Annotated in this window: 100 protein-coding genes, 3 tRNA genes and 1 pseudogene; 31 read left to right on the plus strand and 73 right to left on the minus strand. The window is 50.8% G+C overall.

Going from position 1 to position 115,243, the window contains the following annotated elements; all coding sequences use genetic code 11:
• Positions 1-88: 88 nt before the first annotated feature.
• The gene (fabG, locus tag BM231_RS14605) at positions 89-826 is read right to left on the minus strand and encodes a 3-oxoacyl-[acyl-carrier-protein] reductase (protein WP_063307244.1); all 738 of its coding nucleotides are present in this window, start codon (positions 824-826) and stop codon (positions 89-91) included.
• 115 nt (positions 827-941) lie between these two features.
• Entirely contained in the window at positions 942-1,895 is a 954-nt protein-coding gene (gene fabD, locus BM231_RS14610; RefSeq protein ID WP_093520498.1) for an ACP S-malonyltransferase, read from the minus strand.
• Between the two features lie 513 nt (positions 1,896-2,408).
• On the opposite strand from fabD, the gene rpsF reads away from it, so the two are divergent.
• The 9 genes from rpsF (at position 2,409) to BM231_RS14655 (ending at position 11,407) form a co-directional block, all read left to right on the plus strand.
• The gene (rpsF, locus tag BM231_RS14615; RefSeq protein WP_057460953.1) at positions 2,409-2,849 is read left to right on the plus strand and encodes a 30S ribosomal protein S6; all 441 of its coding nucleotides are present in this window, start codon (positions 2,409-2,411) and stop codon (positions 2,847-2,849) included.
• Positions 2,850-2,855: 6 nt separating this feature from the next.
• Positions 2,856-3,101, plus strand: a complete 246-nt coding sequence (rpsR, locus tag BM231_RS14620; RefSeq protein WP_008552033.1) for a 30S ribosomal protein S18 — start codon at positions 2,856-2,858, stop codon at positions 3,099-3,101.
• Positions 3,102-3,252: 151 nt separating this feature from the next.
• Positions 3,253-3,858, plus strand: a complete 606-nt coding sequence (rplI, locus tag BM231_RS14625) for a 50S ribosomal protein L9 (RefSeq protein WP_093520500.1) — start codon at positions 3,253-3,255, stop codon at positions 3,856-3,858.
• 336 nt (positions 3,859-4,194) lie between these two features.
• On the plus strand, positions 4,195-5,682 hold the full coding sequence (locus BM231_RS14630; RefSeq protein WP_093520502.1) for a replicative DNA helicase: 1,488 nt from the start codon (positions 4,195-4,197) through the stop codon (positions 5,680-5,682).
• Positions 5,683-5,817: 135 nt separating this feature from the next.
• Complete coding sequence (alr, locus tag BM231_RS14635; protein WP_093520504.1) at positions 5,818-6,969, plus strand: alanine racemase; 1,152 nt, start codon at positions 5,818-5,820, stop codon at positions 6,967-6,969.
• Positions 6,970-7,002: 33 nt separating this feature from the next.
• Positions 7,003-8,406, plus strand: a complete 1,404-nt coding sequence (gene radA, locus BM231_RS14640; RefSeq protein WP_063310842.1) for a DNA repair protein RadA — start codon at positions 7,003-7,005, stop codon at positions 8,404-8,406.
• Between the two features lie 81 nt (positions 8,407-8,487).
• Positions 8,488-9,114 carry a CvpA family protein gene (locus BM231_RS14645; protein ID WP_093520506.1) on the plus strand — a complete coding sequence of 209 codons (627 nt, stop codon included), beginning with the start codon at positions 8,488-8,490 and terminating at the stop codon, positions 9,112-9,114.
• 47 nt (positions 9,115-9,161) lie between these two features.
• Positions 9,162-10,655 (plus strand): amidophosphoribosyltransferase, encoded by a 1,494-nt coding sequence (gene purF / locus BM231_RS14650; protein ID WP_063310840.1) that lies wholly within the window; start codon positions 9,162-9,164, stop codon positions 10,653-10,655.
• A 5-nt stretch (positions 10,656-10,660) separates the two neighbouring features.
• Complete coding sequence (locus tag BM231_RS14655) at positions 10,661-11,407, plus strand: SDR family NAD(P)-dependent oxidoreductase (RefSeq protein WP_093520508.1); 747 nt, start codon at positions 10,661-10,663, stop codon at positions 11,405-11,407.
• Between the two features lie 72 nt (positions 11,408-11,479).
• Here BM231_RS14655 and BM231_RS14660 read toward each other — a convergent pair whose 3' ends face one another.
• The 6 genes from BM231_RS14660 to BM231_RS14685 all read right to left on the minus strand — a co-directional run bounded on the left by BM231_RS14660 (position 11,480) and on the right by BM231_RS14685 (position 17,582).
• Positions 11,480-12,262: an inositol monophosphatase family protein gene (locus BM231_RS14660; RefSeq protein WP_093520510.1), complete on the minus strand. Its 783-nt coding sequence runs from the start codon at positions 12,260-12,262 to the stop codon at positions 11,480-11,482.
• A 218-nt stretch (positions 12,263-12,480) separates the two neighbouring features.
• Positions 12,481-13,887, minus strand: a complete 1,407-nt coding sequence (der, locus tag BM231_RS14665; protein ID WP_093520512.1) for a ribosome biogenesis GTPase Der — start codon at positions 13,885-13,887, stop codon at positions 12,481-12,483.
• A gap of 123 nt (positions 13,888-14,010) precedes the next feature.
• Positions 14,011-15,357 (minus strand): outer membrane protein assembly factor BamB family protein, encoded by a 1,347-nt coding sequence (locus BM231_RS14670; protein WP_093520514.1) that lies wholly within the window; start codon positions 15,355-15,357, stop codon positions 14,011-14,013.
• A complete protein-coding gene (locus BM231_RS14675; RefSeq protein WP_093520516.1) occupies positions 15,358-16,029 on the minus strand; it encodes a tetratricopeptide repeat protein in 672 nt (223 codons plus the stop codon). It lies immediately after the preceding gene.
• 227 nt (positions 16,030-16,256) lie between these two features.
• Positions 16,257-16,835, minus strand: a complete 579-nt coding sequence (locus tag BM231_RS14680) for an NnrU family protein (RefSeq protein ID WP_093520518.1) — start codon at positions 16,833-16,835, stop codon at positions 16,257-16,259.
• Positions 16,836-17,003: 168 nt separating this feature from the next.
• Positions 17,004-17,582, minus strand: a complete 579-nt coding sequence (locus BM231_RS14685) for an NnrU family protein (protein WP_093520520.1) — start codon at positions 17,580-17,582, stop codon at positions 17,004-17,006.
• Positions 17,583-17,860: 278 nt separating this feature from the next.
• On the opposite strand from BM231_RS14685, the gene BM231_RS14690 reads away from it, so the two are divergent.
• Together BM231_RS14690 and BM231_RS14695 are read left to right on the plus strand one after the other, a co-directional pair.
• The gene (locus BM231_RS14690; RefSeq protein WP_057460940.1) at positions 17,861-18,169 is read left to right on the plus strand and encodes a PilZ domain-containing protein; all 309 of its coding nucleotides are present in this window, start codon (positions 17,861-17,863) and stop codon (positions 18,167-18,169) included.
• 104 nt (positions 18,170-18,273) lie between these two features.
• Positions 18,274-18,615, plus strand: a complete 342-nt coding sequence (locus BM231_RS14695; protein WP_093520522.1) for a TraR/DksA family transcriptional regulator — start codon at positions 18,274-18,276, stop codon at positions 18,613-18,615.
• A 20-nt stretch (positions 18,616-18,635) separates the two neighbouring features.
• Here BM231_RS14695 and BM231_RS14700 read toward each other — a convergent pair whose 3' ends face one another.
• From BM231_RS14700 to BM231_RS14715, 4 genes are all read right to left on the minus strand, one after another.
• Entirely contained in the window at positions 18,636-19,379 is a 744-nt protein-coding gene (locus BM231_RS14700) for a hypothetical protein (RefSeq protein ID WP_208860379.1), read from the minus strand.
• A gap of 89 nt (positions 19,380-19,468) precedes the next feature.
• Entirely contained in the window at positions 19,469-20,056 is a 588-nt protein-coding gene (locus BM231_RS14705; protein ID WP_208860380.1) for a class I SAM-dependent methyltransferase, read from the minus strand.
• A gap of 190 nt (positions 20,057-20,246) precedes the next feature.
• Positions 20,247-21,794 (minus strand): glutamine-hydrolyzing GMP synthase, encoded by a 1,548-nt coding sequence (gene guaA / locus BM231_RS14710; protein WP_093520526.1) that lies wholly within the window; start codon positions 21,792-21,794, stop codon positions 20,247-20,249.
• Positions 21,795-21,909: 115 nt separating this feature from the next.
• Positions 21,910-22,404, minus strand: a complete 495-nt coding sequence (locus BM231_RS14715; RefSeq protein WP_093520528.1) for a MarR family winged helix-turn-helix transcriptional regulator — start codon at positions 22,402-22,404, stop codon at positions 21,910-21,912.
• 308 nt (positions 22,405-22,712) lie between these two features.
• Between BM231_RS14715 and BM231_RS14720 the strand changes: the two genes are divergently transcribed.
• Entirely contained in the window at positions 22,713-23,936 is a 1,224-nt protein-coding gene (locus BM231_RS14720) for a tetratricopeptide repeat protein (RefSeq protein ID WP_093520530.1), read from the plus strand.
• 80 nt (positions 23,937-24,016) lie between these two features.
• Here the strand turns inward: BM231_RS14720 and BM231_RS14725 are convergent, their stop codons facing one another.
• The gene (locus BM231_RS14725; RefSeq protein ID WP_093520532.1) at positions 24,017-25,309 is read right to left on the minus strand and encodes an RsmB/NOP family class I SAM-dependent RNA methyltransferase; all 1,293 of its coding nucleotides are present in this window, start codon (positions 25,307-25,309) and stop codon (positions 24,017-24,019) included.
• 302 nt (positions 25,310-25,611) lie between these two features.
• On the opposite strand from BM231_RS14725, the gene BM231_RS14730 reads away from it, so the two are divergent.
• Entirely contained in the window at positions 25,612-25,908 is a 297-nt protein-coding gene (locus BM231_RS14730; RefSeq protein WP_093520534.1) for a hypothetical protein, read from the plus strand.
• A gap of 68 nt (positions 25,909-25,976) precedes the next feature.
• Here BM231_RS14730 and BM231_RS14735 read toward each other — a convergent pair whose 3' ends face one another.
• The 4 genes from BM231_RS14735 to guaB form a co-directional block, all read right to left on the minus strand.
• Positions 25,977-28,007 carry a methyl-accepting chemotaxis protein gene (locus tag BM231_RS14735; RefSeq protein WP_093520536.1) on the minus strand — a complete coding sequence of 677 codons (2,031 nt, stop codon included), beginning with the start codon at positions 28,005-28,007 and terminating at the stop codon, positions 25,977-25,979.
• 541 nt (positions 28,008-28,548) lie between these two features.
• The gene (locus BM231_RS14740; protein ID WP_093520538.1) at positions 28,549-29,079 is read right to left on the minus strand and encodes a GNAT family N-acetyltransferase; all 531 of its coding nucleotides are present in this window, start codon (positions 29,077-29,079) and stop codon (positions 28,549-28,551) included.
• A 211-nt stretch (positions 29,080-29,290) separates the two neighbouring features.
• Positions 29,291-29,548, minus strand: coding sequence for a YjhX family toxin (locus tag BM231_RS14745; RefSeq protein ID WP_093520540.1), 258 nt, complete (start codon positions 29,546-29,548; stop codon positions 29,291-29,293).
• Between the two features lie 592 nt (positions 29,549-30,140).
• Positions 30,141-31,643, minus strand: a complete 1,503-nt coding sequence (gene guaB / locus BM231_RS14750; protein WP_063297163.1) for an IMP dehydrogenase — start codon at positions 31,641-31,643, stop codon at positions 30,141-30,143.
• Between the two features lie 328 nt (positions 31,644-31,971).
• Between guaB and BM231_RS14755 the strand changes: the two genes are divergently transcribed.
• On the plus strand, positions 31,972-33,372 hold the full coding sequence (locus BM231_RS14755) for an MFS transporter (RefSeq protein WP_093520542.1): 1,401 nt from the start codon (positions 31,972-31,974) through the stop codon (positions 33,370-33,372).
• 32 nt (positions 33,373-33,404) lie between these two features.
• Here the strand turns inward: BM231_RS14755 and BM231_RS14760 are convergent, their stop codons facing one another.
• On the minus strand, positions 33,405-34,106 hold the full coding sequence (locus BM231_RS14760; RefSeq protein WP_057466074.1) for an RlmE family RNA methyltransferase: 702 nt from the start codon (positions 34,104-34,106) through the stop codon (positions 33,405-33,407).
• Entirely contained in the window at positions 34,103-35,668 is a 1,566-nt protein-coding gene (locus BM231_RS14765) for a Ppx/GppA phosphatase family protein (protein WP_244527176.1), read from the minus strand. The genes BM231_RS14760 and BM231_RS14765 overlap by 4 nt, the downstream gene beginning before the upstream one ends.
• Before the next feature lie 421 nt (positions 35,669-36,089).
• Between BM231_RS14765 and BM231_RS14770 the strand changes: the two genes are divergently transcribed.
• The 3 genes from BM231_RS14770 (at position 36,090) to BM231_RS14780 (ending at position 37,148) form a co-directional block, all read left to right on the plus strand.
• Positions 36,090-36,163, plus strand: a tRNA-Gln gene (locus tag BM231_RS14770).
• A 59-nt stretch (positions 36,164-36,222) separates the two neighbouring features.
• Positions 36,223-36,296, plus strand: a tRNA-Gln gene (locus BM231_RS14775).
• 120 nt (positions 36,297-36,416) lie between these two features.
• Positions 36,417-37,148, plus strand: a complete 732-nt coding sequence (locus BM231_RS14780) for an SDR family NAD(P)-dependent oxidoreductase (protein ID WP_093520546.1) — start codon at positions 36,417-36,419, stop codon at positions 37,146-37,148.
• Between the two features lie 7 nt (positions 37,149-37,155).
• On the opposite strand, the gene BM231_RS14785 is transcribed toward BM231_RS14780, so the two are convergent.
• Positions 37,156-38,187: a DUF2817 domain-containing protein gene (locus BM231_RS14785; protein ID WP_093520548.1), complete on the minus strand. Its 1,032-nt coding sequence runs from the start codon at positions 38,185-38,187 to the stop codon at positions 37,156-37,158.
• 216 nt (positions 38,188-38,403) lie between these two features.
• Between BM231_RS14785 and BM231_RS14790 the strand changes: the two genes are divergently transcribed.
• Entirely contained in the window at positions 38,404-39,360 is a 957-nt protein-coding gene (locus BM231_RS14790) for a nucleoside hydrolase (protein ID WP_093520550.1), read from the plus strand.
• Between the two features lie 47 nt (positions 39,361-39,407).
• On the opposite strand, the gene BM231_RS14795 is transcribed toward BM231_RS14790, so the two are convergent.
• Entirely contained in the window at positions 39,408-39,755 is a 348-nt protein-coding gene (locus tag BM231_RS14795; protein WP_093520552.1) for a hypothetical protein, read from the minus strand.
• A 248-nt stretch (positions 39,756-40,003) separates the two neighbouring features.
• Between BM231_RS14795 and BM231_RS14800 the strand changes: the two genes are divergently transcribed.
• The gene (locus tag BM231_RS14800) at positions 40,004-40,351 is read left to right on the plus strand and encodes a hypothetical protein (protein ID WP_063300067.1); all 348 of its coding nucleotides are present in this window, start codon (positions 40,004-40,006) and stop codon (positions 40,349-40,351) included.
• 5 nt (positions 40,352-40,356) lie between these two features.
• Here BM231_RS14800 and BM231_RS14805 read toward each other — a convergent pair whose 3' ends face one another.
• The 4 genes and pseudogenes from BM231_RS14805 to puuE all read right to left on the minus strand — a co-directional run.
• Complete coding sequence (locus BM231_RS14805) at positions 40,357-43,515, minus strand: efflux RND transporter permease subunit (RefSeq protein WP_093520554.1); 3,159 nt, start codon at positions 43,513-43,515, stop codon at positions 40,357-40,359.
• Between the two features lie 23 nt (positions 43,516-43,538).
• Positions 43,539-44,915, minus strand: coding sequence for an efflux RND transporter periplasmic adaptor subunit (locus BM231_RS14810; protein ID WP_093520556.1), 1,377 nt, complete (start codon positions 44,913-44,915; stop codon positions 43,539-43,541).
• Between the two features lie 305 nt (positions 44,916-45,220).
• Entirely contained in the window at positions 45,221-45,955 is a 735-nt protein-coding gene (locus BM231_RS14815) for a L,D-transpeptidase (protein WP_208860381.1), read from the minus strand.
• Between the two features lie 317 nt (positions 45,956-46,272).
• Positions 46,273-47,172 (minus strand): annotated as a pseudogene (puuE, locus tag BM231_RS14820) (allantoinase PuuE); the annotation flags it as partial.
• Positions 47,173-47,593: 421 nt separating this feature from the next.
• Between puuE and BM231_RS14825 the strand changes: the two are divergent.
• The 3 genes from BM231_RS14825 to BM231_RS14835 are packed head-to-tail and all read left to right on the plus strand — an operon-like array spanning position 47,594 to position 52,747.
• The gene (locus BM231_RS14825) at positions 47,594-48,142 is read left to right on the plus strand and encodes a PadR family transcriptional regulator (protein ID WP_093520560.1); all 549 of its coding nucleotides are present in this window, start codon (positions 47,594-47,596) and stop codon (positions 48,140-48,142) included.
• A gap of 25 nt (positions 48,143-48,167) precedes the next feature.
• Positions 48,168-49,271, plus strand: a complete 1,104-nt coding sequence (locus tag BM231_RS14830) for an efflux RND transporter periplasmic adaptor subunit (RefSeq protein ID WP_093520562.1) — start codon at positions 48,168-48,170, stop codon at positions 49,269-49,271.
• On the plus strand, positions 49,268-52,747 hold the full coding sequence (locus tag BM231_RS14835; protein ID WP_093520564.1) for an efflux RND transporter permease subunit: 3,480 nt from the start codon (positions 49,268-49,270) through the stop codon (positions 52,745-52,747). The genes BM231_RS14830 and BM231_RS14835 overlap by 4 nt, the downstream gene beginning before the upstream one ends.
• A 198-nt stretch (positions 52,748-52,945) precedes the next feature.
• Here BM231_RS14835 and pssA read toward each other — a convergent pair whose 3' ends face one another.
• The 4 genes from pssA to BM231_RS14855 all read right to left on the minus strand — a co-directional run bounded on the left by pssA (position 52,946) and on the right by BM231_RS14855 (position 58,436).
• Positions 52,946-53,893 (minus strand): CDP-diacylglycerol--serine O-phosphatidyltransferase, encoded by a 948-nt coding sequence (gene pssA / locus BM231_RS14840; RefSeq protein ID WP_093520566.1) that lies wholly within the window; start codon positions 53,891-53,893, stop codon positions 52,946-52,948.
• 11 nt (positions 53,894-53,904) lie between these two features.
• Positions 53,905-54,606 (minus strand): phosphatidylserine decarboxylase, encoded by a 702-nt coding sequence (locus BM231_RS14845; protein ID WP_093520568.1) that lies wholly within the window; start codon positions 54,604-54,606, stop codon positions 53,905-53,907.
• Positions 54,607-54,762: 156 nt separating this feature from the next.
• A complete protein-coding gene (locus BM231_RS14850) occupies positions 54,763-56,703 on the minus strand; it encodes an ABCB family ABC transporter ATP-binding protein/permease (protein WP_093520570.1) in 1,941 nt (646 codons plus the stop codon).
• A 293-nt stretch (positions 56,704-56,996) separates the two neighbouring features.
• The gene (locus BM231_RS14855) at positions 56,997-58,436 is read right to left on the minus strand and encodes an Ig-like domain-containing protein (protein WP_208860382.1); all 1,440 of its coding nucleotides are present in this window, start codon (positions 58,434-58,436) and stop codon (positions 56,997-56,999) included.
• A gap of 266 nt (positions 58,437-58,702) precedes the next feature.
• On the opposite strand from BM231_RS14855, the gene BM231_RS14860 reads away from it, so the two are divergent.
• A complete protein-coding gene (locus tag BM231_RS14860; protein ID WP_093520574.1) occupies positions 58,703-59,293 on the plus strand; it encodes an LOG family protein in 591 nt (196 codons plus the stop codon).
• 55 nt (positions 59,294-59,348) lie between these two features.
• Here the strand turns inward: BM231_RS14860 and rarD are convergent, their stop codons facing one another.
• The 3 genes from rarD to cysS all read right to left on the minus strand — a co-directional run bounded on the left by rarD (position 59,349) and on the right by cysS (position 63,682).
• Positions 59,349-60,290: an EamA family transporter RarD gene (gene rarD, locus BM231_RS14865; RefSeq protein ID WP_093520576.1), complete on the minus strand. Its 942-nt coding sequence runs from the start codon at positions 60,288-60,290 to the stop codon at positions 59,349-59,351.
• 123 nt (positions 60,291-60,413) lie between these two features.
• On the minus strand, positions 60,414-62,018 hold the full coding sequence (gene cimA / locus BM231_RS14870; protein WP_093520578.1) for a citramalate synthase: 1,605 nt from the start codon (positions 62,016-62,018) through the stop codon (positions 60,414-60,416).
• Between the two features lie 212 nt (positions 62,019-62,230).
• On the minus strand, positions 62,231-63,682 hold the full coding sequence (cysS, locus tag BM231_RS14875; RefSeq protein WP_093520580.1) for a cysteine--tRNA ligase: 1,452 nt from the start codon (positions 63,680-63,682) through the stop codon (positions 62,231-62,233).
• Positions 63,683-63,960: 278 nt separating this feature from the next.
• Here cysS and BM231_RS14880 point away from each other — a divergent pair, with 278 nt between their 5' ends.
• Complete coding sequence (locus BM231_RS14880; protein ID WP_093520582.1) at positions 63,961-65,841, plus strand: L,D-transpeptidase family protein; 1,881 nt, start codon at positions 63,961-63,963, stop codon at positions 65,839-65,841.
• A gap of 1,081 nt (positions 65,842-66,922) precedes the next feature.
• Here the strand turns inward: BM231_RS14880 and BM231_RS14885 are convergent.
• Positions 66,923-67,432, minus strand: coding sequence for a CreA family protein (locus BM231_RS14885; protein WP_208860410.1), 510 nt, complete (start codon positions 67,430-67,432; stop codon positions 66,923-66,925).
• A gap of 218 nt (positions 67,433-67,650) precedes the next feature.
• Here BM231_RS14885 and BM231_RS14890 point away from each other — a divergent pair, with 218 nt between their 5' ends.
• On the plus strand, positions 67,651-68,703 hold the full coding sequence (locus tag BM231_RS14890; RefSeq protein WP_093520584.1) for a DUF2865 domain-containing protein: 1,053 nt from the start codon (positions 67,651-67,653) through the stop codon (positions 68,701-68,703).
• Here the strand turns inward: BM231_RS14890 and gltX are convergent.
• From gltX to rpiA, 9 genes are all read right to left on the minus strand, one after another.
• Positions 68,666-70,030, minus strand: a complete 1,365-nt coding sequence (gltX, locus tag BM231_RS14895) for a glutamate--tRNA ligase (RefSeq protein WP_093520586.1) — start codon at positions 70,028-70,030, stop codon at positions 68,666-68,668. The two genes, BM231_RS14890 and gltX, sit on opposite strands and share 38 nt — an antisense overlap.
• Positions 70,031-70,161: 131 nt before the next feature.
• Positions 70,162-71,382, minus strand: a complete 1,221-nt coding sequence (locus tag BM231_RS14900; protein ID WP_093520587.1) for an MFS transporter — start codon at positions 71,380-71,382, stop codon at positions 70,162-70,164.
• Positions 71,383-71,506: 124 nt separating this feature from the next.
• Positions 71,507-73,174, minus strand: a complete 1,668-nt coding sequence (locus BM231_RS14905; RefSeq protein ID WP_093520737.1) for an NAD+ synthase — start codon at positions 73,172-73,174, stop codon at positions 71,507-71,509.
• A 154-nt stretch (positions 73,175-73,328) separates the two neighbouring features.
• The gene (locus tag BM231_RS14910; protein WP_208860384.1) at positions 73,329-73,853 is read right to left on the minus strand and encodes a response regulator; all 525 of its coding nucleotides are present in this window, start codon (positions 73,851-73,853) and stop codon (positions 73,329-73,331) included.
• A 165-nt stretch (positions 73,854-74,018) separates the two neighbouring features.
• Positions 74,019-75,389: a class II 3-deoxy-7-phosphoheptulonate synthase gene (locus BM231_RS14915; protein WP_093520589.1), complete on the minus strand. Its 1,371-nt coding sequence runs from the start codon at positions 75,387-75,389 to the stop codon at positions 74,019-74,021.
• Between the two features lie 352 nt (positions 75,390-75,741).
• Positions 75,742-76,368 carry a gamma-glutamylcyclotransferase family protein gene (locus BM231_RS14920; RefSeq protein WP_093520591.1) on the minus strand — a complete coding sequence of 209 codons (627 nt, stop codon included), beginning with the start codon at positions 76,366-76,368 and terminating at the stop codon, positions 75,742-75,744.
• 99 nt (positions 76,369-76,467) lie between these two features.
• Positions 76,468-77,847 (minus strand): glutathione-disulfide reductase, encoded by a 1,380-nt coding sequence (gene gor / locus BM231_RS14925; protein ID WP_093520593.1) that lies wholly within the window; start codon positions 77,845-77,847, stop codon positions 76,468-76,470.
• A gap of 164 nt (positions 77,848-78,011) precedes the next feature.
• Positions 78,012-78,527: a DUF2059 domain-containing protein gene (locus BM231_RS14930; protein ID WP_057466051.1), complete on the minus strand. Its 516-nt coding sequence runs from the start codon at positions 78,525-78,527 to the stop codon at positions 78,012-78,014.
• A 54-nt stretch (positions 78,528-78,581) separates the two neighbouring features.
• On the minus strand, positions 78,582-79,271 hold the full coding sequence (rpiA, locus tag BM231_RS14935; RefSeq protein WP_063310803.1) for a ribose-5-phosphate isomerase RpiA: 690 nt from the start codon (positions 79,269-79,271) through the stop codon (positions 78,582-78,584).
• Positions 79,272-79,509: 238 nt separating this feature from the next.
• Between rpiA and BM231_RS14940 the strand changes: the two genes are divergently transcribed.
• The 4 genes from BM231_RS14940 (at position 79,510) to BM231_RS14955 (ending at position 82,371) form a co-directional block, all read left to right on the plus strand.
• A complete protein-coding gene (locus tag BM231_RS14940) occupies positions 79,510-80,193 on the plus strand; it encodes an HAD-IA family hydrolase (RefSeq protein WP_093520595.1) in 684 nt (227 codons plus the stop codon).
• 251 nt (positions 80,194-80,444) lie between these two features.
• The gene (locus BM231_RS14945; protein WP_093520597.1) at positions 80,445-81,719 is read left to right on the plus strand and encodes an MFS transporter; all 1,275 of its coding nucleotides are present in this window, start codon (positions 80,445-80,447) and stop codon (positions 81,717-81,719) included.
• A gap of 139 nt (positions 81,720-81,858) precedes the next feature.
• A tRNA-Val gene (locus tag BM231_RS14950) sits at positions 81,859-81,934 on the plus strand.
• A 254-nt stretch (positions 81,935-82,188) separates the two neighbouring features.
• Positions 82,189-82,371, plus strand: a complete 183-nt coding sequence (locus BM231_RS14955; RefSeq protein ID WP_057466048.1) for a hypothetical protein — start codon at positions 82,189-82,191, stop codon at positions 82,369-82,371.
• A gap of 56 nt (positions 82,372-82,427) precedes the next feature.
• Here BM231_RS14955 and trpB read toward each other — a convergent pair whose 3' ends face one another.
• The 8 genes from trpB to BM231_RS14995 form a co-directional block, all read right to left on the minus strand.
• Entirely contained in the window at positions 82,428-83,645 is a 1,218-nt protein-coding gene (gene trpB / locus BM231_RS14960; RefSeq protein WP_063310801.1) for a tryptophan synthase subunit beta, read from the minus strand.
• Between the two features lie 705 nt (positions 83,646-84,350).
• Positions 84,351-85,934: an ABC transporter substrate-binding protein gene (locus BM231_RS14965; protein WP_093520599.1), complete on the minus strand. Its 1,584-nt coding sequence runs from the start codon at positions 85,932-85,934 to the stop codon at positions 84,351-84,353.
• A gap of 425 nt (positions 85,935-86,359) precedes the next feature.
• Positions 86,360-87,187 carry an ABC transporter ATP-binding protein gene (locus BM231_RS14970; RefSeq protein ID WP_093520601.1) on the minus strand — a complete coding sequence of 276 codons (828 nt, stop codon included), beginning with the start codon at positions 87,185-87,187 and terminating at the stop codon, positions 86,360-86,362.
• Positions 87,187-88,029, minus strand: coding sequence for an ABC transporter ATP-binding protein (locus BM231_RS14975; RefSeq protein ID WP_093520603.1), 843 nt, complete (start codon positions 88,027-88,029; stop codon positions 87,187-87,189). Before BM231_RS14975 ends, BM231_RS14970 begins: the two co-directional genes overlap by 1 nt.
• Positions 88,030-88,031: 2 nt before the next feature.
• Positions 88,032-88,931: an ABC transporter permease subunit gene (locus BM231_RS14980; protein WP_093520605.1), complete on the minus strand. Its 900-nt coding sequence runs from the start codon at positions 88,929-88,931 to the stop codon at positions 88,032-88,034.
• A 3-nt stretch (positions 88,932-88,934) separates the two neighbouring features.
• Positions 88,935-89,945, minus strand: coding sequence for an ABC transporter permease subunit (locus tag BM231_RS14985; RefSeq protein ID WP_057466044.1), 1,011 nt, complete (start codon positions 89,943-89,945; stop codon positions 88,935-88,937).
• Positions 89,946-90,072: 127 nt separating this feature from the next.
• Entirely contained in the window at positions 90,073-91,662 is a 1,590-nt protein-coding gene (locus BM231_RS14990; protein ID WP_280142340.1) for an ABC transporter substrate-binding protein, read from the minus strand.
• 585 nt (positions 91,663-92,247) lie between these two features.
• Positions 92,248-92,691, minus strand: a complete 444-nt coding sequence (locus BM231_RS14995; protein ID WP_093520607.1) for a MerR family transcriptional regulator — start codon at positions 92,689-92,691, stop codon at positions 92,248-92,250.
• A gap of 451 nt (positions 92,692-93,142) precedes the next feature.
• Here BM231_RS14995 and BM231_RS15000 point away from each other — a divergent pair, with 451 nt between their 5' ends.
• On the plus strand, positions 93,143-93,355 hold the full coding sequence (locus BM231_RS15000) for a SlyX family protein (RefSeq protein ID WP_057466042.1): 213 nt from the start codon (positions 93,143-93,145) through the stop codon (positions 93,353-93,355).
• Between the two features lie 263 nt (positions 93,356-93,618).
• Positions 93,619-94,299 (plus strand): GntR family transcriptional regulator, encoded by a 681-nt coding sequence (locus BM231_RS15005; protein WP_057466041.1) that lies wholly within the window; start codon positions 93,619-93,621, stop codon positions 94,297-94,299.
• A gap of 51 nt (positions 94,300-94,350) precedes the next feature.
• Here BM231_RS15005 and BM231_RS15010 read toward each other — a convergent pair whose 3' ends face one another.
• The 23 genes from BM231_RS15010 to BM231_RS15120 all read right to left on the minus strand — a co-directional run.
• Positions 94,351-94,686, minus strand: a complete 336-nt coding sequence (locus tag BM231_RS15010; protein ID WP_208860385.1) for a hypothetical protein — start codon at positions 94,684-94,686, stop codon at positions 94,351-94,353.
• A gap of 25 nt (positions 94,687-94,711) precedes the next feature.
• On the minus strand, positions 94,712-95,203 hold the full coding sequence (locus tag BM231_RS15015) for a flagellar basal body-associated FliL family protein (RefSeq protein ID WP_093520609.1): 492 nt from the start codon (positions 95,201-95,203) through the stop codon (positions 94,712-94,714).
• A gap of 6 nt (positions 95,204-95,209) precedes the next feature.
• On the minus strand, positions 95,210-95,662 hold the full coding sequence (locus BM231_RS15020; RefSeq protein ID WP_057466039.1) for a hypothetical protein: 453 nt from the start codon (positions 95,660-95,662) through the stop codon (positions 95,210-95,212).
• Positions 95,663-96,145, minus strand: a complete 483-nt coding sequence (locus BM231_RS15025) for a rod-binding protein (RefSeq protein ID WP_093520611.1) — start codon at positions 96,143-96,145, stop codon at positions 95,663-95,665.
• A 61-nt stretch (positions 96,146-96,206) separates the two neighbouring features.
• Positions 96,207-96,611, minus strand: coding sequence for a hypothetical protein (locus BM231_RS15030; protein ID WP_093520613.1), 405 nt, complete (start codon positions 96,609-96,611; stop codon positions 96,207-96,209).
• 4 nt (positions 96,612-96,615) lie between these two features.
• Positions 96,616-97,371, minus strand: coding sequence for a flagellar biosynthetic protein FliR (locus BM231_RS15035; protein ID WP_208860386.1), 756 nt, complete (start codon positions 97,369-97,371; stop codon positions 96,616-96,618).
• Positions 97,368-99,449: a flagellar biosynthesis protein FlhA gene (flhA, locus tag BM231_RS15040; RefSeq protein WP_093520615.1), complete on the minus strand. Its 2,082-nt coding sequence runs from the start codon at positions 99,447-99,449 to the stop codon at positions 97,368-97,370. The genes BM231_RS15035 and flhA overlap by 4 nt, the downstream gene beginning before the upstream one ends.
• 143 nt (positions 99,450-99,592) lie before the next feature.
• A complete protein-coding gene (gene fliQ / locus BM231_RS15045; RefSeq protein WP_063288348.1) occupies positions 99,593-99,859 on the minus strand; it encodes a flagellar biosynthesis protein FliQ in 267 nt (88 codons plus the stop codon).
• 23 nt (positions 99,860-99,882) lie between these two features.
• Entirely contained in the window at positions 99,883-100,383 is a 501-nt protein-coding gene (gene flgD, locus BM231_RS15050) for a flagellar hook assembly protein FlgD (protein ID WP_208860387.1), read from the minus strand.
• Between the two features lie 11 nt (positions 100,384-100,394).
• On the minus strand, positions 100,395-100,838 hold the full coding sequence (locus BM231_RS15055) for a flagellar biosynthesis repressor FlbT (RefSeq protein ID WP_093520617.1): 444 nt from the start codon (positions 100,836-100,838) through the stop codon (positions 100,395-100,397).
• 15 nt (positions 100,839-100,853) lie between these two features.
• Positions 100,854-101,201: a flagellar biosynthesis regulator FlaF gene (gene flaF, locus BM231_RS15060; RefSeq protein WP_063288346.1), complete on the minus strand. Its 348-nt coding sequence runs from the start codon at positions 101,199-101,201 to the stop codon at positions 100,854-100,856.
• Positions 101,202-101,240: 39 nt separating this feature from the next.
• On the minus strand, positions 101,241-102,320 hold the full coding sequence (locus tag BM231_RS15065; protein ID WP_093520619.1) for a flagellar hook-associated family protein: 1,080 nt from the start codon (positions 102,318-102,320) through the stop codon (positions 101,241-101,243).
• Positions 102,321-102,322: 2 nt separating this feature from the next.
• Positions 102,323-103,765 carry a flagellar hook-associated protein FlgK gene (gene flgK / locus BM231_RS15070; RefSeq protein ID WP_093520621.1) on the minus strand — a complete coding sequence of 481 codons (1,443 nt, stop codon included), beginning with the start codon at positions 103,763-103,765 and terminating at the stop codon, positions 102,323-102,325.
• A gap of 10 nt (positions 103,766-103,775) precedes the next feature.
• The gene (locus BM231_RS15075) at positions 103,776-104,993 is read right to left on the minus strand and encodes a flagellar hook protein FlgE (RefSeq protein ID WP_093520623.1); all 1,218 of its coding nucleotides are present in this window, start codon (positions 104,991-104,993) and stop codon (positions 103,776-103,778) included.
• Positions 104,994-105,082: 89 nt separating this feature from the next.
• Positions 105,083-105,658, minus strand: a complete 576-nt coding sequence (locus BM231_RS15080; protein ID WP_093520625.1) for a transglycosylase SLT domain-containing protein — start codon at positions 105,656-105,658, stop codon at positions 105,083-105,085.
• On the minus strand, positions 105,615-106,988 hold the full coding sequence (locus BM231_RS15085) for a flagellar hook-length control protein FliK (protein ID WP_093520627.1): 1,374 nt from the start codon (positions 106,986-106,988) through the stop codon (positions 105,615-105,617). The genes BM231_RS15080 and BM231_RS15085 overlap by 44 nt, the downstream gene beginning before the upstream one ends.
• A complete protein-coding gene (locus BM231_RS15090) occupies positions 106,988-108,226 on the minus strand; it encodes a hypothetical protein (RefSeq protein WP_093520629.1) in 1,239 nt (412 codons plus the stop codon). The genes BM231_RS15085 and BM231_RS15090 overlap by 1 nt, the downstream gene beginning before the upstream one ends.
• On the minus strand, positions 108,226-109,938 hold the full coding sequence (locus BM231_RS15095; protein ID WP_093520631.1) for a flagellar motor protein MotB: 1,713 nt from the start codon (positions 109,936-109,938) through the stop codon (positions 108,226-108,228). The genes BM231_RS15090 and BM231_RS15095 overlap by 1 nt, the downstream gene beginning before the upstream one ends.
• 5 nt (positions 109,939-109,943) lie before the next feature.
• Positions 109,944-110,576, minus strand: a complete 633-nt coding sequence (locus BM231_RS15100; protein ID WP_093520633.1) for a FliH/SctL family protein — start codon at positions 110,574-110,576, stop codon at positions 109,944-109,946.
• Positions 110,573-112,255 carry a flagellar basal-body MS-ring/collar protein FliF gene (gene fliF / locus BM231_RS15105; protein ID WP_093520635.1) on the minus strand — a complete coding sequence of 561 codons (1,683 nt, stop codon included), beginning with the start codon at positions 112,253-112,255 and terminating at the stop codon, positions 110,573-110,575. Before fliF ends, BM231_RS15100 begins: the two co-directional genes overlap by 4 nt.
• A 135-nt stretch (positions 112,256-112,390) precedes the next feature.
• Entirely contained in the window at positions 112,391-112,726 is a 336-nt protein-coding gene (locus BM231_RS15110) for a hypothetical protein (protein ID WP_093520637.1), read from the minus strand.
• A gap of 197 nt (positions 112,727-112,923) precedes the next feature.
• Positions 112,924-114,087 (minus strand): flagellin N-terminal helical domain-containing protein, encoded by a 1,164-nt coding sequence (locus tag BM231_RS15115; protein WP_093520639.1) that lies wholly within the window; start codon positions 114,085-114,087, stop codon positions 112,924-112,926.
• A gap of 328 nt (positions 114,088-114,415) precedes the next feature.
• The coding region (locus BM231_RS15120) for a flagellin (protein WP_093520641.1) at positions 114,416-115,243 on the minus strand (828 nt) is incomplete at its 5' end.

Consider the following 115,243-nt stretch of genomic DNA (forward strand, 5'->3'; position numbering starts at 1 on the left):
GTTCCTAGCACAATTAGCACTGGTTTACCAGCCGCCAGTAGTGATTGCCCCATTTGTAAGAGGATCGGACCGGCTGCGTATTTCTTCGTTAAATCATCGCCATACCGCCATTCACGTGCAGTGTCTGACCGGTAACGTACGCTGCTTCATCGCTTGCGAGATAAACAGCTGCACCTGCGATTTCTTCAGCAGTGCCCAAACGACCAGCTGGAACGTTGCCCAGGATCGATTCGCGCTGCTTTTCGTTCAGCTCGTCGGTCATCGCGGTTGAGATGAAACCTGGAGCAATTGTGTTTACGGTGATCTTACGAGACGCCACTTCCTGCGCCAAAGACTTGGACATGCCAATCATGCCAGCTTTTGCAGCAGAATAGTTCACCTGACCTGCGTTGCCGGTCACACCAACAACAGAGGTAATTCCGATAATGCGGCCCTGACGACGCTTCATCATGCCTTTGATTGCAGCACGGCAGATGCGGAACGTTGCGGACAGGTTCACTTCAAGAACCTGATCCCATTCTTCGTCTTTCATACGCATGAAGATGTTGTCACGGGTGATACCAGCGTTGTTCACGAGGATATCGAGAGCGCCCATCATTTCTTCAGCAGCTGGCACAAGCGCATCAACGCTGTCACGGTCAGACAGGTTCGCAGCCTTAATGTGAACGCGATCGCCCAGATCAGATGCCAGCGCTTCCAGCTTCGCTTCGCGAGTGCCGGACAGAGTTACAGTTGCGCCTTGCGCATGAAGTGCGCGTGCAATCGCTTCACCGATACCACCGGTCGCGCCGGTTACGAGTGCGCTTTTACCTTCTAAATTGAACATGCCGTTGGTCTCCTCGGCTTAAAATCCGTTTGAAGAAAGCTCATAGGGAGGAACCATAGGTTCCGTCTATACGCAGTGCAAAATGCGGCGCCTCTGAGCCTTCAAAATCTGTGTATTAGCTTTCGACGCCTTCAAGACGTGCAACAAGTGCATCAATATCTTCTGCTGTGTTGATCGCAACACCTTCCAAAGACTTGACGATACGGCGCACCATGCCACTGAGAACCTTGCCTGTACCGACTTCAACCAGCGTGGTCACTCCGTTGTCAGCCATCCAGGTTACAGATTCGCGCCAGCGTACAGTTCCAGTCACCTGCTCTACGAGACGGGTGCGGATTTCTTCCGGATCAGTAATTGGTGCGGCAAGAACGTTTGCAACAAGTGGCACAACCGGTGCTTTAATCTCAACTTCAGCCAGTGCCTTTGCCATTGCGTCTGCAGCAGGCTGCATCAAAGAGCAATGGAACGGTGCAGATACCGGAAGCAGAACAGCACGGCGAGCGCCTTTGCCTTTTGCGATTTCACAGGCGCGCTCAACAGCTGCTTTATGACCAGACACAACAACCTGTCCGGTTGCGTTGTCATTGGCTGCCTGACAAACTTCGCCCTGAGCGGCTTCCTGTGCAACTTCCATCGCCTGATCGAAGTCCAGCCCCAGGAGAGCAGCCATTGCGCCCTGACCCACTGGCACTGCTTTTTGCATTGCATCACCGCGAATGCGCAGCAGACGTGCTGCATCGGCAATGCTTAAAGAGCCCGCTGCAGCCAGTGCAGAGTATTCACCAAGAGAATGGCCTGCTACAAAGCTTGCGGCTTTGGAAAGGTCAACGCCTTTCGCCTCAAGCACACGCATGGTGGCGAGACTTACAGCCATCAGAGCTGGCTGTGTGTTTGCCGTGAGGGTCAGCTCGTCTGCCGGACCTTCCCACATGATCTTGGTCAGAGACTGACCGAGAGCTGCATCAACTTCCTCAAATACAGCGCGCGCTTCCGGGAACGTGTCGGCAAGTTCTTTACCCATTCCAACCGTCTGGCTGCCCTGTCCGGGAAATGTAAATGCAATAGTCATTTATAAATAGCTCCGTCGCACTCTTATTGCGTCAATGTAGGCCAATCGCCTCAAATGTGGGTGGCCTACTTTGTATTCCAAGATGGGGCGGCTATAAATTCACCAAATACGTGCAAATTATGACCGCCGCCAAAATTAGTAGCATTGCAGATGCCCTATTCGTCAACTGCTTGCACCTTCAAGAAACCTAAGGAAAACCTTGGTTGCCTGCGTATTCATCGGGGCGACATGAGCCGCCTCGCAAGCGCAATGTCAAGACTGCATCTGGAAAAAAGGTCTTTTTCCCCGATAGTACTTGTCTTTTGTAGGGGATTGGCTATAAAGCCCATCTCGTTTCCGGTATTAGGCCGGAGGCTTAAAGGAAGGCAGCCCCTTAAGGGTTGTAGGAGTTGAAAGATATCCGTCTTCCCGTGTCTCCGCTCTTGTGTAAACATCTTCTGGGCCTTTTCTGAGGGCCATTCGAAGGGGCTTTGCGCCAATACCGGAATTGTTTAACTCAGAAAGGCAATCCACATGGCGCTCTATGAGCACGTGTTCCTGGCTCGTCAGGACATTTCTACTCAGCAGGTTGAAGCCCTCGTTGAACAGTTCAAAACTGTTCTCGAAGAAAACGGCGGCAAAGTCGGCAAAATCGAAACTTGGGGTCTGCGTACTCTGACTTACCGTATCAACAAGAACCGTAAGGCTCACTACACTCTGATGAATGTAGATGCTCCACACGCGGCTGTTGCTGAAATGGAACGTCAGATGGGCCTGAGCGAAGACATTCTTCGTTTCATGACCATCCGTGTAGAAGAGCTGGACGAAGAACAGTCCGCTATGATGCAGAAGCGTGATCGCGACGACCGTCGTCGTGGTGATCGTAATGATCGTGGTCCACGTCCGGACCGTGGCGATCGCGGTGATCGTGGCCCACGCCCTGATCGTCGTCCTGAAGCACCTGCAGCGGAGTAATTGAAAATGGCTGAATCTTCTTCCGCAGGACGTCGTCCTTTCTTCCGTCGTCGTAAGACCTGCCCATTCTCTGGTGCGAACGCTCCAAAGATTGACTACAAGGACATCCGTCTTCTGCAGCGCTACATCTCTGAGCGCGGCAAGATCGTTCCTTCCCGTATTACCGCAGTATCTGCGAAGAAACAGCGTGAACTGGCTCGTGCCATCAAACGCGCTCGTTTCCTCGGCCTGCTGCCGTTCGTAATCAAGTAAGTCTTGATTATTAGGTCAGAGTGTTTTGCACTCTGACCTTTTTTCATGATTCCGACATGTCGGAATCACGGTTGAGAGATTGCTCGCATCAGCGAGAAGCTCTCTCTAACTGCGGATCACACTTTCCGCAGGACAGCAAAGGAGAAATTCCATGAAAGTTATCCTTCTTGAGCGTGTGGCTAAACTTGGCCAGATGGGTGAAACAGTAGCTGTTAAAGACGGTTACGCACGTAACTTCCTGCTGCCTCAGGGCAAAGCACTTCGTGCAAACAAAGCGAACCTTGAGCGCTTTGAAAGCGAACGCGTACAGCTTGAAGCTCGTAACCTTGAGCGTAAAACTGAAGCAGAAGAAGTTGGCGCAAAGCTGGCTGGTGCAAGCATCGTTGTTATCCGCGCGGCTGGCGAAACTGGTCAGCTCTACGGTTCTGTTGCTACCCGCGATATCGCTGGTGAACTGACCGAAGCAGGCTTCAGTGTTGTTCGCTCCCAGGTTTCCCTGCGCGCACCAATCAAGACCATTGGTCTGCACGATGTATCCATCGTTCTTCACCCTGAAGTTGAAGTTGAAATCTCTGTTAACGTTGCTCGTTCTGAAGACGAAGCTAACCGTCAGGCAGCTGGTGAAGACCTCACAGTACAGGACGATGACTCCTTCGAATTCGACGAAGATCTTGATGAAGATGAAAATCTGGAAGAAGGCGAAGAAGCAGCATCTGAAGAAGCTGGTGAAGGCGAAGAAGAAGAAACCGAAGAATAATTTTTCTTCATTTTTCGATGAAAAAGGCAGGGTCTCCGACTCTGCCTTTTTTTATGCACCGAACTTGGCAGAATCGGCAAAGTCCCCGCTGATTCTGTTCCTCAAAAAAGAGTTTGTTAATAATTGTAGTTGAGGCGAAAATCCCTGAATACGGCTGATTTTAAACAATTATTCTAAGCTTTTCTCGCGTCTAGAGAGTAGCGACTGTCAATTGGCAACCTGCAATTTTCCCCGCTGATTTAATTTTGTTAAAGAACTGGGCTTAAGGTGCGAAGGCCCCCTTTTCCTGCCCGCCTTAAAGCTGTAACCAAGTTGCCAAGCGGCACGAGGGGCGGAATGAAGGGCACAGTCCAAAAATTAGAGAAGGCTAGTGAGACCATGCGAGTGGTCCCGCATAATGCCGAGGCAGAGCGCCAGCTTCTTGGTGCCATTATGGTAAACAACGAGACCTATTATCGTGTCTCGGAGTTTTTAGAAGCGCGCCATTTTTTCTTAGCTCCCCACAAGGATATCTATGACAAATGCGGAGCGTTGATTAAGGCAGGTAAGATTGCCTCGCCTATTACGCTCAAAACATTTTTCCCGGCAGATGAGAAGATTGCAGACCTGTCTGCTACTCAGTATCTGCTGCGTCTTGCAGGTGATGCGACTTCTGTGATCAACGCAGAAGACTATGGCAAGACCATTTACGATCTGGCGACTCGCCGTAACCTGATCACCATTGGCGAAGACATGGTGAACATTGCTTATGACGCGCCGATCGACATGCCTCCGTCCTCTCAGATTGACGATGCTGAGCGTCGTTTGTTTGAACTGGCGGAGACTGGCCGATCAGACGGCGGTTTTCAGGACTTTGGCAGTGCACTGACTGAAACCATTGAGATGGCTGCAGCGGCCTTTCAGCGTGAAGGCGCTCTTTCCGGTGTTTCGACAGGTTTGCGTGACCTGGACAAACTCATGGGTGGTTTGCAGTCTTCGGATTTGGTCGTTCTGGCTGGTCGTCCTGCGATGGGTAAAACATCGCTGGTTACAAACATCGCTTATAACATTGCTGAAAATTATCAGACTGAAGAGATGCCGGATGGCACTGTTCGGACTGTAAATGGCGGCGTTGTTGGCTTCTTCTCTTTGGAAATGAGTGCCGAACAGTTGGCGACTCGTATTATTTCCGAGCAGACAGAGATTTCTTCCTCCAAGATTCGCCGCGGCGACATCAACGAGATTGAATTTGAGAAGCTGGTTGCGGCGACACAGCATATGCAACACGTTCCACTTCATGTGGACCAAACAGGTGGTATTTCCATTGCGTCCCTCGTTTCCAAAGCCCGACGGCTGAAGAGACAAAAGGGGCTGGATATGATCGTGGTCGACTATATTCAGCTGCTTACCGGTTCTTCCAAGAATCAGGGCAACCGCGTTCAGGAAATTACTGAGATCACCACCAACCTTAAAGCGCTGGCAAAGGAACTTAATGTTCCGATCATTGCGCTGTCCCAGCTCTCTCGTCAGGTTGAAAACCGTGACGATAAACGCCCACAAATGTCTGACCTTCGTGAATCTGGCTCGATCGAGCAGGATGCGGATGTGATCATGTTTGTGTATCGTGAAGAGTATTACATGGGCAAAAAAGAACCGCCTGAAGGCACTCCTGAATATGAAGAATGGAGTAGCAAGATGGAGCAGTTACGCGGCAAGGCGGAAGTCATCATCGCCAAGCAGCGTCACGGTCCAACTGGCATTGTTGATCTGCAGTTCCAGGGCGAGTTCACTCGCTTCTCCGATCTGGCAGACGACGCCCATATTCCTGACAGAATTATGGAGTAAGACTGGTTCATCCTACTGAATTAGCGATTGGCCCGGGGTAACGTACATCAGTTGTGCAGTGCTCCGGGTCTTTCTTTTTAAATTCAGATATTTTTTGTAGGTTATTGCGCATTCAAAGAATCTGAGGGCAATCGCGTGACACATTCTGCCGCTCCTACATCTGCCCGCGCAGCTCATTCTGCTGGCGGCGCTGCAAAATTAACCATCGACCTTACCGCTCTACGCTCCAATTGGTGTTATTTGAATGGTAAGGTGGGGGATGGCTGTACCTGTGCTGTGGTGCTTAAAGCCAACGGTTATGGGACTGGCGCAACAGAAGTTGGCAAAACACTTTATCACACTGGAGCCCGCGTCTTTTTTGTTGCGCTTCCTGAAGAAGGAATCGACTTGCGCAAAGAACTGCCACACGCAGAAATCTATGTGCTGAATGGCCTCTTTCGTGGCCGTGAGAAATTCTATTACGATTTCAATCTCAAACCGGTCTTAAACAGTCTTGAGGAAGCAACTGAATGGTCTGCTTTTGCGCAAGGCCTGGATGAAGAACTGTCTGCGGCTTTGCACTTTGATACAGGCATGCATCGTCTGGGCATGTCTATTGAAGATGCGCTGAAGACTGGTGAGTCGCCTCATTTCCTTAAGGGCATCAAGATTGATCTGATCATGAGCCATCTTGCTTGCGCCGATACGCCTGACCACGAGCTCAACGCAAAGCAATTGGATCGCTTCCAGCGGGTTTGTGAGTTGTTTCCGGGCGCCCGCAAATCCTTGAGCAACTCTGCAGGTATTTTCCTGGGAGCAGATTACCACTTCGACATGGTTCGCCCAGGCATTGCACTTTATGGAGGAAACCCAGTTCCTGACGACAGCAACCCGATGCTTCCGGTTGCACATGTTCTAGCAGAGATCATAAGTCTGCGCGAGGTGCCGCACGGCGACCCTGTGGGTTATGGGGCTTCCCGTGTAACACCGCGAAAAAGCCGAATTGCAACCATAAATGCAGGCTATGCGGATGGTTTACACCGGTTGGTTGGCAGCTCTGACGACCAGCCTAACGGTGCACGGGTTTATATCGGCGGGCACTTTGCCCCCATCTTTGGCCGTGTCTCCATGGATATGATTGCAGTTGATGTGACGGATATTCCCGAGGAACATCTGTCACGCGGTGCACCGGTTGAGATTATGGGCGCACATGTAAACGTGGATGAATTGGCAAACTTTGCTCAAACCATCCCATATGAATTGCTGTGTAGCCTTGGAGCACGCTATACACGCCACTATAAACGCTAGCGAGCTAAACACTGGCAGGAACCTGAATTCAATATGGCGAAACGCTCCCTTTCATTTGTCTGCCAGTCTTGTGGGGCAACCACACTCAAATGGGCAGGCCGCTGCGAATCTTGCGGCGAATGGAACACAATTCAGGAAGAGCAAGAGGCCAGCGGCATCGGTGCTGGGCCAAAAACCGCTTCGCGTTCCAAAGGACGCGTTGTCCCATTGGTCGGGCTGTCGGGTGAAACCAAAGACGCTCCAAGAATTATCACAGGCGTCGCCGAGTTGGACCGCGTGACTGGCGGCGGCTTTGTGAAAGGGTCTGCTCTGCTTGTAGGCGGTGATCCTGGAATCGGTAAATCCACCTTGCTGACACAAGCCAGCGCACATCTCGCCTACCAAGGGCACAACATCGTTTACATCTCTGGCGAGGAAGCGGTGGATCAAGTGCGCTTGCGTGCAGAGCGTCTTGGCCTGCGCGATGCTCCGGTTCAACTGGCTGCTGAGACAAGTGTTGAAGATATTCTTGCAACTCTGGAAGCCAAGAAGGGCGATGAACGTGCTCATCTTGTAATTCTGGACAGTATTCAGACACTGTGGACGGAGATGGCCGATTCTCCTCCGGGAACGGTGACACAGGTCCGCGCCTCTGCGCAGGCGCTGGTTCGATTTGCCAAGAAAACCGGAACAACGGTTGTTATTGTTGGTCATGTCACAAAAGATGGCCAGATTGCTGGTCCGCGTGTTGTAGAGCATATGGTTGATGCCGTGCTCTATTTTGAAGGTGATAACGCGCATCAGTATCGCATTTTGCGAGCCGTGAAGAACCGCTTTGGCCCAACCGATGAAATTGGCGTCTTCGAGATGTCCGATATGGGGCTACGAGAAGTAAAGAATCCCAGTGCTATGTTCCTCAGTGAACGAAGCGCAACTGCTCCAGGTTCAGCCGTGTTTGCCGGGATAGAAGGTACGCGGCCTTTGCTGGTCGAAATGCAAGCACTTGTTGCACCCTCCCCCCTTGGCACACCACGCCGGGCGGTGATCGGGTGGGACAGCGCGCGCCTTTCCATGATTTTGGCCGTGCTTGAAGCGCGTTGCGGTGTTAAGTTTGCGCAACATGACGTTTATCTGAATGTCGCTGGTGGACTGAGAATTAATGAGCCAGGAGCTGACCTCGCCGTTGCGGCAGCTTTAATCTCATCGCTTAGTGGGGTTGCTCTTCCTCTCGAATGCGTCTATTTCGGCGAAATCAGTCTGTCTGGTGCAGTTCGACCAGTTGCTCAGGCAGCTTCCCGATTAAAGGAAGCTCAGAAGCTTGGATTCGGTCAGGCGGTTATCGCCGACGGGAATATGAAAGAAGGCTCCAATGCTCTCGGTCAGGTTAAAGGACTTGAGGAGCTGGGAGATCTGGTGGCAAATATTGTTGCCAGTGCACAGAAAATGGAAAACGCTTAAGGGTTTAACCTAGGCTGATTTTAACCGGCAGGCATTTTTGTTGGTTTGCCTGCCAGTCAAACAAGGGACTTGTGTCGACAGATGCCGATCACACTCTTAGACGGAATTCTACTGGTTATCATGCTGATCTCTGGCGTTCTTGCTATGATTCGCGGGTTCGTGCGTGAGGTGCTTTCTATTGCATCATGGGTCGCAGCAGCAGTCGCCGCCTATCTTTTTTATGGAAGCCTGAAACCATTTGTGTTGCAGCACGTAACCAATGACACACTGGCAACTGCCATTGCTGCAGGTGCTGTATTCCTCGTGACATTGATCGTGGTGAGTTACATCACCATGCGCATTTCAGACTTCGTGCTGGATAGCCGAATTGGCGCGCTCGACAGAACCCTCGGTTTTGTTTTTGGTGCAGCCCGCGGCTTCCTGCTTGTGGTTGTTGCGCTGCTGTTCTTTAACTGGTTTGTGCCAGAGCCACGCCAGCCAAACTGGATCATGGATGCCAAGTCCAGACATCTACTGGTGACCAGTGGCCAAAGTCTGGTTGCGGCACTGCCGGAAGACCCTGAGCGCGCGATTATGGACCAGATTCGTAAGCAGGGCGGCTCAACCGGCTCTGCAACAGGTGCGTCCAGTGATGAAGAAGCCCGTTACTCCCCAAGCGAGCGGCGCGGACTGGACCAGCTGACGGCCTCCGGCGAAGGCCGGAACTAAGCTTAAATTTTGACATTTGGCCCAAGTAAGAACCAAGGAGTGATGCCATGAGCAGTGGCGTATCAAACAATTCTGCCGCTTTGGAAGAGCTACAGGCAGATTTTGACGGCGATACCCTGCACGAGGAATGCGGTGTTTTTGGCATTCTTGGACATGATGATGCAGCAGCACTGACGGCTCTGGGGCTTCATGCGCTTCAGCACCGTGGACAGGAAGCTGCAGGCATTGTGACATTTGATGGCGATCAGTTCCGCTCAGAACGTCATATGGGTCTTGTGGGTGATCATTTCACTCAGCAGGAAACCATCGACAACCTGAAGGGCCCGTACGCGATTGGCCATGTGCGCTACTCCACCACTGGTGAAGCAGCATTGCGCAATGTACAGCCGCTGTTTGCTGAGCTTGATGGCGGTGGTATCGCAATCTGTCACAACGGCAACTTTACCAATGCGATGACCGTGCGCCGTCAGTTGATCAAGGATGGCGCGATCTGCCAGTCCACTTCTGACAGTGAAGTGGTTCTGCAGCTGGTTGCACGTTCCCGCGAGAAAAAGATCGTAGATCGTTTCATCGAGGCTATCAGCCAGATGGAAGGTGCTTACTCTCTTGTCGCGCTGACACGCAAAAAGCTGATTGGTGCGCGTGACCCTTATGGAATTCGCCCATTGGTTCTTGGCGATCTGAACGGTGCTCCGATTTTTGCGAGTGAAACTTGTGCACTGGACATCATCGGCGCGAAGTTCATTCGTGAAGTTGAGAACGGTGAAGTTGTTGTTTGCACACCAGGTGGTATCGAAAGCTACTTCCCATTCGGCAAGCGCCCTTCCCGCCCAGACATCTTTGAATACATCTACTTCTCCCGCCCGGACAGTGTTTTGAATGGTCATTCCGTTTATGACGTTCGTAAGCGTTTTGGACGTGTGCTGGCGCAAGAAAGCGCCGTTGAAGCAGATGTCATTGTTCCGGTACCAGATTCTGGCGTTCCTGCAGCTCTTGGCTTTGCAGCCGAAAGCGGTGTGCCGTTTGAGCTTGGCATTATCCGTAACCACTATGTTGGTCGTACCTTTATTGAGCCGACACAGCAGATCCGTACGCTTGGTGTTAAGCTGAAGCACTCTGCCAACAGAGCGCAAATTGAAGGCAAGCGCGTTGTGCTGGTGGATGATAGCCTCGTGCGCGGTACCACCAGCGTAAAGATTGTTCAGATGATCAGGGATGCTGGTGCGAAAGAAGTTCACTTCCGCCTGGCCTCTCCGCCAATCAAATTCTCCGATTACTACGGCATCGATACGCCGGTTCGCGAGAAGCTGCTGGCTGCCAAGTATGATCTTGAAGGTATGCGCAAATACATTGGTGCAGATACCCTTGCCTTCCTGAGCATTGACGGTGTCTACCGTGCCATGGGTCATGAGAATGGCCGTGACAACGAGAACCCGCAGTTCACTGATCACTGCTTTACCGGGGACTATCCGACCCCGCTTACAGATTTGTCTGACGATGTGGACACACGTCAGGCTCCCCGCCTTGTAGAAACTGGTTAAGTTCAATGAGTTCGAAAAGACTTGAAGGTCGTGTTGCTGTTGTCACGGGAGCTTCCCGTGGCATTGGCTATTTTGCTGCAAAAAAGCTTGCTGAAGAAGGTGCGCATATTGTTGCGATCGCACGTACTGTAGGCGGACTGGAAGAACTGGATGACGAAATCCAGAAGGCTGGCAGCTCAGCTACGCTTGTACCAGTAGACCTGACTGACTTCGACGCTATTGACCGTTTGGGCGCTGCGATCTTCGAACGCTGGAAGAAGCTCGATATTCTCGTTGGTAATGCTGGCATCCTTGGCCCGACGTCTCCGCTGGGTCATGTGGATCCAAAGAAGTTCGATGACGTAATGAAGATCAACGTGACTGCGAACTGGCGTCTTATTCGTTCGCTTGATCCGTTACTACGCCAGTCTGATGCGGGCCGTACGGTCTTCCTGACCTCAGGAGCGCCACACAAGTGCCGCGCCTATTGGGGACCTTACTCCATGTCCAAAGCGGCTCTGGAGGCGCTTGTACGCACTTATGTGAACGAAACGCAAAAGACCAGCGTTCAGTCCATGCTTGTCAATCCAGGCCCGATGCGGACAGGTATGCGTGCGAAAGCAATGCCGGGAGAAGACCCGATGACCTTGCCGCATCCTTCTGAGATCTCTGAGGACATCGTACGCTTCTGCTTGCCAGAAAGTACCGAGAATGGTCGACTCTATGATTTTCCAAGCAAGGAACTGCGCGATTTTGTTCAGCTGACAAGCTAGACGAACCAGATCCAAGAACACAAAAAGCCCCGGTCATGCGCCGGGGCTTTTTTATTAGATTGTTTGGATGCTTTAAATGAAGCACTTATCAGTGAGCTTTTTAACCTGTCCATACACGTTTGGGGCAGCCGCGACGACCTTGCAACCATTCATGACAGCATCTGCAACATTGATATCCTGGCAGATCCCGCCTGCCTCTTCCATGAGGAGGAGACCGGCCATACAGTCCCAGGAATTCATGTGCTCTTCAATGTAGCCGATGAGACGGCCAGAAGCTGCATAAGCAAGCATTAATCCGCCAGATGCATTACGGAAGAAGATGCCCCCCTCATCAAGCAGTGCATCAACTGCATCTTTAACTGCCTGATTACGCCCGCGTGCACTGAAGCCCAGACCGATTGACCCATTGGACAATGAATCGCTCGTGGACACTTTCATCAGCGTACCGTTGAGTGTTGCACCTTTGCCTTTTTCAGCTGCAAACAGCTCATCCGCACATGGATCATAGATGACACCAATGTGTTTTTCACCGTTTTTGACGCAGGCAATAATCACGCACCACTGAGGAATGCCGGAGACAAAGTTCGCGGTACCGTCAATCGGATCAATAATCCAGGTGTATTCAGAGGTGCCCGGCTTTGGGTCGCCCTCTTCTCCCACGATGCTGTCATCTGGAAATGCTTCAGCAATGGCTTTGCGGACAAGAATTTCAGTATCGCGATCAGCCTCAGAAACCATGTCCTGATGACCTTTACTCTCAATATTGAGGGTATCCAAACGCGTAAAATATTCGTGCGCATAGGCACCAGCGCGCTTAACCAGAGCGTTGGCGAACGTAAAACGGTCTTGTGACATGATAATCCTATTAAATGTAGGGAATGCGGAAAGAGAGCGCGATTAAAAGCAGATTCAAGAAGAATTGCAACTTATTAGCGGCACTGACTGATACTTCTAGAGAAAAATTCAAGTACGCGACAGTGGTCAGAACCCTGACTGTTACCGGTTCTCTGGGATCTGGAAAAATAAAAGGGCAGCTGAGTGCTGCCCTTTTATGAAACTAAGTGAAGGCAAAATCACCTTCTCTTCTTGTGATATGGATTGTCGCCCTTTCTATAGGACAGACGAATTGGCGTTCCTTTGATGTCAAAACGCTCGCGAATACCATTCACAAGATAGCGGGTGTAGCTCTCTGGCAGATTGTCTGGCTTGGAGCAGAACACCACAAAATGCGGCGGGCGTGTCTTTGGCTGCGTCATGAAACGCAAGCGAACACGACGTCCAGACACTGCTGGCGGCGGATGGTGGATCAGAACGCCTTCCAGCCAGCGGTTGAGGCCAGAGGTACCAACGCGCTTGTTCCACATCTCGTAAGCCCGGAAAACAGCCTGCATGAGCTTATCAAGGCCCTGCCCGTTGATACCGGACATGGTGACAATCTCAACACCACGTAGCTGATTCAGATAGCGTGCTTGTGAATCCTTGATGTGACCCCAAGCATCCTCACGATCCTCAATCAAATCCCACTTATTGAGTGCGATAACGATTGCGCGACCTTCACGGGCACACAGATCAATGATCTGCAGATCCTGCTTCTCAAAGGAGATGGTGGCGTCGAGCGTTACAACAACAACTTCAGCGAACTTAATTGCGCGAAGGGCGTCAGCAACGGAGAGCTTTTCCAGCTTTTCCTGCACGCGTGCCTTCTTGCGGATACCTGCAGTGTCGAACACCTTTACATGGTGATCCTGCCATTCCCACTCAACAGAGATACTGTCGCGAGTGATGCCAGCTTCAGGTCCGGTCAGCAGGCGCTCTTCCCCCAACATCTGGTTGATGAGAGTAGATTTTCCTGCATTCGGGCGGCCAACAATTGCCATGCGCAAAGGACGCTCGACGGTCCCAACCGGCTCGTCGATCTCTTCGTCCTCTACATCAACATCTGTACGTGCTTCAGTAAATTCGGAAGAACTTTCCATCTCTTCTGCTGCATCGACAATCGGGCGCAGAAAATCATAAAGCTCAGACAGGCCTTCTCCGTGTTCCGCAGAAAGAGGAACAGGATCACCCAAACCAAGCGTGAACGCATCATAGAGGCCGCCATCGCCTGCTTTACCTTCCGCCTTGTTGGCGCAAAGAATTACAGGGGTGTCGGCACGGCGAAGAAGGTTCGCAAAGTGCTCATCAAGTGGCATCAAGCCAGCGCGTGCATCAATAAGGAATAAGCATGCATCCGCATCACGGATTGCTTCTTCTGTTTGAGCGCGCATACGCCCTTCGAGGCTTGCTGCCTCTGCTTCTTCCAGGCCAGCAGTATCAACGATCTTGAATCGCAGATCGCCCAAGCGTGCATCACCGGACCGACGGTCACGGGTCACACCTGGGGTATCATCAACAAGCGCTAGGCGCTTGCCTACAAGGCGATTGAAGAGCGTCGACTTGCCAACATTAGGTCTGCCAATAATGGCGACTGTCGCAGTCACGCGAATACTCCTCGTCTGGTATGCAGCATTTAGAGTAGTTCGCCTTATGCGCCCTACTCTAAGCTTTTATTTTTTAACGTATCCCAATTTCGAAAACCGGTATCTACTTTCCGGAGGATACGTTTAGTTCAGCGCTGCAACCGCTCCGTCGCTGGTAAGGACGACCATACGCCCACCAGCAACAATTGGTGATACAAATACGCCACTGGTCACTTTCCGCGATGCGGATGCCTGACCGGTTTTTGCATTCACAGATGCAAGATAACCGTTGCTGGACATGGCGATCAGCTGGCCGTTGGCCAAAATTGGACCTGCCCAGTTGACATTCTTGGCGTCACTTTCGCCAGTTGGCAACTTGGCACTCCAGATAAGGTTGCCGGTCTTGCTTGAGATTGCATGCAATTTGTCATCCAAGCCGATCAGGAATACCGTACCACCGGAAACAACCGGAGTATGTACGGCACCAAAATCAGCCTCCCACAAACGCTCGCCATCTTTCAAAGCAATGCCCAGTGTGCGTCCAGCAACGGAGGTTGCAATAACCTTGTTGCCTTCAATCACCGGGCTTGCAGAAACATCTGTCAGGCCAGAGAGCGCGCGTGTACGGAAGGACCGTGCAACGGTATCGATCCATTTAGGCTCACCGCTGTTAATGTCAAGTGCCATAACCTCGCCTGAGGAAAACGGCACAACAACAGTGCTGCCCGAAATTGCCGGATTTGCAGAGGAAAGCAGGCCTGCTTGCTCTGCGATGCCAGCGAATGACCATGCCTGCTCCCCATCTGACTGGTTGAGGCCGATCACCTCATTGTCTTGTGTTACAACGACAACTTTGCCATTGGCCGCTGCTGGCGCACCGCGAACCGGTGTTTCCAGTTGCTTGGTCCAAAGGACGTTGCCACCTTTATCAAGTGCATAAACATTGCGGTAAGCGGTTGCGACAAAGATCTTGCCTCCGTCAAGCACAACACCGCCACCTGCGGCGACTTCGTTCTCGCCTTCCAGGCCCAGGTTCTTTGTGAAGACCTTAGCGCCACCTGTTGTCAGAGCAACGAGGTTGCCATCTGACTTATAGACGTAGATGCGCTGGCCATCAGAAACCGGACGCGCTGCGGTGCGTGGGTTACTGGAGCCGATACCAAAGAAGCCCGGAGAACGAACCTGACCGATGCTAGAAGACCATGCAACTCCACCGCTAACATTGATTGCAATGTTGCCCGGATCATTGCTTTTAGGACCAGCAGCAGTTGGCCAGGTTGACCCACCTGTTGCTGCACCGATCTTGGCATCTCCACCTGTTGCAGATGGCTTTAACGCGCCTTGATACAGTGGCTGGCGGTCTCCCTCAAGAAACTCATCATCGCCGCCAAATGGATTCAGACTGGAAAGAGAAGAACAACCAGCCAGCGTCAGCGCAAGCGCGCCGGTTCCAATCAAAGCCTTCCAAGACTTTCTTTTGGTCTCGCTCACTTATTCAGTCCCCTTTTCGTCTTTGCCCAATGCAGAGGTAATTAGTTCAAGATAAATTTGTGCACGTCCGGAAACATCTGACGGAGCGGCTGCATCATTCACAATTTCGCTGAAGCGCGTGCGAGCCGCATCCAGATTACCAGCCTTGTACTCAGCGGCGCCCAGAATTTCCAAAGCAGAAAAGCGCCATGTGTTACCAGCAACAGCCAGTACTTCGGTGTGTTTTTTCACCGCGGCAAGGTCGCCGTTATCCAGCAGCAGATAAGCAGCGCGGATGTTGGCGAGGCCTTTGTAAATGATTGGTGTTGCACTGTCAGCGGCAACCGCTTCAAAAGCCTTGATGGCTTCGTCAGGTTTACCTTCCAGCGCCAACTCGGTTCCAATACGCATCTTGGCCATCATAGGATAACCGCCAATGCTGTCTTCCATGGAAACGAAAGCTGCCTGCGCTTCGGTGTGGTTGCCTGCCTCTGAAAGCTTCACAGCCTCCAGAAATTCAGTGCCTGCGGCCTGAGACTGTTTGTTCTGCCAGTACTCATAGCCGCGAAAACCTGCGGTACCTACAACGATAAGACCTGCTGTCAGGTATACAACCGGAGCAAAGCGCTTCCAAAGCTTTGAAAACTGGTCGCTTCTTACTTCTTCATCGACTTCGCGAAAAATGTCGGACATAACTTCAAATGTTCCTGCAGCAACGATTCTTAGGTTCGTGGTATCCCAATGGGCGGCGTCACATTAAAACTAAGAGAGCCGCAGGCAAACCTCTTTCTCTACCTCTTTCAACCGATTAGTGGCTTTATTAGGGCAATGAAAGAGTTTTCCCTGCCAACATTTACAAGTGTAATTGCTGAGAGGGACCACTTTGATGTCTGTCTTGAAACCTTACCTCATGCAAAAGGTCAAGTTATGATCGGCACCCCAATCAAAATTGCATGTAGTTTCCACACGAACAGGCCGTAGAAAATCAAACCAAGGCCCACGGAAATCACATCGTTTCGCGTTGCGTTTGGATAGTCCCGGCTTGGTGGATTGATGCGCTCGCGGCGAGCAATCGTAATTCTTACAAGAATTGCCCAGATTAAAAACGAGCCGAACAGTATCACGGAATAAGGCTCACCGTTCGCAAACAGGTGAGCGACCGCCCAAAGCTTGGTTGCATTGATCAACGGGTGTTTGGTAACGCGTGTAATATTGCCTTTCAATTGAGAGGCAAAGAAGAGTGGAAAAACAGGCAGCATCAACAGCATGGTGACGTGACGGCCCCAGCTTGGTGCGACATACCAAGGCGCATAATCAGCATTCCACGCTGCACCGAAGCCGTAGACGATTGCGACCAGCCCACCCAATGAGATGAGTGTGTACAGCCCGCGATAGCCGTTGAACGAAAGACGTTGAACCAAACTCTCCCGAAGTCCTGAAAACGACGGGATCAAATGCACCGCGAAAAATGCGGTGAGACCTGAAATTAATAATGTCATGAATTGCTCTCCCCCAAGATCAATTGAGGGCAAAGGTATTTCACAGAGTTCTTAATTGCAAAACAATCTTTGGGTCACCCAAAATACTCAGCTTAAAGCAAAACCGCGTTCGTGACTGATCAGTCACGAACGCGGTTTTGTTGAAATACTCGCGATGTGAGAGCTTGCCTAGGTCAGGATCGGCATACCGATCAGCAGTTCGTGTAGTTTCCAGACAAACAATCCATAGAGGAGCATGCCCAACACAACGCTGATGATGTCATTACGTAGAGCGTGTGGGAACTCTTCAACTGCAGTGTTTTTGCGATCAAACTTCTTCAGAGAGATCCGCGCCCAGATCGCCCAGACAAGAAAACCACCGAACAGTGCAACAGAGTATGGCTCACCATTGACCAATAAATGAGAAATTGCCCAAATCTTCACCGCTAAAATGACGGGATCTTTTGTCCATTTCGCAATATTACCGCGAATGAACTTTGCAAAAACCAAAATGAAGACTGGCAGCAGCAGTGTCATTGCCAAATGGCGCAACCAGAACGGCGTTACGTACAGCGGAAACAGGTCTTCTTCACGAGCCAGAACAAAGCCGTAGATCATGGAGAACAGGCCTGTCAGTACGATTATAGAATAAATCGCCCGATATGGATTTAGTCCAATGCGCTGAACGACTGAATCACGAAACCCAGGAAAAGATGGGACGAAGTGAATTCCCAGAAAGATGAAAAGCCCAATTAATAACAGCGTCATCGAGTGACCCTTTAGATTTGTATTTTACGTTAAAGCCCGTAGATGGGCTTGTGCACTGTGACCATACGCGGTGAAATATCAATAAGCCTGATCTTCCCTGCGTAAGGCGTTTTATACATTTACCCAATTCTTTTTCGCAGAACCCTTGAGCTCATGCTGCTTTTCTCGCTAAATCAGGATGAGTTGTTTATCTGCATATATCATAACTTGACTGTTTGACTCCTATATTTGCGCAAGATCTAAGGTTTCACAAACAGAAACAGTGCCTGGAAAGTTCTATGTCCGAAAGTGACAGTGCAACAGAAACTAGTGAGCGTCGCCGTGTTCGCCGTCGGCGTACATTGAAGGAAGGGCGCATTGTTTTCGCGAGCCAGTCGATGGTTTTCGATTGCGTTATTCGCGATTTGTCCGATTTTGGTGCTCGCTTGAAGATGGAGACAACGATCGATATTCCTGATGAGTTTACACTCTATCTGGTTCATCTGCGCCAGCGCGTACAAACCGAAGTCCGCTGGAGAACAGCTGATACTCTGGGCGTAGAGTTTGTGGGCGAGAAAGAAACCGTTTCCAGCCTGATGAAAATCTAGTTCACTCCCTCAAACGCCCGCTATGTGGGCGTTTTGTTTTGCTTGCACAGGTTCTCATTTCGCGCTCATAATGTTTGCTGACAGTTTGGGTGGGAGATGATCCGATGACACTGGCCCTCAAAGACGCAGAGAAGTTGCTTCTTGCACGAAAGGCAGAACTAACAGAGCTCACCGCAATCTCTGAGGGCGACCGCGCAACAGTTGCTCTTGATCAACAATCAGTTGGCCGCCTCTCCCGCATGGACGCCATGCAACGGCAAGCAATGGCTCAAGCCAATGACCGCCAACGCGCCAGAGAACTTCAGCGGATCGATAGCGCTCTACAGCGGATTAAAGAAGACGAGTACGGCTTCTGTCTTGAATGCGGAGACGACATCCCCGAAGCACGCCTCCGCGTAGATCCAGCAGCACTTTATTGCGTGAGCTGCGCGAAGTTGTTTGGGTAGGCAGTCTCAACAACTGACTGTCATGTCACAACTAGCACATTCTTTTTCAGGATGAAAAGCCAAGCTTTTAGGTCTTTATTGTCTTTTTGAACACTTTCAAAAGATGTACTAATTTGATGCCCAAACCACTCGGCAAAAACGTAAGGCATAACGTTGGGCTTCACCCCAAAGGGATCCATTTCTCCTGCCCATTGAGGTCCATGAGCATTCGTGTGCTCAATGATCACAACACCGTTCTGATGGATCTGATTGAGCCATGTTGTCAAAGCCTTACGAGGGTTCCAACCTTGATCCAATGAGTTAGAGTAGATGAAATCGAATTTGTTCTTCCACTCTTCCTTTTCATCATGAAAATCCCACTCAATTGAGCGTTCAAACTGCTTTGCAGTAGGAGAGATATCAGTCCCAAAAACATCAAACTTATTATCCTCAGACAAAAAATTCTGCTCAAAACCATTTCTCGAACCATGGCAGATACCTGCAAAAGACCTGTTTGGTACTTCCTTGGATACTATATCCTTAACAAGCGTCAGCGTTGTCTTATCAGCCCAGATGTTCTGTATTTTTTTCTTATTATAAAAAATTTGCGTTTCTTTATATGTCTCATAGGAGTCATACTGGTGCAGGTAAAAATCCAAGTCACTCTTGGGGTTATCTAACTTGGTTTTTTTCTTTTTCTTAAATAAGCGCAGAGTTGGCATCGTCATTGACTGGTCCACCTTTTGAGCGAGTTCAATAGTTGACCAGATCATCCCACCCATCATGCCGCTTCTCAAACCACATGATTTTGGACTAAGTCTGCTGAGTGGTTTATACCTTGAGGCTTGGGTAATGCTTGACTCACCCTTGCGTCTTAACGCGCTCTCCAAATTGTACTGACACCCTTCTTATTTTCTCCTGCCCAGACGAGATCAAACTCTGAAGCCATCATCGAAATGCAATCTGCCCTACGGCGGAGGTCGAGGTAGATGATGCTCCGTTTTCTGGTAATTTGCTTCAGTGTCTCAAAATAGGCTGAAATTGGAAAATGCCAGCCATAAGCAAGAAAAGACACAACGACATCAAACGTGTCATCAGGAAACGCGTCATGATCCAGATTGATGAGACTGAGGTTTTCAGATGCGATTCCATTGAGTTGTAAATTTTCGGCTGTGCGTGCCAGATCATTATAGATCGCTGCATCAGGCTGAAATCCGTATTGAATTTCCTTGTCTTTACCGTCTTTGTCTAAACCAACGAAACAATGATCCACCCCATAAAGCTCCTTTAAAACGAGCAAGCCGAATCCGAGGCCACAGCCGATATCCAGAAAACGCCCTTTCTCAGCTAGGTCAGGGACGTGATCCTTCAACACTCGAACAGCTTTGGCGATGTGTTTTCGATATAGACGCAGGACTGCATCCTCATCTTTGCCAATCAGATCTGTCCGCTGACAAAGCAAAAGTTCTCTGTTTGACTCAGTTAGATATAACTCAGCGTCAGGTAAATCCATTGACAACGGCCTCAACGTTTCAAAACATCAGACAGTATGAACGAACTGGGCTGATTAGAAATCCGCGCAAAATTGGACGTGGCATTGATCACTTAACAAGAAAAAACCGGGAAAGTTGCCCTCCCCGGTTTTGATTAGTTTATTCCCACTCAATGGTTCCCGGAGGCTTTGAGGTCACATCATAAACGACGCGGTTGATGCCGCGGACTTCGTTAATGATGCGGGTTGCCGCCCGGCCTAGGAATTCCATGTCGTAGTGATAGAAATCAGCAGTCATGCCATCTACTGAAGTTACTGCGCGCAGGGCGCAGACGAACTCGTAGGTGCGGCCATCGCCCATAACGCCAACAGTTTGAACCGGCAGCAGAACAGCGAATGCCTGCCAGATGGCGTCATAGAGACCAGCTTTGCGGATTTCATCCAGATAAATGGCATCGGCTTGGCGCAAGATATCCAGTTTCTCACGAGTGATACCGCCCGGACAACGGATGGCAAGGCCCGGACCTGGGAATGGGTGGCGTCCGATGAAGCTGTCTGGCAGACCCAGCTCACGACCGAGATCACGAACTTCGTCTTTGAACAATTCACGAAGTGGTTCAACCAGCTGCATGTTCATGCGTTCCGGCAAGCCGCCCACATTGTGGTGCGACTTGATGGTTGCAGAAGGACCTCCGGTGAAAGAAACACTTTCGATCACATCAGGGTACAACGTACCCTGTGCGAGGAAGTCTGCGCCGCCAAGCTTTTTCGCTTCTTCTTCGAAAACTTCAATGAAGAGCCTGCCGATGGTTTTGCGTTTAACTTCCGGATCGCTTTCGCCTTCCAGCTGACCAATAAACAGATCAGCAGCGTCCACGTGTACCAACGGGATGTTGTAGTGATCACGGAACATGGACAGAACCTGCTCCGTTTCACCCATGCGCATCAAACCGTGATCAACATAGATACAAGTGAGCTGGTCGCCGATAGCTTCATGGATCAGCACTGCTGCGACAGAGCTGTCAACGCCGCCGGATAGGCCACATATGACTTTCTTGTCGCCAACTTGCTGACGAATACTGTCGACTGCCTGCTGGCGGTATTCGGCCATGGTCCAGTCGCCTGAACAACCTGCAATCTTGTGAGTGAAGTTCTCGATGAGCTTCGCGCCATCAGGAGTGTGAACCACTTCCGGGTGGAACTGAACGGCGTAGAAGTGGCGTTTCTCGTCTGCAACTGCTGCAAACGGCGCGCCTTCTGAAGTGCCGATCACTTCAAACCCTTCTGGAAGGGAAACAACACGGTCGCCATGGCTCATCCAAACCTGATGGTTTGCGCCTTTATCCCAGCAGCCTTCAAACAATGGTGAAGACTTTTCAACGGAGACAAAAGCTCGACCAAATTCGCGATGATCGGATGTGGCGACTTCACCGCCCAATTGGGCGCACATGGTCTGCTGACCATAACAAATTCCGAGGACAGGAATACCAGCCTCAAATACGATCTGGGGCGCGCGCGGGCTCCCCATTTCAGTCGTGGATGCCGGACCACCTGACAGGATCACCGCCTTTGGATTCATCTCCTTAAAAGCAGCTTCTGCAGACTGGAACGGAACGATCTCTGAGTACACACCAGACTCGCGCACACGGCGCGCGATCAGCTGAGTGACCTGAGAACCAAAATCAATAATGAGGATGCGGTCTGTCATGCGCAGCTTCTACTCTGTGCGCATTGATTTGGAAAGGTCTTTTACGCGGAAAAATAGCAGTTCCGTAAAGAGCGGAGGATGTTTTTCTGTGTGCTTTGTCCGAAGGTCCAGTCAGCTACAAAATTGACTGCTCGTGCTCTTCAATATTGCTCATCATTTGCCCTAGTCTGATACGCTCCTGGACGTCCAGTTGAGGCAAGAGATTTTTCTCAAGTTGCTCAAGTTGAGCCTCAAGCGCCCGCAAAACAACACGGCCATCTTCTGCCAAGTTTAAGCGGACAAGACGACGATCTCTTGGGTGTTCATGTTTTTTGATAAGATTTGCTTCTGAAAGACGCTTAACTGCACGCGATACAGCAACCGTGTCCAAACCAATAACAGGTCCTAACTCTCGTACAGACACAGCCCCCATCCGCTCCAGTGCACTCAGCACAAGCCACGATGGAAGCGACAAGCCATATTGTTTCTGCAAATGTTCGGAAAGGCGACGCTCGATAAAGCGGCCGGTCGCGATGATGCGCAAAGGCAAATAGTTCAGCAATTCGACGTTGTGCTCGTCCTCGAACAAACTTGCTTGCGTCATAATTTTGGCACGGTATTTCTCCGCCATAACCTTTTGCCCTGCGTCGAATGCTTTGCTTCACTCCATTGACCAATAAGAAAACGGAAAATGGTTAAGCTGACTTGAATATTGGTGATTTTTCCCAAGCACTAGCCCCTGAATGTGGTTTTGATGGGTTCGATATCATCTATCCACGCCTTCCTTCAGGATCAACCCGTTCCACCTTTGACGCTGATTTGCCAACCGCTTAGGCTTCATCGTGCATAGATACGAATTTGATTCGCAGAATTGCCTGTCAGCAGATCCATACAAATGGATCTACGGGCGGCACTGCCCAACGAGGGGGTCCGTAGAAGATGACAGAGACACTGCGCGGTACACCGGACACTAACGCCCGGCAAGAAAAAATCAATGCTGCACTTGATGCTATTGCCTATCTGGAACAGGACGAACGCTTTAATGAAGTGATCCCAGTCTATCAGGATCTTGTTGGACGCTACCCTGATGACGTCGAGCTTCTTTTCAAGATGGCAACGATTATGTTGCGCAATGGAGATTTGCGAGAATCCGTCGCCCATTTGCGTAAAGTGTTGTTCATGAAACCAGAACACTTGGCTGCGCGCTCCAACATGGGCAATGCGCTGCTGTTACTGGGGTATCTGGAACAAGCCAAAGAAGCCTTTGATGCGGTGGTGGAAGCTGAGCCGGAGAACCGGAATGCGCTTTATGGGCTCGCAACCATTTTGATCAAGATGCATGGGCATGCAGAAGCAGAACCCTACGCTCGGCGCCTTGTTCAGCTGATCCCGAACAGCGCCCCTGCCCTTTCACTTCTTGGCGACGCATTGAGTGCGGAGACCAAGGCTGAAGCAGCAACCCTGAACTATCGGGCAGCACTCAGGATTGACTCACAATATGTTCCTGCTTTGGTTGGCCTTGCAAAGCTGCTCGTCATTCGTAAGAAGGGCGAAGAAGCATTGGCGCATTTAGACAAGGCCCATGACCTTCAGCCCCGTAATGTCGAAGTGCTCGTCGCAATGGGGCATGCCTATTTGCTGGAAGAAAATACCTCCAGCGCTGTTGAGAGCTTTGAGCTGGCCCATGCGTGTGAGCCTGAAAACGCGGCTGCACTTGTTCACCTGAGCATTGGCAAGCGCAAACTTGGCCTTGTTTATGCTGGGGTTTATCATGCGGCGGCTGCTTGGCGCCTTGCTCCGGGCAATAAGCAAGTCAGCAACGCACTTGGCGCAGCTCTTGCAGCAGCGGGTGCCACTGATGCCGCTCGCGATGTCTTGACCTCTTCATCCAGAAACAGTCAGTTTTTAGAGGCGACAGAAGCAGCGATCAAAGAGATCGAATATCTTGCTGAACAAGGTTATGAGCGACCTGTTCGCGAGGAGAAAGTTGCACCCGAGGTATCTGAGCAAAGCAAGAGCGTTGAAGACCGGGCTGTAGAAGAAGCTGGCGAGAACGTATTTGGAACAGAGAGCGAAGAGACCGCTTCTGAAGAGCAAGCGGAAGAAGTCGTCGAGGGCAAATCTGAGACACCTGGCGAGCATGAAGAGAAAGCTTCCAGCTAATAGCGTCGTTAATTTGCTGTTTCGAAGCATGTCGCATTTAATATGCGGCATGCTTTTTTCTTATAGCCAAATGGGTGATATCAAATGCGTTCCATCATCGCGATGAAGAAACCATCCGTCCCGGTATGGTGAGGCGTCAGAGTGATCATTCCGCCATCCTTAAGCAGCGGGCGACGGGATGCTACTGCACCGAAATGCTCTTCCCAAACCGGCTCAAGATCAACAAGCTTGAAGTCAGCATGTTTTTCTAGAAAAGCTTTGACTTGCAGTTGATTTTCCGCTGGCACCAAAGAGCAGGTTGCATAGATCAGTTTACCGCCTGAACGTACAAAGCGTGTCGCCGTTTCCAGCACTTGGGCCTGATCTTCAACACGACCGTTCAGAGCATTTTCTGTCACGCGCCATTTAGTATCAGGACGACGACGCCATACACCAGTACCCGAGCAAGGCGCATCCACGAATACGCGGTCCATCTTGCCTTCGCAGATATCAAGAGAACCAGTTTGCGGATCGATTGTCTGGATATTTCGAACGCCTGCACGAGCCATGCGGTCATAAAGTGGTGCTAGACGCGTTTTGTGGGCATCGTAGGCATAGATCTGTCCTTTGTTCTGCATCTGCGCAGCTAAAGCGAGGCTTTTACCGCCCCCACCTGCACATAGATCCAGAACCTGTTCACCCGGCTGTGCGCCTGACAGGATAGACGCGATCTGAGAGGCTTCATCCTGCAACTCAAACCAACCCTTACGAAAGCTCTCTTCAGCCTGAACATGAGGTGATTTACGAGGTCCGATTACAGGTTCAAGACGAACACCTACAGGAGACAGACCACTTTCTTCGGGATGAAGATGAGACAAGCGCTTGAGCACTTTTTCCTGCGAGCTTTTAACAGTATTCACGCGCATATCAATCGGCGCACGCTCTGAAAGAGAGCGCCCAACAGCCAGCGTCTCATCACCAAAGTTATCCTGAAAGTGCGGCCAGAGCCATTCTGGAACATTTGCCGAGATCTGATCGTTATCTCCGACTTGTTTGTTTTCAATCAATGCGTCACGCTCAGCGTCGGATAGCGGCTCTGGTGCGTGACGGTCTTCTTCCATCACCTGCTCCAGCTTTTCCACCTGATTGCCCCAACCCCAAATGTAAGTTGCTAAAACAAGCGCGCGCGCATTGTCAGATCCCATCGCCTGAGCATGGGAGAGTTTATGGCGCAGCGCGTCAAATACCAGATTGCCGATAGCAACCCGATCTCCGGATCCTGCAAACCTATGCTTGTTACCCCAATCCTTCAGGGCTTCCTGCACAGGACGGCGGCGCTCATTAATCTCTGTCAGCACTTCAATTGCAGCCGCAATTCGTCCACCGTCGCGCATGAATGATCCTTAATTCCGTGAATTCTATTTTACGATTTATTTGTTTGGCTTTGCAGCGTGTATGCCAATACTCAAGGCTTTTCAATAGTGCATAGCATGTGTGAGGCAAACCTCACATCAACTCATTCAACAATTTCTTGGATGTTGCATAACTCATATATGCGAAATTTAGCAGATAACAGTAAAAATACAGACATTTACGGCCTACTTCCGCTACCTCATGCCACATAGTGTATTTTAATAAAAACGTAGATCCTGACTCGCAACTCTCAGATCACTAAAAACAATGCGTGTTGCGTTTCATGTTTTATCAGGTCTCCATCTTTCTGCTTGGCAATGCAATATTGTATCTCCTGAAAGCAGACCTCATCGGTGCTTCAATCGCATCCAACTCATCAGTTGGTTTGAAGCAGAACCACTACGTCTTCTCAGCAGGCGCATTTGCCATGGATGCGTTGCTCTCTTCGGTTCTGACACTGGGATGTCTTGCTCTTTTGGAACTGGCATTTTTGGTTTCGGCAACATGGTATTACTCAGTGGTGTGTCTTTTGACATATCTAAGCATCCTGAGCTTTTTCACTCTCAGAATTCATCGATAGCAGTTGCATAAAAAAATGGCTCATCCGAAACCGGAATGAGCCATCTAATCATTAGCGTTTGATTGTTATCAGGCGCTTTTTACATTGCGCAAGAAGCTGGCGATATTATCCCGCAACAGGTCTGCCTGCTTATTCAGGATCTGAGAGGATGACAGAACCTGACTTGCAGTTGCGCTGGTTTCTGACGCAGCAGATGATACGCCCGCCATGCTTTCAGCAACATTTTGAGTGCCGACAGCTGCTTGCTGTACGTTCTCACTAATCTCAGTGGTTGCTGCCCCTTGCTGTTCAACAGCCGTCGCGATAGTTGCTGTGATATCGTTGACGTCAGACATGGTTTTGGTGATCGCGCTGATCGCGCCAACCGCTTCCTGAGAAGAATTCTGAATGCCTACAATCTGGCTTGAGATTTCTTCGGTCGCCTTGGATGTCTGATTGGCCAACTCTTTCACTTCAGCTGCAACAACGGCAAAGCCTTTGCCTGCTTCACCGGCACGAGCAGCCTCGATGGTCGCATTGAGGGCCAACAAATTGGTTTGTTCTGCGATCGCCTGAATGAGTGTGACGACTTCGCCAATACGCTGCGCTGCACTATCCAGACTGGAGACTTTATCGTTTGTGACCTGAGCGGTAGATGTAGCGTCTGCAACGACTTTTTGGGTCTGACCGACCTGACGACTGATCTCATCAATGGATGCAGCAAGCTCTTCTGCAGCTGATGCGACCGTTTGCACGTTGGTAGATGCTTCCTCAGAAGAGGCCGCAGCTGTTGTTGATTGCTCAGTGGCGTGCTCGGCGATACCAGTCAGAGCCTTTGCTGAGACTTCCATTTCAGTGGAATTGTCTGCAACTGTCGTCAGACTTTCCTGAATGGTTTCATCGAAGTCGGTGATGAGCTCATCAATATGCTTTTGGCGAAGTGCGCGGGCTTCCTGTTCTTTTTCGGATTCACTTTGCAGATTCAGACGTTCAACAGCGTTGCTGACAAAAACCTCGAGAGCCTTTGCCATCTGCCCGATCTCATCTTTGCGTTCAGTGAAGGCAACGGGTTCATCTACATTGCCTTTTGTTAGAGAATTCATACGGGCTGTAATCCCGACAACTGGTTTAGCGATAGATGAACCAACAAACCAGAGAACAACGACGCCAAAGGCAAGACAGATAAGCGCTGTAATAATAGCATTGTTACGAGTTGTGTTGGCAGCCGCGAGCAGTTCTGACTTATCGACGGAGACGATTGCAGACCAGACTTGTTCTGTGCCACGAAGCGTCAACGGATAGGTCGCAATTTCCCTTTCACCTAGCTCAACAACAATTGGCTGCGTACCTGCTTCAGTGATAAGTTCAGCTATCTCAGCTGGGATTTCTTCGCCTTTCAACTCCGTGTTGGAATGAGCAACCCATTTACCTTCGTTGCTGACGAGGCCAACAAACCCACTCTTGAACTTTCTGGAGACTTCCAGACTTGCGATCAAACCGTTGAGGAACACGTCGCCAGTGATAACGCCAATTGCATTGCCATCGCCATCGAATACAGGTGACGACATAGAAACAGCCATCACGGTATCACCTTGAGATTCAAAACTGTACGGCGGCGTAACAACGTCATGGCCCAACCTGAGGGGCAGACCATACCAGCTGTCGGCATCGGCTTCATCCGCACCCGCAATGCGCCACCCAACTTTGCCATCCTTGCGAGAAAAGTAAGGAGAGAAGCGGCCCGTTTTTCCAGAGTAGTCCTGACCAGCGTGGGTAACATCTTCACCAATCATATTTGGCTCGAAGGAGGTGGTAAGGCCATCAATGGAAGGATTGTTGGCAAAGAAGTCTCGGGCGATATGGGCAATCTGCTCACGAGTTAAATCGGCATGGCGCAATGTTTGCTCGAGTTGGTCTGCAAAACTTGCAGTGATGATTTGTGCTTCGCTGATTGTTTGATTGGCCAGATCTGCTTGAACCTGGGCATTCTCAATAAGTAATTCCTGACCAGCCTCTTCTGAGGAGTTGGACATAAGGACGGAAACAACTGTGATAAGTGCAATAAAGCCAAGCAAAAACACGGCATTCGCAGCAGCGAATATCCTTAGGCGCAGTGACATGGTTATTTTCCATTGAATTAGTTCAATTTATTCTCAACCTCTCTACCCCTGAAAAATTAATTGCAACTTAAGTCTAGTGCTTTCCAAAGAAAACCCAGTAATACATTTTGACGCATCAAACTACACCTTGATCAACTCATTGTATTATCAGGAATAATGCCATCCTCATAATAATCAACAAGGATGCAAAAGTATTTTCTCTACGTGAGAGAATTTTCAATATAGCTGAATATTTATATTCTATATGCAACAAGCATGTATTCTACGACTCAATATGATATCGCAATATGGCCTCCCTCAATGCTATTCCGGATGAGATCATCCTAATATTTCAACATAGGCGAGTGCCCCTACCATACTCCGTGCTGAAGTTAGCTGTAGGCTTACTGATGGCTACCTCATGTGAGGAGCCAAAGCGAACGCGTAAATGGGTGCAGAACAACTCAAGAACCAACTAGTCCACTCCCCGAAAACAAACATTCAGGACATAAGAGATCAGGGAGTAAAAGGAAGCGTTGCCCCTTTTACTCCCATGTATTGGTTATTCTGGCCTACCCGAAGTATCCCAGAACATAGGATCCATTATTGGTTCCGCGGCAACAGAAGCGCCTCCGATACCTTCCATAGATCCTGGTTTAACTTCCAGCATTCTCCATGCTTCGGGGTGCTTCATGAGCTCATGGTGCGGTGAAAGGACTTTCGCTTGAACGAAGCCCCTTGATGCATAGTAGCTCGGGTGCCCAAGAACGAAGATTGCATCTGCGCCAATGTGATTAAGATAATACACGCCTTTCTCGATCAGCTCTTTACCGATCCCTGTTCCTTGGTGCTCAGGTAAGACACCTAGGGGAGCCAGAAGAAAGCACTTCTTCTCTGGGTGATCATCAAGTTTAAATGGCGAAAAGAGTATGTTTCCAGCTATCCGCAATCCTCGATAAACATTGATCGAGATCGTTTCAGGCAACAACAAAAACTCTGCCGTCATTTTTTCGATGACAGGTCCTTCCTCTTCGCCAAAAGCTTGCAAGTGAAGGTCTTGTATTTCTACTTTGTCGTTTTCAGTATTGATCATGCTAATTTTCCATGTTGGTTTCGTGGTTGCGCTTCACCAGATCCATCAAATTTAGCGATCGCGTACGAGTTGCGGGCCTTTGCGGAACAGATCGCCAGCAGTGGCTTGTCTGATCTGCACAGTATTAAGATGTTGGATAAGCTTCGGAATTTCCGGATAAATCGCGTAATTCACCGACGACGACACCTTGACCAAGCCCGCGCACGGCAACCTAACGGTTATCAACCTGAGATCTTACAAGTGTAAGACCTCTTTTGGTGACACGATAAGGTGTGCTTTGCTTGGACGCGATCAATTTTCGACGTTTGAGCTTGCGAAATACTTCGTCGCTCAGGCCGGAAAATCTCCACCCTTCACGGGTGAATAATTCGATTTTGGAAATATGGCGGCCGTCGTCTTTTTCGACGCGGATGTAACCGCCTTGCGCCAACATATGCAGAATTTTCTGCTCTGGTCTGGAGATGTCCATTGGAGTTGGTTACCCAAATACATGCGTAGTCGTCTCCCTTTCCAATTGAATTGGACCGGGTGCATGAATTTCAGCTTCCTGCCAGGCCGGGTACCACTCTGATACGAGCGATAGATCCAACCCTCTTGCAATACGACCTAAATGTCAGATTGCGAAAAGGCAGTCAGCAAGGTTACCGATTCTCTTGTTTAAACAAAAACTCTCCAGAATGGTGGCGATGAAGCAGCGACTTCGTACATTATGTGTATCGCATTTGGCAAGTGCTTTTTTTCAAGAAAGATAACTGCGAAGAAAAGAGAGACTGCCACTACTGCATTAAACATGCTTCAACGACGAACAGAAAGCTAGGAAGATAAATAGCTGGCAAGCATGACTTAATCGGTCTTTTGAAACACCTAAAAGAGCGGGATTTGCTCATATTACTTATGAAAGTGGGAGGTTAGAGTGGAAGCCCTAAGTGATATTGATCACACCCCTTTATAATAACACTAAAAATAAATCACACGCCCATAAAAAATGCGGTTATTTAGTACAACACCAAATAACCGCAACTTATTGACTTTAAAAGAACTCGTAGCTCAGAGTAACACCGTTAAACAGCGCCGGGGTAATTTGGGCTTTCGCGGGTGATTGTGACGTCGTGGGCGTGGCTTTCGCGAAGGGAGGCGCCAGAGATGCGGACGAAGGTTGCGCGGTCTTTGTACTCTGGCAGGTTCGGCGCACCGACATAGCCCATGGAAGCACGGACGCCGCCTGCGAGCTGGTGCAGAACCGAAGAGAGCGGACCTTTGTAGGGCACCTGCCCTTCAATACCTTCTGGAACCAGCTTCAGCTTATCAGAGACTTCTGCCTGGAAGTAACGATCTGCGGAACCACGTGCCATTGCACCGACAGAACCCATACCACGGTAGGCTTTGTAGGAACGCCCCTGATGCAGGTAAACCTCGCCTGGGCTTTCTTCGGTACCAGCTAGCAGAGAACCCACCATACAAGAGCCAGCACCTGCTGCGAATGCTTTTGCCATATCGCCGGAGAACTTGATGCCACCATCCGCGATGATCGGGACATCGGCTTTAGCAGCTTCAGCAGCACAATCCAGGATCGCTGTGAGCTGAGGAACTCCAACACCAGCAACAATGCGTGTTGTACAGATGGAACCCGGACCGATACCTACCTTCACGGCGTCCGCACCAGCTTCAATCAGCGCTTTCGTTGCAGCTGGCGTTGCTACGTTGCCAGCCACCAGCTCTACACTCGGGAAGCGTTTCTTGATTGCAGCTACCTGATCAATTACGGCCTGCGAATGGCCGTGCGCGGTATCTACGACCAGCAGGTCCACGTCGGCCTCAATCAGGGCCTCAGCGCGGCGCATGCCATCTTCGCCCACGCTGGTTGCTGCACCAGACAGAAGGCGGCCCTGCGCATCCTTAGATGCATTCGGGTTGAGCTGCGCCTTTTCCATATCCTTAACAGTGATAAGGCCAACACAGTACTGGTTCTCATCAACCACCAGAAGCTTTTCGATACGGTGTTGGTGCAACAGGCGCTTGGCTTCATCCTGACGAACGTTATCGCGAACTGTGATCAGGTTGTCGCGGGTCATCAGTTCGCAGACCAGCTGCTCAGGGTTTGAGGCAAAACGTACGTCGCGGTTGGTCAGAATACCAACGAGACGACCTGTGGCAGTACCGCCGCGACCACCGTTTTCAACCACTGGCACACCGGAGATCTTGTGCGCTTCCATCAGGTTGAGTGCGTCTTTGAGAGTTGCATCAGGGCCAATCACCAATGGGTTGACCACCATTCCGCTCTCGAATTTCTTCACCTGACGGACTTCTTCAGCCTGACGCTCTGGTGTCATGTTCTTGTGGATGATGCCGAGACCACCAGCCTGTGCCATAGCAATCGCGAGGCGCGCTTCTGTCACAGTGTCCATTGCGGAAGAGAGGATAGGCAAATGCAAATGAAGATTGCGAGAGATTCTTGAGTGCAGTTCGACCTGCGCCGGCATGATCTCAGAATGCCCTGGAAGGAGCAGAACATCATCAAAAGTCAGCGCTTCGTGACCTGAAGATGGTTCGTAAAATGTAGGCATTGCCAAGTTCCCTTCGGATGAATATAGACCGCCCTGACCCACTCCCTGCTCAAGTGGATTTGACTGCAGAGTTGTCTGAAAAGATAGAGAAGTTGACGCGGGTCACTACCACGGCTTTTGCGATTTGAAAAGGGGCATTTATCAGATTTAGGCTCCGGAATGCATATTTGCTCCTCACCTCATTGATTTTACTAAATTGCAGGTATTGTCGATGAGCGTTGATAGACCGAGTTCCTTTAAGGTCAGCTTCCGAGAACAAACACCTTCAGGGATACTCAGGGGTCTTCGTCAACACTCCTGAGTGACTTCAGACCGGAAAGCTCCGAGCATGCCGCATCGCCTCCGCATGACAACAGTGATCGTTGGCATGACGCTTTTGCTGGTGCAGCTGGATGCCACAGTGCTTGGGGTTGCGATCCCCACTATCGCCCATGACCTGAAGATTAATCCACTTTCATTGCATATGACCATATCGCTCTATCAGCTCACACTGGCGGTGTTTATTCCCATATCGGGATGGGCAGCTGACCGGTTCGGGTCAAAACGTTTGTTCGTTGGCGCAGCGCTCCTGTTTATGAGCATGTCAGTGGCATGCGCCCTTTCTAGCAATCTGACCCATCTTTTGATTGCCCGGGCAATTCAGGGGTTTGCCGGAGCCTTTCTAATGCCGATTGGACGTCTGACGGTCATCCGCATGGCAGGCACGAAGAACCTTGTGCAAGCGATGGTTTGGGTCGTCACGCCCGCTGCATTCGGGATTGCCTTTGGTCCCTTTCTGGGCGGCATTATTGTCCACTATCTCAATTGGCGCTGGATCTTTTTGATCAATGTGCCGGTTTGCGTTGCTGTTGGCGCTATGAGCAGCTTTTACTTTCGCAATTACAGACGGAAGAACAAGGTGCCCTTCGATTTTCCGGGGTTCATTTTGCTAGGGAGTACTGCCGCATCGCTCTTGGCTGGGATTGCTAATCTAACAAAGATCACGGGCGATGCATTTATTCCCCTTGGCCTTTTTGCAGCAAGTTTATCATTCGCCCTGGTTTTTATATGGCATGCACGGCGCGCACGCCATCCAGTGATTGACCTGAAGCTCTTCGCAAATCTCAGCTATCGTGTCTCGACCTACGCAACTGTCCCTTTGCGCATCGGCGTCGCTTCCTTTGCGTTTGTCATGCCGCTCATGCTGCAAATCCCAATGGGTCTTGATAGTCTGACAACAGGCCTCCTTATGGGCGCCGCTGCCATTGGAGCCCTGCTTTCACGCGTGGTCGCTCACCGATTGATCAAAACATTCGGCTTTCGCGGCGTCCTGCTGCCCTGCACCATTGTTCTTTCCGTTTTAACGCTGGCTGTGGGCTTTGTCTGGCTTACCAAGTCACTTGCAGCAGTCGCGCTCCTCATCCTGCTCACAGGCTTCACACGAAGCCTTGTATTCACATCAGCCAACACAGCAAGCTATGCGGATCTGACCAGGTGTCTTGTTAATCAGGGTGTTAGCTTTGCAGGACTGGTTCAGCAACTCTCCATTTCACTGGCGGTGGGCTTTGCTGCTGCCGTTTTGCATGTTCGGCAGAATATCACAGAAGAGCCCATGCTCACCGGGCCTGACTTTATCTGGCTCTCCGTTTGCACTGGTTTATTTGCCTTGCTGCCCGTGCTGTTTTTCTGGTTTCTGCCCGCCAATCTCGGCAAGAACAAAGTAGATGAACAAGCACACTTACATCAATAAAAAAGGCTGGTCGAAACCAGCCTTTCTGAACATTATTTGGAACCTCTGTAGCCCTTGGCGAGAATAAACATCTCAGGGCTGCCTTTGCGGCTCGCTGGTGGTTTGATATGCACCACAGACTTAAATTCCTTCTTCAGATCCTGAAGCAACTTTGCCTCAGCCCCACCGGCAAACACCTTTGAGAGGAATGCACCACCTTCATTCAGGTTCTGACGCGCAAAATCGATTGCGATCTCGAACAAATAAGTCGTGCGCAGGTGATCTGTTTGACGATGGCCTGTCGTTGGCGCTGCCATGTCAGACATCACCAGATCTGGGCGATGCCCGCCGAGCGCTTTCATCAACTCATCAGGAGCATCGTCATCCAGAAAGTCTTTTTGAAGGATCACAACACCTGGGATCGGTTCAACTTCGAGATAATCAATCCCAACCACCAATGGCTCATCATCCATTGAGCCAACGATCGGCGCCGTCAGCTGCGACCAGCCGCCAGGAGCACACCCCAAATCGACCACACGCATACCCGGCTTCAGGATTTCATGTTTCTCGTTGATCTCGATCAGCTTGTAGGCCGCCCTAGAGCGATAGCCATCGACCTTGGCACGGCGGACGTACGGATCATTCAGCTGGCGTTGCAGCCAAAGTGTTGAGGAGTTGGACCGTTTACGCGCAGTTTTCACGCGCTGAAACATGCCCCGATCACCTGATCCACGACCACTAGAGTTGCCGCTCATCTGTTATATTCCTTTCTAGGGGTGCGCCGGCGCTTATGGTTGGAGTTGCTCCAGACTTTGTCTGCAGCCATCATCTCCATCAAAATACCTTCCCGCAGTCCTCTGTCAGCCACACGTAATCGCTGACAAGGCCATCTGCGGCGTATTCCTTCCAAAATTGCGCAACCTGCTAGCACCAAATCGGCTCGGTCCTCACCAATACAAGGGTTTTCCACCCGTTCTTGATAGGACATATTCAAAAGCTGGTTAATCATGGCTGAAACATCTTCCTGTTCCATCCATGCTCCATCAACGCGACGGCGATCATAGCGCTTAAGGCCTAAGTGGACCCCGGCCAATGTAGTCACCGTCCCGGATGTTCCCAGCATATGGACATTTCCGCGCTCTATAGCACGGGAGAGTTCATTGCCAAGAGGGAAATTCTCCAATCTCTGCGAGACATCACCAACCATAGCTTCAAAAACGTCTGGTGTGACGTGCACACCTCCGTGACTTTCCGCCAGATTTACAACACCCAGAGGCAGAGACGTCCATGTTCTGACAAAGCGCGTCAGTGCATACCCGCGCGCACCATATCTGTTGCGCAGATCGAGCCAGACAATCTCAGAGGATCCGCCTCCAATATCGAAAAGCAGAACACCATCTGCCTCAGGATCGACCAGAGAAACGCACCCAGCAACGGCTAAGCGTGCTTCAGTCTCCTGACTGACGATCTCAAGCTCCAGCCCCGCTTCTTTCTTGGCACGGCTGACAAACTCCTCGCCATTTTCAGCTGCCCGGCAGGCCTCTGTCGCAATGAGCCGTGCCCGCTGAACGCCGCGCTCGGAAATCTTTTGCTGACAAACTTGCAATGCCTCGATGGCTCGTGAAATGGCATCATCGGAGAGTTTCCGATTACGCCCGACACCCTCCCCCAAGCGTACGATCTTGGAGTAGGCATCGACAACACGAAACCCGCGCTGCTCTGGTCTGGCTATCAGCAAACGGCAATTGTTGGTACCGAGGTCCAAAGCTGCGTAGAGCTCCTGAGACCCTGTCGCCTGATGTCTGTGGCGCGACGAAAAACGATGCGTCCCATCACCACGCATATCCGCGGGATGACGACGTCGGTTTGCATCATTTTCGCGGGATCTGTAGCCTTGAGAAGGACGCGGAGAATGTTGCTCTGCAGGCCCAGACTGTCTGGCTTGCGTTGACACATGCGTTTTAACCTCCTCCTTAGGTGCAGGAGCAGGTTGTATAACTTCTACTGATGTGCCGCCCGGATCAATATTGACAACGGGCGCATGTAGTTTCTGGTTTAGGAGCGCACGTCTTTCTGCCCGATTAGGCTTTGCGCGACGTGCTTTCCTCTGCCGCTTGGCGCCTTCAGGACGAGAACTGCCAGCCTCTTCCGCAATCCCAGCAGAATGACCAGCTTCAGCGCGGTGCAAAGACGCATTTTTGGCGTCTCCACCCTGTCGCTTTCTATGGCGTTGCTTCCGTCTGCCCTTTTTTGAGCTTCCCGGGACGCCGGGCGTTCTCGCTCCATCCGAAGAGGACCGCTCACCCGTTTTCTTCAAGTGCTATGCCTTTGTGCAGTCCATGAGGCATCTAAATGCGATCTGGACTGAAGTCATTTTAAGTTGGCAACATTGTAACAGTTTCATGGCAAACAGCAATCGCCCCATTTGAATGGTACAGTCCTAAATTTAAACGAATTCTCTCAAATTGCAGGAAACTCCAGAGGCTTACGATTTTGGGGGCGTTGACAGGCGCTGGCAGCGTGACACGCTTGCCAGAACACACTTGCGCATAAATGCGCAGATCCATGTCCTTATTCACAAGAGAAGAGCCTGAAGTCCTCTTAGCCCACTGATTTTGTTAAAACTCACGAGAACCAAGTTGACAAGGTCCGGTCCGAACACTAAAAGCCCTCTCACTGACGAATTGAACACCTTGTTTCACTTTGTTGGTTGGCAGTAGCTAACGTGCTGTTATTGCTGGGGATTAGTTTAATGGTAGAACAGCGGACTCTGACTCCGTCGGTCCTGGTTCGAGTCCAGGATCCCCAGCCAATTACTCACGTATCAAATGCTTCAACTGCTTGGTAGGGAACACTTCCCTCCTGTTCTGCTGGGGATTAGTTTAATGGTAGAACAGCGGACTCTGACTCCGTCGGTCCTGGTTCGAGTCCAGGATCCCCAGCCATTTTCTTCCATAAATCAAAACTGAACAGATTGATTGAGCGGCTCCGATATTCCGCTAATTGACGGTTTCGTGCGCCTCAAGAACACTTCTTGCAACATTTACGCTTGCAGAGGTTGTATCATGCCCTTCTCCCCCAAACGGATTGCTGTTTTTGGCGCAAGCGGCGCGATTGGGTCTGCTTTTGTGCATGAGTGCCTTGATCGCTATGACACAGCGGACATGTTTTGTTTTGCCCGCTCTCCAGAACGCATTCCGGTCCATGAGCGCGTTGAGAGCCACGCCTTTTTGCTAGAGGATACGGAGGGGTTTAACGCCAGTGCAGATGCGATTAAGGCAGCTGGGGGACTTGATCTGATTTTCGTGGCAACTGGACAACTTCACAGCGACACCTCAAAGCCGGAGAAGACTATCCGCTCACTCACAGCGGCGGGTATGGAGGAGACATTTCATACAAATACCATTCTCCCCAGCTTGATCATGAAGCACTTCCTGCCGCTTTTGCCCAAACACAAAAAGGCTGTTTTTGCTGCGATCTCAGCACGCGTTGGCAGCATTTCCGATAACTATCTGGGCGGGTGGTATTCGTACCGCGCCTCAAAAGCTGCGCTCAACATGCTCATCAGGTGCGCTGCGATTGAAATGCAGCGCACGCATCAAAGTTCGGTCATTATCGGAATGCACCCGGGCACGGTGGACAGCTCACTCTCCAAACCCTTTCAACGCGGCATGCCAGAAGGGCAATTGATGCAGCCTGAGAAATCCGCTGCAATGCTGCTGGATGTGATCAGTGAGGTTGACCAGTCCCAAACTGGCAAATGCCTAGCCTATGACGGGACTGAGATCGCTCCTTGATAGATCATCAAACTTCTGCTGTAGCTTTCAGAACATACTGCTCAAAAACATCGCGGCTTTGCGTCAGAAGCGCATCGCACCATTCTTGTGTATCGACAAAGAGTGCATCCATGAGTTCCTGCCGGATTTCAGCGGCTAGTTCTGGAGCAACAGTGTCCCGATTGCGTTTCAGCCAGTTGTCGCGGCGATGAGCGTCCAACACTTGTTCAAATGGGACGGTGCCAAATTCCAGGATTAGCTTAGTTGGTGGGACCTCCAGATCCAAACTGTCCAAAGTATCGCACATGAAACCGCCAATGAGGCTCCATTCCGCTTCTTCGCCGGGCTTTGAACTGAGGTCCATCACCTCGCAAAAGCCACAAGGACCGACACCTGTGTGCAGATCAATGATCGTTGCGCGCTTTGCGCCTTGTCCATAACAGACAATGACTTGCTTTAGGGTTTTGGTGGACCAGGATGTTTCCTCCCCGCCGTAAAACAGCCCCATTGGGACTGAGTATTGTCCTTTCAGCACTTTTTGCGTCAGAGCGCCAGTGCCGTTCTTTTCGGTATAGATTTTGATTGCGGCATTGGCAGCCTCCCACTCCTCTCCCGTGATCTGAGGCGCACAAATGGCGGTGTGCAGCTCTTCGTAGTCAGGGTTTTGAGGAAGATCTCCATCAAAGCTAATCGAGTTGCGGTTGTTGTCTACGTTGTTCTCATCTGTCCGCGTGAAAATCGCGCAGCCAGCTGGGTTGACTGCATGTACCCAGACTACTTTTGTATTGTCTGGGAGTTGCTCAAGATAGCGCTGCATCAAGTCCAGCTGAATTCCAGAGCCAGCTGTAAGTTCTGTTCCGTGCACGCCTGAAGTAATGAACACCACATGTTCACTGTCCGGTTTGCCTTGCAAAGCAACAGTCATCTGCACAGGCCCCTCCTCACTCTTGAAGGTTGGGTGCGGGATGACTTCTGTCTCAAACCCAAGTCGACTGGCCAGGTCCATGAAACGCTGTTGAGCTTGGAAATAGTCCTCAGAGAAAATGGGATTTGCAGGCATTGTGTACTCTTCAAATAACAGGATGAAGCTGTGATATATCGGCGGTTGTATTACACACCTAATTGACCCAGAAAGAATAATCTAGTCTGTTGTTCCTTATCTCTTTTTTCTCGCATCACATGCAAGTTTTCAATCAATTGCGATGATGCGTCTTCAGATCAGGCTGCCGCTGCGCGCCCATAGAGTTAGCAGCGATCAGCTTCCCGGGAGCGAATAATGAAAAGAAAACTGATACTAGATGTGGACACTGGCACGGATGACGCTGTTGCCATTATGCTGGCTGCTTTGCATGAAGATCTTGACCTGATTGGCGTAACCACCGTGAACGGGAATGCTGAACTGCATTACTGCACAGATAATTCCCTTCGCGTGCTCGACTATATCGGCAAGCCTGAGATTCCGGTTTATGCTGGTTGTCACAAGCCTCTGGTACGAAATGACTTTCCGACGCCGCGCACGAAGAATGATCTGACTGAGAAGATCCATGGCAAGCATCTTCCTCTGCCGGAAACTGCTTTAAAAGCACAAAAGCAGCATGCGGTTGAGTATCTGGTAGAGACCTACCGTAATGCAACTGATCCAATCACGCTTGTCCCAGTTGCACCGCTTACGAACATTGCAGCAGCGCTGGCTGTTGAGCCGAAGCTGGTGGACCTTATTCCTGAAGTCGTGATCATGGGTGGTGGTCATGACGTTGGTAATGTGACTCCTGCTGCGGAGTTCAACATCTGGGCTGACCCTGAAGCTGCTTATGCAGTCTTCAACGCTGGCTTTGAAAAGTTGACCATGGTGCCGTTGGACGCAACACACAAAGCTTTGGTGACAGCGACACAGTGTCGTCAGTTTGATGAACTGGGCACGCCTGCAGGCAAGGCAATGGCGGCTTGCACTGGTCACCGCATTGGCATTCACGACAAGATCCAGAAGATGGATGTTGAGCACAGTGCGCCCGTGCATGATGCACTTTGTATTGCACACCTTATTCAGCCAGACGTGATTACACTGGAAGAATATCCGGTCGACATTGAAACTCAGGGGGCGCTGACTGTTGGGCGCACAATTGTTGACAAGAACCATCGCGGCACCAAACAGGCCAATTGTAAAGTGGCCTTTGACGCGAATGCTGCGCTCTTCGTTGAAATCATGATGAAGACGTTCGCAAGCAATAAGTAATATCAGAAAGCGCCGAGAGCATTGGGCTGTCGGCGCCTTTAAACACCTTACTTTGTGAATGCCATCTGATTGGCATTGCCGAGCATCCAGCGTGACCCGAACTTATCAATTGCAACACAGCTGGCAGATGTTTCTGATCCAAACATCAAGCATTTCACTTTGACTGCGGTCGCTAATTGACGGCGCAAAGAGTAATGATTTTCTGCAGGCCACATCAGGCCAACGCGTATAATCCCATAAGGATGATAGATATCGAGCTGGCGTTTATCGACAACTTCCGCTCTTCCGCTCACTTCTGTTAATTGCTGGATGCCTAAGGCATTGCTTACCGAAACTGATATCAGCATTGTCGACAGACCTGTCAATATCACCATCAAAAACTTGAGTGAGCGCATCATTTCTCTCCGTGGTCGCACCTTTAATTCCATGAGGGAAAATCAAAGCATACCACAGACAAGACGCACTCAATGCGCTTTATTGCATTTCTATGACAATTGAGGGGTGTTGCGAACCTAATTGATCTGCTGCTGTTCACTCAAACGGCTCATGCCTTCAATTTTATCATTTGGTTTTGAGGGGAAATCAGATCTTTGGGCTATAATTCGCTCTGCAATTTGCATCTGAAAGGCTGGGTATAGATTAGATGCTTCGTTCTTGTGTTCATCAACTGTTTGACGAGCTGGTCTCCTGCGAGCAATTTCTTGATAATTGCGGAGAGCTTATGTGGCGCGACAAGCTTCGCCAGACGCGTGTCATTGACGCTGCCGGCAATGAAGCGCTCGATCTGGATTTACTGCTCTCCTATTTTTCTCAGAGTGAAGCATTCTTTGAGTTGGAGCTCTCTCAAGATCTTGGTCACCGCGTGAGTGAGACGACCGAACCGGGTGCAAACTCTCACCTGGTCACATTGAGGCTGGATATCTTTTATCTTGCGCAGAAGTGCCGAGACGAAGGCAATGCAAGCATTGTTATCATCTCGGCCTGTCCATAATCACATCATTCAGCTGGTGTGTTCGTGTTGCCCAGCGCCTTATCAAGCTCGCTGTGCAGCTTTTCCTCGCTGGCTTTGCGTGGTGTCGTATAGCGCATCAGCAGCAGGTAGGCAGCTGGCGTTACGAAGAGCGTGGAAAGTGTCGCAAAACCCAAACCACCAACGATCACCCACCCCATCTCGATGCGTGCTTCTGCTCCTGCCCCAAAAGCCATGACCAACGGCACGCCACCAAGGACGGTTGAAACCACTGTCATGACAACTGGACGGAAGCGGATGAGGCACGCATCGTGGATCGCTTCAAAGACCGAACGCCCCTCTTCCCGCAATGTGTTGGCAAACTCGACAATGAGAATGCCGTTTTTGGCCATCAAGCCGACGAGCAAGATGATGCCGATCTGGGAGTAGACATTGATAGACCCTCCCGTCAGGCCAATGGAGATGATCGCCGCAGAAATTCCGAAGGGTACAGTACAGAGAATGACAAACGCGCTCATGAAGCTTTCAAACTGCGCCGCGAGCACAAGGAAGACCACGAGTATTGCAAAGAGGAACGTCATGTAGACGTTGGACGTGGTTTTCTCTAAAACGGCTGCTTCACTCAGAAGCGTGACGTTGGTACCTTCTGGCAAGACCTCGGCTGCAACTTCCTTCATGTCAGAGATTGCCTGAGCAAGGTCGTAACCGTCATTGATGGAGATGGTGACGGGGACGGCCCTTTGTTGTTCTTCACGCGTCAGGCTCGGCGCTACAGCCTCCTCTTCAATGGAAACAATAGAAGACATAGGCAGCATGGTGCCGTCTTTGCTCTTGATGAAGATGTTTTCAAGATCGCGTGTAGACTGCAATGGCAGGCCACCAGCTTCCATCACCATCGGAATGCCGTCATCTTCTACGAAGAGGTCTGCAACAGATGAGCCATCAAGCAGCATACGCAAGTTGGAGGCAATCCGGTCAGAAGACAGACCCAGATCGTTTGCACGTTCTCTGTCTACACTCACCAGCAACTGCGGCTGTGTCGTCTCATAAGACACAGAGGCAAAGCCAACTTTGTCGCCGTAGCGGGCCTGCATCTCAGCTACAATATCATCTGCATTTTCAGCCAGTTCATTATAATTGGTGCCGGTCACTGCAAAGCGAAGGCCCTGCCCGGCACCCCGGATTCCGATCGTATTTGGTTGAGCAACACGCACCTTCAGACCCGGAATTTTTGCGGTCTTACGTTGCAGTTCATTGACGATTTCCTGCTGACTGCGATCGCGCTCGGCCCAGTCTTTCAAAGACATGACAAGGAAACCGCGATTGATCTGCCCGCCCATGCCAACAAGGCTCATGATGCTGCGCGCCTCGCCATTATCGACGTAGGGTTGAGCGATATACTCCAGCTCGCTCATTTTGCCTGCGGTATAGTCCAAACTTGCCCCTTGAGGAGTGGAAGCGATCATGAAAATCACAGACCTGTCCTCTGTTGGAGTGAGCTGACGCGGCAGTGAGGTATACTGGGATGCCCCCGCTATGACAAAGAGAGTTGCGGCGCCCAGTAGTATGAATGGCCGACGTAATGTCCAATCCAACGTGCTGGAGTACCAGCGCTCAATGGCAGTCCCCATATTGGAGATCACAACCCAAGCTGCAGAGGGTTTGTGCGTGTCCTCATAATTTTTGGTACGCAGCAGTCGGGATGCCATCATCGGCGCGAGTGTCAGCGCAACGAAGGAGGACAGCATCACGCTGATTGCAAGTACAAAGCCAAACTCAGAGAAGAGCTTGCCGACACTGCCTGGTAGGAATGAAATTGGAATAAACACAGCAGCCAGAGTTGCCGTTGTGGTGATAACTGCGAAGAAGACCTCACGCGTACCAAGGATCGCAGCAGCACGCGGCCCCTGCCCTTTGTGAACGCGTTTAGAGATATTTTCCAGAACCACAATTGCGTCATCAACCACCATACCGGTTGCCAACAACAGCGCCAGAAGCGTCAAAACGTTTGCGGAGAACCCCGCCAGCCAGATGCCAACCAATGCACCAATCAAAGCGACAGGAACAGTTACGGCTGGAATAAGCGTGACGCGGATGGAACCAAGGAACAACAACATCACACCAATCACAATGCTGGTGGAGAGGAACAGCGAAAATACGACTTCCTTGATTGCACCACCGATGAACGTGGCATCATCACTACTGACGTTGACTTCCACATCGTTTGGAAGCTGATCTTGCATGCGCTCTATTTCAGCGCGAACATCGTTGGAGATATCGATCGTGTTTGAATTTGCCGAGCGAATAATACCCATTCCAACGGCACGTTTGCCGTTGTAGAATGCGCCAGAGGATGCGCGTTCAGGGCCATAACTCACAAAGGCGATATCGCGAATTCTAGTGGTCTCATTGAGCTTGACCATGCCGATTTGTTCGGCTGTTTTCACATCGGAATTCGCGCGAACAAAGAGCTCCTGATCACCTGTTTCCAGTGATCCGCCAGACGTATCAAGCGCGAGTTCTTCCAAGACAGAGCGCAAATTATCAGGTGTCAGGCCGCGAGAGGACATGGCCTGCACGTTGATCGCGATTTTGAAGACTGGTGTTTGAGAACCATACAAATCAACACTGGCAACGCCAGGCACGGATGTGATGCGGTCAACAATCTCATCATCAACAAACTTGCTGAGTTCCTCAATGCGCATTTCATCAGAAGTTACGACAACGCGCATAACCGGATCTGCATCCGCGTCGGCCTTTACGACAACCGGTGTATCCGCATCTTCGGGCAGGTTACGCCCTGCTCCGCTTACGGCATCACGAATGTCATTGGCTGCTTCACTGACATCGACACTGTCATTGAACTCGACAGTAATCCGGCTGCGGCCATATTTTGAGTTGGAAGAAATGGATTCAATGCCTGCGGTGCGCGAGATCGCTTTTTCCAGCACACTGGTTATCTCGGCATCCGTAACTTCTGGCGGAGCACCTGAATATGTGGTCGTGACCGTTACAACGGGTCGGTCCACATTGGGCATTTCGCGCACTTCAACACCTAGCAACGCTGCAATACCTGCTACGATAATCAGGAGATTTAGGGTAATCGCCAGAACGGGGCGCCGTACACACAGCGCATACAATCCGCTCAGATGACTTTCCCGTGTAGAATTTTTGTCGGTTGTCATAGAAACACCTTGGGGTCAGTCATTCAGGAGCTGGATTTAGTCGTGCTATCAGCCGATATTCCAGATTGAGAACCGGAGCTTTTAACTGGTTCGCTCTTATCGGTTTGGCCTGTGTCTGGCTTATTCTTGCCTTGCCCGTTTCCCTTCCCTTTGCGCTTTGCGCCAGCGTTCTCACCTGAGGTTTGCGTCTCACTCACGAGCGGGGCATTTACACCCTCGGGCTTGGTCAGAGTAAAGCCCGGCTCAGCCTGAAGCGTGACTTTCGTGCCTGGGCGCAAGTCGCGAACTGACTCTGTAATCACGATGTCACCCGGCTCTACCTCGCCTTCGATCAATACCCGGTCAGCGCTGCGTTCAATAACGGTCACGTCGGTTCGTAGAGCTTCGCCGTTTTCCGCTAACCAGACATGCGGGCCGGACCGGTCCCATTTCAGCGCGATGGACGGAACGGATGGCCATTCATCCCCTTCCAATTGGACACGAGCATCAAAAGCGATCCCAGATCGGAGGAGATCGTCAGGGTTTGCGACTGTTGCCTGAACTTTCAAAGTGCGGGATTCGGAATTAACGCGGTTTTCCAGAGCTGTCAGCTCGCCGCTGAACGTATGCCCCGGCATAGCTTCTGTGCGCAGTTCCACCGTATCTCCGCGTTTGACCTTGTTCGCAAACCGTTCCGGGACAACAAACTCGACCAAAATGCTGGAGCGGTCATCCAGACCTGTGATGCGGGAGGATTGCGTTACATAGTCACCAATTTCGACATCCATAATGCCGAGAATACCTTCAAACGGAGCTCTCACCAGTCTGCGATCAAGGTCGATGCTGGCTTTGTCCAAATCCAGCCGGGCCTGATTGGTTGCCAGCAGAGCATTTTGCATCTGGACCGTTGAAATGGTCTGCGAGGACATGAGTTTTTCGTATCGCTCAACCTGCTCCTCAGCGTCTTTCAGCGCGAGTTTGGCGCGATTGACCGCAAGCTTCTCTTCCGCATCATCCAGACGTAAAACCACATCCCCTGTAGAAACTCGCGTTCCTGCCTTAAAGGGTAGCTCTTGAATACGTCCGGAGCTCTCCGGATAAAGGTCTGTCATCTTGGCTGCACGACCCGTACCAATTGCACGGACGAACGTGTCCGTTACGCCTGTGGTCACATTACGAGCACGGGCCAGAATTTCCTGACTGCCACCGCCACGTTTTCCGCCGCCACGCTTGCCCTGTTGCTTATTCCCTGAGCCCTTTACTGCCACATCAGCCGTCTCAACTGGCCAGAGCGTTAGTCCAACGGAACTGAGCAATGGGACCGGCTTGGAGAACAGAGCCGGTTTGCCGATATATAATCCTGCAACGCCAACTACGACGGCGATCAGACCAACTTTTACAGCCTGTCTAGAACGGGACATAAACACCCAACTCCTACCAGAATTTGCAGTACTTACGGCTATTCAGGCTCACTGGATCAATGAGGAGCCTCTTGGCGATTCAAGTATGCATGAAAGAACACTTTAGTTGAGAGTGTTTTACATTGCTTTTGTGAGACATGTGCATTTTGAAGTTTGTAAAAACGTAATGACATTGTCTGAACTGGCGTTTTGCTACAGTTCGTTACACTTTCATTGATCTGCCACCGCGTTTTCCAGAGGCAGATGCACAAAAGGCCTGACAGTGATATCAGGCCTTTCAGTCATTTTCACGATGCAGCGTTTAGCTAGACGCTGAGTGGTTCCACCGGGTTACTGGCCGGACGCACCACAACGCGCGAGCCGTCTGGCACACGGTTATACAGGTCAATCACGTCCTGGTTTAGCAGGCGAATACAGCCGCTTGATACGTTTTTGCCGATAGACCAGTGTTCGTTGGTTCCGTGCAGGCGGTACAGCGTGTCTTTGCCATTCTGGAACAGGTAAAGCGCCCGGGCGCCCAGCGGGTTTTCGATGCCTGGCGCCATACCATAGCGGAATTCTTCAAGCTCTGGCTGGCGTGCGATCATCTCTGCTGGCGGTGTCCATTTTGGCCACTGGCGCTTGTACTGGATGACAGCATCGCCATTCCAGCTGAAGCCAGCACGGCCCACACCAACACCGTAGCGCATGGCAGTGCCATCACCGCGCACCAGATAGAGGAAGCGGTTGGATGGGTCGACAACAAGCGTGCCGCCAACTTCCGGACCGGTGTAGTTTACCACCTGACGGAGGTACTTGCCGTCTGGGATCTGGTTGAGATTGACTGCAGGGATGGGGAATTTTTCTTCCGGCATCGGGCCATAAACAGCCTTGTAGTACGGATCCTGGCGAAGGTCGGCCACAGTCTTGCGTTTTGGAGCACCGGTTGTCTGACAGCCTGCCAAAGCGAGGGCTGCTGTTCCGATTACAAAACCACGTCTGGACAAACTACCTTTGTTACAATGCCTCGCCTTCTCGGCAGTTGTACTTAAAAAGCTCATGGTCACCCTATTATTGTTCCTTAAGTTAGATTGCCGAGCATGTTGCAATAAGCATATCGCACAGCCGATTTGCGTTTCTAACTTGTCTCTATCAATAACTAATTGAGGAAGACAGATGGTCACGACAATTTGAACCTATGCACAATTCACTATGTGGATTCAAAGGGTGCGACCATCAAGGCCTTAATGGGTGTGTCTGGCCTGCAAATGGCTGGATTGCGGCCAGTTCAAGAACAAGATGGCTTTTCTACAGATGTTGAGGAAACCTCTCTCACCTGAAGCAAGAGAGGCAAAGACCTCAGCTTTTGAAGCAGTTAGGGTTTGTGATGTTCATGCCAATGACGTGCAATGTCGATACGGCGCGGCACCCAGACACCTTGCTTTTGGGAGACATAATCCAAGAAACGGGCAAGAGCTGCTGTTCTGCCGGGACGTCCGGAAAGGCGGCAATGCAGGCCGACAGACATCATTTTGGCCGCTCCGTCTTCTCCTTCTGCGTAAAGCGTGTCGAAGCTATCTTTCAGGTAGGTAAAGAATTGGTCACCACTGTTAAAGCCTTGCGGTGTCGCAAACCGCATATCATTGGCGTCCAGCGTGTAAGGGATGATCAAGTGCGGGCCGTTTGGACCTTCAACCCAATAAGGCAGATCGTCTGCATAGCTGTCTGAGCTGTAAAGGAAGCCACCTTCTTCCATTACCAATGGCAGAGTGTTGACGGAGCTTCTGCCTGTGTACCACCCGTAAGGGCGCTCTCCAGTCGTCTCCATATGACTCTTGATTGCCTGCTGGAGGTGCCAGCGCTCTTCATCGGCAGAGAAGTCTTTGTACTCGATCCACTTGAGGCCATGAGACGCAATTTCCCAATCAGCCTCTTTCATGGCCGCAACGGCTTCGGGATTTCGCTCCAATGCGGTGGCCACGCCATAACACGTTACCGGAATCCCATGTTTGCGGAACAAACGCCACAGACGCCAGAAGCCAGCACGCGAGCCGTACTCATACATTGACTCCATATTCATGTGCCGCTGGTTCAGCCATGGTTGCGCCCCAACAATCTCAGAAAGGAAAGCTTCAGACCCCGCATCTCCATGAAGGATGTTGTTCTCGCCGCCTTCTTCGTAATTGATGACAAACTGAACCGCGATTTTCGCATTGCCTGGCCAGTTAGGGTTCGGCGTGTTCCGGCCATACCCAATCATGTCGCGTGCATAATCCATCATGAAATACCTTTTTGAAGTTTGTTGGCAACACTTCACCTCAAAACAGCAAGACAAGACAAGTAGGCTTGTGCAGAATTCCAATGCACAACTCCTCCTGAGCTCACAAAAAATGGCTCAACTTGTGATAGCGGGCACATTCTTTTGTAGAAATCTTATTAAATTTGAAGGGTAACCATTGAAATTTTGAGCACGAGAACAATCTGAACCCTATGTAGCGCGACCGGGACATCCTGTTACATTTCTACATTTGACAGTGATTAAAGCTTTCAGTAAAAAGTTTCACATATATCTAGTCGATATATATCGAACGTGACCAGACTTTAGCTCTAATCGATTTTAAGTCTTTTAAGTTCAGTAAGTTATTCGACCTCACACCTATATGAGGTCTCTTTTAATACTCAGTGCGATGTGGTGGGGAATGAGCACACGTAAATTTTGTCTTGCCATATTATCCAGCGGGGATGCTACTGGATATGAAATTCGCAAGACTGCGCAAGAAGGGCATTTCAGTCATTTCATTGAAGCCAGTTACGGATCAATTTATCCGTCGCTTGCCAAGATGGAACAGGACGGTCTTGTGACGTGGCGCGAAGAAGTTTCACCAGGCAAACCTTCTCGGAAAATCTATTCTATTACACAGGCAGGTCGTGACGCTTTTGTACAAGAGCTGTCTGAGACCCCTGTCGAAGATTTGTTCAGATCCCCGTTTCTTCTGCTTGCTCTTTATAGCCGCTGGGTTGGTGGCGAGTTTATCTCCAAGGAGATTGACCGCCGTATTGAGCATCTGGAGCTCAAAATCGGGGGCATGAACCATGAGCTTGAGATTTGTGAGGATCCGGCAAGCGCGTGGACACTGGAATACGGCATTACCACACTGAGTGCTTCCCTCAATTACATGAAAATGAACCGAAGCAAGCTTGAGCGCATCGCCAGCGAGCGTGTCTCCCACGCTCAAGCAGCTGAATAATCGCCTAGAACCGGCGGAGAGAAAAATGGCAATTCGATTTTCACATGTTCTGGCTTTGGGGCTTACTGCCGGAATCGGTATCTGGATGGCGACCGGCACAACCGTGGTTATGGGTCAGGGGACGGGCGAAGGTTCGACTCCACCACCAGCAGAAAGAGTGAAAGCTCTCGGCTCTGTTCCCTTTGCCGTTAAAGTGCAAACCCTTGAAGCGACTGTACGGACTCCATTTTTGGAAATGCGGGGACGGACGCAGGCGGATACACGTGTTGAAGTGCATTCAGAAACAGCTGGTGTAGTGCGCAAACGCCCGGCAACTGAAGGCATGTTCGTTCGTAAAGGTGACCTGCTCTGTTCTCTGGACCGCGGTGCCCGTGAAGCACGCGTTCTTCAGGCCAATGCAGCACTGGCTCAGGCTAATATTGATTTTGAAGCTGCCAGCAAGCTGAACAACAGAGGTTTTTCTGCTGCAAACCGTGTGATTGCGCTTAAAGCAACACGCGACGCGGCTAAAGCCCAGTTGCAGGAAGCTGAACTTGAGCTGGAACGCACTGCAATCCGCGCTCCTATTGATGGGGTCATTGAGACACCACTGACAGAAGAAGGCGCAATGCTGGGTGTTGGCAAAGTCTGCGCGACAATTATGGCGCCGGACCCAATGCTAGCAATCGGAGCCGTTTCAGAATCCAACATTCAGGCTGTGAAAGTTGGCCAGACCGCTGTTGTGAACCTGGTGACCGGCCAATCCGTTGAAGGTAAAGTCAGCTACATTGCAAGCTCTGCCGATCCGGACACACGCACTTTCCGCGTGGAAGTTGAGTTGCCAAACCGGGACTTTGATTTGAGAGATGGCGTTACGACCAGCACTTTGCTGCAACTTGCCGACGAGAAAGCTCACTTTGTCTCACCGGGCATTTTGACCCTTGCTGACAATGGGGACATTGGTCTGCGCGGCGTTGATGCAGACAACAAGGTTATTTTCTACCCTGTTGAAATGATCGGCGGAGACACAAAGGGTGTCTGGCTCAAAGGGCTGCCTGAAGAAGTGACCGTTATTACCGTTGGTCAGGACTTTGTTAAAGAAGGCCGTGTTGTTCATCCCGTTTTTGAAACCGCGGAGGTTTCACAATGATATCCATGCTGGAAGGGGTGCTCCAACGCCCCAAAACAGTTTTTGTGATGATGCTCTTCATGGTGGTCGCAGGCATTATGTCCTACATCGCGATCCCCAAAGAAGCTGCGCCAGATATTGATGTTCCATTCTTTTATGTTTCTGTCAGCCAGTCCGGAATTTCTCCTGAAGATGGAACCCGTCTGATCGGTCAACCGATGGAGACCGAACTCCGCGGCCTTGAGGGGTTGAAGGAGATCACGACGATTGCCGCCGAAGGGCATGTAGGCATTTTGTTGGAGTTCGACATCAATGTCGACAAAGACAAAGCGCTGACGGATGTTCGCGAGAAGGTTGATACGGCGAAGACCAAGATCCCTGAGGACGCCAAAGAACCTACAGTCAGCACACACAATATGGCGCTTCAGCCAACCATGACCATTGCCCTTTCCGGTGATGTTCCTGCCCGCACGCTATACCGCCTTGCTGATCGTCTGAAAGACGAGATCGAGTCCATTGCGTCCGTGAAAGAGGTTGAGCTGACTGGTCAGCGTGATGAGCTGCTTGAAGTGATCATCGATACGCTCAAGATGGAAAGCTATTCCATCAGCCAGAGCGAACTGGTCAATGCACTTCGGTTGAACAACCAGCTGATTGCTGCAGGCTTTATTGATGGGGGTGCAGGCCGCTTCAACATCAAAGTGCCGGGTCTGATCCTTGATGCAGATGATGTTTATTCCTTGCCGGTGAAACAGTCCGGCGAAGGCGTCGTCACACTTGGTGATATTGCTACGATCAAACGTACCTTCAAAGATCCAAGCACCTTTACGCTTGTGAATGGTCAACCTGCTGTTTCGCTAGATGTGATCAAGCGCATTGGCGAAAACATTATTGAGAATAATGCCGCAGTTCGTACTGTTGTTGAAGACGTTACAAAAGACCTGCCAGGTACAGTATCTGTGAGCTATATGCTCGATGTATCAGACAACATTTTTCAGACCTTAAACTCTCTTGAATCTTCCATCATGACAGCAATTTTCCTCGTGATGATTGTTGTTATTGCTGCTCTTGGTCTGCGATCTGCCATCTTGGTTGGCCTGGCCATTCCAACAAGCTTCATGTTGGGCTTCCTGACACTCACAACCATCGGCATGACCGTGAACACCATGGTGATGTTCGGACTGGTGCTGACTGTTGGTATGTTGGTTGACGGCGCGATTGTGATGGTGGAGTACGCAGACCGTAAGGCAGCTGAAGGCATGTCTCCACGGGATGCTTACATCCGCGCTGCAAAGCTGATGTTCTGGCCGATTGTTTCTTCCACGGCGACAACGCTGGCAGCCTTCCTGCCAATGTTGCTGTGGCCGGGCGTACCGGGCGAGTTCATGAGCTACCTGCCAATCATGGTGATCATCGTTCTGTCCGGCTCCCTGCTGACGGCCATGGTGTTCCTGCCCGTGACTGGTGGCATTTTGGCCGCTGTCTTTGCGTTTATGAGTAAGTATGGCGAGCATCTTCTTGCTCTTATCGTTGCTGTGGCACTGGGTGCTGTCGTTTCCAGCCTGACACCAATCGTTGCAGTCCTTGGTCCTGCATCTAAACTGCTTGGGGCAGCTATTGTCATCGTGGCTTTCTTGCCACTGATGAAGATGTTCAAACCAATCCTCAACTATTCTCGTGCGCGTGCTGAACGCCGGAAAACGGAAGAGTTGGCAGCAGCAAAAGTGTTCTCAGGGCATGGTCCGTTTGACACATCAAAGCTGCGCGGTATCACACGTGCTTACATCGCTGTTCTGGAGTTCCTAGTTCGCAAATGGTGGGCCGGCATGCTGGCGATCGTCGCCATGCTGGTTCTTTGTGGCAGCATCTTAGTGACCTTTATGGGTAACAATGCAGGCACTGAGTTCTTCGTGGATGAAGAGCCTGAGCAGGGTAAGTTTTATGTGACCGCTCGCGGTAACATGTCTGCTCTTGAGGCCCTTGAACTGGTTCGGGAAGTTGACAGTATCATTCTAGCTGAGCCGGGCATTGAGAATGTCGTGACCCGCGCCTTCCCTGTTGGTGTACGCGGTGGCGGTGGCAACAACGCTCCTGCTGATCTGATTGGCTCCATCGACATTGAGTTTGCTGACTTCTGCTGCCGCCCGTCGGCAAAGGAGATCTTTAACAGCGTTCGTGAGAAAACCTCTCTGCTTCCGGGTATCAAGGTTGAATCCCGGCAGGTTGAGGGTGGCCCTCCAACTGGTAAAGACATCCAGCTGCAGATTAACTCAAACAATTACGAAGCAGCTGTTGCTGCGGCAAATCGTGTTCGTAATCACATCGACACTGTTGATGGCTTGCGTGACCAGGAAGACAGCCGTCCTTTACCGGGGATCGACTGGGAACTGACCATCAATCGCGAAAAAGCAGCTCGTTATAAGGCTGATATTGCGGCTGTGGGCGCTATGGTTCAGCTTGTAACCAACGGTGTTTTGATTGGTGACTATCGCCCGTCTGACTCAGAGGATGAAGTGGACATTCGTGTTCGCCTTCCTGAGAGCGAGCGGACTTTGGACAAGTTTGATGAGCTGCGTCTTCGCACTCAGCTGGGTCAGATTCCTCTCTCCAACTTTGTGGAGCGGACACCCAAGCAGAAGGTTTCCAGCATTACACGCCGCAATGGCATGTTCTCTCTGGATGTTAAAGCTGGTGTTGATAAAGACCGCTTCCTCGTGACCGAGAAAGAGGCAGAGATTCAGGAATGGATCGATGCTCAGCAATGGCCGGACGGAGTGTTCATCAAGTTCCGCGGAGCGAATGAAGAGCAAGCCAAATCTCAGGCCTTCCTCATGAAGGCAATGATTGGTGCGCTGTTCCTGATGTTTATCATTCTGCTGACTCAGTACAACAGCTTCTACCAGAGCTTCCTGACGCTCTCGACTGTGGTTATGAGTGTGTTTGGTGTGCTGCTTGGCATGTTGGTGACGGGGCAGAAGTTCTCAATCATCATGACTGGTACCGGCATTGTGGCGCTGGCAGGTATCGTGGTGAACAACGCGATCGTGCTTATTGATACCTATAACCGCTTCCGTGAAGATGGGCAGAGCCCGGTGGATGCTGCACTGCGCACCAGTGCACAGCGTGTCCGTCCGGTGATGCTGACCACAATCACCACGATTGCTGGCCTTATTCCTATGGCAACGCAAATCAGCTTTGACTTTGCCAATCAGGTCACCACCTTTGGCAGCGTCACGGCAAGTTGGTGGGTTCAACTCTCAACCGCGGTGATCTCCGGTCTGGCGTTCTCAACAATGTTGACGCTGGTTGTGATTCCGATTGCTCTGGTAATGCCAATGCATCTGGCAAATGGTTATGGGCGGGTTGCAAACAGGCGCAAGAATCAGATGTCTGCAGGTCAATATGCGCTGGCCAATGGCAATGAAGATCCGAAAGAGCCAAGCTTCGGTGATGATACTTCTGAAGAGGTCAAGCGGGTTCCTGAAGCCGCTGAGTAAGGCTGACACGCATAACAAATGCAAAAGAGGCTGCTTCGGCAGCCTTTTTTATTGCCTGCTTCAGGAGGCAGGACGCTGGCGGCAAATCATATGAGATGCTTGTGGTCCCTCCGGCAAACCCAACCAACGGATTGCAGGGCTCACAAAAAAGGCCGCGGAGTGATCCACGGCCTTATCAAATCAAATTGGGCTTTGCGCCTAGTCGCTGCTCTTTTCCTTTTCCTGTTTCGGATCAGGAACGCCAGCTTTCGCTATATCTTCGAGGCTCACTTTCAAAGACGTCTTGTCTTCTGAGACGCTTTCCTCCTCGATCTCGGTGGTCACCACATCGCAATCGGCATGGCTGCCCTTCCCGTTCACGCAGTGGATTTTGTAGGAACGCCATGCAAACGGGATAGAGATGAGATAGCCAACGCCGATCACGGTCAGACACTCGAAGGGATAACTTGCGGCAAGTGCAACGATACCGACAGCGACAACGAACAGCGGCAGAACCCATTCGCGGCGAATGTGCGTACCGATCTGCTTGCCGGAGAAGGTTGGCAGCTGGCTGACCATCAGGAGACCAATGAACATGGTGTAGAGCGCAACAGGCAGAGCCAGCTCGTTCCAATGCGGCACACCCAAACGTTCCAGATAGATCGGCAGCAGAACCGTCAGTGCGCCTGCTGGAGCGGGAACTCCGGTGAAGAACTTGTTGGCCCACTTTGGCTTGTTTGGGTCGTCCAGCGCCACGTTAAACCGCGCCAATCGCAATGCCATGCAGATGGAAAACAGCAGAGAGGCGATCCAGCCGAGGGAGCTGGCATCTTCCAGCATCCAAGCGTAAAGGATAATGCCTGGAGCAACGCCAAAGTTCACGAAGTCGGCGAGCGAGTCCAGCTCAGCACCAAACTTCGTGGACCCCTTGAGCATGCGTGCGACACGTCCGTCCAGAGCATCCAGAATAGCGGCGAGGAAGATGGCTGCAATCGCCATATCCCACCTGTCTTCCATAGCCATGCGAATGGCTGTCAGGCCGGAACATAGCGCCAGCAAGGTGACGACGTTTGGTAAAACAATACGAAGTGGAATACGCTTGCGCGCTGCCCCTTTCGCATTGGTGGTTTGACCTCCCGGTTCATAGGGAGGAAATGGATTTGACACGCTATACTACCTTAAGAAACGCGGGCAACGATATCGCCTGCTTCTTCATCTTTCAGATTTGCCAGAATACTCTCACCAGCAATCATGGTCTGGCCAAGGGCAATCTGTGGCTTTGTCCCCTGAGGCAGGTAAACATCAAGACGGGATCCAAAGCGGATCAGACCGAAGCGATCACCTGCAGAAATGTTTTCGCCCTCTTTCACGAAGCACACAATACGGCGTGCTACGAGGCCGGCGATTTGCACAACACCGATACGGGCGTTGTCGTTTTCAATGATCAGGCCATTGCGCTCATTGTGCTCACTTGCCTTGTCCAGTTCTGCATTCACGAACTTTCCGGCTTTGTAAGCGACGCGCGTGATACGACCTGCCATTGGTGCACGATTTACGTGACAGTTGAAGACGTCCATGAAGATGCAAACACGCATCATCGGCTGATCGCCCATATCCAGCTCCCGAGGTGGGATCGCAGACCCCATCAGACACACGGTTCCGTCTGCGGGGGAAACAATCAGGCCATCTTTAACAGGAGTGACACGCGGCGGATCGCGGAAGAAGTAACAGACCCATCCGGTCAGGAAAAGGCCGATCCAGAAAAGGGGGGACCAGAACCATCCTAAAATGATGGTCAGGACAGCTGCAATGGCGATAAACGGGTAGCCTTCTTTATGAATAGGAACCAGTGTCTTGGAAATGCTGTCCGCCAAAGACATCTTTACCACCTTTGCTAGAGTGAGGGGTTCAGCTATTGAACCCCTCAGACGTTAAGTTTCTGCTCATAGAGCAACTCAGAGAGATCTGTGCAAGCAACTCTAGCTTATTTAAACAGAGATTCCCCTGATTGCGCGCAGAGCAATCACTTGAACCCACTATTTCTTATCAGTTATGCCCTCAATTTGGCTTTCTTCGGCACTTTTACCTCTGGAAATGAAGCCCTGATCATCTTCACGCATCTGCGCAAGACGTGCTTCAGCTTCACTGACTTCACGCTGGCGGCTCCACATAGAAGCGTAGAGACCATCATTTGCCATCAGTTCAGCATGCGTCCCCTGCTCTACCGCTTCACCCGCCTTTAGAACGAGGATCTGATCTGCGTTCACCACGGTGGAGAGACGGTGGGCGATGACAAGCGTGGTCCGGTCTTTGGAGACAATGTCCAGAGCTGACTGAATTTCCTGCTCCGTGTGCGTGTCCAAAGCCGAGGTTGCTTCATCAAGAATGAGGATCGGCGGACTTTTCAGGATGGTGCGCGCAATCGCGACACGCTGCTTTTCACCGCCTGAAAGCTTCAGACCACGTTCGCCCACTTCACTTTCATAACCATGAGGCAAAGCTTCGATGAAGTGATCGATCTGAGCCAGTCTGGCTGCCTCTCTCACTTCTTCATCTGAAGCTCCGACGCGGCCATAGCGGATGTTGTAGGCGATGTTGTCGTTGAACAGAACCGTATCCTGAGGAACCATGCCGATGTGATCGCGCAGGGATTTCTGCGTCACTTCGCGGACATCCTTGCCATCAATGGTGATGCGGCCTGAGGTGACATCATAGAAGCGGAACAATAGACGGGAAATCGTGGACTTGCCCGCTCCAGATGGACCAACAATCGCGATGGTGCTTCCTGCAGGCACTTCGAAATTCACGCCTTTCAGGATAGGACGCTCTTCGTCGTAGTGGAAGTGCACGTCTTCGAATTTGATGGTGGCTTCTTTGACCTTCAGGTTCTCCGCAAGCGGCTCATCCTGAATTTCAGGTTCTACGGCCAGTACGGAGAACATGGCTTCCAGATCAGCAATACCCTGACGGATTTCGCGATAAATGAAGCCAATGAAGTTGAGCGGAACAGACAGCTGCATGAGCAGCGCGTTGATCATGACGAAATCACCGATGGTCTGCTCGCCGCGCTGAATTGCCATTGCAGACATGACCATACACGTCGTCATGCCTGCGCCGAGGATCAGTGCCTGCCCGAAGTTGAGCCAGGAAAGCGAGGTCCATGTTTTGATTGCAGCGCGCTCATAGCCGCGCATTGCCTTGTCAAAACGGCCACGTTCCATTTCCTCGTTACCGAAATATTTGACGGTTTCAAAGTTTAGAAGGCTGTCAACGGACTTGCTGTTTGCATCATTGTCCGCGTTGTTCATATCACGGCGGATCTGGATACGCTTATCGGAGGCCACGACTGTGTAGTAGACGTAGGCAAAGACCGTTGCACCGACGACCAGGACATACCAGAGGCCAAACTGGAACCAGATCACAACCGCCATCATCGCAAATTCGACGACCGTCGGGATACCGCTCAGGATCGTGAAACGGACAATGCCTTCAATGCCCTTCACTCCACGGTCGATCACACGCGTCAGGCCACCCGTGCGGCGTGACAGGTGGTAGCGGAGAGACAAGGCATGGAGGTGCTGGAAGGTTAAATTGGCGAGTTCGCGAACGGCGTGGAGGCCAACGCTTGAAAAGATCGCGTCACGGATCTGGTTGAACCCGACAGCCATTGTTCTGGCGACATTGAAGGCCAGAACCAACATGATTGGCGCGACAAGAATTGGCGGCAACCATTTTGGTAAAACGCTGGCGTCAGTCAGAGCATCTGTTGCCCATGCATAAAGATAGGGTGCGAAAACGGTAATAATTTTTGCGACAATCAACGCCGCGAGGGCCAGAACGACACGCTTTTTAAGCTCCGGCCTTGCATCTGGCCACATGTAAACCCAAAGGGTTTTCAGTGAACGAAGCAAGCCTTTATCGTCTGCATCCAAAGCAGGGGCGGATTTTGCCTGCTGTTTTTTGCTTGTTGCAGTCATGCTAGTGCCTTGTTGCCCGGCACGCTTCTTAAAACGCAGAAGCGGTTGGCGAATTAGGAATGTCATATCAGAAGAGCAATGATCCAGAACGCGTCCATTGCCATCAGATTGGAGAGAGTCTTTCGCCCTCTTTTGAAACGCGCTCTTATCCGAAAACCGGAACCACTTTTCGGGAGCACGCAGTAGGATCGCAAACCAGAGAAAGCGCTGGATTGTTCATCCAGCGCTTTCCTAAAGATCAATCTGGAAAGCTTTCTCTTCTTAAATAGGACGTTCGAAGAGAAGAATCCAGATCAGTTATTAATTGTTTTCCAATTCAGATCAGCCACAGGCAACATGAACACCTGTCCCGGGAAGATCATATCCGGATTTTGGATCTGCTGGCTGTTGGCCTGATAGATGGTGGTGTAGCGTGTGCCTTTGCCATAGAGACGGCGGGAAATGGTCCAAAGGTTATCGCCACGGCGGATGATAACATTTGGCAGTTCGCCGATGCCAACAGTTGCAGATGCCCCTTTTGAACCAGACCCTTCCGCGACAAGGCGAACCGGGATCATGGCAACGTCATTTTCACCCTTGGTGAAGACAACCTGTGCGCGGGCTTCCACTTTACCGTCGGTGTTCTCCACTTTGTCAGCTCTGACTTCCACATTGCCAGCTGGGATTGTTTTTTCGGCTTCTACGAGCCAGCGCCCTTCGGTGCCTGCCTGCGCTTCGCCAACAAACTCTTCGCCCACATAGACACGAACTTGCGCGCCTGGCTCACTTTCGCCAGCAACGAAGACCTTGCCCTTCTCAGTTTCAACGGCTTTGACAGTCAGCTGCGGCTCTTCAGTTGCCGCTGCAACCGGTGCTGCAGGTGTTTCTGCAGGCGCCGGAGTTTGCGTAGCAACTTCAACAGGAGCTTCAGCAGTCTGTGCAGCTTCTGGAGCAGGCGCAGATACTGCGTTTACAGGTGCAGGCGTCTCGGTGACAGCGACTTCAGTTTTTGCAGGCGCTTGCGCTGGTTTATCAGCCGCAGCGTTAACCGGAGCTTCTTCCTTCGCACCAGGGATCTGTGCAACGGCAACTTCAGCAGGAGCAGCGGTTTCAGGCGCCTTTGCATTCGCTGTTTCGACTGGCTCTGCAGTCACTGGTGTTTCTGGCAGCTGGAGAATCTTTGATGGTGCGTCTGGTTCATTGAGAACAACCAAAACCTCGCCAGTTTCGTCTTCAGGCACAGACACTGCAATGTGTTGCTGCGAGCCACTCTTTTCCTGAGTTTCCTGATTGGTCGCTTCAAGGCTGACGTCGTGATCGCCCGGCTTCAGCGGTCTTTCAAGAACAATCGCAAATTCACCACTGTTGTTCGCAATACCTTTGCCGACCACATCCCCGTTGGAGATGAGTGCAACAATGGAACCAGCTTCAGCGCGGCCAGCGACAACGGCATCGCCTGATGGCTCAACGCGCATCACATCGAAACTTGGAACATTGTCGGTGGTAACAGCGGCTGTATCCAGCTGAGTGGTCACTTCAGGGGCTTTGCCAGCTTCTGCCTTGTCCGTCTGAGTGCCCGACGAGTTGAGCTGTACTTTGCCATTTGCAGCAGCCTCCAGCTTTGCAACAGCCTTTTCAGCTTCTGCAACAACCGAAGTATCTTCCTTGCTCAGGTAGTACGCCCCCGCACCGATTGCGCCTGCAGCTACAGCCACAGCAACTGTCAGCAACCAGTTCATCCCCGATTTCGACATGGTTCTCAATTGCTCCTCAAGCAGACCATAGTTCACTCGACATGGCATGCTTTGACATTATATCAGATTGTCCGGATATCAGTTTATCCGGCTGTCTGTTTTGCTTAGCTTTGTGCAAAAAGGACAGACTTTAATCGTGTTTGTTATACATGTTTAACCCGAGGGGCAAGGTGCACCATGTCAGGCAAGTTGCGCATGTGGTGAAGTTAACCTCAATTTACGAGCCTTGCTTGACGTTCCCCCTAGCCTAATGCGACAGAATACCTATGAAAACCTTGAAAAGCATCTGCGTATATTGCGGCTCCAATGCTGGAAGTCAGCCGCTGTTTGAAAAAGCGGCGATTCAGCTTGGTGAATTATTAGCCCGTGAAGGGATTCGACTCGTTTATGGTGGCGGATCCATTGGACTTATGGGAGCTGTTGCGAAAACTGTTCTTGAAAATGGCGGTGAAGTCACCGGTGTCATTCCAAAGTTCCTGAAGGAACGAGAAGTGATGCTGGAAGACGCTCATGAGCTGATCGTTACTCAGGACATGCATGAGCGCAAACGTACCATGTTTGAAAAAGCAGATGCGTTTATCGCGCTGCCTGGTGGTATCGGCACTCTTGAGGAACTTGTGGAGATGCTGACCTGGGCTCAGCTTGGTCGCCATGACAAGCCTATGCTGCTTCTCAACCTTGATCAGTTCTGGACGCCACTGGTGGAATTGCTCGACCACATGCGCAGTCTTGGCTTTATTCGTCCGGACAGCGACATCACCTACGAGATCACCGAGGACGTTGCTCAAAGCGTCGATATTCTTTGCAAGGCCATTGAGGGCTGCAAAGTTGAACATCCTGATTTGAAGGATATGTAACAAAAAAGGCCGCTGAGTTTGCAGCGGCCTTTTTTAATTGCGATCCATTTGACTGCTACGCAAGCTTCGCAACGCGGCGTCTTGCCATCACACCGTCGACCGAGAAGATGACGAGTGAGAACCAGATCATCCCAAAAGCCAGCAGACCTTCTAGTGACAGCTCTTCACCAAACAGCCATATGGCGCTGAGGAAGTGGATGGATGGTGCGATGTATTGCAGGAAACCAATGTAAATCATCGGCAGCCGGCGCGCAGCAAAGGCGAAAACCACCAATGGAACTGCCGTGATCACCCCTGTGAACAGCAGCAGTGACAAGAACCATGGGTGCTCCACTGGAATTGCGGGATAAATGCCGCCGGAGCCAGCCTGCGCGAAGTACCAGATGCCGACAAGAGCGAACGGCATGACGAGCAGGACTTCCACCAATTGGCCAGCAACAGCGCTTACAGGGGCTTGCTTGCGCACATAACCGTAGAGCGCAAAGCTCAGGGCCAACACAACAGATACCCACGGCAGCTCACCAACCTCAAAGGTTTTGTAGAGTACGGCGAAGATGGTAATTGCCAGCGCTGCGAGCTGTGCTTTGGACAGGCGTTCAGACAACAGAACAACGCCCAAGCCCACGCTGACAAGCGGGTTGATGAAGTAGCCGAGGCTGGCATCCAGCACCCTGCCCGTTTCAACCGACCAGATAAAGATGGTCCAGTTGACGCTGATGACTGAAGCTGACACCAGAAGGTAGCGCAGGCGGGAGAAATCGCAGAAGATGGCGAAGACCTCTTTGCGAAGCTTGCTCATGACCAGAAACGCACCAAGGAACAGCACGGAGCCAATCACGCGGTAGCAGATCACGATGATCGCTGGCATGTCTGCTGTGAGCTTATAGTACATGGGAGCAAAGCCCCACATGAGATAAGCAGATACTGCTGCGATCAGTCCAGCCTTGAACGCTTCTGGCGTGCTTAGCGGATCAGCAGCGGACGCTGACTGGCTCATTCAACCCTCATATTACAGCGTAAACAGGCGCCAGAGATCCTGACGCCAGTTAAAAAAGGAAGGCGTGGCCGCGCATCCGCGACCACAAATCATTTCGTTTTCAAGAGCCTTTGATAGCCCTTATCAGGCGGTTTCCAGCTCATTTGCTTTGAAAATGCAATAGCGAACGGAATCGACCAAGGCCTGGAAGGACGCGTCTACGATGTTTTCAGAGACGCCGACTGTGAACCAGCGTTTGCCGGTTTTCCTGTTCTGGCTTTCTATGAGAACACGTGTGATCGCGCTGGTACCACCGTTCAATATTCGCACTTTATAATCTATCAGCTCAAGGTCAGCTATCAGGCTTTGGTATTTGCCAAGGTCCTTGCGCAGCGACAGGTCGAGTGCGTTGACCGGACCATTACCCTCTGCGACAGACATGAAATTCTCACCATCCACTTCCACCTTTACGACCGCTTCAGAGACGGTGACACGCTCGCCCAGCGCATTGTAACGGCGCTCGACGCCAGTGCGGAAGGACAGGACGTCGAAGTAGTCTGGCACGGAATGCAGTCGTCTGCGGGCAAGCAGCTCGAAGGAGGCGTCTGCGGCTTCATAGGCAAAGCCCTGAGCTTCCAGCTCTTTCACTTCAGCCAACAGACGATCAAGGCGTGGATCGGCTTTGTCAGCTTCAACGCCGAGGCGTTTCAGCTCGTTAAGCAGGTTGGACTTTCCAGCCTGATCGGAGACAAGTACACGGCGCTGATTGCCGACCATTTCTGGCGGGATGTGCTCGTAGGTGTCTGGATTCTTGAGGATGGCAGAGGCGTGAATGCCTGCTTTGGTGGCGAAGGCATTGGCGCCGACATAAGGAGCGTGGACGTTGGAAGATCGATTCAAGATCTCGTCAAAACTCCTTGATATTGCAGTTAATTCTGTCAGATCTTCAACTTTGATGCCAAGTTCAACCAGATCACGATACGGCTTCTTCAGCAGCATGTTTGGGATCAAAGTGATGATATTGGCATTGCCGCAACGCTCACCGATGCCGTTGAGCGTGCCCTGCACCTGACGGACACCCGCAACAACAGCTGCCAGTGTGTTTGCGACAGCGTGGCCGGTGTCATCATGGGCGTGGATGCCCAGATTGCTGCCGGGCACCACTTGCATCACTGCATTCACAATCTCAGTGACTTCGTGTGGAAGCGTGCCACCATTGGTGTCGCACAGAACCACCCAGCGCGCGCCCGCTTCAAAAGCGGTTTGTGCGCAGGCCAGAGCGTAGTCAGGATTTGCCTTGTAGCCGTCAAAGAAGTGCTCACAGTCGATCATGGCTTCTTTGCCTGCCTCTACGGAGGCTTTGACTGTGTCTGCGATGCTTTCCAGATTTTCCTCGTTGGTGCACTTCAGGGCAACATCAACGTGGTAATCCCAGCTCTTTGCCACATAACACGTGGCATCCGCAGCGGACTGGAGGACCATCTGAACGCCTGGGTCATTGCTGACAGAGCGCCCAGCGCGCTTGGTCATGCCGAACGCGGTGAAGGTCGCTTTCTTTGTTCTTTTTTCGGAGAAGAACTTTGTATCTGTTGGGTTTGCACCTGGGTAACCGCCTTCAATATAGTCGACACCCAGTCTCTCCAATAAGTCGGTAATGGCAATTTTTTCGTCCACGGAGAAATCAATGCCGGAGGTCTGAGCCCCATCGCGCAATGTCGTGTCGAAAAGATACAGACGCTCTTTCGTCATATTATGCCTACCCTGCTTATTGTCCTGAGTTCAACCTCAGGCTCCCCTCATGTGACGGAGGTTTCCCTTTTATCTCCGTAGGATTTCTCAAGGCACGTATTGCAGGCGCCTTGAGAAAACTTAGCAAGCCTAACGGGTTATCCCGAACAGAACCATGGAGCAGACTTCAAGTTTCCTTGTGGTATCTGCGTAGTCCATGGCCTATCTCCTCGTTAAGCGCAGGACCAGGTGGTCTCGATCTCACCTGTTTCCTTGTTCTTCATGTCTTTGAGCACAATGCCGTCGGCTGCCAGCTCATCGCGGATGCGGTCGCTTTCAGCAAAGTCTTTTGCCTTGCGGGCATCCAGACGTTTTGCAATCAGCTCTTCCACTTTGGCCTTCAGCTCAGAAGAGACATCGGCTTCAGCTTTTTCTTCTTCCTGAGCTTTGGAAAATGATTCAAGATCAAAGCCCAAGAACTTGATAGAATTAGCTAATTTTTGTGCAGCGTCTGCATCGCCACCGCGTGCATCACGGGCGAGTTTATGAAGAGCAGCAAAGGCACGTGGCGTGTTCAGGTCGTCTTTGAGACCTTCCAGAACAGCTTGGTCCAGTTCGCCATTTTCCTGTGCAGTGACACCGTGCTTCTTCATCAGCTCAATCCAGCGGGTGAGCTGCTTTTCGCCTTCTGCCAGACTTTTGAATGTAAAGTCGATTGGCTGGCGGTACTGGGTTTGAAGCAGAGCATAGCGGATGGCCTGACCGGACCATTTACGTCCATCGCCTTCTTCAGTGTCCAGCAGCTGGTGAACGGTGAAGAAGTTGCCCAGAGACTTGGACATCTTCTCGCCTTCCACCTGCAGGAAGCCATTGTGCATCCACACATTTGCCATGGCATGCGTGCCATGAGCACATCTGGATTGTGCGATCTCGTTTTCATGATGCGGAAAGGTCAGATCGACGCCGCCGCCATGAATATCGAAGACCTTGCCCAGGTGCTTTTCGGACATTGCAGAACATTCAATGTGCCAGCCCGGACGACCTGGTGTTTTGATGCCGCATGGGCTTTCCCAACCCGGTTCATCCGCTTTGGATGGCTTCCAAAGCACGAAGTCGGTCGGGTCTTTTTTATAGGAGGCTACTTCAACACGCGCACCGGCGATCATCTCGTCCAATGTGCGATTGGAGAGTTTGCCGTACTCGGGCATGCTCGGCACATTGAAGAGGACATGCTCGTCCGAGACATAGGCATGGCCTTTGTCGACGAGCGTCTCGATCATCGTTTTCATCTCTTCAATGTGGTCGGTTGCCCGCGGCTCAATATCCGGCGCTTGTGCCCCCAGCGCAGCCATGTCCTCATGGTACTGGCCAGCGGTTTTTTCGGTCAGCTCACGAATGGAAATACCTTCGTTTGCTGCGCGCTCGTTGATTTTGTCGTCCACGTCTGTGATGTTTCGCACATATGTGACATGCTCTTTGCCATAGAGTTGGCGCAGCAATCTGGCCAAAACGTCAAAAACTACGACTGGGCGCGCATTACCAATATGGGCGTAGTCATAAACGGTGGGACCACACACATACATGCGCACGTTGGACGCATCCATTGGCACAAAAGCTTCTTTTGTGCGTGTCAAAGTATTGGTGAGCAGAAGTCCCTTGCCGCCTTGGGCTGTGTCTGCGCTCATAATGGTTCGTCTCCTGGCCAGCTGGCCGGGCGTTCATCTCACGCAGAATCAAGGCAGGATAGAACGGCCACAGCCAGCGTTGTCGCTAGCTGCAAATAATGATGGTGCAAGAAGAAGTGTGCATCGCCGTTTTCATATGTTGCTTTTCGCTGATTGTTGCTTACAGGTCAAGTCTTAGTCTCACCAGATCACCCACATTTCTAACTAAGTTAAATACAAAATTTCTACCCGAAGATGCAATTCTAAGGGAAAGCCAAGAAAAAACAGGGAAGTAAAACGTGTCTCACAAGAGTATCTGTGCCACCGTTCTCGCTGCAAGTCTGATTGGAATGAGTTCGCCTTCAAGCGCGACCGGTAATGCAACCTCCTCTGTGCCCCCTATCGACCCGTTGAACTTCAATGAAAACGCGGCCTCACCGCCAGCTGACACGCCTTCCCCAGAAGACCTTGTGCTACCTGATATTGATCCCTTGGTCCTGCCAGAAAGCGAGCTGCAAGTTCCAGGTCTCACAGGTCCTGCCGGACAGGTTCTCGATCCAACTCTTTCAGAGCTGTCGGAGTTGGAGCAAACCATCCGGGACCTGATCTTTTCTGAAGACGAGATCAAGAGCGCAGGTTTCAGTTCACGGCAAGTGGATGCTTTGGCAGAGGCTTACTCCTTACGCAACTTCCGCCCTGTCTGGTTTGAAGACCAGTCTCTGACACCGCTTGCCAACCGTTTGATTGACGAAATTCGTAAGGCTCCAACCCATGGGCTTGACCCGCAAGCCTATGGTGTTCGGCAGCTGGCCTCCATTCTGGATGTGATGGAAGCGTCCAATGCGACAGCTACTTTACGTGAGATCGCTGTTGTTGAACTGCAGCTGACCCGCGTTTTTGCCAGTTACGGCGCCCACCTTGCCGGCGGCGTTGTGCGCCCGACCAAGGTGCTGAAGAATGTATTTATCACCCCGCAGGTTCCAAAGCTGAATGACATGCTTACTCAGCTGGAAGAAACCCGGTCTGTTGAGCAGTTGTTTGCCAGCCTTGAGCCAGAGGCACCGTCCTACGATCTTTTGAAAGACCAGCTGGCCCGTTATAACGACGCCCTCACCTCTGATTATCCTGTCTACATTGAAGACGGTCCAAGCATTCGGCCCGGTGACACAGGTGCCCGCATCTCGCAGCTGGAGAAACGTCTGCAAGCGGAGGGCTATGCACCCTATTATTCCGGATACTCCGGAACGAGCGAGCAAGACGTGGCACCGGCCTATTACAATGATGACATGGTCGCGCTCGTGAAAAGCTTTCAAAAGCGTCATGGTCTGAGTGTGGATGGGGTTGTTGGCAAGAAGACCCGGGCAGCATTGAATGCCTCACTCACAGATCGCCGCGATCAGATCCTCGTTAATCTGGAACGTATGCGCTGGGATGACCCGCTTCCGTCTGGCCGCTATGTGAAAGTCAACGTGGCAGAACAGATTGTGCGGGTGATGGAAGGCACGGACGTGCTTTATGAGACCCGCACGGTGGTGGGCAAGCCTCGCCATGCCACGCCTTTGTTCTCCGACACCTTTGAGTATGCAGAGATCAACCCGACCTGGGGGGTGCCATGGTCCATTGCCACCAACGAGTACTTACCTAAGCTGCGCAAGAACGCGTCTGCCTTGTCTGGCAGCGGGATCAATGTTTACAAGAATGGCCGCCGGGTTGATCCGACAGCAATCAACTGGAATGCGGTCAGCAAACGCAGGTTCGGGTATCAGCTCCGCCAGAAGGCTGGGCGGAAAAACGCTTTGGGGGCTGTGAAGTACATGTTCCCAAACAAGCATAATATCTATCTGCACGACACACCGTCCAAGCGCTTATTTAACAAGGATCAGCGTGCGTTCAGCCATGGCTGCATCCGGGTGCAGGATCCATTTACATTCGGGGAAGTGCTGCTTTCCGGTTCCGGCCACAGCCGCGCAAAGATGGAAAAGCTGCGCGCCCGGGGCAAGACCGTTCGCCTTAAGCTGAAAGAGACCGTTCCAGTGCATCTGCGCTACTATACAGCTTTCGCTGGAAATGATGGGGAGCTTCAGTTCCGGGAAGACATTTACAAGCAAGACAAAGCGATTCTTGAGGCTCTGCTGACCTCTCAAGATGCATTCAAAATAAAGATGGCCTCAACTTACTGACCTGACAAATCTGCGCAAATTGCCACGCTCCTTATCAGGGATATGGTTAATAGTGCATATTTGAATTAGCTGTGCTAATATATCCCCAATAGAACTGCATTTCATAATTCAAACGGGGGTTGATTATGCTGAAGCAGGCTATGGGTGCAATGATTGTGGCAAGTGTCATCTCAAGCCCGATCATTTTCCTTGCGGTTTACCTGTTTATGAACTCTGCATGAGTTCTGGCCCATCGCTTCAGATGGTGCTGACGAAATCGAGAGTTCCCAAAAATCTAAGGGCAGCGCTTGGCGCTGCCTTTTTCTTTGCGTGAATCTTACTCATCTAAAAGAGTTAAGTCGGCAAGCTGGTCGTTTTGTGTTTTTGGCAAGGTGATGTTGGGATGACGGTGGCGGTTCTGTGGGGCAGCACTTCAAGCGGCAGTGCCTCTTGCCGTCGTGCCGGACGGAGCGAAGATCCTGTATCCAGTGTTATACGTGACGAAGTGGAGATCTGGTTCTCGCATCGCACTTCGCTTGCGTGGGGTAACCGCCTACGCCTTACAAAACTTATCCCCCTCACCCAGAAGCTCCCCTATCCTGAATCTCGTGCCCACGCATTCGGGCAGGAGTGGACCGTCCATTCCGCGGCGTGGGTGGGGTTGGGCTGCTGGTACGAGGTAACGTATCGTGTCGGGAGGTCCGGTGAAGCGCCATACCCTTTTGAGGCCACAGTGGTATAGGGAGTTTGGGGTCGTTCCGGAGGGCGTCCGGTGGTGGCAGGAAACTGCCAATGACAGGGAAACCTGTCAGGGACACGGGAACGTGTCATTGACACGGGGACGTGTCATTCACGTCTGTCCGAGAGGGAGCCCGCGCGTTCATGATAAAAGGCCCGGGCGAGGCGAACAGCCATTGCCGAAGAAACATTATTTACAAGTAGCGCAGGCAAAGCCTGTTCGCCTTGCTCCACCCGTTAAACGGGATTCTCCAACACAAACACCGCCGGGAAAGCCCAGCGGTGCTATTGGTGCTTGAAAAGCAGGTGTCAAATCTACGCGTATTCTTTTCCGAAAATCGGAGCCACTTTTCAGGAACACGCTTTAGTCATCCAGATAATCAGCGCACTTTTCCGGAACCTGATCGCCCCACGGCATGATCGGCACGGTAGAAGTGGAGTTCTTCGGGCTGCCTTCTACGAGTTTGTCGGAGTAGACCAGATAGACCAGCACGTTCCGTTTCGCGTCACAGCCGCGAACGATGCGCATTTTTTTGAAGAACAGGGAGCGGCTCTGGCGGTAGACTTCATCCCCTTGCTCAAACTTGCTCTTGAACTTGATGGGGCCAACCTGACGGCAGGCCAGAGAGACATCGGAGGTTTCCTCTTCCAGTCCGAGCCAACCAGAGAAGCCACCTTTTTCAGGCACTGTGAAGTGACAGGCAACGCCTTCGACTTCCGGGTCGTCCAATGCATAGGTCGCCAGCTTGTGGTCCGGGCTCAAGAACTTCCAGACGGTTGATTTCTTGAAGATCAGATCCGGCTCCTGTGCCTGTGCAGCGGTGCCAAGCATCCCCAGCGTTACCCCAAGTACCACAGTCACGGTGCTCACCATTTTCAGGACTGATTTTCCAAGCGCAGAGATCTGCACGGCTCCCCTCCATTTTAAAAGAACAAATCAAATCACTCCCGATATAGGAGGTTTTTTGGCAACTACCAGCAAGAGAACCAGAGAATTTTGTAAAACCTACCGGAATCCGTTGGTTTTGCCCCAATAAGGCCATAGAATAGCTTATCTCTAAGACTTCTCTGAGGAAACCAGTATTGCGGGCTATGACCATTTCCAGACTCCCCTTCGCGCACTCATGCGCAGCCGTGGCTCTTGCCCTTGGCGCCTCCCTTATTTGGACCGGGAGTGCGTTTGCACGCCCTCAGGTGTGCGACAGGCTTGAGACGGAGTTTATCGAGCTTTCTGAGCAGGTCGACAGCAATGGCGGCTCTAACAGTTGGCAAACAGCCTATGAAGAGCAGCTGGTTCATATCCGTAACGTACAGTCCCAGATGTCCAATTTTGGCTGTGATGGTTCCTTTGGCCCTGCGCAGTGCCAGCAACTGAGCTCTTCTTTGCAGCAGATGAATGAGAACCTGACCTACCTGGACAGTCAGAGACAGCAGGAACTCTATTCCAGCGTGCTGCAGGACCGGCTTACTGAAGTGAAGCAGGCACTGGTTGATCTGAATTGTTCTGATCGTTCAGAGCAGCAAGTCCAGCCGTTGACGCCAGCACAGACCAATCAGCCTTTGCAGCTGGAACCACGTTCGACCGCCGGCTTCTCCTCCGGTGGTCAGCAATATGCGACCATGTGTGTGCGCAAGTGTGATGGCTACTACTTCCCGATCAATCCGAATTCCAGTGCAGAAGATCTGACGGAAGATGGAGAGATTTGTCAGGCGCTGTGTCCAAGTCAGGACACCGAGCTTTATGTCTTCCAGGTTCCTCAGGAAACACCTGCGCAGATGCGCTCTTTGTCTGGTGTGCCTTATACGTCCCTTGCCAATGCCTATCTGTTCAGACAGCAGAACAACCCGGCTTGTTCGTGTGATGCAGCAGGTGGTCAGCCTGGCAATCTGGAGCCATCACCTGCGATCCCACCTCTGGAGCAGGCCCTTCCGGGTAATCAGCTGGAAGATCTGACACCGGGCGCAACAGCGACATACCCTGCTATTCCGAACCAGAGTGAGCTGCGTCAGACCGTAAACGCAACAGAGGCCCAGAGTGATATCTCCGAGCCTCCGCTTGTTCAGAAGAAGTTTGTACCTCGCGAGGTTGAACCCCGCACAGGCCCTATCAGGAAAGTCGGTCCAAAGTTTTTTCCCGACCAATAAGCGGTAGCATGTTCTTCAGGTCTGGTCCGTGTGCCAGACCTGTGATTGCTTTGCGCAGTGGCATGAACAGGCCTTTGCCTTTTCGGCCAGTCTCAGCTTTGACGGCTTTGGTCCACTCGCCCCAAGTTTCCTCGGTCCATGGCTCTTGCGGAAGCAGAGCTGTGGCCTGAGTGATGAAGTCCTTGTCTTCCTCGGCAATGTCTGGCGTGGCGGACCCAACGATCAGCTCCCACCATTTTTTCGCATCGCTGACGGTGGAGCAGTTTTCTTTAACCGCAGTCCAGAACGCTTCATCACCCTCAACGCCGTCAGCTTTCAGGCGGTCTGCAACATCAGCAAAGCTCATGGCATGGACGAGTTTTGCAGTCAGGTGGCCTACATCTTCCGGGTCAAACTTTGCAGCAGACTTGGAGATGCCGGAGAAGTCGAGCATGTCTGCCAGAGCTTCCATGGTTGGAGCAGGTTCAACCGCATGGCTGGTGCCTGTCAGCACTGCGAGAGAGCAGACTGCCATTGGCTCATAGCCTTCTTCCCGCAGTGAGCGGATAGACAGGGCGCCAGAGCGTTTGGAGAGCCCCTCACCAGATGCAGTGGTCAGCAGGTTGTGATGACCAAACTCAGGAACTTGTGCCCCCAGTGCCTGGAATATGGCAATCTGTACACCGGTATTGGCAATGTGGTCTTCACCGCGAATAACATGGGTGATGCCCATATCCGCGTCATCCACAATGGATGGCAGGGTGTAGAGGTAGGTTCCATCTGCGCGGATCAGCACCGGATCAGACAGGGAGGCAAGATCAACGGTCTGACGACCACGGATCACATCATCCCAATGCACGTCTGTTCTGACAGTGGAGAACGCATCGCCTTCTGCGTGGTTTGGCAGTTTGAAGCGCCAGTGTGGTTTGCGGCCTTCTGCTTCAAATGCAGCAATCTGCTCATCAGTGAGCTTCAGGCCCGCACGGTCATAAACAGGAGGACGGCCCAGAGCACGCGCACGGTTACGGCGGCGTTCCAGCTCTTCCGGCGTTTCATAGCATGGGTAAAGGAGGCCTGCGTCTTTCAGCTTGGCAGCTGCTGCATCATACAATGCAAAACGCTCGGATTGTTTTTCCACGCGATCAGGGTTGATACCCAGCCACTTCAAGTCTTCAGCAATACCAACTGCATACTCTTCTTTAGAGCGTTGCACGTCAGTATCGTCATAGCGCAGAACGAAATTGCCGCCCTGCTTCTTAGCAAAGAGATAGTTGAAAAGCGCCGGGCGCACATTACCGATATGGATGTGACCAGTCGGAGATGGCGCGAAGCGAACAGTAACACTCATGGCTGAGCCTTCTCATCAATAAACAAGTTTGACACTCGGGTATCGCGTTGGCCGGTACGGGTCAACCAGCCAATCTCCGATACCTACGGAATATCTCGGGTTTTAAGTTCAGTTACCGGCTTTTGCTGAATTCAAGCTGGAGAGCGCACAAGCATCAATTGAGGTTTTACAGCAAACAGAATCAAGCCGAGACCGAAGCAATAGAGGCTGGAAAATGCAAACTGGGTGTCCAGCTCAATACCGTTATCCAGCAGGATGCCCATGAGACCTGGAGCGAGTGCAGAAGCGAAGACCATCAGCGCAGAGTAGATTGCACGAATAGAACCCAGATGAGCTGTTCCATAAAGCTCGGCCAGAACAGCAGAGGCAATCGCCCCCCAGGAGCCAACGGTTATGGCGAGAATGATCATGGCAATTGGCACAAAGTACTCTTCGCCACCAAAGGCAAACACGAGCACACTTACACCAAGAGGAACAACAGAAAGTGGGAGCAATGAGACGGCAGAGAAGCGGTCAATCAACATGCCAGCAGTCATAGAGAACACAGCGCCAGCTGCTGCATAGAGTGGCAGGTAGGACGGGATCACCGTCCGCGCCCAGCCCTTTGCTTCCATGAAGTGAACCTGATGGAACATGAGGCCTGTGACAAGAAACGGCACGGCGAGCACAGCTGTCATGACCACCCAGAACCGCCAGTCCGACATCACTTGCTTTCTGGTCCAGCTGACTGCAGGGCCATTTGAGCCAGAGGACTCCAGCGGATTTTCCGGCGTCCGATCTTTTTTAAGGGTCAGATAGGCCAGCGGCAGAAAGAACACGAGAAGCGTTATGCCCGCTGCTGACCAGAGGTCCCGCCATGAGAATACGACCATGAGTGAGACAGCGGCCAGTGGCAAAAGCGCTTCACCTGCCATATTGCCAAATGAAGCTAGGCTGAGCGCCTTACCTCTGGAACCGTGGAACCAGCGCGACATGGCCGTCTGAGAGGTGTGTGGCAGCATGCCCTGCCCGAATAGACGCAGGCCATAGAGGCAAATTGCAAGTAATATGATGGAGTTATGCCAGCTCATTAAGAAACTGAATCCGGCAAGAATGATAATTGCGGCACACCCAACGACCACAGGGCGATAATAGTCGACTATTCTGCCCAAGTAGATGAGCGTCGCAGCACTCGCCAGTGTTGCGAACATGTAAATTGAGCCGAAATCACCGTGAGAGAGACTATAGGTCTCACGGATCTGGGAGGAAAATTGCGCGATGAAGAAGGTTTGACCAAAGCTGGAGCCAAACCCGAGCAGAAACCCGCCCGCGACCCAGCGCAGATTGCGCTGGAGAAATTCGAAGAAAGTCATAGACTTAACCTAAAAAGCATAGAAAGTGATTCAGGCAAAGCTTGGTGTTTGCCTGAACACGAGAGATCAAGTCCAGAGCGCGGCCTGCTTGTTCTTAAAGTAAGATCTTAAGCCGCGGTTGATTCTAGGTTCGATCCCGGAAACGGTTGGTGATTGGGTAGCGACGATCGCGCCCAAAGTTCTTTAGCGTGATTTTGACACCCGGCGCAGCCTGACGACGCTTGTACTCTGCGATGTAAAGAAGGTGTTCGACTCGATGGATGGTTTCTACAGAGTGGCCGCGCTTGGCGATCTCGTCAAGGCTCAACTCTAGTTCGACAAGGCAATGCAGGATATCATCCAGAACATCGTATTCGGGCAAGTTGTCCTGATCCGTCTGGTTTTCACGCAGCTCAGCTGTTGGTGCTTTGACGATGATGTTATTCGGGATCACCTCGCCCGCTGGCCCTATAACACCTGCCGGATGGTTTTTGTTGCGCCAGTCAGACAGGCGATAAACCTCGGTCTTGTAAAGATCTTTGATCGGGTTGAAGCCGCCGTTCATATCGCCATAAAGCGTAGCATAGCCAACAGACATTTCTGACTTGTTGCCGGTGGTTACAACCATAGAGCCGAACTTGTTGGAAACAGCCATAAGGATGACACCGCGAGAACGGGACTGAAGGTTCTCTTCGGTGATGCCGCTCTTAGTACCAGCGAACACGCCCGCCAGCGTTTGCTGGAAGCCCTCAACAGGCTCGGCGATTGGAATGGTATCGTACCTCACTCCAAGTGCATCTGCGCACGCCTTGGCGTCCTTGATGCTTTCCTCGGAGGTGTAGCGGTATGGCAGCATGATGCAGTGAACACGATCAGCGCCCAGCGCATCTACAGCCATAGCCGCACAGATGGCGCTGTCGATGCCGCCGGACAGGCCTAACACCACGCCGGGGAAGCCGTTCTTGTTCACATAGTCTTTAAGGCCAAGGACACACGCAAGCCAGTCTGCTTCCTGTGTGTCTGGCATTGGAACGATGCGAGATGGTTTTGCAAACCACAGACCTTCTGCGTCTTTGTTGAAGTCGAGGTAATCTGTTTCCTCGGTGAACTGACCAAGTTGCATTACCAATGAGCGATCATGGTTGAGGGCAAAGGATGCACCGTCAAACACCAGCTCATCCTGACCACCAACCTGATTGCAATACACAAGTGGCAGGCCCGTTTCGACAACACGAGAGAGCATGATCTGCATGCGCTCATCTATTTTATCACGGTAGTAAGGAGACCCATTTGGAACCAGCAGGATTTCAGCGCCTGTCTCTTCCAGACATTCGCAAACCTCATCAGACCATGTGTCTTCACAAATCGGAACACCAAGGCGCACACCACGGAAACTCATTGGACCCGGATTGGGCCCAGCATCGAAGACACGCTTTTCATCGAAAACGCCATAGTTTGGCAGGTCTACCTTGTAGCGCAACCCCTCAATGTTGCCGTTGTCGAGCAGTGCTACAGCGTTGTAGAGCTTATCTCCTTCGGCCCATGGCAGGCCAACCAGCAGTGCGGGACCACCATCAGCCGTTTCTTTTGCCAAGCCTTCCAGTTCGCGCTTACAAGCAGCTACGAAGGATGGCTTCAAAACCAGATCCTCTGGCGGATAGCCAGCCAGAAACAGCTCAGAATACAAAACCAGATCAGCGCCTTGTTCGGCAGCGAGCTTTCGGTGATGACGCACTTTCTCAGCATTACCGGAGATATCACCAAGGCAAGGGTTGGCCTGTACGACAGCCAAACGGAACTGGTCTTTAATCATCATATAAACTTCAAAGGCTTTAGTGGATGGAAGGGGTGGCCCTGTTTACTTCGAGCTTTAATAGCTTTGGTTCTCGTGTACCGCGTTTTTGTAGCAGAGAAAAGTCGATCCATCACATAGTTGACGGTTGAGGAAGCGATTCACAGGGTGAAAATCAATCTGACGACTTCTTCTTCACCTGCCCAGAATCTTTCGCCTTTGCCATGAGGTCCAGATGCTGTTGCAACCTTGTGCCCATCGGCATCTGTGCCATGTCTCTGGCCTGAATAGGCTCATCCCCCTGCATGACGATGGCCTTCAGGCGATCATACAAAATTGCGGGCGCAATTGGTTTGGCAAGGAAGTAATTTACGCCAGCATTGCGGGCTGCCACAACAACAGAGCGGCGGGAATCAGCGGTAATAACGATTACAGGGGTCTTGGCGATCTCAGAGTCTTCGTCCTGGCGGAGGATGCGAAGGAAGTCATTGCCATCAATCGGGTGCATGATCCAATCGCACAGCACAATATCGGGCCTGCGGTCGAGCAAGATTGCGATCGCGTCGGCACCATCCCCTGCTTCATAGATGGAACGCACGCCAAAGCCGGAGATCATAGTGCGCAAAATTGAGCGCATATAGTTGTTGTCATCCACAATAAGGATTGAATAGCCAGACAACAAAGAATCGCTCTGAAGCAACAAACTCTCCCTGAGGGCGAAAAAACCTAGAAAAACATCGGACAGCTAAAGGCAGGAGGCACATCATTCCAATTTTCTATGTGCTTCGCATATGAATATTTATCAAAAAAAGAGGGGCTGCACAATGTGCAACCCCTGGTCATCATATGAATACTCTAGATAGAGTTAAGTGTTCACTGCAAGGCGCGTGTCAGACTCTTTTCTGAGATTCTCCGCGATTGTGAACGCCAGCTCCAGAGCCTGATCCGCGTTGAGGCGTGGATCGCAATGGGTATGGTAACGATCACCGAGCTGCTCTGCGGATAGTGCGCGTGCACCACCGGTACATTCGGTTACGTTACGGCCAGTCATTTCGACGTGAACACCACCTGCATGAGTGCCTTCAGCGCGGTGAACCGCGAAGAATGCTTCTACTTCACGCAGAATACGCTCGAACGGACGCGTTTTGTATCCGTTTGCAGTGATGGTATTGCCGTGCATCGGGTCACAAGACCAAACAACTTTCTTACCCTCACGCTCAACAGCGCGTACCATAGCTGGGAGATGTTCGAACACCTTGTCCTGGCCGAAACGGGTGATCAATGTCAGACGACCAGCTTCGTTTTCAGGGTTCAGAACGTCGATCAGCTTGATCAGCTCTTCAGGATCAAGAGATGGACCACATTTAAGGCCAATCGGGTTCTTGATGCCACGGAAGAATTCAACATGTGCATGATCCAGCTGACGCGTACGATCACCGATCCAGAGCATATGGCCAGATGTTGCATAACATTCGCCAGTGGTAGAATCGATGCGTGTCAGCGCTTCTTCGTAGCCCAGCAGCAATGCTTCGTGGCTGGTGAAGAAATCGGTGGAACGCAGCTGAGGTGTGTTGTCAGGATCAATGCCACAAGCGCGCATGAAGGACAGCGCATCAGAAATGCGATCTGCCATTTCCTGATAACGATGTGCCTGCGGGCTGTCTTTTACGAAGCCGAGCATCCACTGATGGACGTGATCCAGATTGGCAAAACCACCTTGCGCGAACGCACGGATCAGGTTCAACGTCGCAGCAGACTGACGGTAGGCTTTCACCTGACGCTCAGGGTCTGGAATACGAGAGTCTTCGTTGAACTCGATACCGTTGATGATATCACCACGGTAGCTTGGCAGTTCAATATCGCCCTTCTTCTCAATATTGGAAGAACGCGGTTTTGCAAACTGACCAGCAATACGGCCCACTTTTACAACTGGTTGCTGCGCACCATAGGTGAGCGCCACAGCCATTTGCAGGAATGCTCTAAAAAAGTCGCGAATGTGATCAGCGTGATGCTCTGCAAAGCTCTCCGCACAATCACCACCTTGCAAGAGGAATCCACGCCCCTCGGCAACATCAGCGAGCTGCGCTTTCAACTTGCGCGCCTCACCTGCAAACACGAGCGGCGGATAAGTTGCTAGGCGACTCTCAACGTCTGCCACTGCTTCCTTATCTGGATAGTCCGGTACCTGCACGATCGGTTTTGATCGCCAGGAATCCGGTGTCCATTTGTCCGCCATTTTAAAACTCCATCAATACGGAATGCTGCCAGCGCGCCCTATGCGCCTATCTTTGGCAGCGTTAATTCTTTGAGCCGTTCTCATCTTGTGACAAAAGCCCAGAAAGGCTTATACACGCAGCCCGTTTATCTGACTAGGGGTACGTATACGTTGTTTTATCGCTGTAGGTTGAGGATACCTCAAAAAAATCAGGCCTTATGAGAATCCATCAAACCAATCTGCTTTGGAGCTACTATGTTCTAACAAAACTGAACTTGATAGATAATTATTTCAAAGCACCCTTTAAGACCGCAGATGAACACTTGTGTAAAGATACATGAAGCGGTCACACTCCCGAACCATGAGCCTTATTTCAGCGATTTAAATATTGAGCATTCACAGATTTCAGCAGATCGTCAATTGTGCCCGCAAGTTCTTTAGACAAGAGAATGGCGCGTGGATAAAACGGCTCTGCGCGATCATTTAGAATTGGTACACGATCCCAGCCGTCCGTTGTTTCCATGAAGTGCAACAAGCCTTCATGACCCCATAGACGATGGAACCCGGCCATGACGCAGTCAACATAGCTTTGCAAGATTGGGTGCTCATCATTGCCCCAATGAGCATACTGATCCTGCACCTGATAGAGGAACGTGTCTGATGGCATCTGCCTGCCGCAATCCGGCATGAAGCTATCATCGCTGAGCGATTTGCGAGAATAATGCCATTCACGTTTATCCAGCGCAGGCAGGTTTACTTTTGTATCAAGCACCATTGCACCACGAATGACAGAGCCTTCCTCACGACGAACACCCAGTGCGCAGACGCCGACACCTGACATGCGGCCATTGCCTTCTTTGCCTTTAGAACAGCCACGCCATTCCCGCTTCCAGCCACTCAGCTGCCCGGCAACCACTGTCGTGCCAGCGGGCAATGTTTCTTCATTTACAAGTGAGCCATAGCCAAAATAGCAAATCTGGTCCTGTGTGAGGTCAGTCACGGGTATTCCTATCAAAACGAGAAAGACGCCCTGCTCCGGCAGCAAGACAAAAAAGAACCGCTAGCAAAGACTAGCGGCTCTTTGAAAGTCGACTAAAGTTTAATTCTTGCGGATGCGCTCAGATGGTTCGCGCATTGTCACCAATTCTTCCGCCGCAGTTGGATGCACTGCAATGGTGCGATCATAGTCCGCCTTGGTAGCGCCCATGGACAGGGTGACACCGATGATCTGGATCAGCTCGCCTGAATCTGGCCCCATGATGTGAATGCCAAGGATTTTGTTGGTATCCGCATCGACAAGCATCTTGAGGAACATCTTGCCAGGTTTGCCGGACAGGGTGTTCTTCATCGGACGGAAGGATGAGGAATAGATATCGATGTTGTCGAAGCGCGCCTCAGCTTCTTCCTGCGTCAGGCCTGCCGTACCAATCTCCGGCTGAGAGAAGACTGCGGTCGGGATCATAGAGTGATCGACATGCCACTCGTTGCCACCATAGGTGCTGTCTGCGAAAGCATGGCCTTCACGGATCGCCACTGGCGTCAGGTTGGCACGGTTGGTGACATCGCCCACAGCAAAGATGCTTGGTACAGAGCTCTGGCTCTGTGGGGTTACGACGATTGCACCTGCTTTATCGAGCTCAACGCCAGCGTCTTCCAGGCCAAGACCTGCTGTGTTCGGGCGACGACCGATTGCGTAGAGAACCTGATCGGCTTCAATCACTTCACCAGCGTGTGTCGTGACTGTCAGACCGCCCTCATGCTTCTCAATGGATGCAATGGTGGACTTAGTTTTAACGGTAATGCCTTTTTCCACCATCTGCTCATGCAGGCCAGTGCGCAGGTCCATATCAAAACCACGTAGGATTTCTTCACCGCGATACAGAAGCGTGGTCTCTGACCCCATACCGTTGAAAATGCCAGCGAACTCAACAGCGATATAACCACCGCCGACGACGACTGTCCGTTTCGGAAACTCAGAGAGATGGAAAGCTTCATTGGATGTGATGGTGTGCTCACAGCCAACAAGGCCAGCGTCAACATTTGGAGTTGCGCCGACAGCGACAAGAATGCGCTCAGCAGTGATAACCTGATCGGTAGAAAGCAAGCGAACGGTGTTCGGGCCTTCAATCACTGCGCGACTGTCATGCAGCTCTACGCCGGATTTATCGAGATTGCGGCGATAAATACCTTCCAGACGGGTAATTTCCTTGTCTTTGTTCTCGACAAGTTTATCAAAGTCGAAGGTTGGCGTGCCGTTCAGGCTCCAGCCATACCCATCCGCATTTGCAAATTCTTCAGTGAATTTGGAGGCATAAACAAAGAGTTTTTTGGGAACGCAGCCGCGGATAACACAGGTCCCGCCGTAGCGAAATTCTTCAGCAATACCGACACGGGCGCCATGGGTTGCTGCGATACGCGCTGCACGTACACCGCCTGAACCGGCCCCAATAACAAAGAGATCGTAGTCGAAATTAGTCATTACAGCCCACTTTCGTTTGCAATAAACCTTATGCAACGACGTTTCGTTACGCTCTAAGGTCTTGTCTTATAAAAACGTAGGCTCAGATTTGGGCCAGATACGCCCAAATTTCAAGGGGCGTATCTGATCTAACTGTTCATTTTGGATTGCGATTTCGTGATCGCTTATTGAGCAGCCATTTCAGCAAGTTTCTTCCGTGAAATTGCAACCATGTCGGTGCTGACAGCATCGCTCCACTGCTTCGCTGCACCGATCGTCAGTGCGGACAGTGTACCGGACAGGTCAGCAAGACGCTTACCGGTGTCGGAGTTGTAGAAGGTTGCGATTTCATTGAGCTGCTCTTCAGAGAAGCGACGAGCCCAAACTTCGTAGATCACACGATCCAGTTCCTGACGGCGCGGGATAAGTTCAACAGCAGCCTCATTCACAGCGATGTCGATCTCAGCACTCATTGCCGGGTTGGAACGAATGAACAGGGTACGAGTGCGCTCAGCAACATCTGGAAGGATGTTGTCGAAGTTCTCGATGGATTTCGTTGCACGAACAGCCGCTTTTGCCGCTTCAATGTGACTTTCAGAAATGGAGTTGTCCTGAGCCATAACCGGGCTGGAAATCAGCACACCAGCGACAACCAGTGATGCAACACCTGCAATTGCTGCAGACTTGAACTTAGCGAGCATAAAATGGCTCCCCTATATATTAATCAGCTGTCCAAAAATGACTGTCGGGACAGCTTAAGGTTCCAAGACACGAATTTCATCAGTACCGGCAACATAGGCCCGTACCGCCATATCAATAAACAACCCGTGCTCAACGACACCTGGAATAACTTCCAAGCGTTTTGCCAGTGACTTCGGATTGCTGATTGCCTGTAAGTGGCAATCAAGAATGTAGTTGCCGTTATCGGTTACAAGTGGCTTTTCCCCTGCCATACGCAAGATCATCTCGCCTTGTAGCCCCTCAGCGTCCAAGCTGTTTTGCATCATCTGGCGAGTAGCCTCAAGTCCGAACGGAACAACCTCCACGGGAAGCGGAAACTTTCCGAGGGTATCAACAATTTTGCTCTCATCAGCAATCACGAGCATGCTTCCGGAAGCAGCCGCAATGATTTTTTCGCGCAGCAGCGCAGCGCCTCCGCCTTTGATAAGGTTCAACTGCGGATCAATCTCATCCGCTCCATCAATAACCAAATCCAGCACTGGCGCTTCATCCAGCGTGGTCAACGGCACTCCGAGCTCATCACAAAGAGCTTGAGAGTAAGATGAGGCTGGCACACCGATGATCTCAAAGCCATCCTTCACCATCTCTGCCAGAAGGCGGATCAGCTCGTTGACTGTTGATCCAGAACCTATCCCCAGCTTCATGCCGGGCTTAACTTCCTTGAGTGCTGCAGCTGCGGCCTGCGCCTTCAAACTCATTGCCATCTGACTAATTTCTCTTCCCCGGACCCTAAGCTTGTTCGGAAACGTTCACAGACAAGAACAATTCTGCCTAGTTATTGCGCTTGGGTCTACTCTGACATAACTCCTGCTGATTACCATGAGGTGTGTGTCCCGCCAAGCAGCAATCCACCCAACACACTATAGGTTTTCCTCGCAAATTGACTTCACGGTGAATTTCGGTAGTGTGGCGCGGATTTTCTCAACAGAAACGAGCTTAAGTATGACAACACCAGTTCTGGTTTTCGACCTAGACGGTACTCTCCTGGAGACCATGGGAGACCTCACAGCGTCGATGAATCATGTTTTGGTAGAAGCCGGGTTTGAAGCCATTGAGCCTGAACGGGTCAGGAAAATGGTCGGCGCTGGCGTGAAAGTGCTGATGAGCCGTGGGCTCGAAGCAAGCAAGATTGAAGTGACAGATGAAGTTCTGGAACCATTGCTTGCCAAGTTTATTCGCTACTACGAGACACATATTGCAGACAAGACCCATGCTTTTCCGCAGGCACTGGAAACAGTTGCGCGGCTGAGGGATGCTGGCTGGAAAACAGCTATCTGCACGAACAAACTGGAAAAACTGGCCAAACCGCTGGTTCGGGCCATGGAAATGGAACACCTGTTTGACGCTGTTGTGGGCGGAGACACGTTCTCCAAGAACAAGCCGGATGCGATGCCAGTCTTTGGCGCAATCGACATTGCTGGCGGGTCCCGCGCAGGCTCCATTTTCATTGGCGATTCCAAGGCTGACATCAGTGCTGCACGCAACGCTGGCCTGCCCGTGATCGCCGTAGATTTCGGTTACACAGACATTCCTGTCCGCGAACTAGGGCCAGATGTGGTGATTTCTCACTACAACCAGCTGGAAGCGGCAGTCAAAGAGTTGAGCGCCGAGAACGCACCGACCTAACTCTCTGATATAGATACAAGATACTCTGCCGCCCCTGTTCGTTCAGTGGGCGGCAGTTTTATTTACAGCCGCAAATCCGTCTCAATTCCCCCACGTAAATCCCATCAATAAATCACTGCTTGGTTCGATTTTTCGCTCAATGCAGTCACATTCCCCTGCGAAACATCCAGTCAATCGGAAAGCTCTGTTTTCCAAAAAATGAACATCAACACGGGAACACTGCGCCACATCAGGTGCAGGTCAATGGCTGTATGGTTAAAGCTTCACTCGTTTCGCTGTTTGCGATCATTCTGGCTAGTGCGCTTGCGCAACTGGCGAGCTCAGCTTTGCTGACAAGCTTGCCGCTTCAGATCGCTAGCATTGGCGGCTCTGCCTCTCAAGCTGGTCTTGTTGCAGGGGCTTACTCTCTTGGTTTCATGGTTGGGTGTATGCGTGGTGTGCGCATGATCAACCGGATCGGACACATCAGGGCCTTTGCTGGTGCGGCTGGTTTGACAGCCCTTCTCGTTTTACTGTTCAAGAACACAGAGAGCATCATTTTCTGGACTGTACTCCGGTTTTTCATGGGGGCAGCGTTTGCAGTTTTGTTTGCCACAGCTGATGCATGGCTGAATGAATCTATCAAAGATGAAGTCCGTGGTCGTATTCTATCTGTGAACTCCATTGTGATTGGTGCAATGGCTATTCTCTCACAGATTTTCGTTGCCAAATTCACCGAGGTTCCACTGCAAATGCTGGAACTGCTCAGCGCCGTTCTGCTTGCAGCTGTTGTCTTGCTTTGTATGACCCGCTCTGTGCCACCACGCACATACAAAGCAAAGCGCATTAAATTCAAAGAGATCTGGGCTCAGTCTCCTGTGGCTGTGCTGGGCGCCTTTGCTTCCGGAGCTATTGTCACTAGTCTTTTGACCATTGTACCCTACTCTCTTTCCAAAGCAGGGGTTGGTGGCAGCACTACGGCTCTTATGATTGCGATGATCTATATTGGTCGTCTGATGTTCCAATGGCCGTTTGGTTCTCTTGCTGATCGTATGGACCGCAGATGGCTCATTCTTGGTTCTTCGGCACTAATCACTGTCATCATGGCGACTTTCCTGATTGCTGATCCATTCACGGGCTGGAACTCTGGTTTCCTGCGCAATTATCACCTGTTGAGCATGCTGGGTCTGGTTTTGGTTGTTCTTGGAGGTCTCTCCTTCCCGCTGCAGTCTATCTGCGTGGCTCACGCATTCGAACGGAAACCGGAGAGCAGTGTTGCATTGTCGACCTATCTGCTTTTCATCTGGGCTGCGGGCAGTGTTGCGGGTCCAACGCTCATCAGTATCCTTGCACCAGTGCTTGGTTCCAAGACACCTGATCTCATTTTGATTGGTCTGAGCGGTTCGCTTGCATTGTTCACCGCCTATCGGCTTTATGTGGCGAAGCTGTTCTTTGTTCGCCGATCAACACGCAAACCACTACTCATTGTGAGCAACATGCCTTACGCAAGTTATCACCAAGCCCAACCCTCTGATAAATATGAGTAATGTCGTGTTAAAAGTGCCTTCAGGAACGTCTTAAGCGATATATTTCGAATTCTTTTGGGAAAAGTTTCTTCAGGGGCTTGCGAGAACCCGTCAAAGGCCCTAAACACCTCCTCACGCCACACGGCGTACCACCCTGCGGGGGCGATTAGCTCAGTTGGTAGAGCGCTTCGTTTACACCGAAGATGTCGGGAGTTCGAGTCTCTCATCGCCCACCATTCCTTCTTATGAAGGCTTCAAGTCTCCCGATCATTCGCGGAGGCTTTTTTATTTTCTTCCATTGCTTTCCTTGTACATACACAACGCCTCCCCATATTGCTCGAGAGGGTTTTGAACCGCGTCATAGCTCGGCGTTTTCGTGGCATACATCACAACTCTTTGTTTTGAAGCATAAATTCTTTGAAAGTCTGAAACAGTTTTTCTAAGATGGGCTTATGAAACTTGGGCAGCTTTAAAGATCAGGATCACGTCTATGAACCGGATATTTTTATTTATCGGCAAGACTTTTGCAGCGTCTGTGATGCTGTTCTTTTTCGTGGTTGTTTTCCAAACCGTGATGTATGGCGGTCCGGCGCGGGATGTTGCGGCCTTTATCTCAGGCGCTGGCGGCGTTTCTTACACTTCTTTTGTCGCGATCCGGAATCGGAACGCCTGATCACCTCATTCGATCCGCGTTAAAAAAGGGAGCCGAAGCCCCCTTTTCTGTCGTTCTTATATTTTCAGATCTTCGCCCGTACCGAAGTTATCGGCGACATAATCCAGATCCTTATCACCACGCCCTGACAAGTTGACGAGGATTGTCTCTCCCGGACATTCCTTGGCCAGCTTCATCGCATATGCGACTGCGTGAGAGCTTTCCAGTGCAGGAATGATCCCCTCATAACGAGAGAGTGCCCAGAAGGCTTGCAAAGTCTCATCGTCGGTCGCTGAGCTGTAATGCACCTTGCCGATATCATGCAGGTAGGAGTGCTCAGGTCCAACGCCTGGGTAATCCAAGCCGGAGGCGATTGAGTGCACTGGCGCAGGGTTGCCTGCCTCGTCTTCCAAGACACGGCACTTGAAGCCATGGAGCATGCCTGGCTTGCCGAATGTCATGGTTGCGGCGTGCTGTCCAAGCTCAGGCCCTTTGCCCATTGGCTCAACACCGTGCAGTTTGACTGACTTATCCTGTATGAAGCCAGAGAAGAGGCCCATTGCGTTTGAGCCACCACCAACACATGCCACAGCATGGTCTGGCAAATTGCCCGTCATCTCAGTGAACTGCTCACGGGCCTCAATACCCACAATCTGCTGGAAGTCGCGTACCATACGCGGGAATGGATGCGGTCCGACCACAGAGCCGATTGCGAACAGAGCTTCATCAGCCTGCTCCAGATAAGATGTGAACGCGGAGTCCACGGCCTCTTTCAGCGTGCGACCACCGAAGCCTACTGGCACAAGCTTTGCGCCCAACAACTGCATGCGGACGACATTGGGATGCTCTTTCTCGATATCCACTTCACCCATGTGAATTTCACACTCGAGCTCAAAGTAAGCTGCAGCTGTTGCTAAGGCCACGCCGTGCTGACCTGCCCCGGTTTCTGCAATCAGCTTCTTCTTGCCCATGTGCTTTGCCAGCAGAGCCTCTGCCATGCAGTGGTTGAGCTTGTGGGCGCCGGAGTGGTTCAGGTCTTCTCGCTTTAAGTAAATGTTCGCGCCCGATCCAATCCGGTTGGACAGGTTGCGTGCATGCGAGATGGGAGTTGGGCGGCCCTGAAAATGCTTGCGGATGTAGCGCAGCTCGTTGATGTAAGAGGCGTCGCCAGAGATCTTTTCGTAGGCTTTGGCGATCTCTTCAAACTGAGGCACCAGCTCAGGCGGCAGGAATGCACCACCGTACTCGCCGAAATAACCTTCTTTGTTCGGGAACTCTTTTAAATAATTGTCCATCAGTTCACGCTCTCCCAGCCCATTATCTATATGTATAGGACTGATGCTACTTTAAGCCGTGCAGAGCAATCCATCTGGTAATTGGAACTAGTCACTGATTTCTTGGCAGATAAACAAGCACTTAAAGCACCACATGGCATCCCATGCAGTGTTGGATCAGAGCTCCCGAAGATCGGGATGAGCAAGGCGGCAGGCAACACCTGCGCTACTTATTGAAATAGTTTCTTCGGCATTGGCTACACGCCTTGCCCGGGCTTTCTTTGGATGAACAACGTCGCCTCTTTTGCCTATAAGGCACGATAGTCAGTTTCCTGAAAAGACAATGGCTTACCCAGTCAGGTTTCCCTAACCAAACAGTTCCTCCGTCTTTGATAGACACTTTCGCAAAAGCAGGTTTTACTGCCGGTGCTCTTGTATCTGTCACCGCGTGATACCCTATAGTCCTGGGCCCTTCCCCTCAAACCATGCGGTCACGTTTGAAGTTCGGTTCACCGGACCACTGAAAGGTGCGTTACGTCTTCCAGAAGCCCCGCCCAACCTACGACAAACTGACGGTCGCTCCGCCAGCAGCCCGTTACGTAGACATGCGCTTAGTATGGGCACAGTTTGAGGCTGAGGGGATAAGTTTTTACGCAGCCGCATACAGAAACAAAAAAAGCCCCAGCACTTGGCCGGGGCTTTTCGTATTTCAGTGAAAACTCTGAATTACTTCAGGTCAACGCCGTAGAAGATGTGACCACCGAATGGATCGATCTTGTAGTTTTCAACCTTCACAGAAACCGGCTCAGAAACAACAGAGTGAGCGATGGTTGCCCATGGAGCTTCACGCTTGAAGACCACCTGTGCCTGCTCATAGAGCTTGGTACGCTCAGCAACGTCTGCAGTTACTTTCGCTTTCTGGATCAGGTCTTCAAACTCAGCGTTACACCACTGAGCGCGGTTGGAACCACCAACACCGTCACAGCCGAGAAGAACTGCGAGGAAGTTATCCGGGTCACCATTGTCACCAGTCCAGCCGAGAAGAACAGCACCGTCACGGTCCAGCTCTTTAGAGCGCTTCAGGTATTCACCCCACTCGTAGGAAACGATTTCAACGTCAACACCAACCTTCGCGAAGTCGCCCTGAATAACTTCAGCCATACGACGTGCATTCGGGTTGTATGGACGCTGAACAGGCATCGCCCAGATCTTCATCTTAAGATCTTTAACGCCTTCCGCTTCCAGTGCAGCTTTTGCAGCAACCGGATCGTACTTGTCATCCTGCAGGTCAGCATTGTAAGACCAGATGGTTGGCGGGATTGGGTTGGAAGCAACTTTACCAGCACCCTGGAACACTGCACCCAAAATAGCCTGCTTGTTGACAGCCATGTTCAGCGCTTTACGCACCTTTGGATTGTCGTAAGGAGCCTGCTGGGTGTTGTATGCCAGGTACCCAACGTTCAGGCCTTCCTGCTGCATAAGGTTGATCGATGGATCGTCCTTCATTGCTGCAATGTCAGCTGGGTTTGGATAAGGCATTACGTGACATTCGCCAGCTTTCAGCTTCTGATAGCGAACGGACGCATCAGGAGTGATCGCGAAAACCAGATTGTCGATTGGTGCTTTGCCAGCCCAGTAATCCGGGTTTGCTTTATAGCGGATCAACGCATCTTTCTGATAGCCAACCAGCTGGAATGGGCCGGTGCCAACAGGGTTCTGATCGAATGCATCCTGGTTGTCCATCATCTTTTCTGCATATTCAGCAGAGTGAATGGAAGCAAAATCCATCGCAAGGTTTGCGATCATTGGAGCTTCTGGACGGGTCAGAACGAACTTTACAGTGTAGTCGTCTACCTTCACGATCTCTTTGATGAGATCAGGCATGGACATGGCGTTGAAGTATTCGTAGTTACCGCCGGAAACGCTGAAATATGGGTTTTCTTTGTTGCCCTGACGGTCGAAGGAGAAGATCACGTCGTCCGCGTTGAAATCACGCGTTGGAGTGAAGTCTTTAGTGGTGTGGAATTTTACGCCCTTACGCAGCTTGAAGGTGTATTCCTTACCATCTTCAGATACGTCCCAGCTTTCAGCCAGCGCTGGAGCAATGTTTGTTGTACCGCGCTCAAACTCAACCAATTTGTTGAAGATCTGGCGGGAAGACGCATCAAATGTTGTACCTGCTGTGTAGAGCGCTGGTGTGAAGCCCTCAGGAGAACCTTCCGAGCAGTATACCAGTGTTTTGGCCATGCTTGGTGCAGCAAATGCCATTGTTGCAGCCAACACACTGCCCATAAGAATTGATTTTTTCATTTCTCGTGTCCCCAATCACCTAAAGTGAATGCAAAAGCCAAGGCCTTTGATCATTTATCGAAGCTGCTTGATGCAGTTCTTCTCATAGGATTTTGCAGCGCTACACCGCAGGCTCACCTCAAGCCCACGAACTCCTTCTCGGTGAAGAAGCCATATTCAGAATGATTTCAGGAAGAAATAGCGCGGATTGAGCACAACATGAGCCTCCCCTCCGCTGCCTTGTGTCCTCCCCAGCACACCCCTTATGCAACAGCTGCAAACGGGAGTACCTTATACGTAATTCTCGGTAAAATCTCCTCTTAATTGCGCATTTTTCAAAGAAATTGTTTCAACATTGCACTGAATTGGGAAAATCGTTAATGAAATGACAAAGGGCGGCTCCCCAGTGGGAACCGCCCTTTCATTTTTCAAATTACTAAATCAGCTTAGTTAGAAGCTGCAAGCCGCGCTTTGATGTGGGCAATGTCTGCCTGAGGCGTCGCGTTGAACAGTGTCTGGGTATACTCATGCTGAGGATTTCCAAACACTTCGTCGCGTGTACCGTATTCCACCACTTCACCGAAATACATCACCATGACCTTGTCTGCGATATAGCGCACCACAGACAAATCGTGAGAGATGAACAGGTAAGTCAGGTTAAATTCGTCCTGCAAGTCGGCCAGCAAGTTCAGGATCTGAGCCTGAACGGACAAGTCCAACGCTGAAACAGGCTCATCAAGAATGAGGAGCGACGGGTTGAGAACCAGAGCACGGCCAATCGCAATACGCTGACGCTGACCACCAGAGAACATGTGCGGATAGCGGTTGAAATGCTCAGGACCAAGACCAACCTTGACCAGCATTTCCATCGCCTTGTCACGACGCTCAGCTGGAGACATGGTGGTGTTGATCATCAAAGGCTCAGTAAGAACATCACCAACACGCTGGCGTGGGTTCAAAGATCCATACGGGTTCTGGAACACGATCTGCACCTTGGAGCGCATGTCCTTGGACAGCTTTTCCTTTGAGATGTCGATCGGGTTGCCCTCAATGAGGAGCTCGCCTGAGGTTGCCGGATCAATCAGGGTCAGGATACGTGCAAGTGTGGACTTGCCGCAGCCGGATTCTCCCACCACAGCAAGCGTTTTGCCGCGCTCCAGAGAAAAGCTGATGCCCTTCAGAGCACGGTTGACATGCTCTTTTCCGAAGATGCCTTCTTTGGTGCGATATTCACGAACCAGATTGCGCGCTTCGAGGATGATATCGTCAGCCATTATGCAGCTCCTTCATCGCCGAGGTGAAAATCGGAGACCGTTGGCAAACGATCACCCGTTGCGTTTTCAGGAAGCGCGGAGAGCAGAGCCTTTGTGTACGGGTTCTTTGGGCTTTCAAAGAGTGAGAGAACATCTGCCTCTTCCATCTTCTTGCCTTTGTACTGAACCACCACACGGTCAGCCGTTTCAGCAACCACTGCCATATCATGAGTGATCATGATCAGGCCCATACCGCTTTCATGCTGCAGATCAAGAAGCAGATCGAGGATCTGCTTTTGAATGGTCACGTCGAGCGCAGTTGTTGGCTCATCGGCAATCAGCAGCTTTGGCTTACACGCAATCGCCATGGCAATCATGACACGCTGGCACTGACCACCAGACATCTGGTGCGGGTATTTTTTCAGCGCCTTCGCAGATTCAGGCATCCCAACGGAGTCGAGCAGCTCGATCGCACGCGTTTTACGTTCGCCGCGGCTCATTTTGGTGTGCTCTTTGAGGGTCTCATCAATCTGAGCGCCAACAGTGAAGCATGGGTTCAAGCTTGCAATTGGCTCCTGGAAGATCATGGAAATATCTTTACCAATGATCTCGCGGCGCTTTTTTGCAGACATGGTCAGAAGGTCATAGCCTTCGAACTCCAGCTTGTCCGCCCACAGATGACCGTTGTTGGCCAGCAGGCCCATAACAGCCAACATGGCGACAGACTTACCAGAGCCACTTTCGCCCACGACAGCGAGAACTTCACCTGGATCAACGGAATAGCTCACACCATCCAAAGCCCGGAAACGTCCATCAACCGTGTCGAATTCAACCGTGAGGTTTTCAATTTCAAGAAGGGCCATCGTCAGCTCCTCTTCAGCTTAGGATCAAGAGCATCACGCAGACCATCACCGATCAAGTTGATTGCCAGCACAGTGGACAAGATTGCAACACCTGGGAAGGTGACAACCCACGGAGCACGCAGGATGAACTCGCGGGATTCAGCAAGCATCGTGCCCCACTCCGGCTGAGGTGGTTGAGCACCCATGCCGAGGAAGCCCAGAGCTGCTGCATCAAGGATCGCAGTGGAGAAGGAAAGCGCTGCCTGAACGATAAGTGGAGCCATACAGTTTGGCAGCACAGTCACGAACATCAAACGCAGAGTACCAACACCGGACACGCGCGCGGCCATCACATACTCGCGGCTCATTTCGGACATCACTGATGCTCGGGTGAGACGCACATAGTATGGCTGCTGCACAATCGCGATCGCGATCATCGCATTAAGGAGCGATGGGCCGAGAATAGCAACAAGCACCAGAGCGAGCAGCAAGGACGGGAATGCCAGGATGATGTCCATGACACGCATGATGATGGTATCAACCCAACCACCAAACGTACCGGCCACCAGACCGAGACACACGCCAACAACAAGTGCAACAGATACAACCACCACACCAATGAAGAGCGAGAACTGGCTGCCGTAAATCAGGCGAGACAGCAGGTCACGACCTACAGCGTCTGTACCAAGAACGTAAGACCAGCTTCCACCTTCCTGCCATGCAGGCGGCAGAAGTAGTGCATCGCGGTACTGCTCAATTGGGGAATGAGGTGCAATAAATGCTGCGCCCAGAGCAATAACAACAAGCGTCAGAAAGAAGATCAGACCCGCAACAGCCCCTTTGTTGGTGCGGAAATGTCTCCAGAAATTGACGATAAGTTCAAACCGGGTATCCGGTCCGGAATTTTGTGTCACGTCAGCCATGATTTACTCCGTATGCCGAATTTTCGGATTAACCAGACCGTACATCAGGTCTACAATCAGGTTCACGATCATGACGATTGCAGCAATCATCAAAAGACCGCCCTGCACGACCGGATAGTCACGACGGAAAATACTATCAACCATCCACTTGCCGATTCCCGGCCAGGAGAAGATGCTCTCCGTCAGGATTGCGCCGCCAAACAGCACGCCGATCTGCAAGCCGATGATGGTGATGACCGGAATAAGCGCATTACGCAGAGCGTGAATGCCGACCACACGGAAATTGGAGAGGCCCTTTGCACGTGCAGTACGCACATAATCTTCATCCAGAACTTCCAACATGGCAGAGCGCGTCTGACGCGCAATAACTGCCAGTGGAATAGTGCCCAGAACGATGGTTGGGAGAATCAGATGGCTTACAGCCGAGGTAAATGCACCTGGCTCATCTGAGAGCAGAGTGTCGATCAACATGAAGCCTGTGACAGGCTCAATCCAGTACAACAGAGAGATACGACCTGAAACAGGTGTCCACCCCAAAATGCCGGAGAAGAAGATGATCAGCAGCAGGCCCCACCAGAAGATTGGCATGGAATAACCGGCCAACGCTGTTGTCATAACAGTGTGGTCCAGTGCCTTACCGCGCTTTACAGCTGCGATAATACCAGCAGGTAGCCCCACGACGATTGCAAACAGAATTGCACAGAGGCCAAGCTCTACCGTTGCCGGGAAGAGCGTCATAAACTCCTGAAGAACAGGCTGTTTTGTGACAATAGATACGCCAAGATCGCCTTGAACCAAATTGCCCAAGTACGTGAAATACTGTTGCCAGATCGGTTCATTGTAGCCGAACTGCACCATAAGCTCTTGATAGCGCTCAGGGCTCACACCGCGTTCGCCAGCCAAAAGCAGAATTGGATCGCCTGGCAGCAGGCGAATGAAGAAGAACGAGGTCAGAGTAACCCCGATAAAGGTCGGGATGAGCAAACCCAGTTTTTTTAATATGAGACGAAGCATACTTCAGTCACACCAATCAGAGGATTGTTTATCCGCAAGCCACCACTTGCGGTATGGAAGACTTTTCCAAAAAAGTATCCCGGCGAATACATCGCCGGGATACAAATTGTCCAGCGGAAAATTATTTCTACTTCAGATCTACGCCATAGAAGTAATGGCCACCAAACGGATCAATCTTGTAGTTTTCAACACGAACACTGATCGGCTCAGAGACAAGAGAGTGCGCAATAGTTGCCCAAGGCGCCTCACGTTTGAATACTACCTGAGCTTCCTCATAAAGTCTTGTGCGTTCATCTACGTCAGATACCTGTTTCGCTTGTACAACAAGATCATTAAATTCATCATTACACCACTGTGCACGGTTGGAGCCGCCCACTGCATCGCAAGACATCAGCACTGCAAGGAAGTTGTCCGGGTCACCATTGTCACCAGTCCAACCCAGCAGAACTGCGCCGTCACGATTGATGTCAGAAGAACGTTTAAGGTACTCACCCCACTCGTAGCTGACGATCTCGACTTTAACACCGATTTTCGCGAAGTCAGCCTGAAGGATTTCAGCCATACGACGCGCATTCGGGTTGTATGGACGCTGTACAGGCATCGCCCAGATCTTCATTGTCAGATCTTTAACGCCTTCAGCTTCCAAAGCCGCTTTTGCTGCTGCCGGATCATATGGGTCATCAACGATTTCGTTGTTGTAAGACCACATTGTTGGCGGGATCGGGTTTTTCGCGATCTGGCCTACACCCTGGAACACTGCATCCAGAATTGCCTGCTTGTTGATAGCCATGTTCAGCGCTTTACGCACTTTTGGATTATCAAACGGTGCCTGCTGGGTGTTGTAGGCCATGTAGCCAACATTCAGACCTTCTTGCTGCAGAAGGGTGATGTTTGGATCTTTGGACATTGCATCCAGATCAGCCGGGTTTGGATATGCCATAACCTGACATTCACCTGCAGCGAGCTTCTGATAGCGCACAGATGCATCTGGCGTAATTGCAAAGACCAGATTGTCGAGCGGCGCTTTGCCATTCCAGTAATCAGGGTTTGCTTTATAGCGGATCAGAGCGTCTTTCTGGTAGCCAACAAGCTGGAAAGGACCGGTGCCAACTGGCTTCTGATCAAACGTGTCCTTGCTGTTCACCATTGCGTCTGCGTACTCAGCTGACTGGATGGACGCGAAGTCCATTGCCAGGTTCGCAATCATTGGTGCTTCTGGACGGGTCAGCTTGAACTTGACGGTGTAGTCGTCAATCTTTTCAATGCTGTCGATCAGGTCTGGCATGTCCATGGCGTTAAAGTACTCGTAGGTACCGCCAGACACGTCATGATATGGGTTTTCTTTGTTGCCCTGACGGTCGAATGAGAAGATCACGTCATCAGCATTAAAATCACGGGTTGGTGTGAACCACTTTGTGTCGTGGAACTTTACACCCTTGCGAAGGTGGAAGGTGTATTCCTTGCCATCCTCAGAGATTTCCCAGCTTTCAGCCAGTGCCGGAGCAACTTCGGTTGTGCCAGGCTTGAACTCCACCAGCTTGTTGTAGATCTGACGCGAGCTTGCATCAAATGTGGTGCCTGCGGTGTACAGTGACGGTGTAAAGCCTTCCGGAGAACCTTCAGAACAGTACACGAGAGTCTTTGCCATTACAGGGCCAGCTACTACTGCTGCTGCAAACAGGCTACCACCAAGCAAGAGGCTTTTTTTCAAGGACATTGGTATTCTCATTCCGTTTTATTGCTTGTTCCAGTTGTTCTTCAACACTGCTTATTGCTGCAGTTTATTCAGGGATTTTGGCTTTGAGAGACTATTCCGGCAGCGGACAGATAGAAGGCCGTCTTCTCCACATGAAGTTGCACGACGCAGTTTTCCAGCGCGATACATTCTTCAGGTCTTTCAATTTCGGCTTGCACGTAATTCCGCGACGAGATTACCCACTCATAGCTCAAACCAAATCAACGACATCACACAATCATATGCGATTAATTCTTCGATGACTAATTTTAGAACATTAAGTTTCGTTTCTGACTTCGGAAATAATTAAAAATTTCAGAAGCACTGTCTAATCGGTACGACTACCTAGAACTGCATCCTCAGGTTGTTTTATTCCTTCTTACTTACCTGAAATTACATAGGTATTCTTACCACATATTTGCGGTATCGTAATTATACTTTAGAATCGAACTTGATTATTTAAACAGTTTTTACACAATACTATCAGGAGCTTATGCGGGTTCGGGCCTGCAGACACGCGTATTGCGTGTCACACAAGCCTGTTATCCGTTTGGTTTTGGAGTAATTTTATTCTTCAGCAAGCTTAGCCATACACTCGTCATGTATGGACTGAATTTCTGAGATCGTGACTTCCAGCGCTTCTTTTCTGGCGCTCAGCTCTTTCAACACTTCCCCGGTTCGAGACCCAAGGTACTCAAGCTGCTGGCGGTGCCCTTCCCCGTGCTGACCATAAAGGTCCAGGAAGTGTTTGATCTCGGAAAGAGAGGAACCAATCGCCTTACCGCGCAAAATCAACGCCAGGCGCGCTCTGTCTTTGCGGTTATAGATCCGCACACCATTGACGCGCTGCGGAGAGATCAGACCTTTACTCTCATAAAACCTGATGGATCGGGTAGAAATCTCATACTCTTCGGCCAGATCACCAATTCCAAAAAGTTCCTGATCGGCGTGACCAGTTTCTTTTTCCGCTTCCTCGAGAGGGTTCAGCGTTTCTTCTCTTCTCTCAGACATGCATCCCCCTACATCGAAGAACTTGATTGACGTTACCTAACGTCGCCGTAAAGCATTACCATAACGGCGACACTATATCACCAAATTGTCATTGCGTTTACGGCTTCTCGTTTTCTTCCTAATCTTTACCTATAGGATAACCATCAGAAATCAACACAAATTGCAATTAGCCAGATAGGTAATATTGCGAGATATCGATAGCGCCTTGTAAAAAAGAACGGGATAAACCCACAAGAGATGCTATAGAACGTCCTTTTCCTGCGTGTTTTTGAATTTTAATTGCGCTGCCGCATTCGCCAGGCTTGACAAGTTTGAGGTTTTGGAAGACCCCTGCCCCTACGACGCCTACTGAAGCAACTTGCCTTTGGCTTAGGCCATTTCAGTTATTTGTATGCATATCCTCTTTCGTGAACCGGATGGCTCTCTAAGGGGATACGCTCTAGGATAAGTTATGAGTAAGAGCCTTGAGGAACGGGTCGACGAACTGGAGATGCACATCGCACACCAGAACGAAACGATCGAAACGCTCAATGATGTGGTCTCCAATCAGGCACAGGTTCTCGACCGACTCGTCTCAGCAATGGGACAGATGAAGGATCACCTGCTTGATATTCAGGATCTGGTTGAACAAACACCTGCAAACCAGAAACCTCCACATTACTGAGCAAACAGGCCTTTCCTATACTAAGAGGAAACTATTTTCCTGCTGTACATCAGCAAAGATAGGTATACTCAGGTAAGGGGAAACCTGATATTAAGAGATGACAGGTCTGCTGTGCTTGAACGCAGGCCCTTTTTTCGTGGATCACTCAACGTTACGAGAGTGAAAAATACAATTTTCTGTTCCGCCGCCTATAAGGGCTGCCACTGCTGTCCTTTTTTGAACAGCACCTGAGAACAAAAAAGCCTGGATGAGAAAGAAACCCAATGGCTATTGAGCAGATACTGGCGACCCATAAAAAGGAGAGCCTTGCCGATAAAGCTTATCGTCTGATTGAAGAGCTGATCGTCAACCTTGACCTTGCGCCTGGCATGGCGCTGACCGAAGGTGACCTTTGCGAACGGACCGGCATCGGCCGGACCCCAGTGCGCGAGGCCATCAAGCGCCTTTCAACCGAAGGGCTGATTGTTATTCGCCCACGCAAAGGCCTGTTCGTTTCAGAGATTGAGACTTCCGAGTACGTTCTGGTTCTGGAAACCAGAAAGCCTTTGGAGCAACTTCTCGTTGCTTCCGCCGTTAAGCGTGCGACTGCAGAAGAGCGCGAAGCTTTGCACCAGTGCGCAGAAGAAATCCTCGCACAAGCCCGTGCAGGCGATGTAAAGGGCTACCTGCGTGCAGATAAGGTTTTTGATGAGGTGCTTTGTGCAGTCTCTCGGAACCCGTTCACAGCCCGTGCAGTGGCACCACTGCAGACTATGAGCCGCCGGGCCTGGAGTGCGTTCCGCGGCGCTGAGAAACTCGAAGATTCTGCCATTCGCCACCATAAGCTTGCTGAAGCTTTGGCAAACAATGATGCAGAGAAGGCGGAAGCCGCAGCTGTCGAGATGATGGATCATCTGACCAACTTTGCAGTCAAGCAGGCTGAAAAGGCTGGCGACAACGTCTGAACTCAGACATCGCAATCAATAAGCAAAAAGCGGAGCCTGTGCTCCGCTTTTTTATTGCTCAGTCTTTGGCATTTTGAAGGTATCAATCCGGGCGTTACGCCCGCTTGCCCCAAGTAGAACCAAGTATGGGTGATCTGGTTGAATTACCGGACGCTTTGCACCGTAAATGCCTGAGAGTCGCAAGCGCACCTCACCATGAGGTGTCATTCCTGTAACCATCCCCGCAGACATCTGAGTGAGCTTAATAGGGGCGTAAAGGATCTCGTAGGAGGGAGGAGCAGCTCCAGGTCTCATGACGACCACAGAGTTTGCTCTGATATCACGTCCCTCGTCCTGTACATCGACTACGCCAACGGCTCGGTGCAAAATTTTATACTGGCAATTCATCTAGATAATCATCGTCGTCGATACATTATGAAGCCGCGGCCTGTTTGGCAGCATTTTCAACAATGTTGTCCTTCAAACTCGCAGGCACATGGAATGTAAAGTCCTGAATGAGGACGTCCTGCACGATATCTGTCGCGAAGCGTTCGTTGACGCGGTCACGGACCTCGTCAGTCAACTCCTTCAGGTCAGATTTTTTCAGCTGGGCGAACTCTTTGTCGGCCTTGCTGTAAATGATACGGAAAGCTTCATCGACGATGAACGCATGAGGTGGAACCGCCAGTTTTGCAAGCAATTCACTATCAACCGTGAACACAAACTGCGCTACAATATAACCGTGGATCTGGCCATCTTCGAGCACCGGAACGTTGATGGTCGGTGTGCTCTGATAGTCCAAGCCTTCCAAATGCGCATTCTTCTGCAGCATCGGGTCAAAATCGGTCTTGTACAGAGCTGTAAAATAAGCTGCGCCGACTGTGACGAGACAGATCCAAACTCCGGTTACGAGAACTTTCAACATACGTTTTTACCAGCTTCCAACCAAAGATTCATAGGTGCCATCAGAGTCATGATCCTTCATCACCTGAGACAGGAGACCAGACACTTCCTTGACAGCATTGAGCTGGGTCGACAGCAGCTTCATATTAACTGCGAGCTTTTCCTGAAGTTCCTGAAGCCGGACAACGATCTCGCTTGGCAAGTTTTCAGGACCAACTGCCTTGCCTGCCATATCAAGATCAAGCATCGCACGGCCTTTGAGATAGGCGCTCTCTTCCAGATCAATATCACCTTTACCGACCAGAGCTTCATTCTCGGTCGATAGCAGCTTGTCTACGCGCCCAATACTTTTAGAAAGAGCAATGTAGTCTTCCGGCAAGATGTAAGCGTCGGTGTCATCAAGCTGCCCAGTGTCCTGAACCACTGGTTTTTCCTCATGGGGAACCAGTTCCTTGTGCTCACTGTCGATCATCTCAGACATTTATGCCTCTTGCTTTGGGAGAGTTGGACGAATGGTATCTGGCAGGAGCATTTCTGCCAGACCAAGAGACCCTGTTTTAGCGAGTTGGTTTGCGAGCTGCTCCGCCATCAAGCCTTTCCACATGGTGCCTGCAGTCCCGCCGCCATAGACGTTTTCAGTCTCCTTAGGCAGCATAGATTTCACGAAGGTCTGCAAGACAGCACTTTCCAGCTTCTCACCAAGATCAGCTGTCTCAAGCTTTTTGGAGTAGCGGTTGGCCATTGACTTTAAGCTCTCAACGCCCTCCTGCCCTCTTGCCTGAGCTGTGTCAGCTTCCGCCATAAATCTGGAGAAGCTGCTTGAGGCCCATGATGGCTCAGAAACGGGCAAATCCTTTGAAACAACGGCGGGAGCCTTAAGAGAGCGTGTGGCAGCTCTGACCTCAAAAGGGTCTGCTTGATTTATTACGTCCAGAACAAGATCGCTGACAGGCTGAATGGCCATGAGCACTCCCACTAGTCAAAAGAAGGGCATTTATAATTGGAAAGACCCTAATTTCTCAGACTTATCTGGACCTGACCTTCTTAGGTACTGCCTGCAGCTCTGCGATTTCCTGAAGCTGCTTTTTCTCTTCGGTCCGGTGATAAGACACCAGAGCTTTGCCATGATGCTTTTCAGTCATGGAAGTCTGCCTCTTCTGGTCAAGCAACTTGCTGAGCAACTCGCCCTTATGCTTTTCCTTCAGAGACTTGTTTCGATTGTTGGTATCCAGACGCCTTGAGATCGCCCGGTTCATCACTTCTCGTAATTCCCCTTCATGACGTCCCCAGTGGCTGACCAACTCCTCGCTCTCTTCGTCGCAACGCTGAATCTCACTTTCAAGAACCGCGATGTCATATTTGATCATCTGCTCTTTTTGTTCCTGAACCTTCATAATGCGCCGGAGGCGTGTGACACGTGCTTTATCCATGGCTTTACTGCAATACCAACCAGTCACCGAGGCCTGCATAGAACAAACGCAACAGCTCCGTAATGATCTGCCAGAGGATGAAAAGTCCCCCCATCATAACAACAGGCAGCGCGACAAAGTAGACTGGCATCTGAGGCATCAATCTGTTGGTGAGGCCCAAGGTCAGGTTCACAACAACACCGTAGATCAAAAACGGACTTGTAATACGCAATGCAAGCAACAGGCCTTGCATGAGCTTGGTTGAAAACTGATCAACCGCGGCAGCTGGAACAAACTCTCCCCCGACCGGAATTGTTTTATAGCTCTCCGCAAGCCCAACAAAGACATCAGCGTGTGCCCCGGTGATAAACAACATGGCAGTTGCGGTAAGCGTAACCAAAGATGCCAATGGTGGCAGTTGCTGAAATTCTTCGACAATCGTGACAGGCTGGTTGAAGCTGGAAGCGTTCGCCGCCGCACCAACCATCATCTGAAGCATACCGAAAAAGGCTCGCCCAAACGCTGCAATCAATAGTCCGATCAACAGCTCAACAAAAATGATGCGCAGCAACTCATCCAAAGGTGCAGCAGAGATGATTGGCTCAACCACCATCAAGATGAGAGGCGAGATCGCGAGCGTTGCAGATATCGCTATAAATAGGCGGACACGGATCATCACACGCGGTGACGAAAAACCCGGCATTGCCATGAGGCATGCTCCGACGCGGCAAAAGACCACGAAGACACTTAGGATTGCCTCAGGAGCATTTTCCAAGGTCACGAAATTGATCCCAATGCCTCAATATCAACGCCGCGCGCCACTTCCATATGAGAGAGGATTGGCAGTGCCGGGAACATACGCTCGGTGATCATACGCACGTACTGGCGCGCTTCCGGAGCAACGACGACAGCAAATCGCTGACCTGCCGAGATATGCTCGCGAATGACCTCCGCGCTGTCTTTCGCGAATTCTTCGACCTGAGAAGGCTCCATATCGAACTCGATGACTTCACCATTTGCGTCGCGGCGAAGTGCCTGATGGAATGCAAGGTCCCAGCGGTTCCCCAGACGAAGCACTTTAAGGCTTCCATCTCCAGCAATATCACCACAAATTTGCGTCGCCATGCGAATGCGCACGTGATCTGCAATTTGCTCAGGTCGGCGTGCATGAGGTGCTATTTCCGCAATCGCTTCCATGATCAAGGATAGATTTCGGATGGAGATACGCTCTGCCAGCAGCAGCTTAAGCACGGCCTGCAAGCCAGAGTAAGAGATGTGTTGCGGACAGATATCGTCAATCAGCCGCGTGTAAGCAGGATCAAGGCGATCTAAGAGCTTACGCATGTCTTTGTAGGAGAGAAGCTGCGACAGGTTATTTCTGATCACTTCAGACAGATGTGTCAGCACAACTGAAAGGTTATCGACAGTCGTATAACCTTGCCGTTTGACTTCATGCTCAAAAGCGGTTGGGATCCACATGGCTTGCATACCAAACGCAGGCTCACGTGTTTCAGTACCAGGGAGAGCTGGCAGCTCACGATTGCCGCCGATCACCATCAGCTCACCAACTTTGATATTCTCAGAGGCAACAATGGTACCGTGGATGCGGAACTCGTAACTCTTCGGCTCCAGATTGAGGTTGTCCGTGACTTTGATCTCCGGCACCACAAACCCGTACTGCTCAGCAAATTTCTTACGCATCTTATTGATGCGGTTTCCGATTTCTGGCTTAGCGGCGAGAAGACGTGCAGTGAGCTGCTTGCCAAGACGCATCTCAATCTCAGAAAGTTCAAGACTGTCCTTCACGGACTCTTTCTTGACTTCCTTCTGCATCTCAACCTTTTGCAGCTCTGCTTTCGCGAGCTCCGCCTTGGCTTCCGCTGCCTTTTTCGGAATAACGTAGGCAGAAAACCCAAGCACACCGCTCAAGAAAACAAACGGCAGGAATGGAAGCCCCGGAAGCAGCGACAGTAACAAAAGCAGCAGTGACGCGACAGCGAGCGCTCGAGGATACCCTGCCAACTGCCCCATTACAGCTTGCTCGGCTGACCCTCTGGTCCCACCTTTCGAGACAAGAAGACCTGCTGCAAGAGAAACGATCAGCGCCGGAATCTGCGAAACAAGACCATCGCCAACAGACAGTTTAGTGAAAACGTCGGCAGCTTCAGCTAAGTCCATGTTGTAGCGTGTAACGCCAATAACGATGCCACCCAAAATATTCACAACGGTGATGATCAAGCCAGCGACAGCATCACCGCGCACAAACTTTGAGGCACCGTCCATCGCACCGAAGAAGGAGCTTTCTTCTTCCAGCTCGGCACGTCTGCGCTGCGCTTCTTTATCATCAATCATACCAGCAGACAGATCGGCATCAATTGCCATCTGCTTGCCAGGAATTCCGTCTAGGGTAAAACGCGCGCCAACCTCTGCGATACGACTTGCACCTTTGGTGATCACCAGAAAGTTCACCGTTACAAGGATCGCAAAAACGATAAGACCAATGACAAAGTCACCGCTCATGACAAACTGAGAAAAGCCGTTAATCACATAGCCAGCTGCGAGCGGGCCTTCATGACCGTTCGCCAGAATTACACGCGTTGTCGCTATGTTCAGCGCAAGCCGAAGCATGGTTGCGATCAATAGAATTGTTGGGAATGAGGAGAACTCTAAAGGCCGCTGGATCCAGAGCGAAACCATCAAGATCAAAACCGATAGTGCAACTGATATTGCAAGACCGAAATCGATCATAAACGTTGGCATGGGAAGAAATAGCACAGACAGAATGAAGATAATTCCGACTGCAAATCCAATATCACGCTTGCTGTTTGGAGCAGCAATTCCCGTCACTGTCTGAGACATTCGCACCCTTCAATTCGGTAAAAGCATACTGCGCTACTTAGGCCGAAACATTGAAGAAGGAAGCTTGTGTGAGGGTGGTCTGGAGGGGAAACAGCGTCAGCTATCCCCTCCTAGCTTACTATAGCGAACCTGAAAAAGCGGTTCTAAAACCCGTATTCGATCCGCCCATAGACCATCTCAGTCAACGAGAAAATCTGTGAACCAATATACGGGCCTGTCATGGCAATCAAAATAAAGATCACAACAATCTTTGGAATGAACGTGAGTGTCATTTCCTGAATTTGTGTGAGCGCTTGAAACAGAGCGATAATCAAACCAACAAACATGGCCCCACCCACGGCGGGACCAGTTGCTGTAATCACAGTCCAAATTGCGGTACGCACAATATCGAGTGCATCTGCTTCATTCATTGCTTTATGATCTCACTTCACCATTAAGATGTAGCATCAGACTCGTCAGGTGTGTCGGTATCAGCAGGAGTATCAGAGTCAGCCGTCGCAGCAGGTGCAGGACGCGAAATCTGGATACCAGGCACCAGAGCCACTTTTGTCCCATCTTCCAGAGTTGCAATTGAGCCATCTGTGAGGATCTGAACGGACTTGATTATACCTGTTGTCGTTTCGGTACCATCTGCATTCGGCACTTCTACCGTCGCACCGATCAGATTGTTAGCCTGATTGATCGAGTTTTGCTGAAGCATAGATGTCAGATGGGTGTTCGTTTTAGTGGACTGCTCCACAGCAGAGAACTGTGCCAACTGCCCCATATACTCAGCAGTGTCGAGCGGATCTGTTGGATCCTGACTCTTGAGAGATTCCATGAAAAGCATCAGGAAGGCATTATAATCCAGATAAGCCTGTTCACTGCCCTGTGGCTTGAAGACAGGCTCATTATTCTGAGTATTATTTGCGGAAGATACTGGATCAACACTCATATTTTTGTCCTCTAATTCTCACCGACAGCACGTGCAAACGGCATCACAACGGCTTCTGTCTGATCTTCTTCTTGCTTTTCTGACCAGATCGCCATCTCAATCTCAAACAGCTTCTTCAACGTTCGAAGGGCATCAAAATAGCGTTTCTTTTTGATCTGAACTTCAACAGTTGCTAGCCCCTCTAGAAGGTCAGCATTTTCAATAGCCATATGGATAGATGCAAGCATTAAGAGAGCTCGCTGAAGACTATCCATTTCCGTTTTTGGATCAATCAGCGCAGTTTGAATATAAAAATACAACTGACGTAGAGGAGTCGTCGTATCTTCTGGCTGCATAACATAAGCCTCGAGAAGAAAACTCGCATCATTCAAAAGCTTCACCGAAGTCTTCTGCTCAAATGACAGAACAGCACCATTTATGAAGACCTTCTCACCCGCTTTTAAGTGTAAACGCATTGGAAATTCCCTCGCTCAACTCAAGCCGTCACGAACAAGCTCGTTGATTTCAATAAGACTATGAAAATCATCGGAGTTTCCCGACCTGATCAAATCGGCCTGCTTCACGCACCAAATCCCGATCGAGATGAGATCGGCCCGCAACTCCGCAGGAAGCGCATTTTCAGGATTGCCCAAGTCGTCGATTAAAATACTCCACAGTCGATGGACTGAAGTTAAAGCTTGAGCTGCCTCATTAGAGCTACTTCCGGCATCTTTGGCCGCCTGCAGCTGTGCAACTACCAATGAAAACAGTTCACGCTCTTGCCCTCTTCTATCTTCAGAGGAGTCTTCAAGCGTTTCAGCATAAGACATTTGATACATTTAGCACTCCCAGCGTGTTTCAAAAACAATTCTAAACACCTACAAATACTTCAATATATTCAGGTCTTTGATTTTAGCTGTGATTGCGTAAGTCGCCTCTAGTTGTGTCTGAGCAAGGCTCAGTTCCACAGCAGCTCTGTTTTCGTCAACATTTTCCAAATCATTGATGCGCACATTCAAAACGTCTCTCTTAGCAATGACGTCAGAGTTCGTCCGTTCAACATTCGTTTTAATTGCGCCGTTTTGTGCCTCGATAGCGATCGTCTTGTCGACCCCACCGTTTAAGCTGTTAACCGCCCGATCAGTAATAAACTTTTCAGCTTCAACATTGAGTTCCAGCTTTCCGAAGACTGCCACAATCGAGAGCCCTTCAGCTAGCTCCCCAAAAGCCTTTTCATTCGCTGAGCCGGAACCGGTCGTAGTTACGCCATTCTCGATCGTTGACGTCATTTTTTCATCTGTTGCAGAAGACCAATGAGTTGTCCAATCTGCATCGAATATGTCCTTAAAAGCTGGGCTTTCTAGGAACGTTTCCCAATCTTTGCCCAACGGGTCACCGGAGGCAGGAATTGAAGCAGTCGCAGGATCATCAATTCCATGCATAAAATAATCGTTAAACACCTTTTCGATCTGCTCTTCAGGCCCTAATGGAACGGGAGCGCCAGGTGATTTAAACTGAAAATCAGCAGCCGGAGCAGTTCCGGTGTTAATTCCGCCAAAAACATAAACACCGCTCACATTCGTATTGAGTGAGTTGGTAAGTTTATCCAGCTCGGTATAGGCAAGATTGGACGCTGTTTTAAGGTTATTGGAATTACTTTTCAGCGCAATAAGATCTGATCTGAACGTTGAAGCACTATTGTGCATATTGTCCAACGCAGTGTCCATCACATCCAAGCGTGTTACCAGCTGTCGATTTGTGTCCAGCTGACTTTCCAGTTGATAGAACTCAGAGCGAAAAGAAGCAGCAGCCCCTGTCTGCGCACCTAACGTCAGACCCATATCAGCATGTTTTTTGGACGCGTTTTCGATAACAGCTTTATCTAAACGCGCACGCTGATCGATAAGATAGTCAGACAGACGAAGTGAACTTGATAATGTAGAAACTGAATAAACCATACTTATCTTACTGCCCCCAGCAGCTCCTGGAACATTCTATCAACCGCAGTCATCAACCGCGCCGAAGCGGAATAGGCCGTCTCGATCGTCAACAGGCGCTGCATTTCTGTATCGATATTAACGCCTGTCTTATTGGACAACATTTGTGCGTTTGAGTTGAAAGCAGACGCATCAAGAGTGGAACTCTCGGTTGCCATTTTACGTTCAGCACTAAACCAACTTACTGTGTTGGCTGCAAAATCTTTGAGTGTCGAAGTTGGATTAACACCTGATGCTGGATCAAAGGTACGTTCCTGATTAAACGCTGTTTCGTAACTCTTCAGGAGGTCAGAATACCCAGCATTATCATCAGTGTTATGTTTGTAAGTCGCACCGTTAATTCCACCATCACGCAGGAGCTTTACATCTCCGCCTTTCGCTGGGTCGACGGCACTGTTCACCTCTAATCGGCTAACAAGATCACCTGCACCTACAACAAATGTAAACAGACCATCACCGACCCCTGCTGCAGGAGCTGGCTCGTGTTCCTGGAAGATATCAACGAGTGCTTTTGCAGTTTCATCGAGCTGCGTTTGCATTGTTACAAGCGCATCATCGCGAACTTTCGCATACCCAGCTATTGCTCCGCCAGTAACAGGTGCTGTTGCACCTGGACCTGCAACAGCAATACCATCTACAAGCACATTCTTGCCGACCTCTCCCGAGCCTAACGAAAGAGAAGTGTCAAATGAGACTTCGCGAGGACTTTTCTCAAACAAAGTAATGCCGCTATCGGTATAGACAGCCACACCATTGTTGTCTTGGTCAAGAACTTCAATACCGATCTCTTCAGAGAGCACTTTCAGCATTTCATCGCGCTGATCCATAAGCGCATTCACGTCTTTACCAGCAGCAGATCCCGATACGATCTTATTATTCACCCCTTCGAGATCGGAAAGGATGTTATTAATATTATCGACTGCGCGCCCCATTGCCGCATCGGCTTCAAGACGTGTACTTTTCAGACTCTCAGCTGACTGCTTAATATCATTGACTACAGCATTTGCAGAATTGATAGCAGACTGACCGAGGACCTGATTTGATGGATCGTTGCCGTACGCAACCAATGCCTCATTCAATGACCCTATGCTCGAAGCAACACTCATACCAAATGGCACTTGTCCAGAAGGATTGAGCTGATCAAGCATATTTGCATATGAACCAGAAGCGATTGCGGCACTCCCGCTTTTCAACGTTGCTTTAAATGCGGCCTGATTCACCATGCGAGAAGCATGGGAAACGTAAACAACCGAACCTGTGTCGCTTACAATATTCTGAACTACCGCTTCTTGCCGCGCGTAGCTTGGATTATTTACATTAGCGACATTGCGGGACGCAATTGCCATCTCAGCTGAACGAGCTGCGATGGACGATTGCGCCGTAAGCATTGCAGAGGTAAGAGACATATCGGAGCCCCTAGCGCAGGTTGTTCAGTTCTTGGAGCAACTCAGAGCTCGCGTTGAACACCTTTGTGTTCGCACTGTATGTGCGCTGAGCCTGAACCATCTCTGTCAGCTCAGCTGCAAGGTCAACATTCGATCCTTCAACCGCACCCGAATAGAGAGAACCAAAACCATTATCGCCCGGGAAACCCACTGCAGGATCACCAGAAGCATCAGTCGCGGCATAAACATTACCACTCTTTGCCTGAAGACCATCAGGGTTTGAGAAGTTAACAATCTGGATCTGATCAAGGAGTTTTTCTGCACTACTTCCGTAGACACCAAACACGCGACCATCAGATTCAATGCGAATATTTTGTATCGTTGATGGCTTATACCCATCAACATCAACTTTATTGACACTAAACTTTTCGCCAGCTGTAACTGTTTTACTCAGGTCAAGTGTAACATTTTCACCGTTCGGCACTTTAAAGACAAAGTCTGTAGGCGAGCCAGCTGCAAGCTTTCCATCACCAGAGAATTGTAGTGTTGTGACCCCTGGCGCAGGAAATGCAATTTTCGCCCCGGTCTCATCTGCCGCCTCAACAAGCCACTCAGAACCAGTAATATCGCCAGTTACCGGGTCAACGGATTCGGATTTCTTTGTATAAACAATGTCAATCTTAACCGCATTACCATTCTGGTCGAACGTACTAATAGATGTCTTGTAATCAAAACCAGTAGGGAGGCCCGTAGTTGGCCCTGGTGCTAACGGCGCAGGAGTATTTGAAGCCAAATTAACGCCCAACTCACCCTGAGAACTCGCCTGCCAAACCGGAGTATTGAGATCAACTGTGACAGGTGCACCGCCTGCTGACAACAATTTATAGCCACCGGAGTTTACCATCTGACCGTTCTTATCGAGAACGAAATCACCAGCACGCGTGAAGTAGGTACCACCTTGAGAATCCTCTACCTGAAAGAAACCGTTGCCGTTGATGGCGAGATCGGTACCACGGGAGGTGAAGTTGAAGGCGCCTTGTTGGCGAACGGACTGAACAACGGTTGTGTTCACGATACCAGATTCATGACCTGAGCTACCACCAGAACCAACAAGGGAGGAGAATGCTGTTTTGTAGCGTTTGTAGCCTACGGTGTTCGCGTTCGAGATATTGTCTGCGACAGTTGAGAGTTTGTTCGACTGCGCGTTCATACCTGACACGCTGGTATTCATAATTCCGTAGAGGCCCATGGTGTGCTCCTGGCTACATCAATTGCAAAATTAACTCGTGGCAGTAAAGCTTGTTAATCTTGTCTGAGCCTGACCCGAAACCTGTTGAATTATTTACAAAATTTTAATGAGTTCGGCGTCCATCGTCCGTAACCGGACGCGACGATATTTTTGATCACGCGGCAAACATAACGCTTTTGTGCAGGGTTGTTGTTTGGCCCAGCATGGTACCTGGCGACTGCCATGGTCCAGCTCTTCTCACGCTGCTTCAACTCAGAGAGGAATCTTGCTGCATAAGCAACATTTTGCGAGGGATCGAGCATTGCCCGGAGATCAGAGAACTTATTGAGATGGTAGTAGATGTTGATCTGCATACAGCCAACATCAATCAGCTTTACACCCCGATTTCGCGATCTCTTAATTGCGGCCAGGGCTTCTGTTGCGCTGTCAGCGAAGTAAGCTTTGCCTGCAATATTGAGAGCGTAGGGGTGTAGAGAGTTTTTGCGGCCCGTCTCTGTCAGACCAACCGCATAAAGGATGCCGAGCGGCACGTTGTATTGTCGTGCCGCTTCCTGCATCTGACGCTCACACAGGCGGATGGCTTTCTTCTTTCCAGCCGCCTGCGCAGAGAATGCTATCAAACTACAAATAGATGCCGCTGCGAATATCGTGAGCGTCCGCTTCATTCTGCCCTACCCCGGCATGATCCGCATGTGGTTGGTCTTCCCAGCTTTGCTGAGTATCACTTCCGTTGCCATCTCTCTCAGAGTTCTCTCCCCGACCGAACCGCTCCTGATTTTGCCCAGGTTGGCGCATTTGGTCAGATACTTCCTCTTTGAAGTTAACGGTGATATTTTGTGTCTCCGTGCGATAACCAGCATCTTGCAGAACACGTGCTAATGCCTGTCGATCACCCTTCAGCATATCCGCTGCTTCCCGAGTGTTCGTGACAAGAGAAATTTCCAACTCACCACCGCGCATTTGAATATTTGCGCGAACAGCACCGAGATTGTCCGGGCGCAGCTGGATCTCGAGCGATTTAACGGGCTTTGCTGCTTTTGCATCAGCAGCTTGAGCTGCCAACTCCTGAGCGGTATTTGCTGCAGATGCCGCTTGAGAGAGTTGCTTGGACAAAGCACTGGCAACCTGTTGCGCAGGACGTCCCAATTCAGCTGGTGGAAGGTGCGTCTCAAGACTCACCACCTTTACTTCACCACCCACTGCAGGCTTACCGGCAGCTTGGCTTGCAGATGCATCTGGTTGCGATTTGCCTTGCTTTAGCAGGAAATCAGCCGATAGCTGCTTAGCTCCGGTTGCGTTTCCTTCTGTCTGAGGCAAATTGATTGCACCACTGCCTTCGAGTTTAAGCCCAGCATTAGGTGTCTTCGGATTGCCGAGTTCTGAGGTACCCTGTCCCTGAGTGGCTCCACTTGTTTTGACGGTGCCCGATTTCACATCGGCTTCGCCATTCAAGGCCTTCAACTCTTTTGAGCTTAACGCGTTCAAGACCTGAGCCATCGTCCCATCTCGACTGGTGGCGGTAGATCCGGTCATATTAGCGAGGCCGGTTACTGAACTCATTTGCAATCCAGCTTTTTGCTCAGCCGTCATTACTGCATTGACGACAAGCTGCTTGGCCAACAACTCATCTGAGAGCAATTCGGCGCCACTTGTTGTCTTTTGACTGGCTGCAGCCTCGCCTTTCGCAGCAGTATTGTCTGCTCCGGTGGCATCAGATGAACCCGCACCAGCCTTTTTTAAAAGGTCTTTGATAGTTTCAGATGCTTCAGACTCACCTTTATCAGACTTGGTCTCTGTCGATGCTGATTTTGCTTCTTCTTTCTTGTTAGACGCTTCTTTGCGATCCGGAATTCTTTTATCATCCCGAACTTTATCGATGACCTTATCAAACCGGTTCGCACGATCATCTTTTTCGGAACGAGCGGTATCTTTACGAGTATCTACAGTGTCTTTAACAGGAGCACTACGATCTACATTTGGAAGAGTTGCATTCATCAAAACTCGGCCTCTTTCAGTGCTTCATCTGCATCGTTTAGTGCGCTTTTAAATGGGACTAACGCTTCTGTGTCGTAAAGCTTCTCTTCCAGTCCAACATGTGGAACGTAAGGAACAAACTCGGAGGCTGCTGGCGTTTCTGGCTGTGGCCACTCCCGAATAGTATTTGCCATCGCGATTGCGGCAGTCTGGATTAGTTGATTGCCTGCACTTAAGTCTGCGGCTTTTACCTCAACCAAACCTGAGATTGCCTGTTCCCATTCTTCACCAGAAGCTTTGGCGGCAGAAAAGTAAAGCTTGGCTTCACTCACGCGTTCTGCATCATCCGAGTTCAGATCAAGAAATGCGGCGCTTCCCTTAACTGCAAAAGCGGTATTACCACTGATCAAAGCAGCTTTGGCTAGGCGAAGAAGAAGGATGCTTTGAGATTCCTCGTCAAACTCCGAGACCAGCTGGAACACACGGTCCCATTCATCTTCTTTTTTCAGATAATCAGAACCGCTGATCACATCGGCGACGGTGTCCCGAAATTCAGAAGCGAATACTGAGGAGCTATATTGGAACAAATAACGACGAGACAGTCTCTCGAATTTCTCCGTATCGCCCAGCTCGGCAACCATTGGAGCTTGCCTGCGCAATGCGCTCTCTTCCACAAGCGTCCCCGGCATCATCAAACGCGCAAGATCAAAATAGCGCTGCGCTCCTGCCGGATCATTATTGGAAATCAAAATAGCCTGCGCCAAAGCCACCTGCCCTGCGACGGCCACCGGGAGCGTGATTGGATCGACCTTTAACAACAAGCTCAACGCCATTTGGCGATTGCCTTGCGAATAAGCCATAGCGCCGGCAAACAAATTCGGATCGCCCGTAAATTTGACGCCTTGAACCGCAAGTTCCTGAAAAACCGATCCAGATCCGCCGCTAAGCATAAATGAAACAGCAGCGCGCGAGTTCTTCTCAAGCTTCCACAACTCTGGGTCCAGTCGCAGAAACCTACGACCAATCACGATAAGCGATGGTTGCAGCAAGTTGTAAGCTTCCAGGTTCCCCTTAATGATTTCATCTTGAAGAATCTGCAGCTCCAGAACCATAAGATCAGGATCAGCTGTCGACACCATCTGGGCCGATGCCGGCTGAAGGTTCATCGCAACAGGACTTGCGGCTAAAATCAACGCAGTGGTCAACAGTCCAGATCTCAGGAGAGAAGTTCCAGCTTTTCTTGCAGCGCTAACCAGCATCAAGCCTTCCCTTTCATCAGCATTATTTCAATGCGGCGGTTTTGAGGAGCGTATGGCTCTTCAACATCCTTCAGACGGCGGTCTGCATAGCCTTCAATACCTACGATACGGTTTTCATCCAAACCACCACGAGTGAGCATGAAATAAGCCATGTGGGCACGAGCTGTAGACAGACGCCAGTTGTCGTTGCGCTTGGATTTGAATGGCCGTGCATCAGTATGGCCGCGAATTACGATCTCACCGTTCTCTTCTTCAAGAACCTTCGCAATCTGCTCCATCGCCTTCACAACATCCGGATGAGGCTCAGAGGACCCAACAGCGAACATTCCAAAGTCGTCATTGTCCATAATGCGGATCAGAACACCATCTTGAGAGTGAGTGAACTCGATGCTCGCTCCGGTTTTCATCCCCTCAAGCGCTTCTCCAACGGAGTTCGCCAAAGACACCAGCTGTTTGTTGCCTTCATCGTCTTCATCATCACCAGATTCAGACTTTTGTGGCGCTTCTGCAGGCTTTGCAGCAGGGACTGCTGCGACAGCTTCAAGCTTAGCATCAGCTGGCTCTGTAACGAGATCAGGCTGCTTTATCTCGACCTTCATTTCGGCATTTTTCTGAATTTCTTCAGCATCCTCAATCAGTGTCGGAGCTTCCTGTCCGGCATCATCAGCAGCTGTCGTTCCAGCATTCACTTCAGCGAAAACAAGGCGCGTCATTACAGCGTCTTCGCCTTCAGCCTCTGCTTGACTCTGGGCAAGCTCTTTCAGAATTTCCCCTTCGGCAAAACTCTCGCCTTCGCCGTCTGGAGCATCACCGATTACAATCACAGAATTCTCAGCTGAGGCCTCACCAGAAACTGCGGGGAGATTCTTACCTCCACGGGCCAGCTCGGAAGCTTCTTCCAAAACCTTGATTTGCTCGGCAGTCAACTCATTCGCTGGAATACCTTCTTCTTTTTCATGAAGGATCGGAATTTGAGCGAGCAAAGGAGCATTGCCTGGCAGCTCGTCTTTTTGCCAACCAGAAGGATCGAATGGATCTCGGAAGCTGGTTCCGTCAGCCAATCCTTGCCCATCCGGATCACGGTTGGGAAGCGCAAAGAGAACTGGGGTCTTCGCCATTTTCAGCGACCCTAAACCACCAGTTCCAGGTGAGCCATCCGTCTCAACAGTCGACTCTGCTTCTGCAGCAAGCGCAGCAAGGATTGCATAAGGATTATCAAAAAGCTGGGCTTCGCTGTACCGGGCATCACGCTCATAGTCTCGACTAATGGCATTAATTGGTTTGACACCACCGCCTTCGGCATTTGCACCCGCGAGTTTTGAGTTCTCACCCGTCTCCCGATCAGAGACCGGCTCAGGTCTGTCTGCGCCACCACCCGATGTAGGGCCTTTCTTTTCGATACCACCAGCGCCAACGGGCTTACCGTTATCAACGCCTTCGTCACTCTCGAGAGGAGACGGCGTTTCTTCAGGGTCACGAATACCCTTCGGGCTTGCAGTGGAATCCACCAGTTTGATCGGGTTAAAATAGCTTGCAATACCGCGCTGAGAAGCCTCATCAGATGCATTGACCAACCACATGAGAAGGAAGAATGCCATCATCGCCGTTGCAAAATCTGCATAGGCAATCTTCCAAACACCTGACTTAGGTATGGTGATCATGTCGCTGTTACGCCTGCGAACGATAATCAGTTCTTGTGGTTCCAACGCCATGGCTACTACTCTCCCAGCGTACTGCGAAGCTCCTCGCACCATTCCGACAGGCCGGTGGAAAGTGCCATATCAGACACCTTCACCACGAGATCAGTGCTGGAGTTTTCAGAAAATTTAATTGTGCTTGAAAGTTCGGCAGTTTTTTTGCCGAACAAATCATAAAGGTTTTGAGGCCCAGACACTTCAAGAACGACTTCGGGCGTTTCAGAGAGCTGACGACGCACAACCTGCACCAATGAGGTTACGGCACGATCCCGTGCACTCTCTTCGATAAACGGAACCAGAATTTCAGAGACCGCTTTAGACAGCCTATCTTCAATTTCGACGAGAGAGTGTTGAAAAGCTTCCTTTAACTTCTCACCTTCTCCCTCTTTGAATGTTTTTTCCCGCTCAGCCAGCTCAACTTCTAATTCTTCGCGCATCTTCTTGACACGCTCATCCGCACCTGACTTGGCAGCTTCTTCACCCTCTGAGAACCCATTTTCATAAGCCTCGAAGACGCGGTTAACCCAGTCTCCACCTTCGCCGTACCCTTTCGGAAGCATGGAGATAACTTCCTGCATGTCCTGAAGGTCTTTAGTGGTAACGCCTGTATCTGTCGTAAAATCTGCTAGATAGTCGTTGATGCCGCGTGTCATCCAGCACGCTCCTGATCATACATCCACTGCTTCAGAATGATTGCCGCCTGCATATCATCCATCTCAACAGCACGCTCAAGCTTGCGAAGATTGTCGCGATTCACAACGGTCGCATCAACACCTTCACCAGACATTCCGTCCCCGTTTGTGTAGTCCGGCAGCTGACCGTCTTCGCCTTCAATTTCACCATCACGAACAGCGTTGGAATTCGCACCAACCGGCAAACCTTCTTCAACTTCTTCAGGTTTCGGAATAAGGAAGGCGACAGCTGGCCGCAGACCAAACCAGATAATCATCAGCGTAACAATTAGGATTGCACCAGCGTTGACCACTGACCCCATATTGCGCATCAACACATCCTGCCAAGTCCGCTCTGGGATAGCAGCAAGCTGCTCACCAGCCAGCATAAAGTTCACGGCAGAAACTGAGACCTTATCGCCACGGGCAACATCAACACCAGCTGCTGTTGCGATAATCTCTTCAATCTCCTCGACCTTTTCAGTCAGATCCGCTTCGGCGCCATCAACAACAGCATCGCCCTTTTGCCCCTCGACACGGCGCGCCATCTCCTCAACGAGGCGATCACGATTGACGAGCACTGCTATACTCATGCGATCAATGCGATAATCATCAAAGATGGTTTCAACGGTGCGAGAGGAGATCTCGTAGTTCGTCAGTTCTTCGCGGCGTTCGTTTTCTTCTGAAGAGCGCTCACCGGATTGCGACGACACCGCTTCCTCAGGAAGGTTTTGCTCAACAGTAGTTGGATTCTCCAAACTCGCATTTTGAGCGCTCGCATTTTCGCGCACAACGCGGAAAGATCGCTCAACACGCGTTTCAGGATCATATGAGGTTTCAGAGACACGTTGGTTATCAGTATTCACAGAGGCAGAAACACTGACTTCAAAGTTATTTACACCGAGATAAGGTGCCAGCGCCTGACGGATGGCATTTTCCTTGCGCGAAGCTAAGTCAGCTTCCAACATCGCTTTACGACCAGTTGACGCGCTTTGGGCATCTTCACCAGCAGCAAGAAGCTGACCCTCGGTATCAAGAACGGTCACCGCCTCAGCAGTAAGACCTGGAACAGCAGCAGCAACAAGATAACGAATAGATTGCGCGACTGAATTTGTCTGAACCCCCTCAGTGCGAATAAGAACGGAAGCGGTTGGCTTTTGATTCTCACGTCGGAAAGTTGCTTTTTCAGGAAGAACCAAATGTACACGAGCAGCTTTAACGCCTTGCATACTTTGGATTGAGCGAGCAACTTCTCCCTCAAGCGCACGGACCTTGGTCACGCTCTGCATAAAGGATGTCAGTCCCAGGGAACCCATCTCATCAAAGAGTTCGTAACCTGCACCCGACCCACGCGGCAGCCCCTTTTCAGCCAGCAACATACGAGCGCGAGCCGTTGCGCCGACACCGACTGAAATCGATGTGCCGTCTGCGTTTACATCAAACGGAACGCCGCTGGCCTGCAATGCCATACCGATTTGAGTGACATCATCCCTCTCCAGATTAGCGTAGAGAATTTCCTGCTCTGGACGGGACAGGAGATATGCTGCTGCGCCAATCGCAACAAACGTAAATAACCCAATAAAAGCGAGCACCATCAGGCGCTTTGCACCTAACTCGGCCAGATTACCATAGATTTTTTCGGCGTTTTCACGAGCTGCCATTGCGACCTCTGCAGGTGTATCAATGGCGCTACCTTCGCTTTTCAACCTTGCGCGAACGTGATCAGGATTTACATTGGGCGAAAATCCACGCTTTCTCGGAGCCAATACAAGCTATTTCGGAGAAAACTAAGAGTATCAGGTATATACATCCGCGTGGGTGATGCGCTGGATACTCGGCAAACCATTCACGGTCAAACCACAACCCTGCCCTTTCAAGCGCTTACTCACGCGATCAGCTGTTGCATTGATTGCCACAATCGTATTTGCGCCGCACTCAATTTGACGAAGCTGACCTTCCTGCTCAAAAAGCACATCTCTGGCAAGTGCAACGACAGAGCTCCAGAAGCGCTCATTGCCCCGCAATGCAAACGTCAGGCCCTCAAGCTTCTGCTCAGACGCGAGCGCAGAGAGGTCAACCTGACCAACTTCCTGATCTCCTTGCCTGGAGATATTTAACTGACTACTTAACATCAAGCACCGCTCAACTCAAAACAACCCAACACGAGATAAAGCTTAAGAAATCTTATCTCAAATACTGGTATATTTTATCGAACTTGCCTTAACCTGACTTGTAACAATTTTATCTAAAATTTTATCATAATTACAAGTAAAAGCCCCGGCGATTAACCGGGGCCTTAAAGCTTCTAAGGTTCTCAGAGCTTTCCGACTTAACGGAACAGGCTGAGGATGTTCTGGGAACCAGAGTTAGCGATAGACAGAGCTTGAATACCGAGCTGCTGCTGGGTCTGAAGAGCCTGCAGACGAGTGGATTCAGCGTTCATGTCCGCATCAACGAGCTGACCGATACCACGATCAATCGCATCAGACAGGTTGCTTGCAAACTCTTTCTGCATGTCTACGCGTGATTTGGCAGAACCGAGCTCAGTTGCCGCATCAGTGATCGCGGACAGCTGACCGTCAACAACGTCGATGTAAGCAGCCAAGATACCGTTATCTACCGCGTTGTTACCAAGCGTGGAGATATCGAGATCAAGGAATGAAATCGGATCGATAGTACCCGCTGTAGTAGAACCAGAAAGCGCTTCAAGCTTTTCAGCCACATCTACCGCAATCGTGTTACCTGAAGGCAGGGTCGCTGTTGCCGCATTAAAAGTAGCTTTATCCGCATCAGATAGCCCCTCATAATGCTTTAAGATTGCAGCTTCAGTAGCCTTCCTGATAATACCATCTTCAGTTGCGGTAACACTGAGCGTACTCATATCACCTGCAGTTGTATGCGCAACAGTAGCGGCAGTACCATTCAGGTTCTCAGTAAGAATACCTGTGTTGCCTGCTACGCCACGCGTATCAACCAAAACAGTCGTACGAGTGTCAACAACGATGTTCTCAATCTGAGTGTTGCCAGCTGCATCACGTGTAAAGGAACCGGCAATCTCTTTGTTGAGAGCATCTGTTGCCATGTTCTGCTGCAGCCAGTTTTCACCGGAGAAAGTTGCAGAAGAGGCAATGGTTTCAAGCTGCTTTTGAAGCTGCTCAACGTCCGCCTGAATCTTTTCACGATCAACAGTACCGTTGGTTGCTGCTGTCAGCTTGTCTTTAATCTGGCTAACGATGTCAACTGTCTGATCCATAGCAGTGAACGCTACATCAACAGTCGCAGCACCAAGACCCAAGGAATCCTTCACAGCTGAGAGAGCTGAGTTATCAGATTTCATGGTTGTTGCGATAGACCAGTAAGCCGCATTGTCAGAGGCATCAGCAACACGCATACCGGTAGAAATGCGGTTCTGAGTGGTTGCCATGCTGTCGTTGATACCACGAAGAGTGGTCAACGCTACCATTGCGGAGGAATTGGTCAAAAGAGAAGACATAATAGTTGCCCCTAAATAAGAAGAATTGGGACATTCCGGATTAAATTCCCGGAGTTACAGAATTGCATCATGCACTTTGAATAGTCAAAGCCTGTAACAGAAGCCAACGATGCCTCATGAAACTTACGCCAGACTGATTGAAACATAAGATTTTATGAAATCCACGTAGAATTATATCGATTATCTGAGTGGGCTATCGAGTTATAGAAATAAGAAAAAACCAAATCGCTCTGCGGGAGATAAACAGTCAAGATATCTCAGAAAAAAGTAAAGGCCCCGGCAAATAGCCGGGACCTTAAAGTTTCTAAGGTTCTCAGAGCTTTCCGACTTAACGGAACAGGCTGAGGATGTTCTGGGAACCAGAGTTAGCGATAGACAGAGCCTGAATACCGAGCTGCTGCTGGGTCTGAAGAGCCTGCAGACGAGTGGATTCAGCATTCATGTCTGCATCAACGAGCTGACCGATACCACGATCAATAGCGTCAGACAGGTTGCTTGCAAATTCTTTCTGCATATCAACGCGTGATTTTGCAGAACCGAGCTCAGTTGCCGCATCAGTGATTGCAGACAGCTGACCATCAACAACGTCGATGTAAGCTGCAAGGATACCGTTATCTACAGCGTTGTTACCGAGCGTAGAGATATCGATATCAAGGAAAGACATTGGCTCAAGTGTAGTCGCAGTTGTACCAGATAATGCCTCAAGCCGGTCTGCAACTTCAGCAGCAATTTCAGTTGCGTTTTTATCGGCAATAGGAGCACCAGAATCGGTTATACCGAAGTCAGCCTTTGCCGCATCATCAAGACCGTCATAATACTTTACAATTGCAGACTCGACAGCTTTACGAAGAATACCGTCACCACCAGTACCCTCAGGTACATCGAGAGAGTCGATATCGCCTCTTGTCATCGTAGGTGTGCCGTGAACATCGCCCATCAAGTTTGATGTCAGGATACCTGTGTTGTCTGTTAAGCCACGCGTATCAACCAGAACAGTCGTACGAGTGTCGACAACGATGTTCTCAATCTGGGTGTTACCAGCTGCATCACGTGTAAAGGAACCAGCGATCTCTTTGTTGAGAGCATCAGTTGCCATATTCTGCTGCAGCCAGTTTTCACCGGAGAAAGTTGCAGAAGAGGCAATGGTTTCAAGCTG

Origin of the sequence: Pseudovibrio ascidiaceicola, assembly GCF_900114245.1 — a bacterium.
Taxonomy (GTDB): domain Bacteria; phylum Pseudomonadota; class Alphaproteobacteria; order Rhizobiales; family Stappiaceae; genus Pseudovibrio; species Pseudovibrio ascidiaceicola.

Coding starts and splice junctions, on each gene's coding strand:
- BM231_RS15080 (WP_093520625.1), bottom strand. CDS start 105,658: ATGAAGCGGACGCTCACGATATTCGCAGCGGCATCTATTTGTAGTTTG.
- BM231_RS14885 (WP_208860410.1), bottom strand. CDS start 67,432: ATGGTGAGCACCGTGACTGTGGTACTTGGGGTAACGCTGGGGATGCTT.
- flgK (WP_093520621.1), bottom strand. CDS start 103,765: ATGTCTCTTACCTCTGCAATGCTTACGGCGCAATCGTCCATCGCAGCT.
- BM231_RS14785 (WP_093520548.1), bottom strand. CDS start 38,187: ATGCCTGCAAATCCCATTTTCTCTGAGGACTATTTCCAAGCTCAACAG.
- BM231_RS14780 (WP_093520546.1), top strand. CDS start 36,417: ATGCCCTTCTCCCCCAAACGGATTGCTGTTTTTGGCGCAAGCGGCGCG.
- fabG (WP_063307244.1), bottom strand. CDS start 826: ATGTTCAATTTAGAAGGTAAAAGCGCACTCGTAACCGGCGCGACCGGT.
- BM231_RS14850 (WP_093520570.1), bottom strand. CDS start 56,703: ATGACTGCAACAAGCAAAAAACAGCAGGCAAAATCCGCCCCTGCTTTG.
- BM231_RS14965 (WP_093520599.1), bottom strand. CDS start 85,934: ATGAAAAAATCAATTCTTATGGGCAGTGTGTTGGCTGCAACAATGGCA.
- BM231_RS14690 (WP_057460940.1), top strand. CDS start 17,861: ATGTCCGAAAGTGACAGTGCAACAGAAACTAGTGAGCGTCGCCGTGTT.
- flgD (WP_208860387.1), bottom strand. CDS start 100,383: ATGAGTGTTGATCCAGTATCTTCCGCAAATAATACTCAGAATAATGAG.
- BM231_RS15100 (WP_093520633.1), bottom strand. CDS start 110,576: ATGACACGCGGCATCAACGACTATCTAGCAGATTTTACGACAGATACA.
- BM231_RS15025 (WP_093520611.1), bottom strand. CDS start 96,145: ATGGCCATTCAGCCTGTCAGCGATCTTGTTCTGGACGTAATAAATCAA.
- BM231_RS14825 (WP_093520560.1), top strand. CDS start 47,594: ATGAGCACACGTAAATTTTGTCTTGCCATATTATCCAGCGGGGATGCT.
- cimA (WP_093520578.1), bottom strand. CDS start 62,018: ATGACGAAAGAGCGTCTGTATCTTTTCGACACGACATTGCGCGATGGG.
- BM231_RS15020 (WP_057466039.1), bottom strand. CDS start 95,662: ATGTCTGAGATGATCGACAGTGAGCACAAGGAACTGGTTCCCCATGAG.
- BM231_RS15010 (WP_208860385.1), bottom strand. CDS start 94,686: ATGAATTGCCAGTATAAAATTTTGCACCGAGCCGTTGGCGTAGTCGAT.
- BM231_RS15000 (WP_057466042.1), top strand. CDS start 93,143: ATGAGTAAGAGCCTTGAGGAACGGGTCGACGAACTGGAGATGCACATC.
- BM231_RS14725 (WP_093520532.1), bottom strand. CDS start 25,309: ATGCGCGACGGTGGACGAATTGCGGCTGCAATTGAAGTGCTGACAGAG.
- rpsF (WP_057460953.1), top strand. CDS start 2,409: ATGGCGCTCTATGAGCACGTGTTCCTGGCTCGTCAGGACATTTCTACT.
- BM231_RS14800 (WP_063300067.1), top strand. CDS start 40,004: ATGCTTCGTTCTTGTGTTCATCAACTGTTTGACGAGCTGGTCTCCTGC.
- BM231_RS14740 (WP_093520538.1), bottom strand. CDS start 29,079: ATGATCAATACTGAAAACGACAAAGTAGAAATACAAGACCTTCACTTG.
- BM231_RS14720 (WP_093520530.1), top strand. CDS start 22,713: ATGACAGAGACACTGCGCGGTACACCGGACACTAACGCCCGGCAAGAA.
- cysS (WP_093520580.1), bottom strand. CDS start 63,682: ATGAGCGCAGACACAGCCCAAGGCGGCAAGGGACTTCTGCTCACCAAT.
- BM231_RS14630 (WP_093520502.1), top strand. CDS start 4,195: ATGAAGGGCACAGTCCAAAAATTAGAGAAGGCTAGTGAGACCATGCGA.
- BM231_RS14915 (WP_093520589.1), bottom strand. CDS start 75,389: ATGGCGGACAAATGGACACCGGATTCCTGGCGATCAAAACCGATCGTG.
- rpsR (WP_008552033.1), top strand. CDS start 2,856: ATGGCTGAATCTTCTTCCGCAGGACGTCGTCCTTTCTTCCGTCGTCGT.
- BM231_RS15115 (WP_093520639.1), bottom strand. CDS start 114,087: ATGTCTTCTCTTTTGACCAATTCCTCCGCAATGGTAGCGTTGACCACT.
- BM231_RS14855 (WP_208860382.1), bottom strand. CDS start 58,436: ATGTCGAAATCGGGGATGAACTGGTTGCTGACAGTTGCTGTGGCTGTA.
- BM231_RS14995 (WP_093520607.1), bottom strand. CDS start 92,691: ATGTCTGAGAGAAGAGAAGAAACGCTGAACCCTCTCGAGGAAGCGGAA.
- BM231_RS15095 (WP_093520631.1), bottom strand. CDS start 109,938: ATGGCGTTGGAACCACAAGAACTGATTATCGTTCGCAGGCGTAACAGC.
- gor (WP_093520593.1), bottom strand. CDS start 77,847: ATGACTAATTTCGACTACGATCTCTTTGTTATTGGGGCCGGTTCAGGC.
- rarD (WP_093520576.1), bottom strand. CDS start 60,290: ATGAGCCAGTCAGCGTCCGCTGCTGATCCGCTAAGCACGCCAGAAGCG.
- BM231_RS14835 (WP_093520564.1), top strand. CDS start 49,268: ATGATATCCATGCTGGAAGGGGTGCTCCAACGCCCCAAAACAGTTTTT.
- BM231_RS14955 (WP_057466048.1), top strand. CDS start 82,189: ATGAACCGGATATTTTTATTTATCGGCAAGACTTTTGCAGCGTCTGTG.
- BM231_RS15075 (WP_093520623.1), bottom strand. CDS start 104,993: ATGGGCCTCTACGGAATTATGAATACCAGCGTGTCAGGTATGAACGCG.
- BM231_RS14695 (WP_093520522.1), top strand. CDS start 18,274: ATGACACTGGCCCTCAAAGACGCAGAGAAGTTGCTTCTTGCACGAAAG.
- rpiA (WP_063310803.1), bottom strand. CDS start 79,271: ATGGCAATGAGTTTGAAGGCGCAGGCCGCAGCTGCAGCACTCAAGGAA.
- radA (WP_063310842.1), top strand. CDS start 7,003: ATGGCGAAACGCTCCCTTTCATTTGTCTGCCAGTCTTGTGGGGCAACC.
- gltX (WP_093520586.1), bottom strand. CDS start 70,030: ATGAGTGTTACTGTTCGCTTCGCGCCATCTCCGACTGGTCACATCCAT.
- BM231_RS14980 (WP_093520605.1), bottom strand. CDS start 88,931: ATGGCTGACGTGACACAAAATTCCGGACCGGATACCCGGTTTGAACTT.
- BM231_RS14645 (WP_093520506.1), top strand. CDS start 8,488: ATGCCGATCACACTCTTAGACGGAATTCTACTGGTTATCATGCTGATC.
- fliQ (WP_063288348.1), bottom strand. CDS start 99,859: ATGAATGAAGCAGATGCACTCGATATTGTGCGTACCGCAATTTGGACT.
- BM231_RS14795 (WP_093520552.1), bottom strand. CDS start 39,755: ATGCGCTCACTCAAGTTTTTGATGGTGATATTGACAGGTCTGTCGACA.
- BM231_RS14830 (WP_093520562.1), top strand. CDS start 48,168: ATGGCAATTCGATTTTCACATGTTCTGGCTTTGGGGCTTACTGCCGGA.
- BM231_RS15085 (WP_093520627.1), bottom strand. CDS start 106,988: ATGAATGCAACTCTTCCAAATGTAGATCGTAGTGCTCCTGTTAAAGAC.
- BM231_RS14900 (WP_093520587.1), bottom strand. CDS start 71,382: ATGACTTTCTTCGAATTTCTCCAGCGCAATCTGCGCTGGGTCGCGGGC.
- BM231_RS14930 (WP_057466051.1), bottom strand. CDS start 78,527: ATGCTCGCTAAGTTCAAGTCTGCAGCAATTGCAGGTGTTGCATCACTG.
- BM231_RS14675 (WP_093520516.1), bottom strand. CDS start 16,029: ATGTCCGACATTTTTCGCGAAGTCGATGAAGAAGTAAGAAGCGACCAG.
- fabD (WP_093520498.1), bottom strand. CDS start 1,895: ATGACTATTGCATTTACATTTCCCGGACAGGGCAGCCAGACGGTTGGA.
- BM231_RS14905 (WP_093520737.1), bottom strand. CDS start 73,174: ATGATTAAAGACCAGTTCCGTTTGGCTGTCGTACAGGCCAACCCTTGC.
- BM231_RS14815 (WP_208860381.1), bottom strand. CDS start 45,955: ATGAGCTTTTTAAGTACAACTGCCGAGAAGGCGAGGCATTGTAACAAA.
- trpB (WP_063310801.1), bottom strand. CDS start 83,645: ATGGACAATTATTTAAAAGAGTTCCCGAACAAAGAAGGTTATTTCGGC.
- BM231_RS15065 (WP_093520619.1), bottom strand. CDS start 102,320: ATGGTTTATTCAGTTTCTACATTATCAAGTTCACTTCGTCTGTCTGAC.
- BM231_RS15090 (WP_093520629.1), bottom strand. CDS start 108,226: ATGCTGGTTAGCGCTGCAAGAAAAGCTGGAACTTCTCTCCTGAGATCT.
- BM231_RS14890 (WP_093520584.1), top strand. CDS start 67,651: ATGACCATTTCCAGACTCCCCTTCGCGCACTCATGCGCAGCCGTGGCT.
- BM231_RS14685 (WP_093520520.1), bottom strand. CDS start 17,582: ATGACGCTGTTATTAATTGGGCTTTTCATCTTTCTGGGAATTCACTTC.
- BM231_RS15005 (WP_057466041.1), top strand. CDS start 93,619: ATGGCTATTGAGCAGATACTGGCGACCCATAAAAAGGAGAGCCTTGCC.
- guaB (WP_063297163.1), bottom strand. CDS start 31,643: ATGCCTACATTTTACGAACCATCTTCAGGTCACGAAGCGCTGACTTTT.
- BM231_RS14970 (WP_093520601.1), bottom strand. CDS start 87,187: ATGGCTGACGATATCATCCTCGAAGCGCGCAATCTGGTTCGTGAATAT.
- BM231_RS14810 (WP_093520556.1), bottom strand. CDS start 44,915: ATGTCCCGTTCTAGACAGGCTGTAAAAGTTGGTCTGATCGCCGTCGTA.
- BM231_RS14860 (WP_093520574.1), top strand. CDS start 58,703: ATGAAAACCTTGAAAAGCATCTGCGTATATTGCGGCTCCAATGCTGGA.
- rplI (WP_093520500.1), top strand. CDS start 3,253: ATGAAAGTTATCCTTCTTGAGCGTGTGGCTAAACTTGGCCAGATGGGT.
- BM231_RS14700 (WP_208860379.1), bottom strand. CDS start 19,379: ATGATGGGTGGGATGATCTGGTCAACTATTGAACTCGCTCAAAAGGTG.
- BM231_RS14660 (WP_093520510.1), bottom strand. CDS start 12,262: ATGTCACAAGACCGTTTTACGTTCGCCAACGCTCTGGTTAAGCGCGCT.
- BM231_RS15015 (WP_093520609.1), bottom strand. CDS start 95,203: ATGTTGAAAGTTCTCGTAACCGGAGTTTGGATCTGTCTCGTCACAGTC.
- BM231_RS14940 (WP_093520595.1), top strand. CDS start 79,510: ATGACAACACCAGTTCTGGTTTTCGACCTAGACGGTACTCTCCTGGAG.
- BM231_RS14735 (WP_093520536.1), bottom strand. CDS start 28,007: ATGTCACTGCGCCTAAGGATATTCGCTGCTGCGAATGCCGTGTTTTTG.
- BM231_RS14790 (WP_093520550.1), top strand. CDS start 38,404: ATGAAAAGAAAACTGATACTAGATGTGGACACTGGCACGGATGACGCT.
- purF (WP_063310840.1), top strand. CDS start 9,162: ATGAGCAGTGGCGTATCAAACAATTCTGCCGCTTTGGAAGAGCTACAG.
- flaF (WP_063288346.1), bottom strand. CDS start 101,201: ATGTATCAAATGTCTTATGCTGAAACGCTTGAAGACTCCTCTGAAGAT.
- BM231_RS14680 (WP_093520518.1), bottom strand. CDS start 16,835: ATGACATTATTAATTTCAGGTCTCACCGCATTTTTCGCGGTGCATTTG.
- BM231_RS14975 (WP_093520603.1), bottom strand. CDS start 88,029: ATGGCCCTTCTTGAAATTGAAAACCTCACGGTTGAATTCGACACGGTT.
- BM231_RS14730 (WP_093520534.1), top strand. CDS start 25,612: ATGTTTTATCAGGTCTCCATCTTTCTGCTTGGCAATGCAATATTGTAT.
- BM231_RS14945 (WP_093520597.1), top strand. CDS start 80,445: ATGGTTAAAGCTTCACTCGTTTCGCTGTTTGCGATCATTCTGGCTAGT.
- BM231_RS14805 (WP_093520554.1), bottom strand. CDS start 43,515: ATGACAACCGACAAAAATTCTACACGGGAAAGTCATCTGAGCGGATTG.
- guaA (WP_093520526.1), bottom strand. CDS start 21,794: ATGACAGACCGCATCCTCATTATTGATTTTGGTTCTCAGGTCACTCAG.
- BM231_RS15030 (WP_093520613.1), bottom strand. CDS start 96,611: ATGGATAAAGCACGTGTCACACGCCTCCGGCGCATTATGAAGGTTCAG.
- BM231_RS14990 (WP_280142340.1), bottom strand. CDS start 91,662: ATGTCCTTGAAAAAAAGCCTCTTGCTTGGTGGTAGCCTGTTTGCAGCA.
- BM231_RS14985 (WP_057466044.1), bottom strand. CDS start 89,945: ATGCTTCGTCTCATATTAAAAAAACTGGGTTTGCTCATCCCGACCTTT.
- BM231_RS14715 (WP_093520528.1), bottom strand. CDS start 22,404: ATGGCGGAGAAATACCGTGCCAAAATTATGACGCAAGCAAGTTTGTTC.
- BM231_RS14845 (WP_093520568.1), bottom strand. CDS start 54,606: ATGTCTTTGGCGGACAGCATTTCCAAGACACTGGTTCCTATTCATAAA.
- BM231_RS15110 (WP_093520637.1), bottom strand. CDS start 112,726: ATGTTAAGTAGTCAGTTAAATATCTCCAGGCAAGGAGATCAGGAAGTT.
- BM231_RS14745 (WP_093520540.1), bottom strand. CDS start 29,548: ATGGACATCTCCAGACCAGAGCAGAAAATTCTGCATATGTTGGCGCAA.
- BM231_RS14755 (WP_093520542.1), top strand. CDS start 31,972: ATGCCGCATCGCCTCCGCATGACAACAGTGATCGTTGGCATGACGCTT.
- BM231_RS14655 (WP_093520508.1), top strand. CDS start 10,661: ATGAGTTCGAAAAGACTTGAAGGTCGTGTTGCTGTTGTCACGGGAGCT.
- fliF (WP_093520635.1), bottom strand. CDS start 112,255: ATGGCAGCTCGTGAAAACGCCGAAAAAATCTATGGTAATCTGGCCGAG.
- BM231_RS15055 (WP_093520617.1), bottom strand. CDS start 100,838: ATGCGTTTACACTTAAAAGCGGGTGAGAAGGTCTTCATAAATGGTGCT.
- BM231_RS14760 (WP_057466074.1), bottom strand. CDS start 34,106: ATGAGCGGCAACTCTAGTGGTCGTGGATCAGGTGATCGGGGCATGTTT.
- flhA (WP_093520615.1), bottom strand. CDS start 99,449: ATGTCTCAGACAGTGACGGGAATTGCTGCTCCAAACAGCAAGCGTGAT.